The organism is Arthrobacter sp. PL16 (assembly GCF_035985055.1).
Classification (GTDB): Bacteria; Actinomycetota; Actinomycetes; order Actinomycetales; family Micrococcaceae; genus Arthrobacter_D; species Arthrobacter_D cheniae.
Genome location: NZ_JAXCIC010000004.1, coordinates 224,143 through 339,485 on the forward strand (window position 1 = coordinate 224,143; position 115,343 = coordinate 339,485).

General features: G+C 66.9%; 89 protein-coding genes, 1 tRNA gene and 3 pseudogenes (2 of these 93 only partly in view). 25 read left to right on the forward strand and 68 right to left on the reverse strand.

What is annotated here, in order from left to right; genetic code table 11:
* Positions 1–117, reverse strand: the 5' portion of a protein-coding gene (locus RCH21_RS10575) for a DUF3710 domain-containing protein (RefSeq protein ID WP_326964337.1). 798 nt of this gene lie to the left of the window's left edge; only the first 117 of its 915 coding nucleotides appear in the window; the start codon lies at positions 115–117; the stop codon falls past the left edge of the window.
* An 82-nt stretch (positions 118–199) separates the two neighbouring features.
* Positions 200–700 carry a dUTP diphosphatase gene (gene dut / locus RCH21_RS10580; RefSeq protein WP_326964338.1) on the reverse strand — a complete coding sequence of 167 codons (501 nt, stop codon included), beginning with the start codon at positions 698–700 and terminating at the stop codon, positions 200–202.
* A 260-nt stretch (positions 701–960) separates the two neighbouring features.
* Between dut and RCH21_RS10585 the strand changes: the two genes are divergently transcribed.
* Positions 961–1,437: a DUF3093 domain-containing protein gene (locus RCH21_RS10585; RefSeq protein ID WP_326964339.1), complete on the forward strand. Its 477-nt coding sequence runs from the start codon at positions 961–963 to the stop codon at positions 1,435–1,437.
* Between the two features lie 25 nt (positions 1,438–1,462).
* Here the strand turns inward: RCH21_RS10585 and RCH21_RS10590 are convergent, their stop codons facing one another.
* Positions 1,463–1,786 carry a DUF4193 domain-containing protein gene (locus tag RCH21_RS10590; protein ID WP_326964340.1) on the reverse strand — a complete coding sequence of 108 codons (324 nt, stop codon included), beginning with the start codon at positions 1,784–1,786 and terminating at the stop codon, positions 1,463–1,465.
* A 189-nt stretch (positions 1,787–1,975) separates the two neighbouring features.
* Here RCH21_RS10590 and sepH point away from each other — a divergent pair, with 189 nt between their 5' ends.
* Positions 1,976–3,298: a septation protein SepH gene (gene sepH, locus RCH21_RS10595; RefSeq protein ID WP_326964341.1), complete on the forward strand. Its 1,323-nt coding sequence runs from the start codon at positions 1,976–1,978 to the stop codon at positions 3,296–3,298.
* A 95-nt stretch (positions 3,299–3,393) separates the two neighbouring features.
* On the opposite strand, the gene RCH21_RS10600 is transcribed toward sepH, so the two are convergent.
* The 4 genes from RCH21_RS10600 to RCH21_RS10615 are packed head-to-tail and all read right to left on the reverse strand — an operon-like array spanning position 3,394 to position 8,937.
* Positions 3,394–4,206 (reverse strand): thymidine kinase, encoded by an 813-nt coding sequence (locus RCH21_RS10600; RefSeq protein WP_326964342.1) that lies wholly within the window; start codon positions 4,204–4,206, stop codon positions 3,394–3,396.
* Positions 4,199–5,401 carry an alkaline phosphatase family protein gene (locus tag RCH21_RS10605; protein WP_326964343.1) on the reverse strand — a complete coding sequence of 401 codons (1,203 nt, stop codon included), beginning with the start codon at positions 5,399–5,401 and terminating at the stop codon, positions 4,199–4,201. Before RCH21_RS10605 ends, RCH21_RS10600 begins: the two co-directional genes overlap by 8 nt.
* Positions 5,402–5,407: 6 nt before the next feature.
* Complete coding sequence (locus RCH21_RS10610) at positions 5,408–6,085, reverse strand: DUF5998 family protein (protein ID WP_120149170.1); 678 nt, start codon at positions 6,083–6,085, stop codon at positions 5,408–5,410.
* Between the two features lie 47 nt (positions 6,086–6,132).
* Complete coding sequence (locus RCH21_RS10615) at positions 6,133–8,937, reverse strand: bifunctional acetate--CoA ligase family protein/GNAT family N-acetyltransferase (RefSeq protein ID WP_326964344.1); 2,805 nt, start codon at positions 8,935–8,937, stop codon at positions 6,133–6,135.
* Between the two features lie 122 nt (positions 8,938–9,059).
* On the opposite strand from RCH21_RS10615, the gene RCH21_RS10620 reads away from it, so the two are divergent.
* Positions 9,060–11,693 carry a DNA gyrase/topoisomerase IV subunit A gene (locus RCH21_RS10620; RefSeq protein WP_326964345.1) on the forward strand — a complete coding sequence of 878 codons (2,634 nt, stop codon included), beginning with the start codon at positions 9,060–9,062 and terminating at the stop codon, positions 11,691–11,693.
* On the opposite strand, the gene RCH21_RS10625 is transcribed toward RCH21_RS10620, so the two are convergent.
* The 4 genes from RCH21_RS10625 to RCH21_RS10640 all read right to left on the reverse strand — a co-directional run bounded on the left by RCH21_RS10625 (position 11,690) and on the right by RCH21_RS10640 (position 19,442).
* Positions 11,690–12,751, reverse strand: coding sequence for a GNAT family N-acetyltransferase (locus tag RCH21_RS10625; protein WP_326964346.1), 1,062 nt, complete (start codon positions 12,749–12,751; stop codon positions 11,690–11,692). The genes RCH21_RS10620 and RCH21_RS10625 overlap by 4 nt on opposite strands.
* 104 nt (positions 12,752–12,855) lie before the next feature.
* Positions 12,856–16,581: a thiol reductant ABC exporter subunit CydD gene (gene cydD / locus RCH21_RS10630; RefSeq protein ID WP_326964347.1), complete on the reverse strand. Its 3,726-nt coding sequence runs from the start codon at positions 16,579–16,581 to the stop codon at positions 12,856–12,858.
* A gap of 20 nt (positions 16,582–16,601) precedes the next feature.
* Positions 16,602–17,624: a cytochrome d ubiquinol oxidase subunit II gene (gene cydB, locus RCH21_RS10635; RefSeq protein WP_326964348.1), complete on the reverse strand. Its 1,023-nt coding sequence runs from the start codon at positions 17,622–17,624 to the stop codon at positions 16,602–16,604.
* 210 nt (positions 17,625–17,834) lie between these two features.
* A complete protein-coding gene (locus tag RCH21_RS10640) occupies positions 17,835–19,442 on the reverse strand; it encodes a cytochrome ubiquinol oxidase subunit I (RefSeq protein WP_326964349.1) in 1,608 nt (535 codons plus the stop codon).
* Between the two features lie 222 nt (positions 19,443–19,664).
* Here RCH21_RS10640 and RCH21_RS10645 point away from each other — a divergent pair, with 222 nt between their 5' ends.
* Complete coding sequence (locus tag RCH21_RS10645) at positions 19,665–20,033, forward strand: BlaI/MecI/CopY family transcriptional regulator (protein WP_120149176.1); 369 nt, start codon at positions 19,665–19,667, stop codon at positions 20,031–20,033.
* Between the two features lie 7 nt (positions 20,034–20,040).
* A complete protein-coding gene (locus RCH21_RS10650; RefSeq protein ID WP_120149177.1) occupies positions 20,041–21,033 on the forward strand; it encodes a M56 family metallopeptidase in 993 nt (330 codons plus the stop codon).
* 34 nt (positions 21,034–21,067) lie between these two features.
* On the opposite strand, the gene RCH21_RS10655 is transcribed toward RCH21_RS10650, so the two are convergent.
* A complete protein-coding gene (locus RCH21_RS10655) occupies positions 21,068–23,176 on the reverse strand; it encodes a DNA gyrase/topoisomerase IV subunit B (RefSeq protein ID WP_120149178.1) in 2,109 nt (702 codons plus the stop codon).
* A 253-nt stretch (positions 23,177–23,429) separates the two neighbouring features.
* Here RCH21_RS10655 and RCH21_RS10660 point away from each other — a divergent pair, with 253 nt between their 5' ends.
* Complete coding sequence (locus RCH21_RS10660) at positions 23,430–23,651, forward strand: DUF7455 domain-containing protein (protein ID WP_120149179.1); 222 nt, start codon at positions 23,430–23,432, stop codon at positions 23,649–23,651.
* Between the two features lie 261 nt (positions 23,652–23,912).
* On the opposite strand, the gene RCH21_RS10665 is transcribed toward RCH21_RS10660, so the two are convergent.
* The 4 genes and pseudogenes from RCH21_RS10665 to RCH21_RS10680 form a co-directional block, all read right to left on the reverse strand.
* Positions 23,913–25,124 (reverse strand): RNA polymerase sigma factor, encoded by a 1,212-nt coding sequence (locus RCH21_RS10665; protein WP_326964350.1) that lies wholly within the window; start codon positions 25,122–25,124, stop codon positions 23,913–23,915.
* Positions 25,125–25,440: 316 nt separating this feature from the next.
* Positions 25,441–26,853, reverse strand: a complete 1,413-nt coding sequence (locus RCH21_RS10670; RefSeq protein ID WP_326964351.1) for a DUF4192 domain-containing protein — start codon at positions 26,851–26,853, stop codon at positions 25,441–25,443.
* A 131-nt stretch (positions 26,854–26,984) separates the two neighbouring features.
* Positions 26,985–28,325: an MFS transporter gene (locus RCH21_RS10675; RefSeq protein WP_120149182.1), complete on the reverse strand. Its 1,341-nt coding sequence runs from the start codon at positions 28,323–28,325 to the stop codon at positions 26,985–26,987.
* A 308-nt stretch (positions 28,326–28,633) separates the two neighbouring features.
* Positions 28,634–29,527 (reverse strand): annotated as a pseudogene (locus tag RCH21_RS10680) (proteasome assembly chaperone family protein); the annotation flags it as partial.
* A 288-nt stretch (positions 29,528–29,815) separates the two neighbouring features.
* Here RCH21_RS10680 and RCH21_RS10685 point away from each other — a divergent pair.
* The 4 genes from RCH21_RS10685 (at position 29,816) to RCH21_RS10700 (ending at position 35,675) form a co-directional block, all read left to right on the forward strand.
* Positions 29,816–31,363: a leucyl aminopeptidase gene (locus tag RCH21_RS10685; RefSeq protein ID WP_326964352.1), complete on the forward strand. Its 1,548-nt coding sequence runs from the start codon at positions 29,816–29,818 to the stop codon at positions 31,361–31,363.
* A gap of 311 nt (positions 31,364–31,674) precedes the next feature.
* Complete coding sequence (gene lpdA, locus RCH21_RS10690) at positions 31,675–33,057, forward strand: dihydrolipoyl dehydrogenase (protein ID WP_326964353.1); 1,383 nt, start codon at positions 31,675–31,677, stop codon at positions 33,055–33,057.
* 159 nt (positions 33,058–33,216) lie between these two features.
* Entirely contained in the window at positions 33,217–35,046 is a 1,830-nt protein-coding gene (gene sucB, locus RCH21_RS10695; RefSeq protein ID WP_326964354.1) for a 2-oxoglutarate dehydrogenase, E2 component, dihydrolipoamide succinyltransferase, read from the forward strand.
* A gap of 197 nt (positions 35,047–35,243) precedes the next feature.
* Positions 35,244–35,675, forward strand: coding sequence for an OsmC family protein (locus RCH21_RS10700; protein ID WP_326964355.1), 432 nt, complete (start codon positions 35,244–35,246; stop codon positions 35,673–35,675).
* Here RCH21_RS10700 and RCH21_RS10705 read toward each other — a convergent pair.
* Positions 35,659–35,904 (reverse strand): hypothetical protein, encoded by a 246-nt coding sequence (locus tag RCH21_RS10705; RefSeq protein ID WP_326964356.1) that lies wholly within the window; start codon positions 35,902–35,904, stop codon positions 35,659–35,661. The two genes, RCH21_RS10700 and RCH21_RS10705, sit on opposite strands and share 17 nt — an antisense overlap.
* 123 nt (positions 35,905–36,027) lie before the next feature.
* On the opposite strand from RCH21_RS10705, the gene RCH21_RS10710 reads away from it, so the two are divergent.
* Positions 36,028–36,924 (forward strand): TIGR01777 family oxidoreductase, encoded by an 897-nt coding sequence (locus tag RCH21_RS10710; RefSeq protein WP_326964357.1) that lies wholly within the window; start codon positions 36,028–36,030, stop codon positions 36,922–36,924.
* 60 nt (positions 36,925–36,984) lie between these two features.
* On the opposite strand, the gene RCH21_RS10715 is transcribed toward RCH21_RS10710, so the two are convergent.
* Positions 36,985–39,039, reverse strand: coding sequence for a serine/threonine protein kinase (locus RCH21_RS10715; RefSeq protein WP_326964358.1), 2,055 nt, complete (start codon positions 39,037–39,039; stop codon positions 36,985–36,987).
* A gap of 606 nt (positions 39,040–39,645) precedes the next feature.
* On the opposite strand from RCH21_RS10715, the gene lipB reads away from it, so the two are divergent.
* The 3 genes from lipB to RCH21_RS10730 all read left to right on the forward strand — a co-directional run bounded on the left by lipB (position 39,646) and on the right by RCH21_RS10730 (position 42,209).
* Positions 39,646–40,386 (forward strand): lipoyl(octanoyl) transferase LipB, encoded by a 741-nt coding sequence (lipB, locus tag RCH21_RS10720; protein ID WP_326964359.1) that lies wholly within the window; start codon positions 39,646–39,648, stop codon positions 40,384–40,386.
* On the forward strand, positions 40,383–41,384 hold the full coding sequence (gene lipA / locus RCH21_RS10725; RefSeq protein WP_326964360.1) for a lipoyl synthase: 1,002 nt from the start codon (positions 40,383–40,385) through the stop codon (positions 41,382–41,384). The genes lipB and lipA overlap by 4 nt, the downstream gene beginning before the upstream one ends.
* Positions 41,385–41,456: 72 nt before the next feature.
* On the forward strand, positions 41,457–42,209 hold the full coding sequence (locus RCH21_RS10730) for a DUF4191 domain-containing protein (RefSeq protein ID WP_326964361.1): 753 nt from the start codon (positions 41,457–41,459) through the stop codon (positions 42,207–42,209).
* A gap of 90 nt (positions 42,210–42,299) precedes the next feature.
* Here RCH21_RS10730 and RCH21_RS10735 read toward each other — a convergent pair whose 3' ends face one another.
* Positions 42,300–42,737, reverse strand: a complete 438-nt coding sequence (locus RCH21_RS10735) for an RDD family protein (protein ID WP_326964362.1) — start codon at positions 42,735–42,737, stop codon at positions 42,300–42,302.
* Between the two features lie 256 nt (positions 42,738–42,993).
* Here RCH21_RS10735 and glnA point away from each other — a divergent pair, with 256 nt between their 5' ends.
* The gene (gene glnA, locus RCH21_RS10740) at positions 42,994–44,418 is read left to right on the forward strand and encodes a type I glutamate--ammonia ligase (protein WP_120149193.1); all 1,425 of its coding nucleotides are present in this window, start codon (positions 42,994–42,996) and stop codon (positions 44,416–44,418) included.
* An 864-nt stretch (positions 44,419–45,282) separates the two neighbouring features.
* Here glnA and RCH21_RS10745 read toward each other — a convergent pair.
* The 5 genes and pseudogenes from RCH21_RS10745 to RCH21_RS10760 all read right to left on the reverse strand — a co-directional run bounded on the left by RCH21_RS10745 (position 45,283) and on the right by RCH21_RS10760 (position 54,053).
* The gene (locus tag RCH21_RS10745) at positions 45,283–47,304 is read right to left on the reverse strand and encodes a GDSL-type esterase/lipase family protein (RefSeq protein ID WP_326964363.1); all 2,022 of its coding nucleotides are present in this window, start codon (positions 47,302–47,304) and stop codon (positions 45,283–45,285) included.
* Between the two features lie 152 nt (positions 47,305–47,456).
* Positions 47,457–47,534 (reverse strand): annotated as a pseudogene (locus RCH21_RS17185) (excalibur calcium-binding domain-containing protein); the annotation flags it as partial.
* 697 nt (positions 47,535–48,231) lie between these two features.
* The gene (locus RCH21_RS10750) at positions 48,232–49,239 is read right to left on the reverse strand and encodes an acyltransferase family protein (protein WP_326964364.1); all 1,008 of its coding nucleotides are present in this window, start codon (positions 49,237–49,239) and stop codon (positions 48,232–48,234) included.
* Between the two features lie 423 nt (positions 49,240–49,662).
* Positions 49,663–52,674: a bifunctional [glutamine synthetase] adenylyltransferase/[glutamine synthetase]-adenylyl-L-tyrosine phosphorylase gene (locus RCH21_RS10755; RefSeq protein ID WP_326964365.1), complete on the reverse strand. Its 3,012-nt coding sequence runs from the start codon at positions 52,672–52,674 to the stop codon at positions 49,663–49,665.
* A gap of 38 nt (positions 52,675–52,712) precedes the next feature.
* Positions 52,713–54,053, reverse strand: coding sequence for a glutamine synthetase family protein (locus RCH21_RS10760; protein ID WP_326964366.1), 1,341 nt, complete (start codon positions 54,051–54,053; stop codon positions 52,713–52,715).
* Between the two features lie 309 nt (positions 54,054–54,362).
* On the opposite strand from RCH21_RS10760, the gene panB reads away from it, so the two are divergent.
* Positions 54,363–55,247 carry a 3-methyl-2-oxobutanoate hydroxymethyltransferase gene (gene panB, locus RCH21_RS10765; RefSeq protein ID WP_326964367.1) on the forward strand — a complete coding sequence of 295 codons (885 nt, stop codon included), beginning with the start codon at positions 54,363–54,365 and terminating at the stop codon, positions 55,245–55,247.
* Between the two features lie 24 nt (positions 55,248–55,271).
* On the opposite strand, the gene RCH21_RS10770 is transcribed toward panB, so the two are convergent.
* Positions 55,272–55,433, reverse strand: coding sequence for an SPOR domain-containing protein (locus RCH21_RS10770; RefSeq protein ID WP_120149198.1), 162 nt, complete (start codon positions 55,431–55,433; stop codon positions 55,272–55,274).
* Between the two features lie 127 nt (positions 55,434–55,560).
* On the opposite strand from RCH21_RS10770, the gene map reads away from it, so the two are divergent.
* Both map and ppgK read left to right on the forward strand, forming a co-directional pair.
* Entirely contained in the window at positions 55,561–56,439 is an 879-nt protein-coding gene (gene map, locus RCH21_RS10775; protein WP_120149199.1) for a type I methionyl aminopeptidase, read from the forward strand.
* A 94-nt stretch (positions 56,440–56,533) separates the two neighbouring features.
* Positions 56,534–57,349: a polyphosphate--glucose phosphotransferase gene (gene ppgK, locus RCH21_RS10780; RefSeq protein WP_326964368.1), complete on the forward strand. Its 816-nt coding sequence runs from the start codon at positions 56,534–56,536 to the stop codon at positions 57,347–57,349.
* 187 nt (positions 57,350–57,536) lie between these two features.
* Here the strand turns inward: ppgK and nrdR are convergent, their stop codons facing one another.
* From nrdR to RCH21_RS10795, 3 genes are all read right to left on the reverse strand, one after another.
* Entirely contained in the window at positions 57,537–58,034 is a 498-nt protein-coding gene (gene nrdR / locus RCH21_RS10785) for a transcriptional regulator NrdR (protein ID WP_120149201.1), read from the reverse strand.
* A gap of 100 nt (positions 58,035–58,134) precedes the next feature.
* Positions 58,135–59,520, reverse strand: coding sequence for a histidinol dehydrogenase (gene hisD, locus RCH21_RS10790; protein WP_326964369.1), 1,386 nt, complete (start codon positions 59,518–59,520; stop codon positions 58,135–58,137).
* A 49-nt stretch (positions 59,521–59,569) separates the two neighbouring features.
* The gene (locus RCH21_RS10795; protein ID WP_120149203.1) at positions 59,570–60,097 is read right to left on the reverse strand and encodes a hypothetical protein; all 528 of its coding nucleotides are present in this window, start codon (positions 60,095–60,097) and stop codon (positions 59,570–59,572) included.
* A gap of 135 nt (positions 60,098–60,232) precedes the next feature.
* Here RCH21_RS10795 and RCH21_RS10800 point away from each other — a divergent pair, with 135 nt between their 5' ends.
* Entirely contained in the window at positions 60,233–60,760 is a 528-nt protein-coding gene (locus tag RCH21_RS10800) for a flavin reductase family protein (RefSeq protein ID WP_235830696.1), read from the forward strand.
* Between the two features lie 58 nt (positions 60,761–60,818).
* Here the strand turns inward: RCH21_RS10800 and dnaE are convergent, their stop codons facing one another.
* From dnaE to dinB, 23 genes and pseudogenes are all read right to left on the reverse strand, one after another.
* Positions 60,819–64,358, reverse strand: a complete 3,540-nt coding sequence (dnaE, locus tag RCH21_RS10805) for a DNA polymerase III subunit alpha (RefSeq protein WP_326964370.1) — start codon at positions 64,356–64,358, stop codon at positions 60,819–60,821.
* 92 nt (positions 64,359–64,450) lie between these two features.
* Positions 64,451–65,386: an RluA family pseudouridine synthase gene (locus RCH21_RS10810; RefSeq protein WP_326964371.1), complete on the reverse strand. Its 936-nt coding sequence runs from the start codon at positions 65,384–65,386 to the stop codon at positions 64,451–64,453.
* Between the two features lie 193 nt (positions 65,387–65,579).
* A pseudogene (gene lspA / locus RCH21_RS10815) lies at positions 65,580–66,077 on the reverse strand (signal peptidase II); the annotation flags it as partial.
* A gap of 232 nt (positions 66,078–66,309) precedes the next feature.
* On the reverse strand, positions 66,310–66,957 hold the full coding sequence (locus RCH21_RS10820; RefSeq protein WP_120149206.1) for a DivIVA domain-containing protein: 648 nt from the start codon (positions 66,955–66,957) through the stop codon (positions 66,310–66,312).
* A 145-nt stretch (positions 66,958–67,102) separates the two neighbouring features.
* Positions 67,103–67,393: a YggT family protein gene (locus RCH21_RS10825; RefSeq protein WP_120149207.1), complete on the reverse strand. Its 291-nt coding sequence runs from the start codon at positions 67,391–67,393 to the stop codon at positions 67,103–67,105.
* Between the two features lie 60 nt (positions 67,394–67,453).
* Positions 67,454–67,975, reverse strand: a complete 522-nt coding sequence (locus tag RCH21_RS10830) for a cell division protein SepF (RefSeq protein ID WP_326964372.1) — start codon at positions 67,973–67,975, stop codon at positions 67,454–67,456.
* A 97-nt stretch (positions 67,976–68,072) separates the two neighbouring features.
* A complete protein-coding gene (locus RCH21_RS10835; protein ID WP_120149295.1) occupies positions 68,073–68,813 on the reverse strand; it encodes a YggS family pyridoxal phosphate-dependent enzyme in 741 nt (246 codons plus the stop codon).
* Positions 68,813–69,565 carry a polyphenol oxidase family protein gene (locus RCH21_RS10840; RefSeq protein ID WP_326964373.1) on the reverse strand — a complete coding sequence of 251 codons (753 nt, stop codon included), beginning with the start codon at positions 69,563–69,565 and terminating at the stop codon, positions 68,813–68,815. Before RCH21_RS10840 ends, RCH21_RS10835 begins: the two co-directional genes overlap by 1 nt.
* Positions 69,566–69,568: 3 nt before the next feature.
* On the reverse strand, positions 69,569–70,768 hold the full coding sequence (ftsZ, locus tag RCH21_RS10845; RefSeq protein WP_120149210.1) for a cell division protein FtsZ: 1,200 nt from the start codon (positions 70,766–70,768) through the stop codon (positions 69,569–69,571).
* 252 nt (positions 70,769–71,020) lie between these two features.
* The gene (locus RCH21_RS10850; RefSeq protein WP_326964374.1) at positions 71,021–71,833 is read right to left on the reverse strand and encodes a cell division protein FtsQ/DivIB; all 813 of its coding nucleotides are present in this window, start codon (positions 71,831–71,833) and stop codon (positions 71,021–71,023) included.
* Complete coding sequence (murC, locus tag RCH21_RS10855) at positions 71,830–73,434, reverse strand: UDP-N-acetylmuramate--L-alanine ligase (RefSeq protein WP_326964375.1); 1,605 nt, start codon at positions 73,432–73,434, stop codon at positions 71,830–71,832. Before murC ends, RCH21_RS10850 begins: the two co-directional genes overlap by 4 nt.
* A gap of 5 nt (positions 73,435–73,439) precedes the next feature.
* Positions 73,440–74,546, reverse strand: coding sequence for an undecaprenyldiphospho-muramoylpentapeptide beta-N-acetylglucosaminyltransferase (gene murG / locus RCH21_RS10860; protein WP_442784700.1), 1,107 nt, complete (start codon positions 74,544–74,546; stop codon positions 73,440–73,442).
* 11 nt (positions 74,547–74,557) lie between these two features.
* Complete coding sequence (ftsW, locus tag RCH21_RS10865; RefSeq protein ID WP_326964377.1) at positions 74,558–75,973, reverse strand: putative lipid II flippase FtsW; 1,416 nt, start codon at positions 75,971–75,973, stop codon at positions 74,558–74,560.
* Positions 75,974–77,551, reverse strand: a complete 1,578-nt coding sequence (gene murD, locus RCH21_RS10870; RefSeq protein WP_326964378.1) for a UDP-N-acetylmuramoyl-L-alanine--D-glutamate ligase — start codon at positions 77,549–77,551, stop codon at positions 75,974–75,976.
* Positions 77,548–78,648 (reverse strand): phospho-N-acetylmuramoyl-pentapeptide-transferase, encoded by a 1,101-nt coding sequence (gene mraY / locus RCH21_RS10875; RefSeq protein WP_120149215.1) that lies wholly within the window; start codon positions 78,646–78,648, stop codon positions 77,548–77,550. Before mraY ends, murD begins: the two co-directional genes overlap by 4 nt.
* Positions 78,645–80,189, reverse strand: coding sequence for a UDP-N-acetylmuramoyl-tripeptide--D-alanyl-D-alanine ligase (locus tag RCH21_RS10880; RefSeq protein WP_120149216.1), 1,545 nt, complete (start codon positions 80,187–80,189; stop codon positions 78,645–78,647). The genes mraY and RCH21_RS10880 overlap by 4 nt, the downstream gene beginning before the upstream one ends.
* A gap of 6 nt (positions 80,190–80,195) precedes the next feature.
* Complete coding sequence (locus RCH21_RS10885; RefSeq protein WP_326964379.1) at positions 80,196–81,809, reverse strand: UDP-N-acetylmuramoyl-L-alanyl-D-glutamate--2,6-diaminopimelate ligase; 1,614 nt, start codon at positions 81,807–81,809, stop codon at positions 80,196–80,198.
* A gap of 69 nt (positions 81,810–81,878) precedes the next feature.
* On the reverse strand, positions 81,879–83,684 hold the full coding sequence (locus RCH21_RS10890; RefSeq protein ID WP_235830698.1) for a peptidoglycan D,D-transpeptidase FtsI family protein: 1,806 nt from the start codon (positions 83,682–83,684) through the stop codon (positions 81,879–81,881).
* Positions 83,685–83,755: 71 nt separating this feature from the next.
* A complete protein-coding gene (locus RCH21_RS10895) occupies positions 83,756–84,442 on the reverse strand; it encodes a hypothetical protein (RefSeq protein WP_326964380.1) in 687 nt (228 codons plus the stop codon).
* Positions 84,439–85,440, reverse strand: a complete 1,002-nt coding sequence (gene rsmH, locus RCH21_RS10900; protein WP_326964381.1) for a 16S rRNA (cytosine(1402)-N(4))-methyltransferase RsmH — start codon at positions 85,438–85,440, stop codon at positions 84,439–84,441. The genes RCH21_RS10895 and rsmH overlap by 4 nt, the downstream gene beginning before the upstream one ends.
* A 226-nt stretch (positions 85,441–85,666) precedes the next feature.
* The gene (gene mraZ, locus RCH21_RS10905) at positions 85,667–86,098 is read right to left on the reverse strand and encodes a division/cell wall cluster transcriptional repressor MraZ (RefSeq protein ID WP_120149220.1); all 432 of its coding nucleotides are present in this window, start codon (positions 86,096–86,098) and stop codon (positions 85,667–85,669) included.
* Between the two features lie 345 nt (positions 86,099–86,443).
* A complete protein-coding gene (locus RCH21_RS10910; RefSeq protein ID WP_120149221.1) occupies positions 86,444–86,821 on the reverse strand; it encodes a DUF3040 domain-containing protein in 378 nt (125 codons plus the stop codon).
* Positions 86,822–87,153: 332 nt separating this feature from the next.
* A complete protein-coding gene (gene dinB / locus RCH21_RS10915; RefSeq protein ID WP_326964382.1) occupies positions 87,154–88,413 on the reverse strand; it encodes a DNA polymerase IV in 1,260 nt (419 codons plus the stop codon).
* Positions 88,414–88,542: 129 nt separating this feature from the next.
* On the opposite strand from dinB, the gene RCH21_RS10920 reads away from it, so the two are divergent.
* A complete protein-coding gene (locus RCH21_RS10920; protein ID WP_326964383.1) occupies positions 88,543–89,664 on the forward strand; it encodes a polyprenyl synthetase family protein in 1,122 nt (373 codons plus the stop codon).
* A 102-nt stretch (positions 89,665–89,766) separates the two neighbouring features.
* On the opposite strand, the gene RCH21_RS10925 is transcribed toward RCH21_RS10920, so the two are convergent.
* Positions 89,767–90,120, reverse strand: coding sequence for an Rv2175c family DNA-binding protein (locus RCH21_RS10925; RefSeq protein ID WP_120149223.1), 354 nt, complete (start codon positions 90,118–90,120; stop codon positions 89,767–89,769).
* A 326-nt stretch (positions 90,121–90,446) separates the two neighbouring features.
* Between RCH21_RS10925 and RCH21_RS10930 the strand changes: the two genes are divergently transcribed.
* Both RCH21_RS10930 and RCH21_RS10935 read left to right on the forward strand, forming a co-directional pair.
* Positions 90,447–92,021: a LysM peptidoglycan-binding domain-containing protein gene (locus RCH21_RS10930; protein WP_326964384.1), complete on the forward strand. Its 1,575-nt coding sequence runs from the start codon at positions 90,447–90,449 to the stop codon at positions 92,019–92,021.
* A 101-nt stretch (positions 92,022–92,122) separates the two neighbouring features.
* Entirely contained in the window at positions 92,123–94,471 is a 2,349-nt protein-coding gene (locus RCH21_RS10935) for a Stk1 family PASTA domain-containing Ser/Thr kinase (protein WP_326964385.1), read from the forward strand.
* A 9-nt stretch (positions 94,472–94,480) separates the two neighbouring features.
* On the opposite strand, the gene RCH21_RS10940 is transcribed toward RCH21_RS10935, so the two are convergent.
* The gene (locus tag RCH21_RS10940) at positions 94,481–95,863 is read right to left on the reverse strand and encodes a class II 3-deoxy-7-phosphoheptulonate synthase (protein ID WP_120149226.1); all 1,383 of its coding nucleotides are present in this window, start codon (positions 95,861–95,863) and stop codon (positions 94,481–94,483) included.
* A 95-nt stretch (positions 95,864–95,958) separates the two neighbouring features.
* Complete coding sequence (locus RCH21_RS10945; RefSeq protein WP_326964386.1) at positions 95,959–96,837, reverse strand: lysophospholipid acyltransferase family protein; 879 nt, start codon at positions 96,835–96,837, stop codon at positions 95,959–95,961.
* A 255-nt stretch (positions 96,838–97,092) separates the two neighbouring features.
* Here RCH21_RS10945 and RCH21_RS10950 point away from each other — a divergent pair, with 255 nt between their 5' ends.
* Complete coding sequence (locus RCH21_RS10950; RefSeq protein WP_326964387.1) at positions 97,093–97,653, forward strand: hypothetical protein; 561 nt, start codon at positions 97,093–97,095, stop codon at positions 97,651–97,653.
* A gap of 74 nt (positions 97,654–97,727) precedes the next feature.
* Here RCH21_RS10950 and RCH21_RS10955 read toward each other — a convergent pair whose 3' ends face one another.
* The gene (locus tag RCH21_RS10955) at positions 97,728–98,816 is read right to left on the reverse strand and encodes an ROK family glucokinase (RefSeq protein ID WP_326964388.1); all 1,089 of its coding nucleotides are present in this window, start codon (positions 98,814–98,816) and stop codon (positions 97,728–97,730) included.
* A gap of 135 nt (positions 98,817–98,951) precedes the next feature.
* Between RCH21_RS10955 and RCH21_RS10960 the strand changes: the two genes are divergently transcribed.
* Positions 98,952–100,760, forward strand: coding sequence for an AMP-dependent synthetase/ligase (locus tag RCH21_RS10960; RefSeq protein ID WP_326964389.1), 1,809 nt, complete (start codon positions 98,952–98,954; stop codon positions 100,758–100,760).
* 44 nt (positions 100,761–100,804) lie between these two features.
* Here the strand turns inward: RCH21_RS10960 and RCH21_RS10965 are convergent, their stop codons facing one another.
* From RCH21_RS10965 to RCH21_RS10975, 3 genes are all read right to left on the reverse strand, one after another.
* The gene (locus RCH21_RS10965) at positions 100,805–102,208 is read right to left on the reverse strand and encodes a mycothione reductase (RefSeq protein WP_326964390.1); all 1,404 of its coding nucleotides are present in this window, start codon (positions 102,206–102,208) and stop codon (positions 100,805–100,807) included.
* Positions 102,209–102,228: 20 nt separating this feature from the next.
* Positions 102,229–103,581 (reverse strand): MinD/ParA family ATP-binding protein, encoded by a 1,353-nt coding sequence (locus tag RCH21_RS10970; protein ID WP_326964391.1) that lies wholly within the window; start codon positions 103,579–103,581, stop codon positions 102,229–102,231.
* 147 nt (positions 103,582–103,728) lie between these two features.
* A complete protein-coding gene (locus RCH21_RS10975; protein WP_326964392.1) occupies positions 103,729–107,187 on the reverse strand; it encodes a pyruvate carboxylase in 3,459 nt (1,152 codons plus the stop codon).
* A gap of 225 nt (positions 107,188–107,412) precedes the next feature.
* On the opposite strand from RCH21_RS10975, the gene RCH21_RS10980 reads away from it, so the two are divergent.
* Complete coding sequence (locus RCH21_RS10980) at positions 107,413–108,237, forward strand: ParA family protein (RefSeq protein ID WP_326964393.1); 825 nt, start codon at positions 107,413–107,415, stop codon at positions 108,235–108,237.
* 106 nt (positions 108,238–108,343) lie between these two features.
* Here the strand turns inward: RCH21_RS10980 and RCH21_RS10985 are convergent, their stop codons facing one another.
* The 10 genes from RCH21_RS10985 to RCH21_RS11030 all read right to left on the reverse strand — a co-directional run.
* The gene (locus RCH21_RS10985; RefSeq protein WP_326964394.1) at positions 108,344–108,931 is read right to left on the reverse strand and encodes a MerR family transcriptional regulator; all 588 of its coding nucleotides are present in this window, start codon (positions 108,929–108,931) and stop codon (positions 108,344–108,346) included.
* A gap of 244 nt (positions 108,932–109,175) precedes the next feature.
* On the reverse strand, positions 109,176–109,679 hold the full coding sequence (locus RCH21_RS10990; protein WP_326964395.1) for a bifunctional nuclease family protein: 504 nt from the start codon (positions 109,677–109,679) through the stop codon (positions 109,176–109,178).
* A gap of 11 nt (positions 109,680–109,690) precedes the next feature.
* Positions 109,691–110,440, reverse strand: coding sequence for a transcriptional regulator FtsR (ftsR, locus tag RCH21_RS10995; protein ID WP_326964396.1), 750 nt, complete (start codon positions 110,438–110,440; stop codon positions 109,691–109,693).
* Between the two features lie 8 nt (positions 110,441–110,448).
* Positions 110,449–110,940 (reverse strand): FHA domain-containing protein, encoded by a 492-nt coding sequence (locus RCH21_RS11000; protein WP_120149238.1) that lies wholly within the window; start codon positions 110,938–110,940, stop codon positions 110,449–110,451.
* 77 nt (positions 110,941–111,017) lie between these two features.
* Entirely contained in the window at positions 111,018–111,404 is a 387-nt protein-coding gene (gene gcvH, locus RCH21_RS11005) for a glycine cleavage system protein GcvH (RefSeq protein ID WP_182976972.1), read from the reverse strand.
* A gap of 199 nt (positions 111,405–111,603) precedes the next feature.
* Positions 111,604–111,677 (reverse strand) — tRNA-Pro (locus tag RCH21_RS11010).
* A gap of 76 nt (positions 111,678–111,753) precedes the next feature.
* A complete protein-coding gene (der, locus tag RCH21_RS11015) occupies positions 111,754–113,310 on the reverse strand; it encodes a ribosome biogenesis GTPase Der (RefSeq protein WP_326964397.1) in 1,557 nt (518 codons plus the stop codon).
* 84 nt (positions 113,311–113,394) lie between these two features.
* Positions 113,395–114,048, reverse strand: a complete 654-nt coding sequence (cmk, locus tag RCH21_RS11020) for a (d)CMP kinase (protein WP_235830717.1) — start codon at positions 114,046–114,048, stop codon at positions 113,395–113,397.
* Between the two features lie 95 nt (positions 114,049–114,143).
* Positions 114,144–115,265 carry a prephenate dehydrogenase gene (locus RCH21_RS11025; RefSeq protein WP_326964398.1) on the reverse strand — a complete coding sequence of 374 codons (1,122 nt, stop codon included), beginning with the start codon at positions 115,263–115,265 and terminating at the stop codon, positions 114,144–114,146.
* A 9-nt stretch (positions 115,266–115,274) separates the two neighbouring features.
* On the reverse strand, positions 115,275–115,343 hold the final stretch of the coding sequence (locus RCH21_RS11030; RefSeq protein WP_326964399.1) for a pseudouridine synthase. The gene runs 1,395 nt beyond the window's last position; 69 of the gene's 1,464 nt are visible here — the last part of the coding sequence; its start codon lies beyond the right edge, outside the window; it ends in the stop codon at positions 115,275–115,277.

Here is a 115,343-nt window from a genome sequence, read left to right on the forward strand (position 1 = left end):
CGGCGCCTGCTCCGTCTCCGGTCCGGTTTCCGTCTCCAGCTCGGTTTCCGTCTCCTGCTTCACCGACGCGTCGCTGGCGTCGTCCTGCTTCTTCTTCCTGAGGCGCCCAAAAGCCATTCCGGGTCCCTTTCCTGATGACGTGGTCTCTTGCCTGAATTGTGGGGGTGCTGCGTCCGTGCCACGCGCGTGGCACGGTGGATCAGCCGCCTGCAGGAATGCCGACGACGGCGGGGGGGGAGTCCAGGCTCCCGAAGCCTCCGGTCGAGCCGAATCCGCCGGTGCCCCGCACGCTCACGGGCAGCTCATCCACGACGTCGAAGACGGCGTGCTCCACGCGCTGGATGACCAGCTGGGCGATCCGATCCCCCCGGACGAAGCTCACGGTCTCACTCCGGTCCGTGTTGAGGAGGCAGACCTTGATCTCACCCCGATACCCGGCGTCGATGGTTCCTGGTGCGTTGACGATCGTGACGCCGTGCCGTACGGCGAGGCCGGATCGGGGGTGGACCAGTCCCGCATATCCGGACGGCAGGGCGATCGCCACGCCCGTCGGGACGAGCACGCGCTCACCGGGCTCCAGCACCACGTCGACCGCTGTCCGCAGGTCGGCGCCCGCGTCACCGTCCGTCGCGTAGGAGGGAGGCTCGAGACCGTCGTCGAGCATCAAGATCTGGACCGGGAGGTCCGGTTGTGCACTCATCGACGTACCCCTTGATGTACCTATGACCGCATCTGCCGACGCAGGCTATCCGGTTACCAGCCCCCCACTTTAGCGCCTTTGCCGGGGCCCTACCTGACAGCTCACGGCGCAGCAGCGACGCCGCCACGCTCGCCATGCTGCGCCTCCGCCGCTCCTCTGCATCTCCCCCGCCGCACGTCCTCCCGGCGCCTCACCGGTCGAACCACCCGGGCTCCACCGTCGGAGATGAGGTCACCGGGAAAGGATGAAATGCTGGTGTCATGTCAAGCGCGTCAGGGGAAGCTCCCCAGAACACACCCGACCAGGCCGTCCTCTACGAGGAGCGCCTCTGGCCTTCGCCGTGGGTCTGGCTGATCGCAGCGGGATTCTCCTCGGCGACGATCGTGATGTTCGCCCCCATCTCGATGGGCGTCGGGTACGGCGTCGCCGCCGTCGTCGCGGTCATCGTCTTCACGCTACTGATCCTGTCGACACCCCGGATCACCGTCACGGCGACGACACTGACCGTGGGTCGTGCCACCATCGAACGCCAGTACCTCGGGGCGGTGGAATGGTTCGCCGGCGAGGACGCCACCTATCAGCGCGGTCCCGGCCTGAACGGGATCGCGTACCTGTGCATCCGCGGCTGGATCTCGCCGGTGGTCAAGATCGAAGTCACGGACCCCGAGGACAGGACGCCCTACTGGCTCGCATCTTCCCGCAACCCCGAGCGCCTCACCGCCGCCCTCGTCGGCTGACCAGCTGCGGTCCAAGCCCCTCGAATCAGCCCTCGCAGTCCATGCAGTACAGCCGACCGCCACGGTCGTGGGCTATCTGCGATCGATGACGCACGAGGAAACACGAGGCGCAGGTGAATTCGTCGGCCTGCGCCGCCAGGATCTGTACCGAGATCTCCTCGCTGGAGAGGTCCGCTCCGGGCAGATCGAACGAATCCGCCGCCTCGAGCTCTTCCTCATCGATCAGCGCGGCGCTCCGGGCACCCTGCTCAGCTGCCTGCCGGGCTGCCGGATAATCCGTCAGCCCCGGAATGCTGGTGTCGCCGCCGTCGTCGATCGTCGTTCGCGGTGCGTCGTAGTCTGTCGCCATACCTGTTCTTTCACGCTCCATGATGTCTGGACATGCTTCAGCATGTGCTCCACGGCTCCCACAACGCTGGAAACCCCTGTTTTGTGCCCTCAGCCGCAGTGGTGCCCGCCACGCCTGACCGCGTAGTAGGAAAGGCCGCCATTCAGTGGCAAAGTTTCCCCTAGATATTATTGTCGGCTGGAGGAATTGATGCAGGAGTTACGCCTGATGGGTGTCCATGAGGATGGCGAACATCTGCTGTTGAGCGGCGAGATGGGCTCGTCCTACAGACTGCCCATCGATGACGCGCTGCGCGCCGCGAGTTCCGGCGCATCCGGATCACCCGACACAGCGCCACAGCCACGCCCTGCAGAACCTCGCCAGAAAGCGGCGAAAGCACCGGTCCACCTCACGCCGCGTGACATCCAGGCCCGCATCCGCTCCGGCGCGACGGCGGAGCAGGTTGCCGCGGAATCGGACGCCGACCTCGTCCATGTCCAGCGCTACGAGGGTCCGGTACGAGCCGAGCGCGACTACGTGGCCTACCTCGCGCAGCGCGTCGAGGTGGCTACGCCGCTTCCCAGCCATGACGGGTACAGGTCGGCGTTCGGGGACAATCCGGCACTGCTCGGCGACATGGTCGCGTTCCGCGTCCAGAGTTACGGGATCGATCCCGGGTCCCTCGAGTGGGATTCATGGCGCCTGCAGGACGGCTCGTGGCACGTCGAGGCGTCCTTCGATCTGCCGGAGGATTTTGCCGTCGATCTCGGCGAGCAGCCGCCGGCACACTGGACCTACAATCCAACCCGCAAGACCGTGGTGAACGGTAACCGTTGGGCCCAGGTGCTCAGCGAACTCGAGCCGCTCGACGGTCCCCTGCCCGCACGGCGCCTCAGCGCCGTCGCGGACCGCGTCTTCGACTTCGAGGCGGAGAAGGAGGACGAGGCCCCCGACGCGACGGACGCGGACCAGGACGGTCTGCTGGACGTCCTGCGCTCACGCCGTGGGCAGCGGCTGGGAGCCGACGAGGACGGCGACGACGCCCTCGCGGAACTCCTGACCCGCGGCAGCATCCCTGCCGCACACCCCCGAGACGACGGGAAGGGCCCGGACGCCCCGGAGGAGCAGGACGCCGTGATCCCAGGGCTGTCGCTCGCGCCTCGTGCGGCGGATGACGAGGGCATCGGACAGGTCACGGATGAGCCGGGAACGGAATCCACGCACCACGACGACGGCACCCCGCGGTTGCATGACGGCGTCAGCACGGAGACGCGCGAGATCAGTATCTTCGCGCAGCCCTCACGGAGACTCCAGCCACCCTCCCCGGTGAAGCAGCCCTCCAAGGGTGATGCCGCACCCGGAACAGGAACGCGCGACGGCGTGGCCAGGGACGCCACGCGGGACGCACCGAAGGATCCCGCCAAGGGCGCCGGCAAGGACAGTTCCGACGCCACTGCCGAGCGCAAGGCCAAGCCGAAACGGTCGAGTGTACCCAGCTGGGACGATATCGTCTTCGGCCGCAAGGGCGACTAGCAGGAGGACATAGCGCCGTCCTGTAGGGAGCGGTCCTTCAGTACAGTGCCTTCCCGCGCACCCGTCAGCGGGCGCGGGCTCCGTGTTCGCACTCGTCAGCCGGCGAGGTCTGCGCCCTGCAAACGCGCGGAGCCGTCGTCGGATGGGGCGCTCTGTTCGAACGGCAGGGGCACCTGGTTCACGTAGAGCGAGGGCGAGGTCCGAGACGTCTGCTGCCGCATGTGGTGGCGTCGGCACAGGGTTTCATAGCCGACCACCGGCTCACGAAGCGAACGATCAGGACGATCCGGCGATGTGGCGACCGTCGTGTCGGCATGCGCGGTCGGGGCCTCCGGCTCATGCAAGTCGAGTGAGGCGTCAGTATCCTGGTCGACGGGCAGGTCGACATCGCCCACCACCATCTGGTCGCCCTCGACGACCATGACGCCATCGAGCGTGCGCGCGTTGTGCGTAGCACGCTTCCCGCACCAGCACAGGGCCTCGACCTGCAGGACCTGCACGCGGTCCGCGAGCTCGATCAGGCGCTGGGAGCCGGGGAAGAGTCGCGTGCGGAAATCGGAGGTGATGCCGAAGCTGAAGACGTCGATCTCCATCTCATCCACGACGCGCGCCAGCTGGTCGATCTGGTCTGTCGAGTAGAACTGCGCCTCGTCACAGATGACGTAGTCGATCCGGGCGCCCATGGTCTGGCGAAGCGTCATCTCCGCCCAGAAGTCGGTGTCCGGAAGAACTTCGATGGCCGGGACCTGCAGTCCGAGACGGCTCGAGATCATCGACTCCCCGGCGCGGTCGTGGGAACTGAAGAGCAGCCCACGCCGGCCCCTGGCCTTGTGGTTGTGATCCATCTGCAGGGCGAGTGTCGACTTGCCGCAGTCCATGGTGCCCGAGAAGAACAGCAGCTCAGCCACGGCGTGCCCCGGTGCCACTGGTGCGGTGAGGACCGCCCGCCGGCTTCGTCACGGTCAGGAGCGGGATATCCCGTTCGGCGCGGGTGAGGGATCCGTGCTGGCCCACCATGTCGAACGCGGCAGCCTGCACGCGTCGCCCATCGGTGAGGGCGATCCCCTCCCGAGCCAGCACGAGCAGGTCACCGATACGGGGCAGGACGACGTCGCTCACCTCGCCGAAGTAGCCTTGGGCCACGGCTTCGTCGCGCGTGAGGATCCAGGCGCGCGTGCCGTAGGCCTCGTCCCACCGGGCAGCGAGCGCATCGCGGTCGGCCTGTCCGAGGCCCGCGTCGAGGTAGAGGTGCAGCATGCGGGCCTCGCCGCCCGTGTGGGCCACGCCCTCCACGAGTTCGGAGCGCTCCGAGTAGTCGATGCGCTGTGAAGCAGGCACATCTACCATCCCGTGGTCCGCGGTCAGGAGCAGCAGTGTGTCGGAGGGAACCCGACGGGCCAGCAGCTTCAACGCCGAGTCCAGGTCCTCGAGGGCCCTCACCCACTCCCGGGAGTCGACGCCGTGGCGGTGGCCCGCCTTGTCGAGGTCGTTGACGTAGAAGTACATCAGCATGTTCCCGGCCTTCGCCAGCTGCTCCGCGGCCGCGTCGACGCGGGCATGGATGGTGTTCGCCCCCACGAAGAGTCCACCGCGGAGCGCAGCGCGCGTCATCGGCGAGTCGGCGAAACGGGGCTGGCTCACCGTGACGACAGGCAGGTGCCCGGCCACCCGCTCGAAGACGGTCGGGTGGGGCTGCCAGACGAGGGGGTCGACGCCGGCATCCCATCGGCCGAGCATGTTCACCACGCGGTCCTGAGCCGGATCGAGGACGTCGTAGCCGACCATGCCGTGCTGCCCGGGTGGGAGTCCGGTGCCCAGGCTGGCGAGCGACGCAGCCGTCGTCGAGGGGAATGCCGACGAGAGGACGCGGGCGGAATCGAGGCTCTCACGAAGGAATGGCGCGTGGGCGGCGTACTTCTTCAGCAGCGTCATGCCGAGCCCGTCCACCATGACGACGGCGACGCGTCGGGAGGCGGGCAGGGACAGAACGTTGGTGAAACCGTCGACGCCGAGGGCGGCAGCTGAACTGGTCAACACCTCGGCCACGGTCGATATGCCGTAGGCGGGCGGAGCCGGGAGGGGCTCCCTGTGCTGTAGGGGCATCGACCGCTACCGCTGGTGGTGCGCCCGGTTGAACCGTCCACCGAAGCCGGGCTGGCGACGAGGAGTCGCGTCGGCTGCCGCAGCGTAGCCGCCGGCCACAGGGCTGGCCGTATTGACCTTCCGCAGGGCACGGGCGAAGGCCTTGGCGTTCTGCACCGCCTGGGCACCGTCTGCCTCGGCGCTGACGCGCAGGACGATGTCCTCCTGCGCGACGGTCCCCGTGAAGCCGTGATCGGCATCGCACTGGGGATCCCCGCAGCTGGCCGGGCCGATGTCGAGCCGTTGCCCTCCCGACCAGGCGATCGCGAGCGTCATCTCGCGCACCTGATCACTGGGCTTGTAGTCCTGGGGCTGCGCGTAGAGGTAGCTGAGGACCACCGAGCGGATCTGGCTGACCGGAACCGATTCGGTCGAGATCTGCGCCGTGACCTGCTCACCGGCGTCGTCGAGCTGCTGGTCGTCGACGTGCGTGATGACGAGCATGTCCTCCGTCAGCACGAGCACCGTGATGTGCCGATGCACCTCGGTACGCTCGAAGTGCGTCTCGAGGTGCGCGACATGCGACAGCGGCTCGCGGCCGTCGAGGGCGTCGTGGACGACATCCGCCACGAGGCGCGGGTAGAAGCCCGCCCGCTCGAGCGATGCATCGAGGTCACGCCACTGGGCGGAAAGCGATGGGGTCATGCCCCCAGTTTCCCCCACCGGGCCGCGTTGTGCCTAACCAGCGGGCGTCAGTCGCGCATGGCGCGACGCGCACTGTCGGTGCGCCGTTGGGGATTACCGACGTCGATCGCTGCACTGAGGATCGTCAGACCGGAGGTCGCGACCAGCACGGGGTTGAATTCGAGCAGGGCGATATCGGGGTGGTTGTCCTTCATGAGGGCGACGCGGGCCACGAGGTCCTCGATGGCCGGCACGTCGGCGGGCGGCAGGCCCTGGTACCCGAACAGCTTGCGGGACGCCCGTGGCGCCCTGACTAGGTCCGTGATGTCGCCGGTGCTCAGCGGAGGGACCGCGTGCGCCCAGTCGTCGAGCAGGTTGACGGCGTCACCCGCCAGGCCGAAGGAGACGACGGGCCCCATGAGCGGGTCTTCGATGGCTCGGATGCTGCAGGCCTGCCCGGAGGGAGCCATGGACTGCACCTCCATGCCGAAACTGCCGAAGGACGCCAGCATCTTTTCCATGTGGGTGATGTTGCGCCGGAGCGACTCTGCGTTGTCGATACTCAGCCGAACACCGCCGAGGTCCAGGCGATGCCGCAGGTGCTCATCCATCGTCTTCAGTGCGACCGGCCACCCCAGCCGGGTCGCCTGCTCGATCGCCTCCTCCACGGAGGAGAACCGGGCCGATGGCAGAAGTCGGATCCCGTACGCGGCCATGAGGTCGGAGCACTCGCTGGGGGTGAGGCGGGTGAGTTCGACGTCAGCGACCCGGGCCCGGCTCTCCGACAGGACGCGCGACGCCGCATCCACGTCGACCCCCTCCGGGTCGAGGAAATCGCCGTGGTCGCGAGCACGCCACTGGGCATAGCGCACGACGGCGCCCAGCGCGGCAAGTGCCGACCCCGGGCTGGGGAAACAGGGCAGTCCCCGCTGGAGGGGCAGGGCGGGCCCGGCGTCCTCGACCCCCTCGGCCGTCGCTGTCGCTGTCGGCCCGAGCACTGCAGCATCCGAGGTTCCCGCGTCGGTCGCCCTCAGCGGACCCGGCTCCGCACCGCCGGACGTTGCGGCCGCGACGAGCCCGTCGAGCTGCAGGCGGACGTCGAGGATTCCGGTGAAGGAAGCGATCACGGGCTTGCCGGCGGCCTCGGCGCACTGCTGCAGGCGAGCGGCGACGGCATCGGCCGTCAGACCACGCGCGGGAAGAGTCGTGACGACCGCCGCGTGGACGGCATCATCGGCGAGGGCACGATCCACGGCTGCGGCGAGTGTGCGCAGCGCCTCGGACTGCCCGGTGTCGAGCTCCAGATCGGTCTCCAGGCGTGCGACGACCATGCCCTGCGAGACGACGCCGTCGGCCACCACCTTGCCGAGGGCGGACGAGTTGCTGAAGAGGGCGATGCCGGCACCCCCGGGCAGGGGCTGGCTTGCGACGATCTGCGCGATATCCATGAGCTGCTCGGTGGTCTCGACACGCATGACACCCGATTGCCGGAGCATCGAGTCCAGTGCACCAGGTGGAGCCTGCGTGGTCCGCACTGCGTGCCCGGGGGGCAGCTGGAGTCCGGTGACGTCGGACTTGGCCACGATGACGGGTTTCGTCCTGGCGAGCCGGCGTGCGATCCGCGAGAACTTCCTCGGGTTGCCGATCGACTCGAAGTACAGGCCCACGGCGCGCGTGGTGGGATCGTCCTCCCAGAACTGCATGGCGTCGTTGCCGGACACGTCGGCGCGGTTGCCCGCCGAGATCACGGACGACACCCCGAGCCCGCGGCGGTGCGCACTTGCGTAGAGCAGCACGCCCAGCCCCGCTGACTGGCTGAACAGCGAAAGAGCGCCGCGCGCCGGCAGGTCGGGTGCCATCGACGCGTTGAGGCGGACCGTCGGATCCGTGTTCACGAGGCCGAGTGACGCCGGCCCCACCACGCGCATGCCGTGCGCGCGGGCCTTGTGCACCAGGGCGCGCTGCCGGACGATGCCGTCGCCGTCGTCGTCGGCATAGCCCGCCGTCACCACCAGGAGACCCTTGACGCCCGCGCGGGCGCATTCGTCGACGACGGCCTCCACCTGATCGTGCGGCACCGCGATGACGGCGAGGTCCACGGCCTCCGGCACCTCGGCCAGGGACGCGTGGGAGATCATTCCGTGGAGCTCGAACGCCTCCGGATTCACGGCGTAGACCCGACCCGTGTAGCCGCCGTCGATCAGGTGCTCGAGGAGCGTGTAGCCCACGGTGCCCCATTCACGGCTCGCGCCGATCACCGCGACCGACGACGGCGTCAGGAGTTCTGCCATGCTCCTCGCCTCGGCGCGGTGCTCGCGTGCCTCCATGACCGCCTGCGACCTGCGTGTGGGGTCGATGTCGAAGCTCAGCATCACGACGCCGTCGTCGAAGTGCCGCTCCACCTCGTAGCCGGCCTCGGCGAACACGGTGATCATCTTGCGGTTCTCGGGAAGGACCTCGGCGGAGAAACGCCGGATGCCGTTCTCGCGTGCGGCGACGGCCAGGTGTTCGAGCAGGATGGACCCCACGCCGCGGCCCTGGTGATGGTCCGAGACGTTGAAAGCTACCTCTGCCTCGAGTGGATCGTCGAGGCGGTCGTAGCGGCCGATGCCGATGATGTCGGTACCCCGCGTGATCACGAATGCCACGCGGTCGTGGTGGTCCACCTCGGTGAAGCGCGCGAGCTCCTTCGCGCTGAGCTTGGCCTTGTAGGTGAAGAACCGGAGGTAGATGGAATTCTGCGACTGATGCATGTGGAAGGCCTGCACCGCGTCCGAGTCCGACGGGGAAATCGGCCGCAGGTGCGCCGTCCCGCCGTCGCGCAGGACGACATCAGCTTCCCAATATTCCGGGTATTGTCCGTCCGCCACCATAGACTCAGGGTAGTCGGCATCCCCCGGTTGCAGGCCCCGCCGCTGCCGGGGCCGTCCCTGGACAGCGGATACAGGCCGACGACACCGTCTCACCCACCCGACCTGTTGAGGAATCGCCGCACATGGCCAGGCGCCAGACCCCCGCTCTGCCGGAGGATTTCACCGAGAAAATCATCGACGTCGACGTCGAAGCCGAGATGGAGGAGTCCTTCCTCGAGTACGCGTACTCGGTCATCTACTCGCGTGCCCTTCCGGACGCGCGGGACGGCCTCAAGCCTGTGCAGCGGCGCATCCTGTACATGATGTCGGACATGGGCCTGCGCCCGGACCGCGGTCATGTGAAATCCGCGCGCGTGGTCGGCGAGGTCATGGGTAAGCTGCATCCGCACGGCGACAGCGCCATCTATGACGCCATGGTGCGCATGGCACAGGACTTCTCGCTGCGGCTCCCCCTCATCGACGGGCACGGAAACTTCGGCTCGCTCGACGACGGACCGGCGGCCGCGCGGTACACCGAGGCCCGCCTCGCCGCTGCGGCCCTGACCATGACGAACCACCTCGACGAGGACGTCGTCGACTTCATCCCCAACTACGACAACTCCCTCGACCAGCCCGAAGTGCTGCCGGCCGCCTTCCCCAACCTCCTCGTCAACGGCGCCAGCGGGATCGCCGTCGGGATGGCGACGAACATGCCGCCGCACAACCTCGGCGAGGTCGTCACGGCGGCCCGCCACCTCATCGCGAATCCGGATGCACCGCTCGAGGACCTCATGCGCTTCGTCCCCGGACCCGATCTGCCGAGCGGCGGCAAGATCGTGGGCCTGGACGGCGTGCGTGACGCCTATGCAACGGGCCGGGGCTCGTTCAAGACCCGCGCCACCGTCAAGGTCGAGCAGCTGTCCGCGCGGCGTACCGGCCTCGTGGTGACCGAACTGCCCTACACGGTGGGGCCGGAGAAGGTCATCGAGCGGATCAAGGACGCGGTCAACGCGAAGAAGCTGCAGGGTATCTCGGACATCGTCGACCTCACCGACCGCAAGCACGGCCTGCGCCTGGTGATCGAGCTCAAGAACGGGTTCAACCCCAACGCGGTCCTCGCGCAGCTCTACCGCTTCACGCCGATGGAGGATTCGTTCGGCATCAACAACGTGGCCCTCGTCGACGGGCAACCGCGGACGCTCGGGCTCCTGGAGCTGCTGAAGGTCTACGTCGCACACCGGATCCTCGTGGTCCGCCGCAGGACCTCCTACCGGCTGCAGCGCAAGCGTGACCGCCTGCACCTCGTCGAGGGCCTGCTCATCGCGATCCTCGATATCGACGAGGTCATCCAGGTCATCCGCTCCTCGGACGAGTCCTCCGCGGCCCGCGAACGCCTCATGTCCATCTACGACCTGACCGAGATCCAGGCCAATTACATCCTGGAGCTGAGGCTCCGCCAGCTGACGAAGTACTCGCGCATCGAACTCGAGAAGGAACAGGAGCAACTGCGCCTCGAGATCGCCGAGCTCGAGGGCATCCTCGGCTCGGAGGAGCGCCTCCGGACGCTCGTGTCCGACGAGCTCGCCGCCCTCTCGGAGCAGTTCGCAACACCGCGCCGTACGGTCCTCCTGGAGTCCGAAGCAGCCGCTCCGCTTAAGGGCTCGACCCTCCCTGCCCCGGCAGGGAAGGGTGCCAAGGCGATCATGCCCCTGGAGATCTCCGACGATCCTTGCTGGGTCCTGCTGTCGGCCTCCGGTCAGCTGGCGCGCACCTCGGATCGCCAGCCCCTGGCCGACGGTCAGCGGATCAAGCACGATGCCTTCCGCTCCGTCCTGGCCTCCACGGCTCGCGGGGAAGTCGGAGCGATCACCTCGGCGGGCCGGATGATCCGGCTGCAGGTGATGGACATGCCGGCACTGCCGCCCACCGCCGGAGTGCCGAACCTCGCGGGCGGCGTTCCATCGTCCGAGTTCATCACGCTCGAGCGCGGCGAGCGCCTCGTCGGACTGGCGCCGTTGGGCGCCGCGGTGGCTCTCGGGACCGCCCAGGGCGTAGTCAAGCGTGTGCAACCCGACTACCCGCTGAATCGGGACGACTGGGAGGTGGTCTCCCTGAAGCCCAAGGACACGGTGGTCGGGGTCGCGACCGCCGCGGACCAGGACGATCTCGTCTTCATCACGCGCACGGCGCAGCTGCTGCGCTTCCCGGCGTCGGCCGTGCGACCGCAGGGCAGGACCGCCGGCGGCATGGCGGGCATCAAGCTCGCGGCCGGTGACACGGTGCTGCACTTCGGCGCGATCGCGTCCGGTGACGATCAGGGCGTGGTGGTGACGGTCACTGCTGCCGGCAGCACCCTGCCGGGCACATCTGCCGGGTCGGCCAAGGTCACCGAGTTGTCCGAGTACCCCGTCAAGGGCCGGGCGACGGCGGGAGTTCGAGCCCACCGCTTCCTCCGCGGCGAGGAGGCCCTCTCGCTGGCCTGGGCGGGCCATGGTCCGGCGCGCGCCGCTTCCGCCAACGGGGTGGCGCGGGCACTGCCCACCGAACACGGGCGCCGCGACGGCTCGGGCGTCCCGCTGACGCAGCAGATCGATGCCGTAGGACCGGCGCTGCTCGGACTCCTGGACGCCTCTGGCCCGGGTGTCCGTCCCGCCGGCGGCTCGATCGATCCCTCGGCGGACGGGCCTGCCGGCGGCGTCAGGATCGTCGACGGATCAGCGTCGGCCGACCGTACGGCGGACGACGGTCCTGAAGACGCGCAGGGAACACTGCTCTAGGCAGACCTGTCCGCCGTGACACTCAGCGGCAGGTCGAACACGATCGATCGCTGCGTCGGCCCGTACCCCATGCGCTCGTACAGTCCCAGGGCGCCCGATGGGTTCTCGGTGTCGACGCCGAGCCCGGCGTTGTCCATGCCAGCTGCTCGGTAACGCCTCATCGCCTCGGCCAGGAGCGCCGGCGCCAGTCCGCGGCCACGCCAGGTCTTCCTGACACCCAGCAGGTCGGTGTAGCCCTCGGAGTGGCCGAGCAGTTCCTTCGAATCGGGGTCGTAGCTGGCCAGGTGGTACGCCACCACCTCGCCGGTCGCGGGGTCGAGCAGGGCGAGGCTCCAGTCGTCGCGGAACTCGGGGTGGGTGACCGTGAACTGCCAGGATTCCTGGTCGCGGGGTTCACTCCCCCAATGGTCCTGGAACGCATCGTTGTGGGCGAGCCGTACGAGCTCGACGAGGTTGCGATCCGCGCCATCGGCGAAACTCAGCAGGTGCAGTTCGGCGGGGAACGGCAGGTCCGGGATCGGCTGGGAGAGAGGTCGCGTCATCTCGGTGAAGTACCTGACGATCGTGCTGCCACTCGCCGTGAGCAGGGCCAGATGCGAGGGGTTGCGCTCCTCGACGTAGTTCCTGAAGACGCCGTCGGTCCGGCCGGTCTCCTGCAGTCGCTCGATCGCGCGCCACGCCTGCCAGCTGAAGACCGCTCGTCCGATCCCCCGTCGGCGCCACCCCGGGTCCACCCCGCCGGCGCCGTGCACGACCGAGGAGCCCGCATTCATCGAGAGTCGTCCGAAGGCGCGCGGGAGGCCGTCGTCGTCGAAGCCCGCGATGGTGTCGCGCCGCGGATCGTTCTTCGACGCCCTCAGGGCCTGCTCGAGGTCGGCGCGCTGCTCCACCCAGTCCGGCTCGTCCGCCGCGGCGATGCACTGGATCAGCGAGAGCCAGCGCTCGATATCGGCGTAGGAGAGCGGTCGCCACTGCAACAGATCCGGCAACGGCGGAGCATGGTGCCCGGGCTCGCCGGTGGAGCCTGCATCCTTGAGGGGCATCTCGGGCGTGCTCATGGTGCCAGCGTATTCCCTGGGCGGCTGCCTCCGCCGGATGTTTCGGCTCCGGCAGGGCGCGATGCAGCCGCCGACACCCACAGCGAGCGGTAGGTCGGACGCGGTTACCAGGACTCCGATCCTGCGTGAGGCAGGGGGTGAGCCGATCCCAGCACGACGACGTCGTCACACAGCGCTGCCTCGTCGGGGTTGTGGGTCACCAGGAGGACCGCCGTCTCGGGAAGCCCGTGCCGCAGATCCTCGAGCAACGATCGGGCGCCGGCGGCGTCGAGGTGAGCGGTGGGCTCGTCGAGGAGGACGACGCCGGATCGGGTCAGCAGTGCGCGAGCCACGGCAAGTCGTTGGCGCTGACCGCCGGACAGGCGGGATCCACCCGATCCGGCCTGGGCATCGAGGCCGTTCTCCAGACCGGCCACCATGTCGGCCAGTCCCACAGCACGGATGACAGCGTGGAGCTCTTCCTCGGTCGCGGGATCCCCGGGGGCTCGCGCGAGCTGGAGGTTGGACCTCAGGGTGGAGGTGAACAGGTGGCTCTCCTGGGGGCACCAGGCGATGCGAGGCACACCACCGACGACGCTGGTCGACCCGTTGACCACGAGACGGCCCTCATCGAGGGGCAGGAATCCCAACAGTGCTCCCAGGATGGTCGATTTGCCGCTGCCGGACGGGCCGGTGAGACCTGTCCACCGTCCGGGAGCCAACTGCAGGTTCACCCCGGTGACCACAGGATGACCCGGCTGGTAGCCGATCCCGGCGTTGTCGAGGGCGAGCGTCCTCACCGGAACGACCTCCGGCCCGTGGATGCTCGCTGCCTGCTCCTGCCGATCCGGGGAAGGACCCAGCATCGGCAGGATGCGGCGTGTAACCGCAGAGAGGGGACCCCAGTGCTGGACGGCCGCTGTCCCTGCGACGAAGGGTTCGATCAGGGCGAGCTGCATGAGCACCAACACGGCCGTGGTGTCAGCCGCTACCCCATTCGCGGTGACAAGGATGCCGAGGGCCGCGGCGCAGCAGGCGGCAACGATCACCGCCGTCGATGCGCCGGCTCCCGCCGCCGACCGGCGTGCTGCCGCCGCGACCCGGCCGTCGAGCGTCCGTGTCCCCGCGAGCGCGGCGCGGTGGACACCGTTCACCCTGAGGTCCGGCGCTGCCCGCAGCAGGCGTGTGATGCGTTCAAGAGCCTCGGCGCGTATCTCCACGGCTGCGGCACCGGCGGCCTGCTCGCGCAGGACTGCGACGAGCGGCGCGACGACGACGGCGGCACCGACGGCGAGCGCCTGCGAGCCGAGCGATGCAGGGTGCAGGATGGCGGTCGTGACGAGCGCCGCGATACCGGTGAGGGCGGAGGTGACGAACGGTAACAGCGCACGCGCGGAGAGGTTCCTCAGTTCGTCGACGTCACCGATCAGGCGTTCGATTCCTCCCGAGCCGCGTGCGATGGTTCGCCAGGACCGTCCGGCGCGGAGCAGCCCGGTCCACAGGCGCAGTCGCGTGTCATCCGCTCGATGGAAGACCGCCCGGTGGAGCCAGAGCCGTTCCTCGTAGCGCAGGAGGGACCGGCCGATGCCGAAGAAACGCACACCGACGATGGCCGTCAGGAGATAGAGGATCGGGGGCTGCTCCGCGGCGCGGACGATCAGCCAGCCGCTGAGGGCCGTCAGTGCGACAGCGAAGACGGCGGCGCCCAGTCCCAGCGCCGCCGCCGCGAGGAAGCGCCGGTCCCACGGTCGGACGAGTGCAAGCACGTCATGGGCCGACTGGCGCAACGATGCTCCCGTCGTCACCAGCGTCGGTGTCGTCCTCGTAAGTGTCGTTGTCGTTGCCGTAGCCGTAGCCGTGGTCGTCGTAGCCGTTGCCGTAGCCGTTGCCGTAGCCGTCATTGCCGTAGTCGTCGTTGCCGTAGTCCTCGGCGCCGACGACGGCAGGGTCCGCAGCGTGCGAGGGAGCGCTCCACCGGAACGGGTATCGACCGAGTTGACGGGGTCAACGGTCACGGCCGCGATGTCCCTGGCGTGGAAGGACGACGACGAGGACCCTGCCGACAACGAGGGAGCGGGCCTCGGACCGAGCCATAGCTCGGACGCCGCGATGCCCGCCGTCTCGTCGTCGTGCGCAATCAGGAGGATCGTCAGCCCGGGCCGGCGTGCCTGGAGGGCCGCCCGGATGGCTGCCGACGACTCTTCGTCGACATGCGCGGTGGGCTCGTCGAGGAGCAGGAGGCGGACCAACGGATCCTGTGCGCGCATGAGCGCCCGGGCGACGGCGACACGCCTCAGCTCGCCGGGACTCAGCTCCCCCGTTGCCCTGTCCACGAGTCCGCCCGCCCCCACGGATGCGAGCGTCTCCGTAATCGACGGATCGTCCTCGGAGACCCCGCCGTACAGGGCGAGTTCCGCGCGGACCGAACTCATGAGCACTTCGGGGTGTTGCGGGACCCATGCGACTCCACCGTCCTCGAGGCCCGTCATGCTGCCCTCGAGCTGGAGACCCGGTGGGACTGCCCCGCCCCCGGCCAGTGCTCGCATGAGCGTCGATTTTCCCGATCCGCTCGCACCTCGGAGAGCCGTGATGGAGCCGGGCCGAAGTGTGAACGACACGCGGTCGACGACTGGCTCCAGGACGCCGTCGTACCGGGCAGTCAGTCCTTCCACGCTCACGCCGGCCCATGCCACGGCGGTTTCCCGGCAGGCCGTAGACAGGACAGCTCCCTCGGCCCCTCGCGCAGCGTCAGCGCCTGCCCGTCCCGGGGCTGCTTCCCCGGCCGGTCGCGGGGCGTCGATCACGGCGCGTACCCGCGACCCGGCCTCCTCGCCGTCCTCGCTCGCATGGTGGGCTGCACCGACGTCGCGGATCGGGCCGTAGCATTCCGGCGCGAGGATGAGTGCGATCAGGGCCGTTTCCAGACTCAGGTCGCCGTGGATCAGGCGGATGCCGGCGAACACCGCAACGACGGCGACGGAGATGGTGCTGATCAGTTCCAGGGCGAGGGAGGACAGGAAGACCGTGCGGAGCGTCGTCATCGTACGCGAGGTGTAGGCGCCGGCGATGTCGTTGAGAGCCCGCGTCTGCTCAGCGGCCCGCCCGAGGCCCACCAGGACGGGCAGACCCCGTGCGAGTTCGAGCAGGTGGTCGGAAAGACGCCCGAGCGCCGCGGCTGCCTGCTGCGTGCGGTCCTGGGTGTGCAGGCCGATCAGCGCCATGAAGACCGGGACGAGAGGCACTGTGAGGACGATGATGAGCGCGCTGACCCAGTCGGCGGCGAGGATCCGCGCACCGATGAGAAGTGGCACCACGGCGCAGGTGATGAGCGCGGGCAGGTACTGCGTGTAGTACTTGTCGAGCCCGTCGAGGCCACGGGTCAGCAGCACTGCCAGGGAACCCTGTCCGCTGCCGGGCGCTGCCGTGGGCGCAGTGCCGCCGTCGTCAAGCACGCGAAGGAGGGCGGACTCGCGCATCCGCTCCCTGACACCCATCGCCAGGCGCGCCGCCGTCGCATCCTGCCCCCAGGCGGCGAGTGTGCGCAATCCTGCGCCGGCGATGCCCTGGAGCAGGACCGAACGGACGTCCAACGAACCGGCGGCGAGGGACGCAATCCCGAGGGCGAGGGCCTGCGCCATGAGAACCAGGCCCAGGGCGCGAGCGGCGGCTAGGGCCCCGAGGAGATACACGGCCGTACCGGACCCCGCCGCTCCCGCCGGCCCACCCGCCCGGAGGGAGGAGATCGGCGAGACACGGCGCGTCTGCTGCCCGCTTCCCGTGCCGCTGTCGGCGGCGGCAGGTGGGGTGGTCGGTGAAGCAGTCGGCGGTGAGGTGGGCGTGCTCTCGTGCATGGGTGTCCTGGTGGCTCCGCTCACAGGGCTGTGACGGCGTGCGCGGCGGGGATGCTCGCCTCGGACACACGCCGACGGAAGACCCAGTATGTCCAGGCCTGATAAGCGAGGACAAGCGGGAGTCCGAAGCACGCAACCAGACTCATCAGTCCGAGGGTGTAGGGCGAGGAGGACGCATTCTGCACCGTCAGGTCGAAGGCCGGGTCGAGGGTGGAGGGCAGGACCACGGGGAAGGCGGCCCCGAAGATCGACCCGATGAGGGCCAGCATGCCGACCCCCAGGCCGGCGAAGGCTCGCCCGTCGCGGCCGACGGTCGCGGCGCGGTAGGACGCAATGAATGCCACGACCGCAAGCACGACGACGAACCACGTGACGACCGTGCCGCTGCCCACCTGCACGAGCAGCGCCCAACCCAGGAACGGGATCATGGCGACCGGCAGGAGTCGGCGGAAGAGCCGGTCCGCCTGGCTGCGGATACTCCCCTCCGTCTTCAGCGCCACGAAGGCTGCGGCGTGGACGAGGCAGAAGAGCACGACGGCGACGGCACCGAGCAACGCGGGCATCGTGGCCCAGGCGAAGGCACCGCCCACGCGATTGCCGTTGACGTCGAGCGGCAGCCCCGTGGTCGTGAGGGCGAGCGCGGCACCGATGCCTGCCGCTGCAATGAAGGATCCGACGGCGATGGACCAGTCCCAGCGGTCCCGCCACGCGTCGCTGTCCCGCTTTCCGCGCCACTCGAAGGCGACAGCACGAAAGATGAGGCCGAGGAGCACGAGCAGGAACGGCAGGTAGAGCGCCGACAGCAGCGACGCGTACCAGTGGGGAAACGCGGCGAAGGTGGCGCCTACGGCGGTTACGAGCCAGACCTCGTTGCCGTCCCAGACAGGGCCGACCGTATTCAGCAGGACGCGCCGCTGGGTGTCGTTGCGTGCCATGAGTTTCATGAGCATGCCCACCCCGAGATCGAACCCCTCGAGAAAGAGGTAGCCGGCCCACAGCACGGCGATCAGGACGAACCAGAGGGTAGGCAAGGCCTCGGTCATCGAAGCACCTTTCGGGGAGTCGCAAACATCAGGTATGCGCGGATGGGGTCCGGGCGGGCACCGCTGCGGACAGCGACGGTAGTCCGCGCCCGGGCAGCGCGGGTGGTTTCCGGTGACGTAGCGCCAATCTTCCGCACCCGCGCAGCACCGGTTGTGTGCGCCGACGCGACGCCCGTCCGCGACCGCGCAGCGCGAGTGGTTTGCGCGCTGTCAGTAGGCGAAAGCGAGGACATCGCCGTCGTCCTTTCCTCCGTGGCGCGCTCCGGACCCGCCGCTCCCGCCGTCGCCCCCGTGACCGGAGTCCGAACCTGCCTGCGCCAACTCCGGCATGGCTGAGGCGGTGCCACCCCGGACGTAGGAGAAGAGGAGCTTCACCTCGACCACAAGGAGGACGGCGTACACCGAGGTCAGTGCCACGAGGGACGCGACCAACTCGCCGAGGGAGACCCCGGGTGACACGGCGGCGGCGGTGAACATGAAGACGCTGTCGATACCGGAGGGGTCGGGATTCGGCGCGACGACGAACGGCTGCCGGCCCATCTCCGTGAAGATCCAGCCTGCCGAGTTGGCGCCGAAGGGGGCGAGGATCCCGAAGACAGCGAGCCGCATGAGCCAGCGGGATTCGGGAACCGTCCCCTTCCTGAGGACCCAGAGGGCGAGCGCGGCGGCACCCGCGGCGATCGCCCCGAAGCCGATCATGATGCGGAACCCCCAGTAGGTGACCTCCATGACGGGTAGGTAATCGATCTCCGTGCCCGCCCGCTCGCCGTACATGGGATCGTCGGGCAAGGTTGTGCCGTACTTCTCCTGATATTCGGGAAGCAGGGTGTTCACGCCCTTGACCTCGGTGGTGAAGTCGCCGTTGGCCAGGAAGGACAGCACGCCGGGTACCTCGATGACGGCCGTGATGTCGTCACAGCTCTGCGCGCCGAGGTTGCCGACGGAGAGGATGGAGAAACCCGTGCCGTCATGGCAGGCAGCCTCCGCTGCAGCCATCTTCATGGGCTGCTGGTCGAACATGAGCTTGCCCTGCAGGTCACCGGTGATGCCTGTCCCCGCGAAGGCGATCATGGCAACAACGGCCCCGGCGCGGGCGGACATCAGCCACACCCTGTGGTCGACGGCGTCACGGGCACCCCCGGCATCGCCCACGATCACAGCGCCATCGGCACCCACCGTGTCGAGGCCGTCGTGGCGTCGCTTGTGCAGGTGATACCAGCTGATACCGAGGAGGAAGGCACCTGCGACCGCCAGCGCGCCGAAGACGGTGTGCGGGAAGGCGACCAGCGCCGTGTTGTTCGTGAAGACCGCCCAGGCGTCGACCATCACGGGCCGGCCGTCGACCATCTCGACCCCCACGGGGTGCTGCATCCACGAGTTCGCCACCAGGATGAAGTAGGCAGAGAACACTGAGGCGAGCACTGCGGCCCAGAGACAGAGCAGGTGGACCAGACGTGGCAGCCGGCCCCAACCGAAAATCCAGAGGCCGAGGAAGGTGGATTCCACGAAGAAGGCAAGGAGTGCCTCCATGGCGAGCGGGGCACCGAAGACGTCACCGACGAAGCGGCTGTACTCGCTCCAGGCCATCCCGAACTGGAATTCCTGCACCAGGCCCGTCGCCACACCCATGATGAAGTTGATGAGGAAGAGCTTGCCCCAGAACTTCGTCATGCGCAGGTAGTGCTCCTTCCCGGAGCGGTGCCACATGGTCTGCATCACGGCTACCAGCAAACCAAGCCCGATCGTCAGGGGGACCATGAGGAAGTGATAGACGGTGGTGATTCCGAATTGCCACCTGGCAATTTCCAAGGCTTCCATGTGGCCCTCTCAGCAGCGCCTGGCGTCAGTGTCGACGGAACTTCTACAGTCTGTAGAACAAGTTGTTCTACCTATCGTAGAACATGCACGGCATCATTTCTACGTAGAGTAGAAATGTGGTGCAAGAAGTTGTACGTTAGATGCACCACGCTTCATCGCTCGCTTCGGGGAGCGGATCCGGGTCCAGGTCGGATCGGGATCGCAATTGATCGAAGGAAGAACATGGCAACGCTCGGAGATCTCGAACGCACAGTGATGGAACTGCTGTGGGCAACGCCGGAAGCGATGACCGCCAATGAGCTGCGGGATGCCATTGCCGAGGCGCCCCTGGGAGAAGTGGGACGCGAGCTCGCCGTGACGACGGTCCTCACCGTCCTCTCGCGGCTCGAGAAGAAGGGACTGGTCAAGCGGGAGCGCGACAACCGGCCCCACCGCTACAAATCCGTGACGAGCCGCGAGGACCACACGGCTGAACTCATGCACGAGGTACTCGTGACCGCACCGGATCGCGAAGCAGTTCTGGCGCGCTTCATCGGCAGCGTCTCCGAAACCGAGGCACAAACCCTGCGCAAGCTGCTCGGCGGCAGCTGACCCGCCCGTGTTCTGGGCCTCCTACCTGCTCGCGGCCCTCGCGATCCTCCTTGCGTGGCCTGCCCCCATTGCCCTTTCCCGCGCCTCCTGGCCTGCCCGTGCACCCTTCACGGCCATGGTGCTATGGCAGTCGATCGCTCTTGCCGGCGGACTGTCGATGATCGGGGCCATGCTCGTGTGGGGCCTCGAACCGCTGGGGGACAATCTCATTTCGGCGTCGTCCGGGTTCTTCGACATCGTGCTCAATGACAGGTCCGCGCAGACCCTCGGCGTGATCCACGTTTTCGCCATCAGCGCCGCAACACTCCTGTTCGGCCACCTCGTCTTCACCCTGGCCCTGACGTTCGTCCGGATCCGTCGGCAGCGTCGTCGCCATCGCGACATGCTCAATCTGCTGAGCTCCCCTGCGGCCGATCAGCCAGCGACCCTCGTCATCAATCACCCGGCTCCCGTGGCCTACTGCCTCCCCGGCGGCGCACGCTCGGTCACCGTCATGTCCGACGGCCTGATGGATCTGCTGAGCCGCGCGGAACTCGACGCCGTCCTCACCCACGAGAACGCGCACCTCCACCAGCGCCACCACCTGCTGCTGTGGGCATTTGCTGCCTGGCGTTCGGCCTTACCGTGGCTTCCGACGTCGCAACTGGCGCAGCGCGCCGTGAGCGAACTGATCGAAATGCTCGCCGACGATGAGGCGCTGCGCCACGTGGATGAACAAACGCTCATGCGCGCCATCGTGATCGTCGGTGCAGGCACACTTCCTCGCGCAGCGGACCCCCTTGATGATCCCCTCGCGGACGAGACCAGGTTCGGGACCACCCCGGGGGCGGACGTAACGGGTGGTACCGCGGACGCGCACTCCACCGCGCCTCGCCTGCGCCGGTTACTCACTCCGCTGCCACCCCTCGGCAGGGTCCAGCAAGCGCTCGCGCTGTCGACAGCAGGCTTGTTGCTCGTGGTGCCGCCGGCCCTGCTGGTCGCTCCGGAACTGCTCGGCTGACGCTTCCGGCTACTGGCAGTCCATCGGCGCCCCGTCAGGCGTCGATGCGATCGCGATCCAGGGATGCTGCCCCAGCGACGATGAAGTCCTTCCGCGGCGCGACGTCGCTGCCCATCAGGAGATCGAACACCCGCTCGGCCGACTCCGCTTCCTGGATTCGCACCCGCCTCAAGGTCCTGTGCCTGGGGTCCATCGTGGTCTCCGCAAGCTGGTCGGCGTCCATTTCCCCCAGCCCCTTGTAGCGCTGGATAGGTGACTTGTAGCGCTTGCCCTGCTTCTCCATGGCCGCGAGGAGACGTGTCAGTTCCGCCTCCGAGTAGGTGTAGATCATCTCGTTCGCTTTGGATCCGCCGTTGATCACCTCGACGCGGTGAAGGGGCGGCACGGCGGCATACACGCGTCCGGCCTCGACCAGCGGCCGCATGTAGCGGAAGAACAGGGTGAGCAGCAGGGTCCGGATATGGGCACCGTCCACATCGGCGTCGGTCATCAGGATGACCTTGCCGTAGCGCCGGGCATCGAGCTGGAAACTCCTGCCGGAACCGGCCCCGATGACCTGGATGAGTGCGGCACACTCGGCATTCGAGAGCATGTCGCCGACGGAGGCCTTCTGCACGTTGAGGATCTTGCCTCGGATGGGCAGGAGCGCCTGATAGTCGGATGACCGGGCATTCTTCGCGGTACCGAGGGCGCTGTCACCCTCGACGATGAACAGCTCGGAACGTTCCTGGTCGTCGATCCGGCAGTCAGCGAGCTTGGCCGGCATGGTCGACGTCTCGAGGGCGTTCTTGCGGCGTTGGGTTTCCTTGTGCACCCTCGCGGAGATACGTGACTTCATCTCCGCGACGACCTTCTCCAGCAGGAGAGTCGACTGGACCTTGTCATTCCGGGCAGAGGAGGAGAGGCGCGCCTGCAATTCCTTCTCGACGACTTTCGTCACGATGGCCTTGACGGCCGAGGTGCCGAGGATCTCCTTCGTCTGACCCTCGAACTGAGGCTCCGCGAGCCGCACGGTGAGAACTGCGGTCAGTCCTGCGAAGACGTCGTCCTTCTCGATCTTGTCGCTGCCGGCCTTCAACTTGCGGGCGTTGTCCCCGATCACCTTGCGGAAGGTCTTCAGCAGGGCCTGCTCGAAGCCGCTCTGATGCGTGCCGCCCTTCGGCGTCGCGATGATGTTCACGTAGCTCCGGACAGTCGTCTCGTAACCGATACCCCAGCGCAGGGCGATGTCGACGTCGCAGTCGCGCTCGACTTCTGCCATCTGGCTGTGGCCGCGGTCATCGAGGACGGGGACGGACTCCTTGAAACGGCCGGAACCCTGAATGCGCCACACGTCGGTGACGGCCGCGTCGAGGGCGAGGAACTCGGCGTACTCCGAAATTCCACCGTCGTGCTGGAAGACTTCCTCGACCGGTCCGGATTCGCCGGGCGTGCCCGGCATCTTCCGCTCGTCCCGCAGCACGATGCGGAGTCCCGGCACCAGGAACGACGTCTGGCGTGCCCGCGTCTGAAGCTCCTCGTAGGAGAATGCCGCGTCTGCGGTGAAGATCTGGCGGTCGGCCCAGTACCTGATGCGCGTGCCGGTGACCCCGCGCTTCGCCGTGCCGACCACCTCGAGGCGCGATCCGTCGAGGAAGGGTTCGAAGGCGGACGTCGGCGACGGCGTCTTCGCGTCCTTGAACACGCCCGGTTCACCCCGTCGGAACGACATTGCATAGGTCTTGCTACCGCGGTCCACGAACGCATCGAGTCGGGAGGACAGGGCGTTGACGACGCTCGCGCCGACGCCATGGAGGCCGCCCGACGCCGTGTACGAACCGCCGCCGAACTTGCCGCCCGCGTGGAGTTTGGTGAAAACGACCTCGACACCGGTCAAACCGGTCTTCGGTTCGATGTCAACCGGGATCCCTCGGCCGTCGTCATGGATCTCGACGGACCCGTCGGCGTGCAGGATCACCGTGATGCTCTGCCCGTATCCTGCCAACGCTTCATCGACAGAGTTGTCGATGATCTCCCACAGGCAGTGCATCAGGCCGCGCGAGTCCGTCGATCCGATGTACATGCCGGGACGCTTGCGAACCGCCTCGAGGCCCTCGAGGACCGAGAGGTGCCGGGCTGTGTAGTCCGAAGTGGGGGGTGTCACAGTGCAGTGGTCTCCTTGGCAGGACGGCACGATCCAGGACAGGCGTCAGGAGGGTGATTGCGGAAAAGGTTTCGATTCAGTTTATTACGCGGGACCGACACGCTGCGGCAGGCGCGTCCTGTCGCGGAATCCCGCCCCTGCGGAAGTGAGACCCATACCCCTGGTACGCCCGGAGCGAAAGGAGGCCCAGCCAGCGAAGCAGTGGCAACGAATAGTGGTTATATGAGTACACGATCCACATGAGGAGGCAATCATGACCACTGCAGTAGCAACTCGCGAACTCACTGCCCTGGACCGCTGCGACCGATGCGGTGCCCAGGCTTACGTGCGGGCAGTCCTTCAATCCTCCGGTGGAGAGCTTCTGTTCTGCGGCCACCACGCGCGCGCCGTCGAAGCGAACCTGAAGCCGCTCACATCCGAGTGGCAGGACGAGACCGAGCGGCTCCGCGAAAAGCCGGCCGTACCGGCTGACTGACCTGCGGACCACCGCACACCGACTTCAGAGCAATCGCCCCCGTGTACAAGGCGCTGAAGATGAGAAGACGGGCCCCCTCCACCGGAGGGGGCCCGTCTTTTTGTCGCGCTCGACCGGCCTGTTCACCATCGACGGCGTTCATGCACAGTGCTCCCGCCTGCTCATGAAGCCGGACCTCACGCGCAGGAGGTTCTCCGGACAAGACGCAGGGCCCCTCCCGGAGGAAGGGCCCTGCGTCTTGTCCGAGCGGCATTCACTGAATCAGTCGAGGTAGTCGCGCAACACCTGGGACCGGGACGGGTGCCGCAGCTTCGACATCGTCTTCGATTCGATCTGGCGGATCCGCTCACGGGTGACCCCGTAGACCTTACCGATCTCGTCCAACGTCTTGGGCTGTCCGTCGGTCAGGCCGAAGCGCATCGCGACGACGCCTGCTTCGCGTTCCGACAGCGTGTCGAGCACCGAGTGGAGCTGCTCCTGAAGGAGAGTGAAACTGACGGCGTCGGCCGGAACGACTGCCTCGGAGTCCTCGATCAGGTCGCCGAACTCCGAGTCGCCGTCCTCGCCGAGGGGGGTATGCAGTGAGATGGGCTCGCGGCCGTACTTCTGAACCTCGACGACCTTCTCCGGCGTCATATCCAGCTCGAGCGCAAGCTCCTCCGGTGTCGGTTCCCGTCCGAGGTCCTGCAGCATCTGGCGCTGGACGCGTGCGAGCTTATTGATGACCTCGACCATGTGCACCGGGATGCGGATGGTCCGGGCCTGGTCCGCCATGGCACGCGTAATGGCCTGGCGGATCCACCAGGTCGCGTAGGTCGAGAACTTGAAGCCCTTGGTGTAGTCGAATTTCTCGACTGCGCGGATGAGACCCAGGTTCCCTTCCTGAATGAGGTCGAGGAAGAGCATGCCGCGGCCGGTGTAGCGCTTGGCAAGGGATACGACGAGGCGGAGGTTCGCCTCGAGCAGGTGGTTCTTCGCCCTCTTGCCGTCATGGATGACAAATTCGAGCTCGCGCTTCAGCTTCGGATCCATGTCCGGATCAGCCGCGATCTTCTCCTCGGCGAAGAGGCCTGCTTCGATACGGAGTGCCAGATCGACTTCCTGCTCGGCATTGAGCAGTGCGACCTTTCCGATCTGCTTGAGGTAGTCCTTGACAGGGTCGGCCGTGGCACCGGCCGAGACGACCTGCTGGGCGGGGGCGTCGTCGTCGTCGGCGTCGGAGTAGACGAAACCGGTGGTGGTGCCGCCCTCAGCGACATCGGGCTTTGCGTCCTCGGCGTCTACGGCGACATCGACGGTCGGATCCGCTGCATCGAGCGTGTCCACCGAATCCTGGGCATCCGAGGTGGAAGCCTTTGCGGCCGCAGCGGAGGAAGCAGCCTTCGTCGCGGGCTTCTTCGCCGCTACCCGTCGCTTGGTAGTGGTGGTACCAGCGTCTGTCGACGCCGGTGCTGCTGTCTTCTTGACCGACACAGAGAACCTTTCGTACGGCGGTGTGTGGTGCCATCAGACGGACAACACCACTATGACCCTGTCAAGTCCGCGCTGTTACCAGGCGAACCCGGCGGGGCCTGCTCCCATTGGAACGGTCCTGCCGACCGTGCTATTCCCCTCGGCATGCGCCTCAAGGCGACGACCTACACGGGATGCTCGGTGCTGTTCTGGTGCACGGACCCAACCGGGTCTCAACCTTTATTGTCTCACGCTTCGCTGTCACGTCGGAAATTCCCAGCTTGCTGAACGCGACGGGGTGACGCGTGGTTTCCGGCCCCCGGCGCAGCTCTCCCCGTCAGGCCGCTCTGCGGGAAGTGCGCCCTGCTTCGGCCGTCCAGGCAGTCGAACGGATCCGGGCCCAGGCAGGCAGTCCGCCACGACGCAGGAGCTCCTGGAGGAGCCGCGCGAGCCGATAGCCGGGTACCGCCTGCTCCGCTGCATCCAGGAATACCGCTGCGCGCGAGCCCCGGCCGCGCGCATATTCGAACCAGGCGCACATCGTCAGCACTGCCGCGCGCGACTCCCCCTCGGCCACAGAGGCGAGGCCCCCGAGAACAAGGGTCATCGAATCGACGCGACGCCAGTCGATTTTTCCTGTGAATCGACCGGCCAGAACGTCGGCATACAACTGGGCCGCGTCCTCGCCGGCATCTTCTCGCCGGGACGGGTCACGATTATCGCCCGAAGCAATCCTGCAGATGGCAACGGGCAGCGCGGCCTCTGCGGCTCCAACGGCGGTGCGGAGTTCGCCCGGCATGACTACCTCGGGTACCCACGGCGTGACGGACGCACCGATGGTGAGGCCGGTTTCCCGGCCACCAGCGCGTTCCTGAAACCCGTCAGGCTCTTCCGACTGCTCGAGCAGGCAGCACGCTGTTGCGCCCTCGAGGGCGGTAACCGACCCCGCGCACGCGCTTGCAAGAAGGAAATCACGAATGGTCCGCGACTCGACACTGGCCAACAGGAATCCGGCGAGGTCGGGCTCGACGTTCACGCGGAACCCGCCCGCATCCTGCAGGACGGCGTCCCAGACGGCAGAGGTGGCGTGGAACTGCGCCTCATCCGTCCAATGGCCCGCACAGCAAGCGGCGTAGTGCGCCTGCGCATCCTCGACAGCAGGGATGGTTGTAGCCGACGTCCCCGACCTGGCGACGACGGCAGGGGCCTCGCGGAAGACGGCTTCGGGGGCCGATGGATGGAAAGCACTTCCGCCGAAGATGAGTTCCGCGTTCAGGGCGCTGTCCACGACGGCGTCGAGGGGCTGCCCGGGCCAGGGGCAGCAATCCGCGTCCATGCAGAAGTAGTCGCGCCACCCTCCTGCGGAAACGAACCAGCCGCCTCCCACAGGCAATCCTGCAGCTCCCAGCACGGCTTCGAGCTTCAGCACCATCGGCGCACGCGGTGCGGGAGCACCTCGTGCCCATTCCTGCCGGGCGTACACGACCACGAGCGAACCGTCGGCGCCGGCGTCACCCTGGAGGAAGGACAACACCCCCTGAGCGAAGACCAGTAGGTCGGAGCCGTCCGGCGGCAGGTCCACCCGCAGCGTGGCACCCAGTTTCCGGCCCGATGTCGTCAGGACGACCAGGCTCTCCTCGGGCATGAAACCGAGGGCGTGGGGTATGTAGGACAGCATGTCGGCCGGTGATGTGACGGCAAAGGGTGGGGACGTCGGGCTGCCGGGTGCGGGGCTTATGGAGGAGGTCATGCGGAACAGCCTGCTGCCCCTGCTCCGGTCAGGCTCCTGACAGGAGCACTATGTGGACAAGCCGCGTTGTCTTATCGATAGGAGAGCGCTGCCGCGCGGACTCCGCAGGGTCGCTCGGCGGCGCACGATGACTAGCTGTCGCGCCTCCGGGCCGCCTTCTCCTCCCGGCGTCTACGGCGTTCCCGAGCGAGGGCTTCCCGCAACGGAGGAACGACGACGCCCTGTTCCGCCATCCGCCGTCGAACCCGCCGCCGGGCGCTCACGATCGCGATGGCGCCGGTCGCGAGCACCACGAGCTGCACGGCCATTGCGAGGCGGAAGGATGCCAGCGCGTACAGGTCACCTTGAGAGAAACCACTTCCGAGCAGCAGATCGAGGACGACCCCGATGACGAACATCGTCATCAGGGATGCCATGAAACCACCGATGTTCACGATCCCTGTGGCCGTTCCCATACGGGCTGCCGGATTGAACGTGCGGGCGAAGTCGAAGGCGATCATGGAACCCGGCCCGCCGACGGCCAGCGCCACCACGAGCAGCGTGAGCAGCGGCAGTGGCGCGGGACCCGGGTACAGCAGCACCGCGAGCCACGCACCCGACATCAGGGCGGCGATAGCGAGCACCATCGTGGACCGCCGCAGCGGATGCCGACCGACGTAACGGCCGAGGAGAGGCCCGCAGGCGATGCCCACCGCCACGAAGAGGGTCATGAGGGCGGACGCGGGGCCCTCCCCCACCTTCTCCGCTCGCACCAGGTAGGGGTAGCCCCACATCAGGACGAAGACCGTCCCGGGGAACTGGATGGTGAAGTGGGACCACAGCCCGAGGCGTGTTCCGGGTTGCTTCCACGCCTCCGCGAGAGACGCACCGGTCTCCCTGAGCGTCTGGGTGGTGCGCTCCGAGCCGGCCACGGGAGAATCGCGGATCACGCTGACGGAGAGCACGACGGCGATCACCGAGAGCGCCGCCGCGGACAGGAACGCGGGTTGCCATCCGAAGGTCGAGAGCAACGCCACGAAGGGGATGACCGAGACCACCTGCCCGAGCTGCCCGATGATTCCGGTCCATTGCGTCAGGACGGGTATGCGCCGGGGTTCGAACCAGGCAGGAAGCAGTCGCAGGACGCTGATGAACGTCGTCGCGTCCCCCGCACCCACGAACAGGCGGCCGATGATGCCGGCGCCCACGGAGTCCGCGAACGCGAGTTGTGCCTGACCGACCGCCATCAGGATGCCGCCGGTCACGATGAGCGCACGGGGGCCCCAGCGGTCCACGAGGACACCCACAGGCACCTGGAGGCCCGCATACACGAGCAGCTGGACGACGGTGAACACCGACAACTGGGAGGCTGATGCGCTGAAGCGGTCCGTGGCTTCCAGTCCGGCTACGCCGAACGTGGTGCGCTGGGTGACTGCGACGAGGTAGGCCGCCACACCCGCCGCCCAGACCAGGGTCGCCCTCGAAGGATTCACTCCCCTAGTATCCCGCCGCTGCCGCCGGGCCCTACCCGCCCTTCGGAGTGTTGCTGCACATGAAGATGCCCTCCCGCCGGAGGGGCAGGAGGGCATTTTCATGTGCTATCGGACTTTCAGGTCGTAGGGCGGGGATCAGCGTCGGGAGTTCCGTCGTCGGCCGCCGTGGGATCCGCAGACGCCCCGGAATCCGCGGAACCGGACGACTGCTCGCTCCGCCCGCCGTCGCCGCTCCCGTAGTCGATGGGCGTCGTACCCAGGAACTCGGTGTCCCAGAGGAGGGTCGACTCCTCCTCCGCCTGCGGACTGGCGAGATAGGCCTCGACGGCTGCACCGAGTTCATCGGCGCTGGCAAGCTCGCTGTTCTCCTTGACCAGCAGCGACCGGCGCTCGGCGCCGTCGGCGTGCTCGTCGTACCGCTGCTCGAGCGAGCTGACCACCGATTGCACCTCCGCAGAGTTACCGACCTGGCGAGCGATCTGACGTTCGACGTCGCGCCCGGTCTCGCGCAGCCTGTCCGTCGGCAGCACCAGGCGGGCTGTCGCCCCGAGGTACTCGAGGCCCGCCACGGCTGCGGGCGGATACTCTGCATCGGCGAGGTAATGGGGTACGTGGATGACGTGCCCGACGACGTCGTTTCCGGCCTCGATGAGGCGCATCTCCAGCACGTGGCCGATCGACGCCTGCACCTCGACGGTCGGTCGCCAGGCGCTCATTCCGTCGATGAGGTCGGAGCGATTGCCGTGCATCGTCACGCCGATCGGACGGGTATGAGGAACCGGCATGGGGATGGCGTGCACCCATGAGATGAGGGACACCTCCAGCTCCTTGACGAGTCCGACGACGGCGCTCGCGAATCGCTCCCACTGGAGGTCCGGCTCGACGCCGGTCAGGAGCAGGAAGGGCTCCCCGAGCCCGTCGTGAAGCCGGTGGAGTTCGAGGCGGTGGGGCTGGTAATCCGTGAGATGGTCCTCGACGAAAGTGATCCGGGGGCGCCGGCCCCGGTAGTCCATGAGCTGGTCGGCGTCGAACTCGGCAACCAGCTCATGCTCGAGCACCTCGAGGAGCTCTTCGCTGACCTGCGACACCACGTGGCCGGCGTCCATGAAGCCGGTCAGGCTCATCAGGAGGGGCAGCCCCTTGGTCGTGGCGTCGTCGAAGATGTCGGTATTGATGTTGTACAGGGTTCGTGGATCCAGCATGGCTCTTTCCTCCGGTTAGGTCCTGTCTTCATCAACGCCGGCTGCATCGGCTTCATTCCGGATCACCTCGGAACCCGGTCGTGGGCGGAGAACAATGGTAGGAACCGCGCCGCACACCGTGCCGGACCGACGATGCGATCCTTGCCGGAGGGGAGATGCGCAAACCACGGGCGGTCACCTCAGGCGCAGCGACTACGATCGTCAGGACGGTTCTCGGACCACCAGATGCCGGAACCACGATCGATGCAGCATCTGGACAACCCATCCGGACACGAGGAGACAGATTCCGTGATCAAGACGACCGAACTACACCTGACAGCTTCCGCGAAGGACATCAGGAAGATCCCGAGCGATGCGCTCGTGATCGCGGTTGCCAAGGGGACGGACGGACCGGTCCTGCTCGGCAATCCCCTGCCCGCGAAGGCAGCCCGCGCCCTCGGCGATTCCCTTCAGGTACTCGGCATCACAGGAGCTGCGGATGAGGTCCGCCGGCTTCCCGGCCTGCCCGAGACCGGAGCGGACTCCCTCGTCCTCTCCGGCGTCGGCCCGATGACGGCAGAGGCGGTGCTCGCCCCCGAGACCCTGCGCCGCGCCGCCGGGGCCGCTGTCCGCCAGCTGACCGGTCTCGACACCGTCGTCATCGCGTTTCCCGCGGAATCGGTTTCTGCGGCGACCGCCGTCGCAGAAGGTGCAGCGTTCGGTGCGTACAGCTATGAGGGCCACAAGTCGAACATGAAGCCCGACGGCACCGTCGCCCCGGCCACCGACCGGACCGCCGTCCGCAACGTCGTCGTCCACACCCCCGCAGCCGACGACGTCGATCTCGTCCCTTCCTTCCGGCGCGCCGCCATCCTCGGCAAGAACGTCAACACCACGCGCTCGCTCGTCAACCAGCCACCCAGCCACCTCTACCCCGAGACGTTCGCCCAGGCGGCGAAGGAGCTCACGCGCGGGCTTCCCGTGAAGGTCACCATCATGGACGAGAAGCGCCTCGAGCGTGACGGCTACGGCGGTATCCTCGGGGTCGGCAAGGGGTCATCGCGCCCGCCACGCATGGTCAAGGTGGAGTACGCCCCCGCGAAGTCCGCCGTGCACCTCGCCCTCGTAGGCAAGGGCATCACGTTCGACTCGGGTGGACTCTCGCTCAAGCCCGCCGCCGGCATGCAGACCATGAAACTCGACATGGCAGGCGCCGCCGTCGTACTCACCACCCTCCTCGCGGTCGCCGAACTGGGCCTTCCAGCCAAGGTCACGGCGTGGCTCTGCCTCGCCGAGAACATGCCCTCGGGCACCGCCCAGCGGCCCGAGGACGTCCTCTCGATCTACGGCGGGCGCACGGTGGAAGTCCTCAACACCGATGCCGAGGGCCGCCTCGTCATGGCCGACGGCCTGGCAGCGGCGAGCGAGGAATCCCCCGACGCCATCATCGATATCGCCACCCTCACCGGTGCACAGATGATCGCACTCGGCACAAGGGTCTCGGGCGTCATGGGCGACGACGGCGTGCGCGATGCCGTCAAGGCCGCGGCCGACCGCGCCGGGGAGCAGTTCTGGCCCATGCCCCTTCCCGAGGAGCTGCGTCCGAGCCTCGAGTCCCAGGTCGCGGACATCGCCAACATCGGTGAGCGCAACGGCGGCATGATGACTGCTGCAGTCTTCCTGCGCGAGTTCGTGGGGCAGGTCGATGGCGAGAAGATCCCCTGGGCGCACCTCGACATCGCCGGACCCGCCTTCAACGAGGGTGCCGCGTACGGTTACACCCCCAAGGCCGGAACCGGGGTCGGCGTCCGCACACTTCTCGCGTACGTCGAGGACGTGCTCGCTCGCTCGGTCTGACGACATCGGGACGCCGCGCCGCTCGTCGGGTGCGGCGTCCCTTCCGCCCCTGGGGTGAGTACCGCCGACCCTGGTGACACCGATGGACGTGACACTGCCCACATCCCCGCGCATATCGTGCGCATCAGGGGGCTCTGGCAGCCGCGACGTGCGCTTCAGGTGGATGCCGGCCACAACTGGGGATAGGGTGAAAAACGAGAGTACGCGAAGCATCTGCGCTCGCACCGCGACCGCACCAGCAATCGATGTATCGACCGATTTATCAACCGACGCGCCGGGCGCGTCAACAGATCACGCGAGGGAGCGTCCAAGTGGCCGCATCGGCAACTGCGCAAGAATTCGACATCCTGGTACTCGGTGGAGGTAGCGGCGGATACGCTGCAGCACTTCGCGCGGTGCAGCTGGGATTCACCGTGGGGCTCATCGAGAAGGGCAAGCTCGGCGGGACGTGCCTCCACAACGGTTGCATCCCCACGAAGGCCCTCCTGCACTCGGCCGAGATCGCCGACGGCGCCCGCGATGCCGGCAAGTACGGCGTGAAGGCCACCTTCGAGTCGATCGACATGAACGCTGTGAACGCGTACAAGGACGGCATCATCGCCGGCAAGTACCGCGGGCTCCAGGGGCTCATCAAGTCCAAGGGCATCACGGTCATCGAGGGATCGGGCAGGCTCGCGTCGCAGAATACGGTCGATGTCGACGGCACCGTCTACACGGGCAAGCACATCGTTCTCGCTACCGGCTCCTACTCCCGCAGCCTCCCCGGCCTGGAGATCGGAGGCAAGGTCATCACGTCCGATCAGGCGCTGAAGATGGACTTCGTCCCCAAGACGGCGATCATCCTCGGCGGCGGAGTGATCGGCTGCGAATTCGCATCGGTCTGGAAGTCCTTCGGCGTGGACGTCACCATCATCGAAGCGCTCCCCTCGCTCGTGCCGAACGAGGATGCGTCGATTGTCAAGAACTTCGAGCGCGCCTTCAAGAAGCGCGGCATCAAGTTCAATACCGGTACCCGCTTCCAGTCCGTCGAGCAGAACGACGGCGGCGTCGTCGTCTCGCTCGAGGACGGCAAGACCTTCGAGGCAGATCTCATGCTCGTCGCCGTCGGCCGCGGTCCTGTGACGCAGAACCTCGGCTACGAGGAGGCGGGACTGACCATGGACCGCGGGTTCGTCATCACGAACGAGCGACTCCACACGGGCGTCGGCACCATCTACGCGATCGGCGACATCGTCCCCGGCCTCCAGCTGGCTCATCGTGGCTTCCAGCAGGGCATCTTCGTGGCGGAGGAGATCGCGGGACTGAAGCCCGTCGTCGTCGCCGACCTCAACATCCCGAAGGTCACCTACAGCGATCCCGAGATCGCCTCGGTGGGCTACACCGAGAAGGCAGCGCGCGAGAAGTTCGGCGACGACCGCGTCGAGACCCACGAGTACAACCTGGCCGGCAACGGCAAGAGCTCCATCATCGGCACCGGCGGCATCGTGAAGCTCGTCCGCGAGAAGGACGGCCCCATCGTGGGCGTCCACATGCTCGGCTCCCGCATGGGCGAGCAGATCGGCGAGGCACAGCTCATCGTCAACTGGGAGGCATACCCGGAGGATGTCGCTCCGCTCATCCATGCACACCCCACGCAGAACGAGGCGCTCGGCGAAGCGCATCTCGCTCTCGCCGGCAAGCCGCTGCACGGCTGAGGTACGTGGTAGGGCCCGCCACACGGCGCCGCCAGCTTAGTCCACGCCCCGAGGGCGTGGACTAAGCTCGGGAGCAGGAATTTCAAGCACATCCAGCTGGACGGCCCCGCTCGTCGACCAGCTGCCAGGAACGATCTACAAAGGAGAAACGGGCGCATTATGTCTGAATCCGTGAACTTGCCCGCTCTCGGTGAAAGCGTCACCGAAGGCACTGTCACCCGCTGGCTGAAGCAGGTCGGTGACCGCGTCGAGGTCGACGAGCCCCTTCTCGAGGTCTCCACCGACAAGGTCGACACCGAGATCCCCTCGCCGATCGCCGGCGTCATCGAGGAAATCCTGGTGGCCGAAGACGAGACCGCCGAGGTCGGCGCTCCCCTCGTGCGCATCGGCGACGGCTCCGGAAGCGGCGACTCCGGCAGTGCCGCCCCTGCCGCAGCGGAAGAAGCCGCTGCTCCGGCGGCCGAAGCCGCCCCGGCCGAACCCTCCACGGAGAAGGAGACCCCCGCCGAGAAGGCACCGGAGGCGGGCTCCGGTTCCTCCGATGGGGCTGACGAAGCAGGTGAGGGTACAGAGGTGACCCTTCCTGCACTTGGTGAGAGCGTCACCGAGGGTACCGTCACCCGTTGGCTGAAGGCGATCGGAGACGATGTCGAGGTCGATGAGCCGCTGCTTGAAGTCTCGACCGACAAGGTCGACACCGAGATCCCCTCGCCAGTCGCGGGCACGCTGCAGGAGATCCGCGTCAACGAGGACGAAACCGCTGAGGTCGGTGCTGTACTCGCCGTCATCGGCTCCGGTGCAGGCGCGCCGAAGAAGGTCGAAGCTGCCTCCGGTGAGCCGCTCGTGGCAGCACCGGCCGAGGAGCGCAACGACGCCCCGACCGAGAAGTCCGGCTCGGACCATGAGGCGGAGCGCGCCTCCAGCACATCCGAGTCCGACGACGACGCAAGTGGTGCGCCCGCCCAGCAGCCGGCTGCGGCCAAGCCGGTCGAGGAACCCGCCCCCAGTGCCTCCACCGAAACGGAGGCCTCCACCTACGTGACGCCACTGGTTCGCCGCTTGGCCAACCAGAACAACGTGGATTTGTCGACGGTCAAGGGCACCGGCGTCGGTGGCCGCATCCGGAAGCAGGACGTCCTCGAGGCTGTCGAGGCGCAGAAGGTGTCGCAGGCGCAGCCCGTCGCACAGTCCGCTCCGGCGGCCTCCGCTCCGGCCGCACCCGCCACCCCCTCGAAACCGGCAGCACCCGCCGTAGAGCCGTCGAAGCTGCGCGGCACCGTCGAGAAGGCACCGCGCATCCGCCAGACCATCGCGAAGCGCATGCGTGAGTCCCTCGAGGTCTCCGCTCAGCTCACCCAGGTGATCGAGGTCGACATGACCCGCATCGCCAAGCTGCGCACCGCGTCGAAGGAATCGTTCCAGGCCCAGAACGGCGCGAAGCTGACCTTCCTCCCCTTCATCTCGAAGGCCGTCACCGAGGCGCTCAAGCAGCACCCGAAGCTGAACGCGTCCTTCGACGAGGAAAAGAAGGAAGTCACCTACCACGACGCCGAGCACCTTGCGATCGCGGTCGATACGGAGAAGGGTCTACTTGTCCCGGTCATCAAGGACGCCGGTAACCTCAACCTCGGTGGACTCGCCAAGAAGATCGCAGACGTCGGCTCGCGGACCCGCAACGGGCAGATCGGTCCCGACGAGCTGTCGGGCGGCACCTTCACGATCACGAACATCGGATCGGCCGGCGCACTCTTCGACACACCGATCATCAACCAGCCGCAGGTGGGCATTCTCGGGACCGGCATCATCGTCAAGCGTCCCGTGGTCATCACCGGTGTGGACGGCGATGACACGATCGCCATCCGCTCCATGATGTATCTCAGCCTGACCTACGACCACCGCCTCGTGGATGGGGCCGATGCAGGCCGTTTCCTCCAGACGCTGAAAGCCCGGCTCGAGGGTGGCGCCTTCGAAGCCGACCTCGGCCTCTAGCACACCGCCGCATCGACCCAGGAGCCGCCTCCCCGCCGGGAGGCGGCTCCTGTCGTTTTCGGGTGGACCCGTTCCCGTCGCTCCGAAGGCTCTGGGGGCCGTGGCCGGTATTGGATGGCACGACGCTGCGCCGCTCCCTAGGATGGGAGGGAAGTAACGGGTGCGATTTCCGCGTCCGTCCGACAGCAAGGAGAATCATGGCTACTGTTCGCACAGCCCACACCGTCTGGAGCGGGGACCTCCCCTCAGGCTCAGGCCAGGTCACGCTTGATTCCTCCGGTCTCGGTACCTATGACGTCACCTGGAGAGCCCGCGCGGAGCAATCCGAGGGCAAGACCAGCCCGGAGGAGCTCATCGCGGCCGCGCACTCGGCGTGCTTCTCGATGGCGTTCAGCCACGCCCTCGGCGAAGAGGGGAAGACGCCCGATCGCGTCGAAACCAAGGCCGAGGTCGACTTCCAGCCCGGCACCGGTATCACCGCGATCCGGCTGACCCTCGACGCGACCGTTCCGGACCTGTCGGAGGATGACTTCCAGCGCGTCGCCCAGGCAGCCAAGGAAGGCTGCCCGGTCTCCCAGGCCCTCGCCAGCGTCAAGGACATCTCGCTGAAGGCTACGCTGCGAAGCTGATCCCCGGGCTGTACTGCCCCGTCGGCAATCCTGACACGATGCACGAGAAGGCTCCCGGACTGTGTCCGGGAGCCTTCTCGTTCGTCTCCCGGCCTCCGCCCGGTCCTTCCGTCGTGTTCAGCCCGAAGGTCCTTCGGGCTGGGATGGAAGCGCGATAGGTCTCGTGGGATGGCTGGATACATCCGGTGAAGACCCTGTCGGCGATCTGCAGGCAGGCGAGGCGATTCACGGGAGCCCCCTGCGCACTGCGTTGTGGACTGCGCCCGTTCGTCCGTCAGACGCTTCTCCCCGTGGCAGCCGGGGACGACCTGTTCCGGTACCTTTCGTTCCTGACAAGTGGTTCGATGGAGCTATGCGCATCCTCCTCGCCGGCGCGTCCGGGACAATCGGTACCGCCCTCATCCGCCAGCTAGAGAAGAACCACGAAGTGACGCGCCTCGTGCGTCGGGCACCGAAGGGACCCCGGGAGATCCGATGGAATCCCGCGTCCGGCGACCTCGATGTCGCCGCCGTCGAGCAGGCGGATGCCGTCATCAACCTTTCCGGCGCCGGCATCGCCGGTGGCCTCTGGACGAGGAGCTACAAGGAGACGCTGTACTCCTCGCGCATCATGCCCACCAGGACGCTGGTCCAGGCCATGAGGAAGGCGAAGAATCCGCCCGAGGTCTTCATCAGCCAGTCCGCGTCGGGCTACTACGGGGACCGTGGCGACGAGGTGCTCACCGAGTCCTCCGCGTCGGGCCAGACCCTGCTCGCAGACATCTGCCGTCGGTGGGAGTCGGAGGCCCTCGGCGCCCCCGATCCGGTCCGCGTCGTGATCACGAGGACCGGCATCGTGATGACGAAGGAAGGCGGCGCATTGCCGAACCTGCTCATCCCCATCAGGTTCTTCGCCGGCACGTCGCTCGGCTCCGGACGTCAGTGGTGGCCATGGATCAGTCTCAATGACGAAGTGCGGGCGCTGGAGTTCCTCCTCACCGCGCCCCTGTCCGGACCGGTCAACCTGAATGCGCCGGCTCCTGCGACCCTCGACACCGTTACCCTGCAGCTCGGGAAGGCCTTCAATCGACCGGTGTGGTTCCGCGTGCCCGCGTTCATCCTGAAGGCGGGCCTCGGGCAATTGGGCTACGAGCTGCTGCTCGTCAGTCAGAGGATGGAGCCCCGTGCCCTGGCTGGAGCCGGCTTCGCCTTCGATGAACCGACCCCCGAGGCGCTCGCCGCCTGGGTGCGCCGGACCGTCAGCTCCTGAATCGACGCGGCTTCCCGGGTCTTCTCGTCAACCGCATCGAGCGACACCGTAGCGGTGGGTTCAGGCGGGCAGCGACACCACGGAGTGGATGCGCCAGCCGTCGCCGGAGTTCCACAGGATGAACATCAGGTCCTGCTGTCCCGCCGCCATCAGCGGCGGCACGGGGACGCCCTCGGATAGCGGCACCGCGCCCGTTTCGGTGTAGGAGGACAGGGCGGCCGTCGCACGTACGACCGACACCTCCGTAGTATTCGGCGCGTCGTCGACGGCGGGTAGATCCGCGAGCGAAGGCAGAGCTGCGCGCTCGGCCTCGGTCATCACCGTCGGTTCGCGGATGGCGATCGTCAGGTCCCGCAGCCTCCGACCGGATGAGGAAAGGGCCTGCACGGCGGCGCGGTCGGCGCTCATGGCGGGTGAACCCTCGACATCGACCGTCATGAGGAGGGTGGGATCGGCCGTCGCGAAGGCCCTGGCGCGGGCGGCGGCGAGGCTAGCCAGGGCGGTCGCGGGATCACCGGTCAGCAAGGCATCGTCGCGTGGAACCGACGGCTCGTCCGAGCTTCCTGACCCGTACCCGCCAGGGTCGGCCGACGATGTGTCCGAAGCGGCGCTCGGCTCCCGTAGGCCGCCGAGGGTCAGGGCCAGCCCCGTCACCAGCAGGACGACGGCGAGCAGTCCTGCCAGGACAGCGAGGCGTCCGCGAGCGGTCTCGTCGCGGGTATCGCCGCGTCGTCGCTCCGAGGTATGAGAGTCACCCGCCGCACCGTTGCCGCGAGGGAACCCACGAGGAAGGCCACCAGCCCGGTCGGGGCGTCCCCGGGATGGCGGAACTGCCCGCCGCCGCTCCTCACGCGGCGTACGGATCATCCGCTGCCACCTGGAGCGGGGTTCGGTCGGGAGCGGACCCGCACGCCGCGTGAGGAGTTCAGGCAGCACGCTCGAGTGCACCGCCGGCACGAGGTTCACCGGTCCGGCTGCGGAACTCGCGAGCAGGGTCCGCGCGAACTGCTCCGCGGTCGGACGACGATCGCGATCAGGACTGAGCCCGTCCTCGATGAGATGCATGAGCGGAGCGGGGACGTCGGGCACGATCAGCAGGAGCGGTGGTCGCTGGTCCGTGGGCCCGGGCACCCTTCCCGTGAGCGCGAACCAGGACACTGCTGCAAGGGCGAACACGTCCGTTCCGGCATCGAAGGCCCTGCTGCGCCCGGGGTCGATGAAGCCGGGCGTTCCGGCGGCAGCGCCGTCGTCAGCCCCAAGAAGCCGGCTCGTGCCGAGATCACTGAGCAACGGCTTTCCCTCGTGGGTGAAGAGGATATTCCCTGGAGTGACATCGCCGTGCAGCGCGCCCGCGCCATGGAGGTAGTGGAGCGCGTGAGCTATCGGCACCAGCGCTGTCACCACCTCCGGGATGGGCAATGGCCCGCGGCTGGTGACGAGGCCGAGAAGGGACCCGCCCGACGCAAGATCCGCCAGCATCCCCGGACCCTGGCTCGTCGGAATGATGCGATGGACCCGCAGGAGGTGCTCGTGGGTGAAGCGCTGCAGGAGCCTCAGTTCACGCGTCGGCTCGTCGAGTCCGGCACCGCCGCCCGCCACGTCGCTGCGGACGGGGGCAGGCGGCCCGTGTCCGTTGACCGGGGATGCCGCGGGCGCTGACGCGGGGCGCGACCAACTGGACGACGAGGCAGGTCGTTCACCGGCCGCGGTACCTGCGCGAGGATCAGCGGCGCGTCGGCCTCGGCGCCCGGGAGATAGCACCGAGGGAACCGCAGCGTTGAGCGCTCCGGAGTCTGCCACCGGTCCCAGTGGGCTTCGGCCCGACGCGTCCGGGACTGATAGAGCCGCTGATCCCGACGTCGGCCCCGTCACGTTCGACGTCCCTGACACCTTCAGCGCGAATCTCTGCCCGACGTCATCCGTCACGTGCCATACAACGGAGGACCCGCCACGGCCGAGAAGTCTCCCGACGATCAGGCCTGCGACCACGGGGCGCTCAGGCTCGCCATCGTGGTTCCGGTTCATCACTCCATCTGACGGTCCGCTCGGCGGAGCGCCGGCTGCGGCCGCTTCGATGGAAGTACTGGAGTGATCCTTCCGCGTGACGTCGCTCATGTGTCAGTTCTAGATCACCCAGCCACCCTCACAGCAGTTGTCCACAGGTTGGTCCGACTCTTGGCGTATCTCCGATTGCTTTAATAGAACAAACGTTCTAATTTTAACGTCCAGGATTGATTCGAGACAGGTTCATCCATGATGAAGTCACGCCCCAGCCCCACCGACGCGGTCGGCTCCTGGCAGCCCTGCGATGAATCCGTCTCGGTGACGTTCAAGGAGGTCGATGGCGAGGTGCGGCCTCAGCGTCTCTCATGGCGGGGGGCGGAGTGGTGCGTCGTCGGGTGCAGCCGGCACTGGTTCACCTGGCATGCCCTGCCCGTCCTTTCCGTCGATACCAGGAGCAATCCGACAGTCCGCGGATTCCGGACGGACTTCTGGCGGTTCCAGGCGACGGCCGACGCCGCGTCACCCGTCCTGCGCTTCGAGGTGAGACGCGCGGACCGCGAGTGGCGGCTGGTGAGGCTGGGGGCGCCTTCGCCGTGCCACGGTGGAACGTGCGGCGAATGTAGGACCTCGGATGAGCTCCCAACCGATCCCCGGACGCCGCGTCGCCGGTGGGAGGCGCCGGAGCAATGTGTCCGCTGACGCGACTACGCTTGCACCATGACTCTTGTACTGTCGCGTGTCGGACTCGCTCCCGACTACATCGAGTACACGCAGGGCTGGGAGATGCAGAAGGCGCTGCATGACCAGGTGGTAGCCGGCTCGGCCCCCAGCACCGTGCTCCTGCTCGAACACACGGCTGTCTATACTGCCGGCAAGCGGACGGAGGACCACGAGCGGCCCTTCGACGGGACTCCCGTCATTCCGGTCGACCGGGGTGGCAAGCTCACCTGGCACGGACCAGGGCAACTCGTGGGGTACCCGATCCTCGCTCTCCGGAATCCGGCACGGGTGGCCGAATATGTCGACGTCCTCGAAGAGGTCATCATCGCCGCCCTCGCTCACGTCGATATCGACGGCATCAGGATCGCGGGCCGCTCGGGCGTCTGGCTCGCAGCATCGGGGAGCGCACCGGCGCGGAAGATCGCGGCAATCGGGATCCGGGTCAAGGAGCGTGTCACGATGCACGGGTTCGCCGTGAACTGCAGCAACGATCTGGCACCCTTCCAACAGATCGTCCCCTGCGGCATCAGCGATGCCGGAGTCACGTCGATCTCCGAAGAGTGCGGCCGGATCGTCGATCCTGCGGAGATCGTTTCGCTTATCGAGGCTGAACTGCGCAAGAATGAGGCGGTGCTGGTAGGCGATCATGCCACCGAGCCGCCCCGACCACATACTGCTGACGCCGCCGACTCCCCCGGCCCCGCCCGCGACCCCCAGTCAGAAGGAGCTTTACTGTGAGCCTTGCACCCGAGGGTCGCCGCATGCTGCGCATCGAGGCGCGCAACGCCGAGACGCCGGTCGAGCGCAAGCCCGACTGGATCAAGGCCAAAGTCAACATCGGCCCGGAGTTCGTCGCCATGAAGAATCTGGTGAAGAAGGAAGGCCTGCATACCGTCTGCGAAGAAGCGGGCTGCCCTAACATCTTCGAGTGCTGGGAGGACCGCGAGGCGACGTTCCTCATCGGAGGTTCGGAGTGCACGCGCCGGTGCGATTTCTGCCAGATCGACACGGGCAAGCCGCAGCCCCTGGACCGCAGTGAGCCCTTCAAGGTGGCCCAGTCGGTCAAGTCGATGAATCTGCGCTACGCGACGGTCACCGGCGTCGCGCGCGATGACCTCGCCGACGAGGGCGTCTGGCTGTATGCCGAGACCATCCGGCAGATCCACAGCATGAACCCAGGCACAGGTGTCGAGATCCTCATTCCGGACTTCTCGGGCCGCTCCGAGTACATCGCTGCGATCTGCGATGCTGCTCCCGAGGTCTTCGCGCACAACGTCGAGACCGTCCCCCGCATCTTCAAGCGCATCCGCCCCGCTTTCCGCTACGAGCGCTCCCTGGATGTCATCACCCAGGGTCGTGATCTGGGCATGGTCACCAAGTCCAACCTGATCCTCGGCATGGGCGAGACACGTGAGGAGATTTCGGAGGCGCTTCGCGATCTGCACCAGGCCGGCTGCGACCTCATCACGATCACCCAGTACCTCCGCCCGAGCGAGCGCCACCTACCAGTGGACCGATGGGTGAAGCCCGGCGAATTCGTCGAACTGAGCGAGGAAGCAGAAGAGATCGGTTTCCTCGGTGTCATGAGTGGCCCACTGGTGCGATCGTCCTACCGTGCGGGCCGCCTCTGGGCGCGTGCCATGCGGAAGAAGGGGCTCGAACTGCCCCCTGAACTCGCCCACCTGGACGAATCCGGGTCGGCGATGCAGGAAGCCTCCTCCCTCCTCGCAAGCTGACGGACGACCGGCCCCGACCGCTCCGTACGCGACCGCCGTAGTGCTCAGGCCATCCCGTAGAATCGAAGGACTATGTCACACGCGATCGATTCCTCAGGTTCACCTACGCCCAAACGCCGTTTCTTCTCGCGGAAGCCGAAGCCAGGAAAGGGCCCGAAGAAGCCCGGACGGATGAAGCAGATCGCCGAAGTCTTCACGATGACGCGGCGCAATGACCCTAGCGCTGTCTGGTTCATGCTGCTGGCCTTCGTCGGCATCATTGCCGTCGGTCTCCTGATCGGGCTCCTGATCAACAACGTCATCACCCTGATGATCATCGCCGTCCCACTTGCGTTCCTCGCCGCGATCTTCATCCTGTCGCGAAGGGCCGAACGGGCAGCGTTCTCCCAGATCGAAGGACGGCCAGGAGCGGCCGGTGCCGCGCTCAGCGTCCTCCGCCGTGGATGGATCCTGCAGGAGCAGCCCGTCGCGGTGAACCCCCGCACGCAGGACGCCGTCTTCCGCGTCATCGGCCGACCGGGCGTCATCCTCGTATCCGAGGGACCGTCCACCCGGGTCAAGCAGTTGGTGGACGGCGAGAAGCGGAAGATGGCCCGGATCATCCCCAATGTTCCTGTCCATGTGATCGAGACCGGCCGGGACGATCGCCAGGTTCCCCTGTCCAAGGTGCCGAAGACCGTACAGAAGCTGAAGAAGACCCTGACCAAGCAGGAGGTCTACGCCGTCGACAAGCGGCTGACCGCGCTGGGCACCAAGCTGCCGATCCCCAAGGGCGTCGACCCCTTCAAGGCGCGCCCCGACCGCAAGGCGATGCGCGGACGCTGAGGTAGCGGCTGTTTCGACGAATACAGTCTCATAGACGAGAAGAGCTCCTCCCGATCCAGGGAGGAGCTCTTCTCGTCGACGGCCTGTTGCTCAGATTCGAAACAGACCGGTGGCGCGGGCCCGGTCGTGGAGACCGCGCTGATCGGTGTCGATGACGAACGCCGGGATTACGAGGCACAGGAGGACGCTGCGGATCAGGGCGGTCAGGTATCCGGCGGGCTTCCCGTCGAGGGTCTGCACCTGCATCCGGAAGATCCTGTGCCCGATGCTGTACCCGAAGAATCCGACGAACAGGATCTGTTCGATGAGGAAGATATACAGCGTCGCGAAGCTGTCGTACTCGAAGAAAGCGGCAGAGAGCACTGAGCAGATCAGCCAATCGATGAGGAGAGCTCCAACCCGTGGACCGAAGCGGGCAATGGATCCGGGCCCGGATTCGGGCCGCCCCAGGCGTTGGCCCGGCCATTGCTGGTTGCCGGAGGGCGACGCACCACCCATCCACGAACCGAGATCATTTCTGTTCACCACGTCCACAGCCTACCGTTCGCGGGCGACAGGCATTATGCCCCCCATGTCTACGAACAGGCTAGGGTGAAAGGCGCAGTTCACATCATGTAACGTCCCGGAAACAACCGCGACACCAGCGAGAAACTGCCCGCTCCTAGAGTTGTAACGAGTCGGCGGCAGCGTTTCATCCTGCCAGAGCTCGTGACTTCCCGTGCGGTGCAGGGACACGCGCTGGCGCCGCGTTCTATCCCCAGCCATGCGTTAGGAGCATGAATCGATGTTTAAGAATGCGGACGAGGTCCTCAAGTTCATCGCCGATGAAGACATCAGGTTTGTCGATGTCCGGTTCACCGATCTGCCGGGGGTGCAGCAGCACTTCAATGTTCCTGCCAAGTCGGTCGACGCGGACTTCTTCATTCACGGCCAGCTTTTCGACGGATCGTCCATCCGCGGGTTCCAGGGCATCGCCGAATCGGACATGCAGCTCATTCCGGACGTGACGACGGCTTTCGTCGATCCGTTCCGCACGGAGAAGACCCTTGCGCTCAACTTCTCGATCGTGAATCCACGCACCGGTGACCCGTACCACCGCGACCCCCGCAGTGTCGCCGAGCGCGCCGAGGCGTACCTGTCCTCCACGGGCATTGCGGACACGGCATTCTTCGCACCCGAGGCCGAGTTCTTCATCTTCGACAACGTTCAGTACGAGTCGTCTCCGCAGGGCAGCTTCTACAAGGTCGATTCCATCGAGGCGCCCTGGAACTCGGGTCGCGAAGAAGTGGGCGGCAACCTCGGCAACAAGACTCCGTTCAAGGGCGGATACTTCCCCGTGTCCCCCGTCGACAAGCAGGCAGACCTGCGCGACGCCATCTGCGTCGAGTTGGACAAAGCCGGCCTCGAGGTGGAGCGCTCGCACCATGAGGTGGGCGGCGCCGGCCAGGCCGAGATCAACTACAAGTTCACGACCATGACGCACGCTGCCGATGACCTGCAGAAGTTCAAGTACATCGTCAAGAACGTGTCCAACGCCTGGGGCAAGTCGGCTACGTTCATGCCGAAGCCCATCTTCGGCGACAACGGCTCGGGAATGCACTGCCACCAGTCGCTGTGGGCCGATGGACAGCCCCTCTTCTACGACGAGCGCGGCTACGCCGGGCTGTCCGACATGGCCCGCTGGTACATCGGCGGGCTGCTGAAGCACGCCTCGGCCGTCCTCGCTTTCACCAACCCGACGGTCAACTCCTACCGCCGCCTGGTCAAGGGCTTCGAGGCACCGGTCAACATGGTCTACTCGCAGGGCAACCGCTCCGCCGGTATCCGTATCCCCATCACGGGCTCGAACCCGAAGGCCAAGCGCATCGAGTTCCGCGCGCCGGACCCCTCGTCGAACCCCTACCTGGCCTTCGCCGCACAGCTGATGGCCGGCCTCGACGGTATCAAGAACCGGATCGAGCCCGCGGAGCCCATCGACAAGGACCTCTATGAGTTGCCTCCCGAGGAATCCAAGGACATTCAGAAGGCCCCCGGTTCCCTCGAGGAAGCATTGCTGGCCCTCGAAGCGGACAACGAGTTCCTGCAGGCCGGCGACGTCTTCACGCAGGACCTGATCGACACCTGGATCGACTACAAGCGCGAGATGGAGATCAAGCCCCTCTCGCTCCGCCCGAACCCCTACGAGTTCGAGCTGTACTACGGCGTCTAGCTATATGACGCAGCATAAGCGGGGTTAGTCCGCAGTAAGTCCGCAAGACCTACGGGGCCGGGAGGGAGACACCTCCCGGCCCCGCCTTGCGGCTGGTGAGAAACGTTCACTTGGACGGTCAGACTCAATTTGGACGCGGACGGCGTTTTTGGTTGGCCTGCAAGGGGACGCTTCTGCGGCCTACTACCCTCTACGGTGGAAGCCAACCTGTCGGTTGTCGGTGACGACCCGAAGGTTCGGCGAAGTAGCGCGCGCCAGCCTCAGCCGAGGGAAGTCGCGAGCAACATAAAGCAGCCTTCACGAGCGGACTTCAGCTATTCACGCGATGTGATCCAGCCGATCAATGGTGCGAAGAACGCATAGGCCCAGCCTAGTGCTCGAATGCAGTAGGTCTGGCTGTGCTACCTAGGGGTTGAACGGGCCGGATGTATGAGGCCATCTGGGTAGGCCGCCTGGCTGGTCTCATGGCGTGGTTACAGGTGAAGGACCATCCGGCAGCGCGTGTTCGATGAAGATACTCGATCATCCAGTTGGACCGCGGCCAAGTCTTCTTCGCTCTGATATCTCCTCGATGATCGAGCACCGGTTCGCAGCCGCCGAATCAGATAAGGGCGGCATCAGCGTGATGCACCTGGGCTGCCGGATCGGAACAGGAACCTAGGCGGCTCCAGTTCCAATCAAAGGTGCTCCTCGCGTCCAAAACCTACTACGCGTCATCGCACCTCGACCAACCTCCTAGGCGGTGTACTCGCTCACCGGGTCGAGGGCCTGAATGAATGCACCTGTAATGCGCGCCGGCCTCCCAAGAATCCCTGACGGCGCCACGACATGGCTAGAGCGACCGTCTATGTATAGGCAGCCTGATCACCTGCCCAATGTCGCCCGTAGCTTCGCAGTGTACAGGGGGGCGACGGCGTCGTGCCCGGCTTGCGACAGGTGGACGTTATCCAAGTACTGGGCGTTGGCTGTGCTGGCGAGGCCGGCAACAGAGATGAACGTGACGCCCTGCTTCGCCGCATTGGCTGCCAGAACACCGTCTATGTGACGGCGCTGGAAGTGTGAGGCATCGTTGCGCGACATGACGCCATTGATGACGATCTTGCTTTGCGGATACATGAGCTTCAGCTTGGCCCACAGGGCTGAGCTGTCCGCTATGACCTGTGCGTCGGACCTGCCGGCCGATGCATCGTTTCCGCCCATGGAGACCAAGACCAGGCCCGGAGTTCCGCCCGGGAAACGCACGAGTCCCTGCTGGACTGCCGTCCAGCCTGTCCCACCGGCCGAGGATGTCGGGGTCGAGTAGCCGATGCCTCCGAAGGAGAGGTGTGCTGCCTGGTCGGTGAAACCCATCGCACGGGCGCCCTGCTCGCTCCAGGAGTCACCGTCGAGTTGTGAATCACCGTAGAGCACCACCGATGTGGCAGTGGCTTTGACATCAGTGAAGGGGTAGACGGGCGGCGCGCCTCGAATCTCGGGCTTTGGAAAGCCGGCGGCGGCCCACTGGTTGTAGTTCACTGCGCGATTCAGGAAGGGACCCGAGTAGTAGATGGTCGGGTTCCCGTAGAGCTGGTAGAACACGTCACCGTTGACCCTGGCTTGCGATCGGGGCGTCGGTTGGCCTTCACCTCGCCATTCGTTGTAGCTCAGGCCGGACCCTTGTCCGGCTGACAAGCTGGTCATGCGTCCGATGTCGCTTGACCAGCTCAGCTTGACGAAGCCCTGGTCGTAGATCGGCTGGAAGGGCTGGAAGCCGGAGCGCTGCCACTCGGCGTAGTTCAGGGCGTGCTTCGTTGCATCAGGGGCTTGCACGAAGATCTCGGACGAAGTTTCCCACCTGTAGAAGGAGCTGCCGGGGATCCATCCGATGTTCCGCTTGCCCGGAGATCCTGCTGCCCGGAACTGGTTGTAGTTCAGCATGTCCCACTGCCAGGCATTTTCGCCCCCCGGCCAAAATGTCACTGCATACACCGAAGAGGACCAGGCATAGCCGACATAGTCAGTAGGAGTGCGCGCAGGGCGCTGGAATCCGTAGACGTCGCGCCACTTCGCGAAATTGAGCGGCACCGGACCCGAGCTGCCGTCCTTGTAAGTCACGAATTCGTAAATTGTTCCGTCATAACTGTTCTTGAACAGCGGCCACAGAGTTTCCTGCGGCGCTTCAGAAGCAGTGACGGCCAACGGGGGGACTGCCATCACGTAGCTTTCGCATGCACCGGAGAGGAAGTAGCGAAGTTGCGCCTGCTCCCTCGAGTCGACGGTGAGACCCCATCGGTACTTCACGCGAACCCACTCCGACACATACTGGCAGCGCGTATCGGCCAGTGATGGCAACCACTCATACGGGTCTGAAGCCCCCCTCGATGCATTCAAGCTGCCCATCATGCCGGTCAAGGATGCATCAAGGTCGAGATCGTTGGCGAACCGCTGCCGTGTACTCGAGTCCCAGGAAGACGCTCCTGAGAACCAGGCTTCCTGCAGCGGCACGAAGTGAACGACGTCGATTTCGACGGGCGTGATCGATGTTCGGCCGTCCCACGGCGAATACCACTCGCCTGAAGCAATGGTGCATGCGTCTGCCATGACGACCGGTGTCACGGATTCGTCGATGAGTACTTCCTGCCGGGTATCGAGGCAGTCGCGGTCGTCGTCCAACCAGTGCTCGAAGTAATCCTGGCTATAGGCCGGTCCTCCTTCGGCCCTCAGAACGAGTTCCGAGAGGAGCGCAAGGCCGTTGAGGGCTTGGCCTTCTACGGCGTCGGCGTGCGAGGGTGCCACTACTCCGGTAAAAGCTGATCCGGTGATCGCAAGGCACGCGAACGCAAACATAGTCCGCCCTAAGCGATTGTTCAAAGGTGTCCCCCAAAAGAAGCCGTAGCCACAGCTCAAAGATGATGGCCTGAGCATACCGCCGCCGACAACCCTCGACCGTCACCTGCCTCATTAAGCGGAAGTTCCGCGAGTACGCCTGGCGTTAGGCATAACAGGGTTCCCTTGCGCCATGAATATCCACGAAACGGTCATAGTGCTCCATCCACTGCTCAATCGGATTGTGACCATTCACAGGCGATTCCGTCGCCTTCGCGGTCGACCCTGTAGCGATAACCTGGGCTGCCCGCGGTCCGTGAGCTTGCAGTTCGCCAACGGTTCTGGTCGACTGACGGAAGCGCGCGAGGTCAGCACGGCGGACACTGCGGCTCTAGATGGGCTCTTGTCATGTGAAGGCCAGAAGGAACTGTGTCACCAGCAACACCCAGGGTTCCGATGTGGTTCAGAACGAGAGGTATGAAAACTACTTTCTGGCCCTCGTTCGGAATGCCAATGAGGGCGTCCAACTCCATGCCGAGATAGACGGCACTCTGAGCCGTGAGGACAGTCTGAAGCTTGGAACGGACATTGCTCGGATAGCCGAGCAGATCAACGACCTCAATTAGACATCGCGTTCAGCGGACTGTGACCGGTAACCGAGCCGGACGGCCGTCGTTGGTCGTTCGTCGTTCGTCGGATAGAACGTAGCGCTGTTCAGTCCGCAGAAAGTCCGCAAGCGGGCTATTCCAACCAACGTCATACAACGGCTACTTCTGCGTACTGGCGCGGAATCCAATGATCCTCGACCTCTCACAAACACCACGCGCGAGGTTGAGCTGTACTACGGCTTCTAGCTGCCGCACGGGCCGGAAGCCGTTTGTTCTACAGACTCTCCACAGGAAGTGCTGTGGCTGAACCGAAGGCCCCTCCCGTCATTGCGACGAGGGGGGCCTCTTGGTTGTGTCGGCACCACTCCTGCCCGCGGAGGGCGGCAAGGAGCTCTCGCGATCACGCGGCGCGCGGCGTTCCCAGAAAGATCTGGGAGAGCGGCGTCCGGTTGAGGATCATGGCTACCGACCATGGCAGGACCACCGCTGCGATCAGCACCCAAAAGGGCCGCTCCGTGTCGGGGATCCCGAGCAACCAGAGAACGTACGTATGGGTCAGCACGACCATCAGGCAACCCGCGGCGAGTCTCGTGGAGACCGTGTGAACCAATCCGGGCAGCCGGGCGAACACACCCTCGAGGATCAAGAGGAGGCCGAAGCTGATCAGAACCGCAGCGACGATACTGAGGACCGGCGTGCCGAGCTCGCCGTATTTCATGTCCAGTGGTGCTGACACTCCGGCGAGGACAGGGGCGGCACCCGCAACGAGGCACCCTGCACCGAACCGGACCGGCTTCTTCACCCGGCTACGGAAGTGCCGCAGCCCCTGGCCCGCGAGCATGAAGATGAGCGCGGAGCCCGCGACTCCGATCGACAGCGGCAGCGGTGCGAGGACGTCCCCGAAGAAATGGGTGATGACGGTGATCGCTACGATGATCGCGACTCGAAGGACAAGGGAAAAACGCTCGAGTGCCCGGAACATGATCGCCGAGAAGAAGAGCGCAGGCATGAACCAGTAGGCGCCGAACGGCCCCACGTTGAGGGAGCCACCGATGAGGGGCAGGGTCACGGCTTCGGGCTCGAACGTGCCACGGTGATTGAGGATGGGGACGTGGACGAGGAGGGTCGCGACCAACCATGCGAAGTAGGGCGTCATGATGGTCCGGAACCGCTTCTTCGCTTCGCCCGCAACGGCCCCTCGGGCATCCGGTTTCCGGACCTTCCAGAGGTACCCGGACAGCAGGAAGAATGCAGGGACGTGCCACGTGTAGAGGCCGGCGTCGATGAACGGGCCCGCCCAGACGTGCCCGGTAACGATCCCGACGACCGCGACGACGCGGAGTGCGTCGATGGCTCCGGAGCGGGTCGCGGTGTCGGCGTCCGGTGTCGGTGCGTGCAATGACGCCAATCATCCCTCCGAGGCCGAATTGGTCAGTATCAAGGGTAGTCGAGGGCTCCTCGACGACTCGAATCACAATTTTGGACTGCCCCATGAGCGCATACCTGCTAGCTGACGAACTCGTCGAGGGCTCCCTGGCCTGGTCCGCGGGCGCCGGACGAGGCCGCCATCGTCCTCTCCTCCACACGACGCCGAGGCGGAGCCAGTGTGTAGCTAGACCGCCAGCGACACGTTCTTGCCGAGGGCAACCCTTCAGCAAGGTTCTTCCTGTCTCGCCAGTTCACGGACGCGCCTTACCGCCGCTGTGCAAGCACCTTCATGCGATCACTCACCCCCGTGCTAGCCGAACGGTTCGCGGCCAGTAACGGATAGGGAGAATCCGCCGCACCAGACGCGGAGGCTGAATCCCAGGAGCCGTTCATCGGTGCGGCCTCAGTAGCCGTAGAAGTGCCGCTCGAAGATGGCCCGGCTCCTGCGTGTCATGCGGAGGTAGTCCTCCTCGAGGTCGGCGCCGCTGCCCGGTCCGTAACCGCACCACCGTGCCACCGCCTCGAGATCACGGCGGGGTGAAGGCAGGAGGTCGGAGTTGCGACCACTCCAGATCACGTTCGCCGCTCGGATACGCGTGGCGAGGCTCCAACCAGCCCGCAGCGTGGCGACGTCCTCGACAGGAAGCAGCCCCTCGTCCGCGATGACGTCCAGCCCCGAGAGCGTGGACTGCACCCGCAGGGCCGGAATCGCATGGGCGTGCTGTAACTGGAGAAGCTGTACGAGCCATTCGACATCACTCAGTGCCCCCCGTCCGAGCTTGAGGTGCCGTGACGGGTCAGCGCCGCGGGGAAGCCGCTCCGACTCCACCCGGGCCTTGACCCGCCGGATCTCCCGGACGTCGGAGTCGCCGAGCTCCTGCGGGTAACGGACGGGATCGATCAGTGCGAGGAACTCGGCGGCGAGCCCGTCGTCACCGGCAAGCGGCCTCGCCCGAAGGAGCGCCTGCGCTTCCCAGACGAGTGACCAGCGGCGGTAGTACTCCCGGTAGGAGTCGATGGAACGAACCATAGCGCCCTGCTTGCCCTCGGGCCGCAACGCCGCATCGATTTCCAGGACCCGTTCTGCACGGACCGGAGGCTTGCACGGCTGGGTCAGGAGGGCGGCAAGGCGGGCCACGATCGCCTCGGCCTGCTTCTGCGCAGCAGCCTCGTCCGCACCCTCGAACGGGCGGTGCACGTAGATCACGTCAGCGTCGGAGCCGTACGTGATCTCACGTCCGCCCTGCCGGCCCATGGCCATGACGACGATGTCGGTCAACCGCTCCTCCCCCCGCCCGAGGATCTCCTTCTCCGCGACGTGGAGTGCTCCGAGAATCGCGGCGCGGTCGGCATCCGCAAGGGCCTCTCCCACCTCCGCCTGCGTCAGAAGGTTCGAGCTGTCGGCGATGGCGATCCGCAGCAACTCGCGGCGTCGGATCAGGCGGATCAGGCGGATGGCCTCGCCCGGCTCCGGATGCCGGGACATCTTGGACTGGATCTCCTGCCATTGCGCCTCGAAGGTATCGGGCACAAGCGCGGCATCGGATCCGAGCCACTGCGTCGATTCCGGGGAGACCTCCAGCAGATCGGTGATGAACCGGCTACTCGAGAGCACGGCGCAGAGGCGTTCCGCCGCCGCGTTCGAGTCGCGGAGCATCCCGAGATACCAGTGACTCTCTCCGAGTGATTCGCTCAGTCGGCGGAAGCCGAGGAGGCCGGCATCGGGATCCACGCCGTCGGCGAACCATGCAAGCAGGATGGGCAGTAGCTGCTTCTGCAGCATCGCGCGTCGGCGCAGTCCGCCGGTCAGGGCCTCGATGTGGCGCATGGCCCCGCGTGGATCCTGATAGCCGAGGGCCGCCAAGCGGGCTTGCGCCGCTTCGGCCGTCAGCTGGACGTCCTCAGGTTGGAGTGTTGCCGCGTTGTTGAGCAGCGGTCGATAGAAGATCGCCTCGTGAAGCCGCTTCACGAGGCGTCGCGTGCGCTGCCACTTCTCGTTGAGGCTCTGCGCACTGGGCCTGATCGTGACCATGCGCCCCTCGGATGAACGTGCGAGGGACCGCAGGGACGTCTCGTCCTCGGGCATGAGATGCGTGCGACGCATCTGGGTCAGCTGGATCCTGTGCTCCAGGACGCGCAGGTAGCGGTAGGAGTCGTCGAGGTCCAGTGCGTCCGACCGGCCGATGTAGCCCGCCGAACTGAGGGCGGCTATCGCGGACACGGTGTCCCTGACGCGCAGCGACTCGTCCAGCCGCCCGTGCACCAGCTGCAGCAACTGGACCGTGAATTCGACGTCGCGCAGGCCCCCGGGTCCGAGCTTGAGCTGGCGCGCCTCCTCCTCGCGCGGGATGTTGTCCGTGACGCGGCGGCGCATGGCGCGGACGGCTTCGACGAAGCCCTCACGCTGCGACGACGCCCACACGAAGGGGGCGATGGCCTCCTCGTACCGGCGGCCGAGCCCCGGGTCACCCGCGACGGCGCGCGCTTTGAGGAGAGCCTGGAACTCCCACGTCTTCGCCCACCGCTGATAGTAGGACACGTGGGATTCCAGGGTCCGCACGAGTTGCCCGTCCTTGCCCTCGGGCCGGAGGTTCGCATCCACTTCCCAGAGCGCCGGTTCCGGGCCGGGTGAGTAGACACCGCGGGACATTCCGGAGGCCAGGCCGGTGCCGATCCTGGTGAGCGTCGTGTCATCGAGGTCGTCGGCCTCCACGACGTAGACGACGTCGACGTCGGAGATGTAGTTCAATTCGCGGGCCCCGCACTTACCCATCGCGATCACTGCCAGCCGGACCCGGGCGACGACGTCGGGCCCGTAGACCTCGCCGAGCTCCGCACGTGCGACGGCGAGCGATGCCTCCAGCGCAGCCGCGGCGAGATCGGCAAGCTCACGCGCGACGACGGGTAGGTAGTCGACCGGCGCGCAGTGGGAGAGGTCCCGGACCGCGAGATCGGTCAGGTGCCGTCGGTAGGTCACCCGCAGTGCGCGGTAGGCGTCCACTCCTACGGCACCGGCCACCGGGTTGTCGTCCGCCGGGTCGGCGTCGACCGATTTGAGCAGGAGGGACCTGAGGTCCCCGGATTCGACGACTCGCGGCATGGCAGGCCCCGGCGAGACGACGTCGAGGTGCTCCGGGTGGCGCATGAGGAACTCTCCGAGAGCTTCGGAGGCACCGAGCAGCCGGAACAAAGGTGCGCGCCTGCCTTCGTCCGAGAAGGCGGCATCGGCTGCCCTGCGATGGACGGCCAGCAGGCGCACGAAGGACTGCAGCGCGAGGTCCGGGTTTGCGGCGACCGCGAGCCCGGCGAACAGGGCATCGTCGTTCAGTCCCTGCAGCTCCGGTGCGTCCAGGAAGCGCCGACTCTTCTCAAGGTCCGTGAAGCCGTAACTGATCAGCTTTCGGTTAAGGCTCATGGGCCAACATTAGCCAAGCAGCGAGCGGCGGACAGGGCTCACAGGATGTTGAGGTTCCGGCGCAGTTCGTATGGCGTCACCTGGATGCGGTAGTCGTGCCACTCGGCGCGCTTGTTCCGCAGGAAATTCTCGAAGACCTGCTCACCGAGGATGTCCGCCACGAGCTCGGAGTCCTCCATGACGCGGATTGCATCGTGGAGGCTTGCCGGCAGCGGATCGTGTCCCATTGCGCGGCGTTCGGCAGCGGTGAGGCTCCAGACATCGTCCTCGGCGGCCGGCGGGAGTTCGTAGCCCTCCTCGATGCCCTTGAGGCCGGCGCCGAGCAGGACGGAATAGGCGAGGTAGGGGTTGCTCGCGGAGTCGATGCCCCGGTACTCGATGCGTGCGGATTGGCCCTTGTTCGGCTTGTACAGCGGCACGCGGACCAGCGCGGAGCGGTTGTTGTGACCCCAGGACAGGTAGCTGGGTGCCTCTCCCCCACCCCAGAGCCGCTTGAAGGAGTTCACGAACTGGTTGGTCACGGCCGTGAACTCGGGAGCGTGCCGGAGGATGCCCGCGATGAAGTGCCGCGCGGTCTGCGACAGCTGGAACTCGGCGCCGGCTTCGTAGAAGGCATTGGTGTCGCCCTCGAACAGGGAGAAGTGCGTGTGCATGCCCGAGCCCGGGTGCTCGGAGAACGGCTTCGGCATGAAGGTCGCGTAGCTGCCGGACGTCAGCGCGACTTCCTTGATGATGGTGCGGAACGTCATGATGTTGTCCGCGGTCTGCAGCGCGTCGGCGTAGCGCAGGTCGATCTCGTTCTGGCCGGGACCGGCCTCGTGGTGGCTGAACTCCACGGAGATACCCACGGATTCGAGCATCGCGACGGCGGTCCTGCGGAAGTCCTGCGCCACACCGCCCGGTACATGGTCGAAGTAGCCGGCGTGGTCGACGGGGACGGGCTGCCCGTCCAGTCCGACGTCGGCCGACTTCAGCAGGTAGAACTCGATCTCGGGATGCGTGTAGCAGGTGAAGCCCATGTCCGCGGCCTTCGCCAGGGTCTTCTTGAGGACACCGCGGGGGTCGGCGGTGGACGGCTGGCCGTCCGGGGTCAGGATGTCGCAGAACATGCGCGACGTCTGCTCCTTGTCACCGCGCCATGGCAGGATCTGGAAGGTGGTCGGATCGGGTTGCGCGAGCATGTCCGATTCGTAGACACGGGCGAGGCCCTCGATCGATGAGCCGTCGAAGCCGAGCCCCTCCTCGAAGGCGCCCTCCACTTCCGCCGGAGCGAGGGCGACGGACTTCAGCGAGCCGACGACGTCGGTGAACCACAGGCGCACGTACCGCACGTCGCGCTCCTCGATGGTTCGCAGTACGAACTCCTGCTGCCGGTCCATGACCACCCTCATTCCTTGATTCGTCGCCCGGGCCGCCCCATCGGGGCAGCGGACTGTCCATGCCCGACGTCGTGCGCGTCCAGCCCAGCACTCCCGCGGCACACTCGTGCCCTGCGGGCATTCAAACGCCTGCCGTCAACACTCTACTGACCCGCACGCGCAGTTCGGGTGCGGCAGGTCCGCTCATCGTGGCGCGCCCTTGCCGGTATGCCGCTTCGGCCCTGTGTACGCGACCTGGCGCCGAGCATGATCCGGTCGACGAATGACGACGGCAGGCGGCCGCACTGCGGGGTCCGATAGTCTCGTGGCATGACGTCCGCTGAATTGCCCGCCCCCTACGGGGACGGTGTGGCCCCGAACTCCGCCGGACCGTCGGGCACATCATCGGGACCGAGGATCCCTGGCAGGATCCGGATCCACCACCTGCAGCAGGCCAAGGACACGGGCACGCACTTCGCGATGCTCACTGCCTACGACCAGTACGCCGCGGCGGTGTTCGACGAGGCCGGCATCGAGGTCCTCCTCGTCGGCGATTCGGCAGCCAATAACGTCCTCGGACACGCCACGACATTGCCCATCACCCTTGACGAGATGATCCTGTTCAGCCGTTCGGTGAGTCGAGCCTCGCACCGGGCCCTCGTCGTGGCCGACCTGCCGTTCGGCAGCTATGAGGTGTCACCCCAGCAGGCAGTGGAGTCCTCGGTCCGGCTGCTCAAGGAAGGACTTGTGCACGCTGTGAAGATGGAGGGCGGCGCCGACTACGCCGCCACGGTGCGCGCCGTGGTTCGCGCCGGCATCCCGGTCATGGCGCATGTCGGTTTCACCCCCCAGAGCGAGCACGCTCTCGGCGGCTACCGTGTCCAGGGCCGGGGTGAGGCGTCCCAGCGGATCGTGGACGACGCCGTCGCCCTCGCCGAGGCAGGGGCGTTCTGTGTGCTGATGGAGATGGTTCCCGCCGAGACGGCAGGTGCCGTGGAGGCCGCGGTGCGCGTGCCGACGATCGGCATCGGAGCCGGTCCCGGCACGACCGGCCAGGTACTCGTCTGGCAGGACATGGCCGGGCTGCGTGGCGGCCGGCAGGCGAGGTTCGTCAAGCAGTACGCGGACCTCCGGACGACACTCTCGGACGCGGCCAGGGCCTACGCGGACGATGTCCGGGGAGGAACCTTCCCGGGACCGGAGCACACCTTCTGACAGTCGGCCCCTGCAGCGTGGGCCCTAGTCGTCGTCCCTGTCCCAGTCGTCATTGCGCTGCTGGACTTTCTCGAGCGCCTTCTCCGCCTCGGCGCGGGTCGCGTAGGGCCCGAGAAGCTGCGACCAGTCCGACAGCCGGTCCTCCTCGATCTCGTGGGTGCGAACGTTGAACCAGTACTCCGTCATGTCGACCTTCTTCTGTCCGGGGCTTGTGGATCCGGCCCCGTGGATGCGGGACCCGCGCCGTGTCATCCGGGCGTCGGAGCGCCAGCTCTGACAGCTGTCGTACCGACCCCGCTATAGGATCAAGGGTATGCCCCAGCCATCCGCCACCGCCCCTCTCGGGACCCTGACACCCGGCACCATCTCGCCGCAGCGTCCCGTCCCACCGGGCATCGCCCGTCCCGAGTACGTGGGGCGCACGGCGCCTGCACCGTTCACCGGATCCGAGGTCAAGACACCGGAGACCATCGAGAAGATCCGCGTCGCGGGCAGGATCGCCGCACAGGCCATCGTCGAGGTCGGACACCACGCGAAGCCCGGCGTCACCACGGACCACCTCGACCGGATAGGCCACGAGTACATCCTCGACCACGGCGCCTACCCCTCGACGCTCGGCTACCGTGGCTTCCCCAAGTCGCTCTGCTCATCGCTCAACGAGGTCATCTGCCACGGCATCCCGGATTCGACGGTGCTCAAGGACGGCGACATCCTCAACATCGACATCACGGCCTACAAGGACGGGGTGCATGGGGACACGAACTACACGTTCTGTATCGGGGATGTCGACGAAGAGTCACGCCTTCTGGTCGAGCGTACGCAGGAGTCCCTCAATCGGGCCATCAAAGCCGTGGCCCCCGGTCGCGAGATCAACGTCATCGGGCGATCCATCGAGTCCTACGCGAAGCGCTTCGGTTATGGTGTTGTCCGTGACTTCACCGGGCACGGCGTCGGAGAAGCGTTCCACACGGGCCTGATCATCCCCCACTACGACGCCGCCCCCGCCTACAACCGTGTCATCGAGCCGGGAATGGTCTTCACCATCGAACCGATGCTCACCCTGGGGAGCATCGACTGGACCATGTGGGCGGATGACTGGACCGTCGTCACGAAGGACCGCAAGAGGACAGCGCAGTTCGAGCACACGCTCGTTGTCACCGACCGCGGCGCGGAGATCCTGACCCTGCCCTAGCGCAGCCTCCCCGCACTTCCTGCCCGCACACTGCACCACGCCATTCCGGCTCGCGCCGACCCACCTCAACGCCGACCCACCTCAACGGAGAATCATGGCCAAGGACATCGAGAAGAAGAAGTCGAAGAAACTCCCCGCAACAGTCATCGGCGTCGATATCGGCGGCACGGGCATCAAGGGCGGCATCGTCGACCTCGAGAAGGGCGTGATCGTCGGCGAGCGGTACCGCATACCCACGCCGAAACCCTCGACTCCTGAGGCTGTGGCGGAGGTCGTAGCTCAGATCGTCGCTGAACTGTCGGCTCGACCCGAGGGTCCCGGAGCCGACGTCCCGGTGGGAGTCACGTTCCCAGCAATCATCCAGCACGGTGTCGCCCGCTCCGCGGCCAACGTGGACAAGAGCTGGGTCAACACGGATGTCGACGCCCTGTTCACGAAGGTCCTCGGTCGCGATGTCCATGTGATCAACGACGCCGACGCGGCCGGGCTCGCCGAAGTCCGCTATGGAGCCGGCAAGGGAAAGATGGGCACGGTCCTGGTGATCACCCTCGGAACCGGTATCGGCTCAGCCTTCATCTTCGACGGAAGGCTCGTTCCGAACGTGGAACTCGGGCACCTCGAGCTGGACGGCCACGACGCCGAGACCAGGGCTTCCGCCGTCGCTCGTGAACGGGACGGCATCGACTGGGACGAGTACGCCGTGCGCCTCCAGCGCTACTTCGCCCACGTGGAGTTCCTCTTCTCCCCCGAGCTGTTCATCGTCGGCGGCGGCATCTCGAAGCGCAGCAGCGAGTACCTGCCCTCCCTTCAGCTGCGTACGCCCATCATCCCGGCGCAGTTGAAGAACCATGCGGGAATCGTCGGCGGCGCCCTGCAGGCAGCACTCCTTCAGTCCAAGGGCCTGAGCTAGTCCGAGGGCCTGAGCTAGTCCGAGGGCCCGGATTTCCGGACAAGCCCCGTATAGCGGTGAAGCCCGGTACGGATCCGATCCGTACCGGGCTTCACCTCTATCCCGGTCCTGCCTCCCACGAGGCGGACGTGGAACCGGTGGTGGCGTCGGCTTCCCCTCCGCAGCCACCACCGGGGTCTTATGGGCGCTACCGCGCCGTCAACGGCCTCTGCGCCCCGGCGGGCACGCGCTCGTTGTCACTCGTCTGCCGGCGAAGGGTGCTGATGGCCTCTTCGAAGTCCTCGAGGGATTCGAAGCCCTGGTACACGCTGGCGAAACGCAGGTAGGCGATCTGGTCGAGCTTGCGCAGTGGCTCCAGGATCGCGAGCCCGACTTCATGCGCATCGATCTCGGCGACACCGCTTGCACGGACCGTCTCCTCGACCTCCTGCGCCAGCAACGCAAGGTCGTCCTCCGTGACGGGCCTGCCTTGGCACGCCTTGCGGACGCCGTTGATGATCTTCGACCGGCTGAAGGGCTCCCCGGCACCCGAACGCTTGACTACGCTGAGGCTCGTCGTCTCGACGGTACTGAAACGCCGCCCGCACTGGGGACACAGACGACGACGGCGGATTGCTGATCCGTCATCTGCGAGCCGGCTGTCGACGACACGCGAGTCGGGATTGCGGCAGTACGGACAGTACACAGCTTCCCCTTCAGTTCCTCGGCGGTCATTATGCCCAGTTTAGGACTACATGTGGTGAAACAACAACACTGTAATTACCAGATGTAGTGGCCGGAACCCTTCAGGAGGCAGATTCCGACATCTTCTCGAAGCGTGCCAGAACTGCTTCACCGTGCGCAGGGAGATTCTCAGCAGCCGCAAGGGCCACGATCGACGACGACACTTCGCGCAGAGCGTCCCGATCGTAGTTCACGAGCTGCACCGCCTTCAGGAAGGTCGTGACGTTCAGGCCGCTCGCAAAGGCAGCGGTGCCGCCCGTCGGCAGGACGTGATTGGATCCGGCACAGTAATCTCCGAGGCTGACCGGGCTGCTGGCGCCGATGAAGATGGCCCCCGCGTTCCGGATACGCGCCGCTACTCCTGCCGCGTCCGCCGTCTGGATCTCGAGGTGCTCCGCCGCGTAGGCGTTGCACACGGCGATGCCCTGCTCGATGTCGTCGACCAGGATCACTCCCGATTGCGAGCCGGACAGGGCCGTCCGCACGCGCTCGGCGTGGCGCGTCCGTGCGGCCCGCACCTGGAGTGCTTCGACGACGGCTCCGGCAAGGCCCCCGGAATCCGTCACGAGCACCGATGCCGCCTGTGGATCGTGCTCCGCCTGGCTGACCAGGTCCGCGGCCACCAGGTCCGCGTCGGCAGTCGCATCGGCAAGGACGGCTATCTCGGTGGTCCCTGCTTCGGAATCGATGCCGACCTCACCGCGCACCAGTCGCTTGGCTGTGGCTACGAAGACGTTGCCGGGTCCGGTGATGACATCGACGGGGTGGATCGCAGCACCGACCAGCGCCGGGTCCTGCACCCCGGCACCGGCGACTCCGTAGGCGAGGGCAGCCACGGCCTGCGCTCCGCCCATGGCGTACACCTCGGAGATGCCGAGCATCGAGGCGGCCGCGAGGATGACGGGATGGGGCCAACCGCCGAACTCCTTCTGCGGAGGGGAGGCGAGTGCGATGGATCCGACCCCGGCCGCCTGGGCGGGAACGACGTTCATGACAACGGATGAGGGGTAGACCGCCAGGCCCCCGGGCACGTACAGGCCCACGCGGTCGACGGCGATCCACTTGTGGGTGAGGGTGGCTCCGGGAGCGATGTCGACCTCCACGTCCCGGGGCACCTGGGCCTGGGCGAAGATGCGTGCGCGGCGGATGGCCTCGTCGAGGGCCGACCTCACCTCGTCGTCGAGCCCCTCCACCGCGGCTGCGATCACCTCGGCCGGCACGCGGGGGTGCTCCTGCTCGACGCCGTCGAAGCGGAGGGCGAAATCCCGGAGTGCAGCGAAGCCACGGCTCCGGACGTCATCGATGATCTCCTGCACTGCACTCTCCGAGGACCGGGCACTCGCGGCTGCCCTCGGCATGGCGCGCTTCAACTCACCCGGCGGCAGTGCCCGGCCCCGAAGATCGATCGTCCTGAAGGCAATGGATGAGGTGCTGGGCGCTTGGGTCACCTCCGAAGTCTATCGGGAGCCGCGGCCGGTCCTCGCGGACCGGAAGCGGTCAGGACCTCCGGCGTGCAAGGCCGATGAGGGCCGTGACGAAGATGATCACGGCGGCGACGGCGGGCCAGATCGCGAGAGCACCGTACGACTGGAGCAGGAAGTCGGACCCGGGAAGCTCGTCGCGCCCGTGCGGGCCGAACAGATAGGCGAGGCCCTCGCCCACGCCCAGTGCTAGCAAGGAGCCGAGCACCGAGCCCCCGATTGCGGCGAGGATACGGGCTACCACCCCGGGGCCCCTGAGCCTGACCGCGACGACGGTACCCACTGCGACGCCCGCGACCAGTTCGAGGCCGGCCAGGGTGAGGTCACGAAGCACCCACTGGTCTGCACTGACCGGATCGCCGAAAACGCGCCCGGTCGGAGCGAGCAGCCACCACGCCACCCCGATGACGGCCCCCAGCAGGATGGTCGAACCGAGCCACCAGAAGACTCCGGCCGGTGGCACGGATCGGCGGTTCTCGGCGACAGCGTAGACAGCAGGTGGATAGTTGCTCGAACCGGCATCCGGTTCCTGGCTGGCACGCATGACTTCTACATTAACAAACCACCCCGTGTCCGGGGACCGCGCCTAGTGTTGTTGTGGCAACGCGAAGGGTCATCCTCATCGGACGGGCCCTCCACACAGCGCTGTCCACCGCCGTCGATCCCCCGGAGGAACCACGTGAACAATTCGAGCACCGCGCCGGAGCTGCAGCCCCTTTCCGAGTCGCACGGCGAGTCCTTCCGCGAGATCTTCCGCCGCCATGCCGCCGGCGTCGCCATCATCACGGCCACGTACAACGACATCCCCTTCGGGTTCACGGCCACCTCGGTGGCCTCGCTGTCCGCCGAGCCACCGCGGTTCTCGTTCAACATGGCGCGGACGTCATCCTCGTGGCCGGCGGTGGCCAACACGAATTTCGTGGGGGTGCACATGCTCAGCACCGAGAACGAGGGTCTCGCCAATCGCTTCGCGCGTACCAAGGACCGTTTCACCGGTGACCACTGGGAGTCCGGCCCCGAGGGCGTGCCCATCCTGAAGGACGTTGCCGGCTGGCTCGTGGGACGCATCAGCATGCGCCTGTCCTTCGAGAACAACGCCGTGGTCGTCGCCGAGGTGGTCGCGGGGAATATCGGGCCTGACGGCGCCCCCCTGCTCTACCACGGCGGCAGCTACGGAACGCCGACGACGACCGACTACGTGATCTGACCTCGCCTGGCCGCCCTCGGGCCGTGCCGCGCCGCCCTCGAGCCGCCCGTCGCCGCCCTCAGGCGTCGAGGCACGCAGGCCCGAGCAGGACCTTCAGGTCGCCGAACAGTCCCGGCGTCGGACTGACCCGCAGGTCGACACCCAGCTTCAGGACCTCTACCTTCCTGGACCCGTTGAGCCGGATCAGCACCTCGCTGGTTCCGGGATGGGTCCGCAGGACGTCGCCGAGGGCCGTGACGGCGGTCTCCGTCGCCTTGTGCTGCAGCATCGAGATCACCACGGGCCCTGAGTGCCCCTCGCTGAGGTCCGGCACGGAGAGTTCCTGCGCGTTGAGCATCACGGCGCCGTCGTCCCTGCGCTGCAGGCGACCGCGCACGACGACGATCAGGTCCTCCGCGAGGACACCCGAGATGGGTCCGTACACCTGACCGAAGAACATGACCTCCATGGAGCCCGCGAGATCCTCGACCTCGGCCCGTGCGTAGGCGTTGCCGCTGTTCTTCGCGATCCTGCGCTGCAGCGAGGTGATCATGCCCGCGATGGTCACGATGGCGCCGTCGGCCGGACCTTCGTCACTGATGATCGAGGGGATCGACGAGTCGGCGTGCTGACCGAGGATGCCCTCCAGGCCCTGCAGCGGATGATCCGACACGTAGAGCCCGAGCATGTCGCGCTCGAAGGACAGCTTGTCCTTCTTGTCCCATTCCGGCAGGTCCGGCACCTCGACCGACAGTCCGCCCACGCCGCCAGGGCCGTCGTCGAATGCGCTGAAGAGGTCGAACTGGTTCGCCGCCTCGTTGCGCTTGAGGACGATCACGGAGTCGACGGCTTCCTCGTGAATCATCGCGAGGGCCCTGCGCGGATGCCGCAGCGAATCGAACGCTCCGGCCTTGATGAGCGACTCGATGGTGCGCTTGTTGCAGACGACGGCGGGAACCTTCTGCAGGAAGTCGCTGAACGAGGTGAACGCGCCCTTCTCCTCGCGCGCGGCCACCATGGCGCCGACGACGTTCGCGCCGACGTTCCGGATGGCGCCCATGCCGAAGCGGACGTCCTTCCCCACGGGGGTGAAGTTGACGCTCGATTCGTTGACATCCGGAGGCAGTACGGTGATCCCCATGCGGCGGCACTCGTTGAGGTAGATCGCCAGCTTGTCCTTGTCATCGCCGACGCTCGTGAGAAGCGCGGCCATGTACTCGGCGGGGTAATGTGCCTTCAGGTAGGCGGTCCAGTAGGACACCAGTCCGTACGCAGCCGTGTGGGCCTTGTTGAACGCGTAGTCCGAGAAGGACTCGAGCACGGTCCACAGCTTGTCCATCGCGGCCTGAGAGTAGCCGTTGGCCTTCATTCCCGCGAAGAAGTCGGCCTGCTGCTTGTCCAGCTCCGACTTCTTCTTCTTGCCCATCGCGCGGCGGAGCATGTCCGCCTGGCCGAGCGTGAAGTTCGCGAGCTTCTGCGCCGCGGACATCACCTGCTCCTGGTAGACGATCAGGCCATAGGTCCCACCGAGGATCTCCTCGAGCGGCCCCTCGAGCTCAGGGTGGATCGGCTCGATGTCCTGCAGCCCGTTCTTGCGCAGGGCGTAGTTCGTGTGCGAGTTCACGCCCATGGGACCGGGCCTGTAGAGGGCAAGAACGGCCGAGATGTCCTCGAAGTTGTCGGGGCGCATGAGCTTCAGCAGGGACCGCATGGGCCCGCCGTCGAGCTGGAAGACCCCCAGGGTGTCGCCGCGCGCCAGGAGCTCGTAGGACTCCTTGTCGTCGAGCTCAAGATTCTCGAGGACCAGGTCGGTGTCCTTGTTCGCCTTGATGTTCTCGACGGCGTCCGTGATGATTGTCAGGTTCCTCAGGCCGAGGAAGTCCATCTTGATCAGTCCGAGGCCCTCGCACGTCGGGTAGTCGAACTGCGTGATGATCTGGCCGTCCTGCTCGCGGCGCATGATCGGGATGATGTCGATCAGCGGGTCCGAGGACATGATGACGCCGGCTGCGTGCACGCCCCACTGGCGCTTCAGCCCCTCGAGGCCGAGAGCCGTCTCGAAGACCTTTTCGGAGTCGGCGTCCGTCCTCAGCAGCTCACGCAGTTCCTCCGCTTCGGAGTAGCGCTTGGCACCCTTGTTGTGGACGTCCGCCAGGGCAAGGCCCTTACCCATGACGTCGGGTGGCATGGCCTTCGTGAGGCGCTCACCCGTGGAGAACGGGTAGCCCATGACGCGGGAGGAGTCCTTGAGCGCCTGCTTGGCCTTGATGGTGCCGTAGGTCACGATCATCGCCACGCGCTCGTCGCCGTACTTCTCCGTCACGTACCGGATGACCTCTGAGCGGCGCCGATCATCGAAGTCGACGTCGAAGTCGGGCATCGAGACACGTTCAGGATTCAGGAAGCGCTCGAAGATGAGTCCGTGCTTCAGGGGATCGAGATCGGTAATGCGCATGGCGTACGCCACCATGGAGCCCGCACCGGAGCCACGTCCGGGGCCCACCCGGATGCCGTTGTTCTTCGCCCAGTTGATGAAGTCGGCGACCACGAGGAAGTAGCCCGGGAAGCCCATCTGGGTGATGACGCCGACCTCGAACTCGGCCTGCTTCCGCACATCGTCGGGCACGCCGGCCGGGTAACGGAACTGCAGTCCCGTTTCGACCTCCTTCACGAACCAGGACTGCTCGTTCTCCCCCTCGGGGACGGGGAACCGCGGCATGTAGTTCGCCTTGGTGTTGAACTCGACGTCGCAGCGCTCTGCGATGAGCAGCGTGTTGTCGCAGGCCTCGGGGTAGTCGCGGAAGATCGCACGCATTTCTGCCGGCGACTTGAGGTAGAACTCGTCGGCGTCGAACTTGAAGCGTTTCGGGTCCGCGAGCGTCGACCCGGACTGGACACAGAGCAGGGCGGCGTGGGCCTTGGAGTCCTCGGCGTGGGTGTAGTGCAGGTCGTTCGTGGCGACGAGGGGGAGGTTGAGTTCGCGGGCGAGCTTGATCAGGTCCGCCTTGACGTTCCGCTCGATATCGAGCCCGTGGTCCATCAGTTCGCAGAAGTAGTTGTCGGCCCCGAAGATGTCCCGGAAGTCCGACGCCGCCTGCACCGCTTCCCTGTACAGTCCCAGGCGCAGCTTCGTCTGCACTTCACCCGACGGGCAACCGGTGGTCGCGATCAGGCCTTTCCCGTAGGTCTGCAGCAGGTCGCGGTCCATACGGGGCTTGTAGAGGTAGCCCTCGAGGGAAGCCAGGGACGACATCCGGAACAGGTTGTGCATGCCACCGGTGGTCTCGGACCACAGAGTCATATGGGTGTAGGCACCCGCGCCCGAGACGTCGTCGCGCCCGCCGCCGCCCCACTTCACACGGGTGCGGTCGTTCCGCGCGGTTCCCGGCGTGAGGTAGGCCTCGACACCGATGATGGGCTTGATGCCCGCGCTGGTCGCCTTGCTCCAGAAGTCGAAAGCGCCGAACACGAACCCGTGGTCCGTGGTCGCGAGGGCCTTCATCCCCAGTTCCTCGGTGTGGCTGAAAAGGTCCGTCAGCCGGGCGGCGCCGTCGAGCATCGAGTACTCGGTGTGGTTGTGGAGATGGACGAACGAGTCTGTTGATGCAGGAGTAGCCACCCCCTGAGTCTAGTGCGCCGACTCCCCACCGGGGATCGTCGAGGCCGTCCTACGAGGTCCTCGCGGCGTGTCGCACTGGTCCGTCCCTCGGGTCACACCAGGCCGTTGGACAGCGCCGTCAGCGCATACGCCAGGTCCACGGGGTACGGGCTGGTGACGAGCACCGGCTCCCCCGTGCGGGGGTGTGCGAAGCCCAAGCGGTGCGCATGGAGCCACTGCCGCGTGAGACCCAGCTCGGCGGCGAGACGCGGGTCGGCACCGTAGGTCAGATCACCCGCGCAGGGGTGGCGGAGCGCGGAGAAGTGGACGCGGATCTGGTGCGTCCGCCCTGTCTCGAGGTGGACTTCGACGAGGCTCGCGCGCCCGAAGGCCTCGAGCACCTCGTAGTGGGTGACCGAGTCCCGGCCGTCCTCCATCACGGCGAAGCGCCACTCATGGTGCGGGTGCCGCCCGATCGGCGCATCGATGGTGCCCTTCAGCGGGTCTGGCAGGCCCTGGACGACTGCGTGGTAGACCTTTTCGACCTCGCGTTCCTTGAAGGCGCGCTTCAGGGCCGTATAGGCGGGCTCGGTCTTGGCGACCACCATCGCGCCCGACGTTCCGACGTCGAGCCGATGGACGATACCGACGCGCTCAGGTGCACCCGAAGTCGAGATGCGGTAGCCGGCTGCTGCGAGGGCTCCGACGACGGTGGGCCCGACCCAGCCCGGAGAGGGATGGGCGGCGACACCGACGGGCTTGTCGACGACGACGAAATCATCGTCATCGAGCAGTATCCCCATGCCGTCGACGGCCTCGGGGATGATCCGGTTCCGGTCCTCGGGATCGGGCATGTCGATACCGATCCGCTCTCCCTCATGAACCCGGTCCGACTTGGCCAGGCGCGTGCCGTCACGGATGACCCGACCGTCCGCGCACCACTGTGCGACGGCGGAACGGGAGACCTCCAGCAGGCGGGCCACGGCGGCGTCCGCCCTGGTGCCGGTTTCGGATTCGGGGACGATGACGTCGCGGTGCTCAGCGGCCACGGTCGTCGTCCCCGTCCTCGGTCGTCGATTTCGTCGCGCCGTCCGAATTCGTCGCGCCGTCCGCGGCCGCGTCCGGTGCTTCACCGGATGTCGTGTCCGTCGGTCGGTGAGCGACGTCTGTGCCCTCCGCGTCTGCAGCGCCTGCCGAGCCTTCCGAGCCTGCCGAGCCTGCCGAGCCTTCCGCCGTCGACCCTGCTGGAGCCTCGTCAGCGCTGCGGCGTCCATCCATCCCGATGCCTCGCAGGGTCAGGATGCAGATCAGTACGACGCCGCTGACAACGGCCGAATCGGCGATGTTGAAGATTGCGAAGTTGGGCAGGGCGATGAAGTCCACGACATGGCCCTGTCCGAAGGAGGGTTCCCTGAACAGCCGATCGGTGAGGTTGCCGAGCGCACCGCCGAGGACCAGCCCCAGTGCCACCGACCACCCCCACGATGCGACCTTCCGGACCTGCAGCACGATGGCCGTCGCGACGACCACCATGATGATCGTGAAGACCCAGGTGTAGTCCGTGCCGATCGAGAACGCGGCCCCCGGATTGCGGATGAACCGCCAGTCGAGGAGCGGCGGGAACACCGGGGTGACCTGGCCCTCGCTCATCGTCGAGACGACCCACCATTTCGTGAGCTGATCGAGGACATAGGCCACGAGGGTGCACAGGAGCATGACGACGCCGTAATGCCTGGGGATGCGCTGCCCGTCACGGGATTCAGCGCTTCCTGGGGGTCCCTCCGCCGCCGATGGCGATGCCTCGGGTGTCGGGTCTGTCGGCTGGTGCTCGTCCACTGTCCATCCAGGGTGTAGGTGCTGATGCGGCCACGGGCGACCGTGGCCTGAACGGCGAAGGGCCGGCTTCCGGGGTTGTGCCCCCGGCAACCGGCCCTTCCACTGCTGGCCCGACAAGGATCGGGCCGGATGCCTGCTAGGCGGCCGGCGCGTCGGAGGCGAGCGATCCACGCGAGTCGAGGTCGCGGAGCTGGCCCTCGATGTACGCCTTGAGGCGCGCACGGTAGTCACGCTCGAAGCCTCGGAGCTGCTCCACCTTGCGCTCCAGGACGGACTTCTGCTGCTCGAGGTCCCCGAGGGTCTTGCGACTCTTCTCCTCGGCGTCATTGACGAGGCCGCTTGCTTCGATCTGCGCTTCGGCGATGATCTTGTCACGCTGCTCGACGCCGGCGTTGACGTATTCGTCGTGCAGGCGCTGTGCCATTGCGAGGACACCTGCAGCGGACTCGGCGGTCCCACCGGTTGCTGCCGGGGCGGCGGGTGCCGGTGCGGGCGTCGGCTCTTCGACCTCGGCCACCGCTACGGCGGGAGCGGACTCGTCCTCGGAGCCGACCTCCTCGGTATGCGACCTCGCCGCGACAGGGGCGGGAACTGCGGTGGCCTGGGAGGTGTCCGACGAGCTGCCCGTTACCTTGCGGCGCAGGTCCTCGTTCTCCTGGTTCAGGCGGCGGAGTTCGACGACGATCTCGTCGAGGAAATCATCCACCTCGTCCTGGTCGTAGCCCTCGCGGAACTTCGTCGGCTGGAACCTCTTGTTGACAACGTCTTCTGGCGTTAGAGCCATGTGGTCACCTCATACTGATAGGAGCCCACCCGCCGGACGGCGGGTGAGGCTGCGGTACCGAATTATGGACACGAGCCGCTGGACTCACATCGAACTGTGGATCAGCGTATATGGTCGGGAACTCATCACGAAACGGGCCTGTACGCTACCTCGCGAGGCTGCTCGAGACCGACATCAGGATCAGCACGACGATGAAGAGAACCAGGAATGCGAGGTCGAGTTGCACCCCGCCCAGTCGAAGCGGAGGGATGAGGCGGCGCAGTGCCTTGATGGGCGGGTCCGTGATGGAGTACACCCCTGAGGCAAGCACGAGTGCCAGCTTCTGCGGGCGCCAGTCACGGGCAAAGCCCTGCACGGCGTCGAAGATGATGCGAAGGATCAGCGCGAGCTGGAACAGCATCAGTACCAAGTAGATCAGGGCGAATACCAAACTCACAGAGCTGTTCCAGTCCTTCGGGCCTTAGGTGGTCTAACGCGACCGTCGAGGCCGCCGGGCTCAGCTCTGGTTGAAGAAGCTGGTCTGAGCTTCGCTTGCCTTGAGGTCCTCGCCGAGGACTTCAATATACGACGGCGACAGAAGGAACACCTTATTGGTGACCCGCTCGATGCTGCCGTGCAGCCCGAAGACGAGTCCTGCGGAGAAGTCGACCAGGCGCTTGGCGTCCGACTCGCCCATGTCTGTGACGTTCATGATCACGGGAATGCCGTCGCGGAAGCTCTCACCGATGAGCTTGGCGTCATTGTAGGAGCGCGGGTGGATCGTGGTGATCTGGCGGAGCGCGGCGGAGTCCTCGCGGGACGACGGTGCGCGCTTGATCGGGGTCACGGGGGCTCGGTATTCCTCGGCGGGAGCTACCCGGCTGACGGCAGGAGCCGGCTCCAGGCGTCGTTCGTCACGGTCGTAGTCCACTGTGTAGTCCTCGTTCCTGCTCTGCGCGCTTTTCGATTCGGGCTCGTAGTGCTCGTCACCATCGGCGAGCCCAAGGTAGATCATTGTCTTGCGCAGTGCGCCAGCCATGGTAGCTCCTGTCATAAGAGAGTGGATGAGGGGTCGGCGCCTGGGCTTTCAGGATCCGACTCGGAGGCCTTGGTGTGCCGCCGTTCTAGCTGGAACGCTACCCCACGGCCGGACGCGGACCGAGGACATCAGAACCAATCCTCAGGTGTGTCGCTCCTGCGGCGATCGCCTCCTCGAGGTCCCCGCTCATACCGGCCGAAACGGCGGTCGCGGACGGCTCGACGGCCCGCACCGACGCGGATATCTCCAGCAGACGTTCGAAGGCTTCAGCAGGAGACGCACCGAGCGGGGCCACGGCCATGACCCCGGCCAGACGAAGGCCCTCGGTCGCGAGGACCGCCTCAGCAAGCGACTCGGCATCCACGGGTTGCGCCCCTCCCCTGCTACCCGGGGCGGTTTCGAGGGTGAACTGGAGATAGCAGTCCAGTTCACCGCGTAGCTCCATACCCGCCTCCGCCCGGCGTCCGTTCTCCGCTCCGACCGCCTTTCCCAGGGCGGCGACGAGGGATGAGCGATCGACGGAGTGAACGCTGTGTGCGTAGCGGACCACCGACTTGGCCTTGTTGGTCTGCAACTGACCGATGAAGTGCCACGACAGCGGAAGCGCCTCGAGCTCCCCTGCCTTGAGGGCCGCTTCCTGGTCGCGGTTCTCTCCGACGTCGGTGACGCCGAGGCCGGCGAGGATGCGCACATCGGACGCCGGGAAGTACTTGGTGACGACGATCAGGTGCGGCTCGGGGCGATCTGCTGCGGTTGCTGCAGCGGAGATGCGCGACCTCACGGCGCGGAGGCGTGCCTCGAGGTCCTGTTCGCGGGCGCTTCCAGCCCCATCCGGCATCAGGTGCGCCATACGAGTCCGGCGATGCGTCCGGCTCCTGGTTCACGCCGATGGGAGAACAGTGCGGGGTTCTCCAGGGTGCAGAGCGAGCCGGCACCGTGTACCTCACCGACCATCACCCCGGAGAGGGCGAGCTGCCGGCGGACTGCGGCGGGAAGATCGAGCGCCGTCGTTCCCGAAGGAGTGCGGGACGCCGCGGCGGGGATGTCCCGCGCAATTCCGAGCATCATCGCCTCGGGCACCTCGTAGCAGGATCCGCAGACCGAGGGACCGATCCACGCCGCGAGGTCCGTTGCACCCTGGCTCTGCAGGACACGCACCGCATTCGCGACGACACCGTTGGAGACACCGGCGCGACCGGCGTGGACGACCGCCGTCGCTCCTGTTCCGCCCTCGGCGATTCCGGCATCCGCCAGGACGATCGGCACGCAGTCGGCGACGAGGACGGCGAGTGGGTCGGCTCCCCTTGGTGAGACCATGCCGTCGGCATCCGGCGCGGCCGTGACGCCTCCCGATCCGACCACGGCTATCCGGTCCGAGTGGGTCTGGCTCATGAAGCGGAGTGATGACGCCGTGATGCCCATTGCCCTTTCGAGGCGACGGCGGTTGTCCCGCACGGCCTCCGGCTCGTCCCCGACGTGTAGGGCGAGGTTCCCCGCCGATGCTGCCGTGAAGGCTACCCGCAGCCCCGGGCGGACCTCCTCGTTCGCGTAGAACGGGGAAGAACTCCCGGGACCGACGGCTGCGTCCACCGACTACTTGAGGAAGTCGGGGACGTCGAGGTCGTCCGACCGGCCGGCGGACAGGTCGGGCTCCACGATCGCGGGCAGGTCGACGTCGAAGCCCGAGTCGGCCGGGACGGCCTGCACGTTCTGCGCGCGCTGCTGCGACCATGCGCCGAGTCCGGCGGTAGCGGCACCGGCCATGCGCTGCTGCTCGCCTCCGACACTCGGGGCGACTACCGGCCGCGAAGCAGGCGCCGACGTGGGCGCGGGCTGCGACGTGGCATCCACCTGGTCGAAACCGGCCGCGATGACCGTCACGCGTGCCTCGTCACCGAGGGCGTCGTCGATGACGGCACCGAAGATGATGTTCGCTTCCGGGTGAGCGACCTCCTGCACGAGGCGGGCGGCCTCGTTGATTTCGAAGAGTCCGAGGTCGGAGCCGCCCTGGATCGACAGCAGGACGCCGTGGGCGCCATCGATGGAGGCTTCGAGCAACGGCGAGGCGATGGCCAGCTCCGCGGCCTTGACGGCGCGGTCCTCACCGCGAGCGGAGCCGATACCCATGAGCGCCGAACCGGCACCCTGCATGACCGACTTCACATCTGCGAAGTCGAGGTTGATCAGGCCCGGCGTCGTGATTAGGTCGGTGATGCCCTGGACACCCGAGAGCAGCACCTGGTCGGCGGAGCGGAAGGCATCGAGCATCGAGACGTTCCGGTCACTGATGGACAGCAACCGGTCGTTCGGGATGACGATGAGGGTGTCGACCTCCTCGCGGAGGGTGTCGATGCCGCTCTCGGCCTGGTTGGAGCGCCGGCGGCCCTCGAAGGTGAAGGGGCGTGTGACCACGCCGATGGTGAGGGCGCCGAGCGATCGAGCGATGCGGGCCACGACGGGAGCACCACCGGTACCGGTGCCTCCACCCTCTCCTGCTGTGACGAAGACCATGTCGGCGCCGCGGATGACTTCCTCGATCTCCTCGGAGTGATCCTCCGCGGCCCGCCGACCCACTTCCGGATCCGCTCCCGCGCCGAGGCCGCGCGTCAGTTCGCGGCCGACGTCGAGCTTGACGTCCGCGTCACTCATCAGCAGCGCCTGTGCGTCCGTGTTGATGGCGATGAATTCCACGCCACGGAGCCCGACCTCGATCATGCGGTTGACGGCGTTGACGCCGCCGCCGCCGATGCCGACGACCTTGATGACGGCCAAGTAATTCTGAGGTGCTGCCACGTCCTGTGTCCCTTGTTCGAATCTGTGTGCTGTACGGGGTCTGCCGATGGTCCGGCATTCGATCTTCACTCGAGAAAACGTTAACGTTCAGGTTGAGAGTTAACGTTATGTCAAGTAACTTCTATGTTCGACGCTAGGTGTATGTCTTCCGCGTTGCAATGACCGAGCGCCGTGTGTCGGGCGTGTCGACGTGTCCCACTGTCCGGGCAACTGCGTGAACGGCGCCCGGGCAGTTGGACGAACGACGCCCGATCACCTCGTGACCGGCCGGTCGGGGGTGCTGACATCGAACTCCCTGACCGGCGGATCGGACTCCGGTATCGCCAGCATCGCCTCGAGGACCTTCGCCTTCTCCGCGCTGCGCTCCGAGCTACCCCAGAATATTCTCTGGTCCCCTGTGAGGGACAGTCGGATCGAGTCGACACTTGCCGCCGACGCGTTGTTGAGCCTCGAGAGGATCGAGACCGGCAGTTCGGCAAGGACCGCGGTGATCGAGGAGAAGACCTCGGAGTTCACGGCATTCGTGCCGCCGTCGATCAGGGGTAGCTTGACCTGGTCCCGCTCGGCCACGCTCGTCAGCTGCCGTCCCTCGGAGTCGATGAGCACGAAGTCCCCACCCTCCTGCAGGACGGCGACCGGCACGCGTTCATGCACCGTGACGACCAGCGTCGACGGAGGCTCGGCGGCGATCTCCACGTCCTCGATGGGCGCCTGGTCAACGAGCAGTGCGCGGACCTCGCCCGTCGAGATGCGCGTGAGCGGCGTCCCGGTCAGCGGGGCGAGGGCGGACTCGATCTCGGCTGTGGCCACCAGCGCATTGCCCTCGACGACGACGGCACGAAGCGCGAGCGCGGGCGAGAAGATGACGTACGCCACGACCCCTCCCAGGACGAGCACGACGGCCGTGATCGCCAGGAGGAGGTTGCGGAGCCGGTGGGAGCGCCGGGGCGCGGGGAAGTCAAGCACCTTTCCCGGCGGCAGGGCTCCATCCGAACGCTCGAGCAGGGAGACCTTCCCGGGCGCTGATCCCCCGGACCGGATGACGGGCGGCTTCCGCGGCGTCATCCGCTCACTCCTGCCAACGATGTGCCCGCTGCGCGGTCCCGGAGCAGTCCGACGAGCCGGACGCCGTACTGCGTGACGTCCCCGGCTCCGATGGTCAGGACGAGGTCGCCGCGCCCGGCGTGACCGACGACGGCGCGAAGGGCTTCGGAGGGGTCCTCGATGAAGGTCGCTTCCGCAGCGGGCATGAGGTCGGTGATGGTCCAGCCACCCACGTCGTCGACCGGGTCCTCGCGTGCTGCGAAGACCGGCAGGACCGTCGCCGTGTCCGCCAGGGACAGCGCATCGGCGAAACCGTTTGCGAACTCGCGCGTCCGGGAGAAGAGGTGCGGCTGGAAGAGCACATGCACGCGGTGCTCGCCCGCGACCGTGCGCGCCGCGGTCAGCGCGGCCCGGACCTCCGTCGGATGATGTGCGTAGTCGTCGAACACGCGCACGCCGTCGCCTTCACCGCGTGCCTCGAAGCGGCGCGCGGCACCTGAGAAGAGGGACAGTCCCGTCGCCGCCATGGCCGGGTCGACGCCGAGTTCGAGTGCAACGGCGAAGGCGGCTACCGCGTTCAGGATGTTGTGCCGTCCGGGCACACTCAGCTGCAGCTCCTGCTGGGCGTCGAGTCCGTCGACGCTGAACGAGAGCACGCTGTTCGTGGTGCTTCCGAGGGCCCTTGTCCCGCTGATCCTGATGTCTGCGGTTTCTGCGTACCCATAGGTCCGGACGCGGCGCGTCGACGGGATTGCCGAGGCCAGCTCTGCCGACCCCGGGTCATCCGCGCAGGCCACGAGGAGCCCGTCATCGGGCAGTCCCTCCGCGAACTGCCGGAACGCTGCGTGGACGGCGTCGGCGGTGCCGTAATGGTCGAGGTGGTCGGCCTCGGCATTGGTGACGACGGCGATGCTCGGCGAGTAGTTGAGGAAGGAACCGTCCGACTCGTCGGCCTCGGCGACGAAGACGTCCCCGCCGGTCCACTCCGCATTCACCCCCAGGGCCGCCACCTCTCCCCCGATGGCGAACGACGGATTGCGACCTGCCTGCTGAAGGAGGACCGTGATCATCGCCGTCGTCGTCGTCTTGCCGTGCGTCCCGGCAACCGCTATGGCCCGCTGTCCGGACATCGCGGCCGCGAGTGCCTCGGACCGGTGGAGGACGGGCAGCCCCCGACGGCGAGCCTCGGCGAGCTCGGGGTTCGTCTCGCGGATCGCCGATGACACGACCACTGTCCCGGTGTCAGGGACTGCTGCGGATTCATGGCCCACGTGGACGACGGCGCCCAGAGCAGCCAGGGCGCGAAGTCCCTTCGATTCGGCTGCATCCGATCCGGACACGCGCATCCCCTGGCCGAGCAGCACCCGCGCGACGGCGGACATTCCCGCACCTCCCAACCCGATGAAGTGCACGGGCTCCTGCAGACCGCTGCGCCCGCCGGGCGCTGGAAGGGAGGGGCCGGGGTCGGCCGTTGCTGGAACAGCCGTTCCAGCGGTGGCCGGGGTTGTGCTGTCCGGGGTCATGCCGTCCGTCGTGATGCTGGGTCCTTCCGATGCGCCCTGTGCGGGCTGCGTGCGGCCGTCGTCGGTGGGCGACGCCGTCGTTCCTCTGTCAGCGGGCATGGCGGTCACTGTCCGCCTGCCGCTGCGGCGAGGACGAGGTCGGCCATCCGCCGGTCCGCGTCGCGCACGCCCTGGGCGTAGGACGCAGTGGACATCGCGGACAGTCGTCGGGGATCGGTGAGGAGCGGCAGCACGGTCGTGCCGATCCATTCCGGGGTGAAGGCGGCATCGTCGACCAGGACGGCTCCTCCGGCGTCGACGAGCGCCGCGGCGTTGAACCGCTGCTCGCCATTGCCGTGGGGCAGCGGAACCAGCACGGCGGGGAGTCCCACGGCGCTGACCTCGCTGACAGTGGCGGCACCGGCGCGTGCGACGAGCAGATCGGCCGCCGCGTACACCTGTTCCATGCGATCGACGAACTCGACCTGGTGGTACCCGTGGGCGGCCAGGGGATCCCGGTCGGTCCCGAGTACCTGCTTGCCCCGTCCGGTGATGTGGAGGATCTGGACCCCGGCGGCGGTGAGGAGCGGGACTGCAGCGGCGATCGCGCGGTTGAGGCTCGCGGCTCCCGATGACCCGCCCGTCACGATGAGGGTCGGGCGGTCGGCGTCCAGTCCGAGGGCAGCGCGGGCGCTGCTCCGTTCCGCTGCACGGTCGAGGTCGGCGATGGTCCTGCGCATGGGCATGCCCACGAGGACCGCGCCGGGGAGGCCTGTGCCATCGAAGGCGACCGCGACGCGCGCCGCGATCCGCGCGCCTACACGGTTGGCCATCCCGGGTCGCGCGTTCGCCTCATGGATGACGACGGGCACGCGTCGGGTCCAGGCTGCGAGGTAAACAGGAGTGGACACGTAGCCACCCACGCCGACGACGACGTCAGCCCCGGCCTCGGCCACGATGGCGCGGGCCTGGCGAACGGCTCGCACGAGACGGACCGGCAGTTTGACGAGGTCGATGGAGGGCCTGCGCGGCATGGGTACGCGGTCGATGGTGCGGAGTTCGAACCCGGCCGCGGGGACGAGGCGCGTCTCCATGCCTGCCTCGGTACCGACGGCGGTGATGCGCGTGCCCGGTCGCTGATCGACGATCGACCCGGCGATCGCCAGCAGGGGGCTGATGTGTCCGGCCGTCCCGCCGCCCGCGAGGACGACGGAGAGCGCGCGGTCGGGCATGGAGGGGTGTGTCATGAAAGTGAGTGGCCTCTTCCGGAGGTGGGCACGGCGGGCTTCCGGTCGGCGGCCGCAGGAGTCGGAGGGTGAGGGGTCTTCCGCGCGAACGAGAGCAGCACGCCGACGGCGGCGAGCGTGAACGTGAGCGCGGACCCACCGTAGGAGATGAAGGGCAGCGGCACGCCGATCACGGGCAGCAGCCCGGTCACCATGCCGATGTTGACGAAGGCCTGCCCGATGAGCCAGACGAGGATAGATCCCATCAGGATCCGCACGAACGGATCGGTGTAGCGCAGCGCCACCCGGATGGTCGCTACAGCGAGGATCCCGAACAGCAGGATGACGACGAGGGTTCCGAGGAGCCCGAACTCCTCACCGATGATGGCGAAGATGAAGTCGTTGTGCGCTTCGGGGATCCAGTTCCACTTCTGCCGGCTCTGGCCGATGCCGACGCCGAACCAGCCGCCCGAGGCCATGGCGAACAGCCCGTTGTCGGCCTGCAGGCAGAGGTCCGCGCCGTCGTCGCAGTTCAGCCTCAGCCAAGCGCTGATGCGGCCACCGCGGTTCGAGCTCGTCGCCACCATCAGGAGGGAGCCCGCCAGGGCTGCGGCTCCCGCCAGCGTGAAGAGCTTGAGGGGTGCCCCGGCGAAGAACAGCGCGGCTCCGGCGATCATCATCAGCACGAGGCCGGTGCCGAGGTCGCCACCGATGAGTACGAGGCCGATCGGCAGGCCGCCGAACGGCAACGCCGGGATCATCGCGTGCTTCCAGTCCCTGATCAGCGCTTTCTTGCGCTCGAGCACGGCCGCGAACCAGAGGGCCAGTGCGAGCTTGGTGGGTTCGGAGGGCTGGAAGGTCTGGCTGCCGATCTGGATCCAGTTCTTGTTGCCGTTGATCTCGACGCCGATGACGAGCACGAGGATCAGCAGCACGATGGCGATGGCCAGGCTCGGCCAGGCGAGGGCCTTGTAGGCGCGGGGGCCCAGGCGCGAGAGAACCAGCATCAGCATGAGCCCGGCGCTGGCCCAGACGGCCTGCTTGAGGAAGAGGTCGAAGGTGTCCTTCCCCTCGGAGATCGCCTCGACCGACGACGCGGAAAGAACCATGAGGAGGCCGATGGCGGTCAATGCCAGGGCGGAGCCGAGGATCAGGTAGTAGCTGGAACGGGAGGGCGCACGGTCAGCACCCTCGAGGAGTTGCCAACCCCGCCGGGCCCGTGCCCTGATGCCCCGGTCCTGGACGTCGGCTGCCTGCACCGCCGGGGCTGCTGTCGTGGCTCGGGTCCGTGGCTGAGACGTCGTGCTCGCGGCCGCTCCGGATCCGCCGGGCGTCCTCGTACCGGCGCCGGTGACCGGCCTGCCCGTCTCCTTGGTCCGGGCTGGCCGGACGGAGGGCTTACGTCCTCCTGGGCGGGTCGGCGTGGTCGCCATCTAGAACTCCTTCGCGATTGTCCCCTGGCCACCACGCGCACGGACGGCCGCCATGAAGGCGGCCCCCCGGTGCGCGTAGGAGGAGAACTGGTCCATCGATGCGGCGGCCGGTGCCATGAGCACGGTGTCACCATCCCGGGCGACACGGGCTGCTTCGGCGACCACCCACTGCATCAGGGCGTCGCCGGACACGGGGTCGGGTGACCCGCTGCCGTCGTGCCCGAATCCAGTGTGAAGCCTTGGATAGGAGGACACCGGAACATCGGGAGCGTGTCGGGCGAGGGCGCCCTGGAGCGGCGTCGGATCCTGCCCGATCAGGACGACGGCGCGGAGTCGCTTCGCATTGTCCTTCACGAGGTCGTCGTAGGAGACGCCCTTCGACAGGCCGCCGGCCACCCACACGACGGATGGGAAGGAGGAGAGGGAGGCGGACGCGGCGTGCGGATTCGTGGCCTTGGAGTCGTTGATCCAGAGCACTCCGTCCTCGTTCGCCACCACCTGTATGCGGTGATCACCGGGCTGGAAGGCGCGGATGCCGTCCCGCACGGCGGCCACCGGGAGTCCCGCAGCACGGACCAGGGCTGCCGCCGCCAGGGCATTCGCGACCAGGTGCCGGGGAACCACGTCACCGAGCTCGCTGATGGACGCCAACTCGGCGGCCGAGTCCTTGCGCTGCTGGATGAAGGCTCGGTCGACGAGCAGGTCCTCCACGACTCCCAGCATGCTGATGGACGGCATCCCCGTGGTGAAACCGACGGCCCTGCAGCCCTCGATGACGTCGGCCTCCTCGACCATGGTCTCGGTGTCGCGCTGCTCGACGTTGTAGATGCAGGCGATGCGGGTCCGCTCGTAGATCGATGCCTTGGCTGCGACATAGGCCTCGTAGCTGCCGTGCCAGTCCACGTGGTCTTCGGCGACGTTGAGGCAGACGCTCGCCAGCGGCGAGATGGAGTGCGCCCAGTGCAGCTGGAAACTGGAAAGCTCCACGGCGAGGAAATCGTAGCCCTGGGGGTCCCGGATGACGTCGAGGATCGGTGTGCCGACGTTGCCCGCTGCGACGGCGCGCTTGCCGCCCGCGATGAGCATGGCTTCGGTGAGGCCGACGGTGGTGGTCTTGCCGTTCGTCCCGGTGATCGTCAGCCATTCCGCCGTCGGGCGTCCTTCGCGCACCCGAACGCGCCAGGCCAGCTCGACATCACCCCAGATCGGTACGCCCGCGGCCGCAGCCTGTGCGAGGAGCGGTTGGCTCGGGCGCCAGCCGGGCGACGTGACGACGAGGTCGGCCTGCTCACCGTCGACGAGCGGGAGGCTTTCGGCATGGTCCGCCCCGAGCAGGACCTGCCGGGCGCCGACGATCCGGAGCGTGTCGGCCTTGGCCTCGTTCTCCTCGGTCGCGCCGGCGTCGACGACGACGACGATGGCTCCGAGTTCGATCAGGGTGTCGGCTGCAGAAAAGCCGGACGCACCGATACCAGCGACGACGACCCGCAGGCCCGCCCAGTCCGAGTCCCAGCTGGTCAGGTTCTTCAACCGTGGGGTCTCCCAACGGGGCAGCCCGGTTTCCTCGGCCCCGCTCATCCGACGACCCATTCCGCATAGAAGATACCGAGCGCCACGGCGACGAACAGTCCGGCGAGGATCCAGAAGCGGACCACCACGGTGACCTCCGCCCAGCCCTGGAGCTCGAAGTGGTGCTGGAGGGGCGCCATCTTGAACACCCGCTTCCCGCCCGACATCTTGAAGTAGCCGACCTGGATGATGACGGACAGCGTGATCATCACGAACAGTCCTGCCAGAATCACCAGGAGCAGTTCGGTGCGCGAGAGGATCGCGAAGCCGGCGATGGCTCCGCCGATGGCCAGTGAACCGGTGTCACCCATGAAGATCTTCGCGGGCGAGGTGTTCCACCAGAGGAAGCCGACGAGCGCACCGCACATCGAGCCGGCGATCAGCGCCAGGTCGAGCGGATCACGTACCTCGTAGCAGACGCTGCCTGCACCGGGCGAACCACAGCTCTGGTTGCTCTGCCAGATGCCGATCAGCATGTAGGCACCGAAGACGAGAATGGAGGCGCCGGCAGCCAGGCCGTCCAGGCCGTCGGCGAGGTTCACGCCGTTGCTGGCACCCGTGATGATGAGGTTGGACCAGATGACGAAGAGGATGGCCCCGACGACCGTGCCGGCGAACGCGAGGTCGATGGGGAGGTCACGGATGAACGAGATCGCCGTCGACGCCGGGGTACGGCCCTGCTCGTTGGGGAACATGAGTGCCAGGACACCGAAGATGATGCCCACCGCGGTCTGCCCGATGATCTTGGCCGGCGCGCTCAGGCCGAGGCTGCGCTGCTTCGAGATCTTGATGTAGTCGTCGGCGAAGCCCACCAGTCCCATTCCTGCGGCGAGGAACAGCAGCAGCAGGCCGGAGGCACTGGGCCCGCCGACCGGGGAATCGGCCGCCATCATGATCAGGTGGGTCAGGAAGTAGGCCAGCAGGACGGACCCGACGATCACGGCACCGCCCATGGTGGGCGTGCCGCGCTTGGTGTGGTGCGACGTCGGACCGTCGTCGCGAATGAACTGACCGTAGCCCTTGTTGACGAGGAGCCGGATGAACAGCGGCGTGCCCACGAGGGCGAAGAACAGGGCGGAGGCCGAGCTGATGAGAAGTGCTATCACGGCTGGTGGGCCTTTCCGGATCCGTCAGGTCCACTGTCCGCTTCGGAGTCTGCGGCCAGGCGGTCAGCCGTGTCCGCCTGACCGGCGGAGACCGAGGCGTTCGGCACGGCGTGCGCGACCCGATCGCCGAGGAAACGCAGTCCGGCCCCGTTGGAGGATTTGAAGAGAACGATATCGCGTGGTTCGAGCTCCGCGGCGAGGATGCGTTCCGCTGCCTCGGGGTCGTCGACGTGGACCGCCTCGCTCCCCCAGGAGCCCTCGAGGACTGCCCCGTTGAACAGCGCCCGTGTGTTCGGACCGACGCAGATGAGCTTGGAGATGTTGAGGCGGACGACGACGCGTCCGAGGAGGTCGTGCTCCTCGATGGAGCGGTCACCCAGTTCGAGCATCTCACCGAGCACCGCCCAGGTACGGCGGCGCCCACTACCCAACTCGGCGAGGGTGCGGAGGGCTGCGCGCATCGACTCAGGGTTCGCGTTGTAGGCATCATTGATGACCGTCACGCCGTCGACCCGCTCGGTGCGCTCCATGCGCCAGCGGCTCGCCGCGGCCTGGGTGCGAAGACTTGCCACGATGTCGTCCGGCGCACAGCCGATCGTGTACGCGACCGTCGCCGCGGCCAGCAGATTGGTGGTGTGGTGCAGTCCGAGGAGCGGGGACACGACCTCGTGCTCGCTGCCGTCGGGAAAGAGGAGCGTGAAGGAGGGATTACCCTCCGCCGTCGTCGTGCTGTTGCGCGCCCGCACCACCGGATCGCCGCCGTCGGCTGCGAAGTCGGCCGAGGATGTGAAGAAGGTCCGCCGTGCCCGGGTGCGGGACTGCATGGCCAGGACGCGCTCGTCGTCGGCATTGATGACCGCGGTGCCGGTGGCCGGAAGCGCCTCGAAAAGCTCGCCCTTCGCCTGGGCGATGTTCTCGACGCCGCCGAACTCGCCGGCGTGCGCGGAACCAACGCCGAGGACGACGCCGATGTCGGGCTGCACGAGGGACGCGAGGTACGCGATGTGGCCGGGTTTCGTGGCGCCCATCTCGATCACGAGGTACCGCGTGTCCCAGTCCGCCTCGAAGACGGTCAGCGGCACGCCGACCTCACCGTTGTAGGAGCCGCGGGGGGCGACCGTCGGTCCGTGGGTTGCGAGTATTCCCGCAAGCAGGTCCTTGGTGGTCGTCTTGCCTGCGGAGCCGGTGATCCCGACGACGGTGAGGTCGCCGGCGGCACGCAGGCGCCGTACGATCTCCGCAGCCAGGACACCCATTGCGAGCACGGCATCCGCCACGACGACGGAGGGGAAGGACACGCCGTCGGGTGCAGTGACATCGCGTTCGGCGAGAGCGAGCACCGCTCCGCGCTCGAACGCGGAGCCGATGAACAGGTGCCCGTCCGACTCCTCGCCGGGCTTGGCCACGAAGAGGGACCCGGGCGTACTCTCGCGCGAATCGGTGGCCGCGGAGGTGACGGTGATGGTGGGGCCGGCGGGATCCGTGCCGACCAGGACTCCGCCCGTGAGTGCCGCGATCTCGGCTGCGCTGAATTCAATCATGACGGTTCAGGACTCTATCCCGGCCGCGGAAAGCACAGAGAATCCGTGCCTTGTCAACGCGGACCGCAGTTCGACGCGATCATCCAGGGACAGGTTGATACCCTTCACTTCCTGCCACACCTCGTGGCCGCGACCGGCGATGATGATGGTGTCCGAGGCGCCGGCCAGAGCTACGGCGCGATCGATCGCCTCTGCCCGGGGGAAGACCTCCAGCACCTCGCACCCGAGCCCTTCGTTCCTGACGGCGTCGTCGGCGCCCGCGCGGACGGCGCGGCGGATGACGGCTTCGTCCTCGTCGTGCGGGTCGTCGTCGGTGACGATCAGGATGTCCGACAGGCGGGCACCGACCGCTCCCATGATCGGGCGCTTCGATTCGTCGCGCTGGCCGGTTGCACCGAACACCGAGATCACCCGGCTGCCAGGGCGGCGCACCGACGCAAGGGTGCGCTGGAGCGCGTCCGGGTTGTGGGCGAAGTCCACGATGGCCGCCGGCTCCTCGCTGATGAGTTGCATGCGACCGGGGACCTCGGTCGTGAAGGGATCGTGGGCGTCGAGCGCGCGCTGCACGTCCTCTGCCGGCACCCCGGAGGCCAGGACCATGATCGTCGCCAGGGCTGCGTTGGAGATGTTGAAGGTACCCGGGAGGCCGCAGCGCACGCGAAGCCGCTGCCCCGTCCTTCCCTGCAGCACGAAGGAATGACCCAGCCCGCTGCGGTCCACCGAGGTGACGGTCCAGTCCGCCGGCGGCGCTGCGTCCTGCCCTGCGTCCTGTCCTGGTTCGGTGCGCACCGTCAGGACGGGAACGTCCGCGGTCGCGGCCAGCCTGCTTCCCCAGGGGTCGTCCACGAGCACGACGGCGCTTCGGCTCCGCTCGGACGTGAACAGCGACGCCTTGACCGCGAAGTAGTCCTCCATGGTGCCGTGCAGGTCGAGGTGGTCCTGCGTGAGGTTCGTGAAACCGGCGACGTCGAAACGTACCCCGTCGACGCGTCCGAATTCGAGGGCGTGGGACGAGACCTCCATCGATGCGGCGTCGAGACCGCGCTCACGCATCAGGGCGAGGAGCGAATGCACCTGCGGTGACTCGGGCGTCGTGAGCGCGCTCGGGATGGCGTCCTCCCCCGCGCGGATCTCGATGGTGCCGATGAGGCCGGTGGAACGGCCGAGAGCCTCCAGGAGGGCGTTCAGGAAGTAGGTCGACGTCGTCTTCCCGTTCGTCCCCGTGATGCCGAAGAGGGTCGGCCCCGCCTCGCCGTCGTCCTGCCGGTTGCCGTAGATCACGCGGGCCAACGGTCCTACCGCGCGCCTCGGATCGGGCACGACGACGACCGGCGGGACCACGGAGTCACCGGGGTGGACGCGCTCCCGAAGGATGGCCGCTCCGGCCTCGTCCGTGAGGATGGCGACTGCGCCGGAGCGGGCTGCCTGCGGTGCGAATTCGGCTCCGTGGCGCGCCGCCCCGGGCAGGGCGGCGTAGACGTCGCCCGGGAGGACGGATCGTGAGTCCAGCGTGATGCCGGTGACGGTGACCGTGACCGTGGGATGGTTCCCGTGCGGCGCTGGACCGGCCAGCGGGCCGATGTCGGCGAGGGCGGCGAACAGGTCGATCGGGTGGGGCATGCGAGGACGCATCAGGGAAGCGCTGCTCCCCCGCGGGTTATTCGGTTGCACGGTGCTCTGGCCTCCGGGTCAGTATTCGACCGGGTAGATGTCCGGCTTCTTCGTCGAGGCAGGGACGTTGTTGGAGTTGAGGACCTGCTTCATGACCTTCTGGAAGGACTCACCGGGAATGAGGTAGTACAGGTCCCCCTGGGGCCGCTGAAGCGTGATGACGACGACGTACTTGGGATCCTCGATGGGGGCGATCCCGGCATAGGACAGAGTGTAGCCGTCGTATCCGCCACTGGCGCTGGGCGCTTCCGCCGTACCGGTCTTCGATCCCACGCGGTACTGCTCGAGCTCGCCGGACTTGCCCGACCCCTTCTCCGTCACCGTCTCGAGCATCTTCCGCATCTCCGCCGCGGTCTCCTCGGAGACTACTTTCGTGCCCTCCGCCTCCGGCACCTTGTGCTCCGTTCCATCTGGATCGATGTAGGCCTCCACCAGACGGGGCGTGAGGCGCACGCCGTCGTTCGCGATGGTCTGATACACCATTGCGGTATGGAGGGCGGTCTGTGTCAGGCCCTGCCCGAAGAGCACCGTGTACTGCTGGCGGTCGTCCCATTTGTCCGGCGTCGTCAGGAGCCCCTGGTTCTCCTCGTTCAGCCCGGTACCCAGGGGCTCGCCGATCCCGAACTTCTTGAGCCAGTCGTAGCGCTCCTGCTTCGTCAGCTTCTCGCCGATCTGTACGGTCCCTGTGTTCATCGATTTCGCGAGGACCCCGGCGGCCGTCCGCTTTTCCTTACCGTGCTCCCAGGCATCCTTGAACGTCTGGTCTCCGACCGTGTAGCGGTTGTCGAGCGTGAATTTCGACGTGGGCTCGATCAGTCCCTCCTCGAGTGCCCCTGCGAGCGTGATCACCTTCGTCGTCGAGCCGGGTTCGAAGGACGCGCTGACCGAGTTGGGGGTGCGCTTGTCGGCCGGGGTGGCGCCGGGATCATTCGGATCCGGCGTCGTCGATTCGGCCATCGCGCGGATGGCACCCGTCTCGGCCTCGACGACGACGATGTTGCCCCACTCCGCGTTGTAGTCCTTCACCTGCGAGGCGATGGTCTGCTGGGCGAACCACTGCAGGTCCTGGTCGATGGTGAGCCGGACGCTCTGGCCGTTCACCGCGGGAATGTCCTCGTTGGTGGCGTAGGGGATGCGGATTCCGTCTCCGCCGATCTCGAAGGTCCGGCTGCCCGCTTCCCCCTGCAATGCGTCGTTCAGTGAGTACTCCAAACCCTCCTGGGGCTTCCCGTCCTTCGAGACGTGGCCGATGATCGATCCCGCAACGGGCCCGGCCGGGTAGGTACGCACGCTCGTCTCGTCGGCGTACACGCCCGGAATACCGACGGCCAGGGCACGATTCTTGATCTCGGGGGTCACGGAGGTGGCAACGTAGTTGAACGATTTTTCCCCCAGGACCGCGGCCCTCAGCGTCTCGACGTCGATGTCCAGGACCGTGGAGAGCTCGGTGAGGCCCTGGTCGATCGGGATGCCGGTCTCCCGCCTGACGCCGCCCTCCTCCTCGGGATCATCCACCGTGCGGTCGAACTCCTCGACGGCGCTCAGTCTCTGGTCCACCACCACGTCATAGCGCTCGACGCTCCGCGCGAAATATTTGCCGTTCATATCGACGATCGAGCCCCTGACGGGCGCCACCGTGGTGTTGGTCAATCGCTTGGACAGGCCCACCTGCGCCATGCCGTTGAGGTCCAGTGCCTGCAACTGGAAGAGCCGCACTCCGAGGACCATGAGGAGGACGAGGACGAAGGCGAGCCCTACGCGGAGCCGTGTCGACCCGAGAACCAGGCGGAGGCTGTCAGGGCTGCCGGTGCGTGCAGGGGTCACGGAGGGATCCTTGTCGATCAGTACATGCGGTACGGGAGGAGCGGGTGGGGGCAACGCGGGCGTGACGCCTGCTAGCGGTCGGACCCAGCCTGCTCGGGGCCGGGGATGGTGCCCGACGCCATGCTGCCCGTGTCACTGCTCGACCCTGCATAGTCCGGCGAACCGGCATCCGTGGAAGCTGCGTCCTCGACGACCTCCACCGGCGGGGCCTCGACAGCTACCGGTGCCGGTTGCTCCGTGACGAGGTTCGGTGCGGCGATCAGGACCTCGGGCTTGGGACCCTCCTTCGCAGGTTCGGGCGTGCCGGTTACCTTCTTCGAATCTAGCTCAATGGTTCCGAAGGTCGGGGAGGACACCATGCCGAGTTTCGTCGCGGCCATGGCGAGGTTCTGCGGTGCTTCCCTGCCCTCGATCTCGAGGACGAGGGCTTCGTTCTGCTGGCTGAGTGCCACCTGCTGGTTACGGAGCTGGACCAGTTCGTACTGCGTCCCCGACACGGAGATGTTGAGCATGAGAACTGCAGCCAGAGCAGCGCCGAGCACGAGGAGACTGAGGACGGCGAAGGGGAGCCGTCGCCGTGCGGGCCGCGCGGGCACGACGGACAACGGCGTCCGAGGCTTCTGCGCAACTCCCGCGAGCGTACCCGCCGGCGTGTTGTGGGAGGGAGCGCTCAGCCGCCTGGGAGCGACGGCGAGGGCGCCGTTCCCGGAGAACGCCTGTGCGCTATGCCGCTTCTCAACAGTCAGTGTCTGGCTCATGTTGTCTTCCTGTCGATGGGTCCTGCTTTGATTCGTTCTACGGCGCGCAGTCTGGCCGAGGCCGCCCTGGGGTTCTCTTCGACCTCCGCCGGCGTGGGCGCTTCCGTGCCGCGCGTGAGGGAGCGGAGGTAGGCCTTGTGCTCTTCGAGTTCCACCGGGAACCCGACGGGTGCCGAGGACTTCGTGCCGGCCGTGAAGGCACTCTTCACGATGCGATCCTCGAGGGAGTGGTAGGACATTGCGACCACGCGACCGCCGATCCTGATCGAATCGACGGCGGCCGGGATCGCACGCTCGAGAACGGACAGCTCCTCGTTGACCTCGATCCGCAGGGCCTGGAATGTCCTCTTGGCGGGGTGTCCTCCGGTCCGCGCCGCGGCGGCCGGCACCACGCCGCGGATGACCTCGACGAGCTCGGATGTGGTTCGGAGAGATCGTTCGGTCCTGGCCCGGACGATTGCCGTCGCGATCCGGCCGGCGAACTTCTCCTCGCCCCACGTCCGGATGATGCGGAGGAGGTCCGCCTCGGCGTACGTGTTGACGACCTCGGCGGCCGTGATGCCCTGAGTGGTGTCCATGCGCATGTCGAGGGGTGCGTCGTAGGAGTATGCGAAGCCTCGGTCGCGCTCGTCGAGTTGCAGGGAGGACACACCCAGGTCGAAGAGGATGCCGTCCACGCCGTCGATCCCCAGATCCTCCAGGACCTCAGGTAGCTCGTCGTACACGGCATGGACCAGATCCGTGCGCCCGGCGAAGGGAGCGAGGCGCTCCCCTGCCAGCGCCAACGCCTCGGTGTCGCGATCTATACCGACGAGATGGGTATCGGGAAAACGCTCCAGCATGCTCTCGGAGTGACCGCCCATGCCCAGCGTCGCATCGACGACGACGGCACGGCGCCCCGCCGCTTCGGCGGCTTGGACGGATGGTACGAGGAGGGAGACGCAGCGATCCCGGAGGACGGGGACGTGTCGCTCACCCGTCGGCCGGTCATCGCGCATCCGTCCCCTCCCTCCTGCAGTCCGTTGTTCATCGTCTCTGTAACTTCGCAGGCTGGCGGAGGAGGTGCGCTCTCTGGGATCAGACCCCCATCCGGCCGGACGGTCCTCGCCTGGCTTCGGGGAAGTGAAGCCAGGTGCGGACCGTATCCGGCGGCTGGAGATCTCATCCAAGAGATGTCTTCCGTCCGCTGCTGGTAGTGCTGGTACTGCTTGGATCGAGTCCGGATCAGATGATGCCCGGGAAGCCATCCTCGTCCGTCTCGGAGAAAGCTGTCTCCTTCTCTGTCAGGTAGGAGTCCCATGCGTCAGCCGCCCAGATCTCCGCACGACTACCCGCTCCGATGACCGCGAGATCACGGTCCAACCCTGCGTATGTCCTCAGCGCCGGTGGGATGGTGATCCTGCCCTGCTTGTCCGGGACCTCGTCGGAGGCTCCGGACAGGAAGATACGGTTGTAGTCCCTCGCCTGGCGTGACGAGATCGGTGCGGCCCGCATCTGCTCGTGAACCCTTTCGAACTCACTCGCGCTGAAGACGTAGATGCAACGTTCCTGGCCCCTTGTGAGGACCAGCCCCTCGCTCAGTTCCTCCCGGAACTTCGCTGGAAGGATGAGCCTGCCCTTCTCGTCGAGGCGGGGAGTATGAGTTCCGAGGAACATCCCTGACCGCCTGTTCTGAGTCCGCCAAGCCCAGCTTGTTGCTGCCTTGCTCCTATGTTCCCCACTTTACTCCACAACTCTCCCCGGTCAACGCAACCGGGGCGCGGCGCGCCCTCCTAACCGCTCCCCTGATCGGGATCGATAACCGCTGAAAGCGCCAAGACAAGCGGATCCGGACGTGCGGGGAGCTAAGTGGAGGGGAGTTGCGGGGAGGGAGGACGAACGGCGGGGAGAACGAGTAGAAGGAGGAGTTCGCGTCCGCTCATTCCACTGAAGATCACGGTTAAACAGGAAAGACCCGCCGTAGCGGGTCTTTCCTGTTTATGTGGGCGGTGGTTACGGGAATCAGCTCTGGTCGCGCTTCCGCTCGTCCCACTTGTCCTCGAGGCTGGTCATGAAACCACCCTTACCGCCGGTCGGTGTCTTCGACGGCCTACCGGCCGTCTCACCCCCATCGACCTGCTTCGACTTGGTGGTGGCGAAGTACACTCCTCCACCCATGATCAGGAAGCCTGCCACTCCGATGAAGATGTTCTGATAGACGATGCCTGCAAGCAGGACGAGGATGCCGGCGATCGTGATGAGCGAACCGATGACAAGACGCCTGGTCGACATCGACTTCCGCGTGTCAGAAGCCATCGAATGCGCAAACTTGGGATCGTCGGCGTGCAACTGCTGTTCAAGCTGATCAAGCAACCTCTGCTCGTGTTCCGAGAGTGCCATGACCGCCTCCTTGATGTGGGTACCAACGTTCCTCAACCAACCAACCAACGTCCCGGACGCTGACCAGGTTCCCGGCGGAGGGGCCTGGAACTGCGGGCTCCGGACGACGGAAATGTGTACTTGACGACAGCTGGGCTGCCTCGTTAAAGACTAGTTTGCTACGGGGTGGGCGCAAAGTCACAATGCGGATTCCACGGGGGCTTCCGTTGGAGGCCCTGCGACCCTTATACCGCTCAAGGGCGCGGATCCCGGGCGCCCCGCGGTGGTCCTCCGGAGCCCGTTCCGGGCACTCCGGATGGCCCGGGTCGAGCGCCTCCTTCGTAGCTGTCCGGCTACACGCCACCAGGGGACGAGGATGATCCTCCGGAGTGTCCGCTGCGCGGGTCGTCGTTCCGCTTCGGGGTGAGGAGGCCCGCAGGCATGACGCCTGCACCACCGAACTTCCTGTTCACATCATCGAGGACGCGCTCGGCAAGCCTCCAGTTGTCGTCCCGACGATCGATCGTCAGTTGGGTGGATCCGTCCCCGCCGCTCTCGAGGGCTTCCGCACGCAGGCCGATCAGTCGAACTGCCATAGGTCTATCGCCCAGGGCAGCAAGCAGGGCAGTCGCAGCCGCGTACAGTGCGTTGGCGCTGTCTACCGGCTCATCGAGCTTCTTCGACCGCGTCAGGGTCGAGAAGTCCGCGTACCGGAGTTTCAGCGCGACTCCCCCGGCGCGGTTACCGGAGGCGCGGAGCCTTGTCGCCGTTCGATGCGCGAGTCTCAACAGCTCCCGCCGCAGGACGTCGGAATCCTCGACGTCCCTCGAGAACGTCTCCTCCGCGCCGATGCTCTTCTCCGCCCGCGAGACCACGACACGTCGCGGATCCCTGCCCCACGCCAGCTGGTGGACGTGCTCCCCGGAGCTGCCGAGCAACTGCCTCAGCGCGGACACCGGTGTGTGCGCGACGTCCTCCACGGTGCGGATGCCTATTCGGGCGAGGACCTCCTGGGTTTTCGCTCCCACGCCCCACAGGGCGGACACGGGAAGGGTATGCAGGTAGGCGACGGTCTGATCACCAGGGATGAGCAGGAGCCCGTCCGGTTTGGCCCTTGTCGAGGCGATCTTGGCGACGAACTTCGTCGTCGCAGCGCCGACGCTCGCGGTGATGCCGAGAGTGGACAGGATCTCCGCCCGCACCTGCTCGCCGATCTCGCGCGGGCCGCCCAGCCGACGCATGGAACCGGCAACGTCGAGGAAGGCCTCGTCGACGCTCAGTTGCTCCACATGTGGAGTGACGGAGCGGAAGATGCGCATCACCTGGCTGGATACCTCCGAGTACCTCTGGTGATGTGGCGGCAGGATCACGGCTGTAGGGCATTGGCGCATCGCAACCGACATGGGCATGGCCGAGCGGACGCCGAAAGCCCGGGCCTCGTAGGAGGCCGACAGGACGACTGATCGCCCGGAGGGCGAGCCGACGACGACGGGTACCCCGTGCAGGTGCGGATGGTCGAGCAGCTCGACGGCGACGAAGAAAGCATCCATGTCGATATGGAGGATGTGACACTCCGCGTACTCGGTCGGCTTCTGCCCCTCGTCCTTCACCACGCACACATCGTACGCAGTACTACTGACAAGCCACCGTCCCGTACGGCGAACGCCCTCAAGGCCTTCGGGAGCGACGGGACCGACAGATAGAGTGGAAGCTCCAGACCAGCCGACCTGCCCGGGAGATCCATGCTGTCCGCACCTGCCACCCCCTACCAGGGCAGCCCCGCTCACGATGTCACCGCTGAGCAGGATCTTTTCCGCGGTTCCCTGACGCGCACCATCGACGGCTTCCTGGCCGAGCAGCGGGACGTGTTGGCCGCCATCTCCGAGGAATCGTTGCCCCTCATCTCGAGCATCGCAACGCTGACCGGAGGCGGCAAGAGGATGCGTGCGCTCCTGTGCTACTGGGGGTGGCGGGCCGCGGGAGGATCAGCAGGGGCGTCCGCACCCGTCACGGCCGGGACGGCACTCGAGTTCTTCCAGGCCGCCGCCCTGATCCACGACGACATCATCGACCGCTCGGACACCAGGCGCGGGCGTCCGAGCGTGCACCGGCAGTTCACGGCCAGTCATACGGATGCGGGTTGGCATCTGGATCCCGAGCGTTTCGGTGTGTCGGCCGCAATCCTTGCGGGAGACCTCTGCCTTGCCTTCAGCGAGGAGCTCTTCACGTCGTCGTGCTCCTCCGAAGCGGGCGGTGCTGCCCGGATCATCTTCAACCGGATGCGCACCGAGGTGATGGCGGGACAGTACCTCGATCTCCTCGAGGAGGCGGTCGGGCCGGACCAGACGCCGGAGGTAGCCGAGGAAAGGGCGCTGAACATTCTGCGGTTCAAGTCCGCCAAGTACTCGATGGAACGTCCACTGATGCTCGGGGGCGCGCTCGCCGGCGCCGACGAGGCACTGCTGTCGGCCTATTCCGCGTTCGCGCTCCCCCTGGGCGAGGCATTTCAGCTTCGCGATGACGTACTCGGCGTCTTCGGGGACCCGGACGTGACGGGGAAGCCTGCAGGCGACGATCTCCGGGAGGGCAAGCGCACCTTCCTCATCGCACGGGCCCTTGGATCCAGCGGGACCGATGCCCGGGCAAGGATCAACGGGATGCTGGGAGATACCTCCCTCGACGCGGCTTCCGTCCACACCCTGCGCGGACTCATCATCGCGAGCGGAGCGCTGGCCCATACCGAGCAACTCATCGCTTCGAAGTCGGAGCAGGCCTTCAGAGCGCTCGAAGAGCTCGACATCGACGCGGTCTCGATGGAGGCCCTCCGCCTCCTCGCCGAAGCGGCGGTGACCAGGAGCGCCTGATCGATCCCGGCCGTCGGCGAGCCTCGGTCGGCGATCACGTCGGCGACTCGCGGTCGGCGATCAGGACGAACACCCGCCAGGGGCAGGGCAACCCGGGAACTGCTACCAGGCGGCTGCCTGGGCACGACGCCGGATCTCGGTCTTCCGGCCCTCGCGCAGGGCGTCGATCGGACGACCCGGCAGCGACTCATCCTCTGTGTAGAGCCACCGGATGATGTCCTCGTCCCCGTAGCCCGAATCGGCCAGGACGACGATGGTGCCCTTCAGGCTGTCGAGGACGGCACCTTCCACCAGGAACTCGGCGGGGACGCTGCGGATGTTCCGATCACCGATCCGCACGCTGACGAGAGACTTCTCGCTGATGAGCGAGTGCACTCTCGTGATCGGGAGGTCGAGTGCCCTGGCCACATCGGGAAGGTTCAGCCAGGACGGGACGAGGAGTTCTAGTTCATTCACCGTTCAAGGGTGCCACGCCCACACTCCCCACCTCTACTCGGGTCGACGCCATCACCGACCCATACTCGCCGGACGTACATCCTTTACCGCTCGCCGTCCTGGCGACACGCAGGCCGACAGAGGACGACACGCCGCAGCGGAGCCTTCCGCGCTTTCGGGACCACTTGTGCTAAAGCCTTTATCGTGTAAGTTCACAGGAGTCACACAAGCAACACTAACAACACGTGACACAACAGCATCAGCACGTGCATGTGCCCGGACAGGAAGTTCTCCACCGGGCTCATGCGTCCGCGCGGACTCAGCCGCCAACAGACGAGGAACGAAACATGACTGCCCAGCGATCGAACGCACCGCTGCACGGCGCCCGCAAGAAGGCCGTCGGCGCGAGCCCGCGCCGCTTGAACATCGCCGTCACCACTGCCGCGCTGCCCGCGGTGATCCTCTCTTCCGTGGCCCTCGCCCAACCGGCAGCGGCAGCGCCCGCTCAGGTCGCTTCGACCGCCCACCACCTCGGCGGAACGGCAATCACTCTTCCCTCGAGGGCAATCGTGCCGGCCGCTCTGGTCGCCGTACAGGTACCCGCGCAGAAGATCGCGGTTGTGACGCAGACGATTCCGAGCGAGTACACCATCAAGCCCGGGGACACCATCGGTGCGATCGCCAAGAGGTACGGGCTGGCCACGAACGCCGTCCTCACCCTCAACAGCATGGACGCACGGACGATCATCTACCCGGGCCGGAAGATCAAGCTGACCGGCACCGCGCCCGGTGGGAAGCCATCGCCCGCACCCGCGGCTCCAGCCGGCGAGAAGCCCGGATCCACCTACGTCGTGAAGCCTGGTGACACCCTCGGTGCCATCGCTACCCGTAACGGCGTGAGCCTCCAGAGCCTCCTCTCAGGCAACAACCTGTCGATGAACTCGATCATCTACCCGGGCCAGAAGCTCGCCCTCGGAGGCAAGGCTCCCGCGGCTGCTCCCGCCCCGGCTCCGGGCAAGCCCGCACCCGCACCGGTCGACGGCGGCTCCTACACCGTGAAGGGCGGAGACACCCTCGGTGCCATCGCCTCCCGGAACGGAGTGGGCCTCGACTCGCTGCTGAAGGCGAACGGCCTCTCCATGACGTCGATCATCTACCCGGGCCAGAAGCTGAAGCTGACAGGGTCGGTCACTACCCAGTCCACCCCGCCGAAGGCGAACCAGCCCGCCCCGGCGCCGGCCCCCCAGTCCGGCTCCTACACCGTGAAGGGCGGAGACACCCTCGGTGCCATCGCCTCCCGGAACGGGGTGGCGCTGCCGGCACTGCTGAGCGCGAACAAGATGACGACGTCCACTGTCATCTACCCCGGGCAGAAGCTCACGATCCCCGGCAAGAGCGGCACCCCGGCACCTGCTCCGGCCCCCACTGCCACCGACCTCGTCCCGTCGACGTTCCTCGGCTACACATATCCGGACAGGGTGGTGGCGGACGCCAACGCCAACAAGGCGCTGCTGAACTCCCTGCCCGCGCCGTCGCAGGCTGAGATGAAGCAGATCGTTGCCGACACGGCGCGCTCCATGGGCGTCGATCCCAGCCTCGCACTCGCCTTCGCCTACCAGGAGTCCGGCTTCAACCAGCGGTCGGTGTCTCCTGCGAACGCCATCGGCACCATGCAGGTCATCCCCTCGTCCGGCCAGTGGGCAAGCGACCTCGTAGGTCGCAAGCTCAACCTCATGGATCCTCACGACAACGCTACGGCCGGTGTCGCGATCATCCGCTCGCTCGTTCGCACGAGCCCGTCGCTGGATATTGCAATCGCCTCCTATTACCAGGGGCAGTACTCGGTGCAGTCCCGGGGCATGTACGAGGACACCAAGCAGTACGTCGCCGCGATCAAGTCCCACCAGAAGAACTTCCGGTAGGTCCGGACCGGAGTTCGCGCAGAACTCCCGGAGCAAGGCCGAGGAGGGGGCGGGATCGCGTGGTGGTCCCGCCCCCTCCTGCTGCGCCCGTTTAGTATCGGATGGTGCACCAACAACGGAAGGACCCCCTCGAGGGCGCGACTGTCGACGGACGCTACGTCGTCCAGTCGCGGTTGGCCCGCGGGGGCATGTCCACGGTGTACCTCGCCACCGACCGTCGGCTGGATCGTCGGGTTGCGCTCAAGGTCCTCTACCCGCACCTCGCCGACCAACCCGGCTTCATCGACCGCTTCGAGCAGGAAGCGAAGTCGGCGGCCCGCCTGTCCCACCCCCACGTCGTGGGTGTCCTCGATCAGGGGGTCGACGAGATCAACGGGCAGGCCGTGGCCTACCTCGTCATGGAATTCGTGCAGGGCCGTACCCTTCGGGACCTGCTTCGCGAACACGGCCGGCTCACTCCGCGCCATGCCCTGGTGCTCCTCGACGCCGTCGTCGAAGGGCTCGCGGCCGCACATGACGCCGGCCTCGTCCACCGTGACGTGAAGCCCGAGAATGTGCTCCTGTCGGATACCGGGCAGGTGAAGATCGCCGATTTCGGCCTTGCGCGGGCAGTCTCGGCAACCACCGGTACGGCCACCCTCGTCGGCACGGTCGCCTACCTCTCCCCCGAGCTCGTCCTCGGCAAACCCGCCGAGGCACAGAGCGATATCTACTCGACGGGCGTCATGCTCTTCGAACTCCTGACCGGCAAGCAGCCCTTCACCGGCGAGACGCCCATCCAAGTCGCTATCCAGCACGCCCAGTCCGATGTACCCGCACCCTCCGTCCTCCTGCCGGGATTACCCGAGGACATCGATGAACTCGTCCAGTGGTGCACGTCCCGGGATCCTGAGGATCGGCCCGTCAACGGAGCGGCGCTGCTCGGCGAACTCCGGCACATCAGTGCCGTCCTGACCGATGAGGAACTGGATTTCGCTCCCGCGGATGCGCCCGGACCCCGCCCGGTCCAGAACACCCTCACCTCCGCCGTCGTCCCGCGCATCTCCGTCGATGAACCCGACCACGACGGCTACCGCACGGAGGCACTGCCGCGCACAGGGTTCGCCGACGACGCACGCGTGGAAGCCCCGGCGCCGGGCGGAGCCACGGAGGCCTTCCCACGGACGATGCAGGACGACAACTCCACCAGCGTGATCGGAAGGGACCACAACGCGACGCGCGTGATCGGAACCATGCCCGCGGCTCCGCCGTCCTTCGGCCGGCCGCACGGTACGCCTGCGGCAGCAGCCTCCAGCCAGGCTGTCTCCCCGCCGACCGACACCATGAGAATCGGACACCCCGGGAGCCACGAAAGCGCCTCCTGGACCGACGGCGACGTCGGCTGGTACGACGGGCACACCGAACAGGACGCACCCGAGGCCGGGCGTGACAACACCGGACGCGATGGCGGCGAGCGGCCGGCCGGCGCGCGCACCGCGGGGAGCACGGCACGCCCCCTGTCCAAACGGCAGCAGTCCCGTCAGGCGCAGCGCCCGCAGAAGTCCCTCCACGGCCGAGCGGCACGCCGCTGGGTGCGCGTACTCGTCGCCCTGCTGATCATGCTGGCAGCGCTCGTCGCCATTGCGAGCTGGTTCTTCGGTGCGGGACCTGCGGGAGTCGTGTCCCTTCCCGATGTCGCCGACGTGCCGCTCGAGCAAGCGCGCGCAGCGCTTGACGAGCAGGGCCTCGCGTCCCTCACCACGGAGGAGGTCTTCAACGAGCAGGTCCTTGCGGGACTCGTGATTGCGACCGATCCGGTCGCGTCGTCCGAGGTCCGTCGGTTCGAGCCGGTCGAACTCATCGTGTCCAAGGGACCCGAACTCTTCGACGTCCCTGACCTCCTCGGCAGGACGGCGGTCGAGGCCGCCGTCGAACTCGGTTCGGCCGGGCTCGCTCTCGGAGGCGTGGAGGAGGAGTACAACGAGGAGGTGACTGCAGGAGACGTCTTCCGCCAGACACCCGAGAAGGGCGCCGAACGGCGCCGCGATTCCACGGTGGACGTCGTCGTGTCACTCGGGCCGGCACCGATCGCCGTTCCCGACGTCGCCGGACTCACCGAGCAGGAAGCGGTGTCCGCTCTCGAGCAGGCGGGCCTGGAGGCCGTGGTCGCCGAGGTCAAGGAGTACAGCAGGACCGTTCCGGCGGGCTCTGTCATCAGCCAGGCTCCGACGGCCGTCGAGGTGCAGCGGGGTACACCGGTCACGCTGACACTGTCCCGGGGACCGCGCTCGGTGAAGGTGCCCAACGTCTTCTCACTGCCCGAGGACCGGGCCGTCGCTGCCCTGGAAGCGGCCGGTTTCATGGTGCAGGTCGACTACACCTTCGGCAGCGCTGTCCTCGGCCTCGTGGCCGGACAGAGCCCGACTGGCGATCAGCCCGAAGGGACGACGGTACGCATCACCGTCACGTAGATGATCCGGTCAGCTCTTGGAGAGAGCGCCCGCGACGAGGAACGCCATCTCGAGTGACTGCATGTGGTTCAGGCGTGGGTCGCACACCGACTCATAGCGCTCCAGGAACGCGTCCTGGTCGATGGGGTCGGCTCCGCCGAGGCACTCGGCGACGTCGTCGCCGGTCATCTCCACGTGCATGCCGCCCGGGAAGGTACCCAGCGCATTGTGGACCTCGAAGAACCCGCGTACCTCGTCGATGACGTCGTCGAAGTTACGGGTCTTGTACCCGTTGGGAGACGTCACCGTATTCCCGTGCATGGGATCGGTGACCCACAGGACCTGAGCGCCGGAGGCCGTCACGCGCTCGACGAGCTTCGGCAGTTTCTCGCGGATGTTCGTGGCCCCCATGCGGGTGATGAAGGTCAGGCGTCCCGGTTCGCGGTTCGGATCGAGCTTGTCGATCAGCGCGAGGGCGTCGTCGGCCGATGTGGACGGACCGAGCTTTACGCCGATCGGGTTCCTGACACGCGACAGGAAGTCCACGTGCGCCCCGTCGATCTCGCGCGTCCGCTCCCCGATCCAGAGGAAGTGGGCGGACGTGTCATAGGGCAGCGAGGTACGTGAATCGATCCGGGTCAGCGCACGCTCGTAGTCCAGCAGCAGAGCCTCATGGCTCGCGAAGAACTCAACGCGCTTCAGGGCCTCGAAGTCGGCGCCGCATGCGTCCATGAAACGCACGGCGCGGTCGATCTCCCGGGCCAAGGACTCGTAGCGCGAGTGCGCCGGGTTGGCCATGAAACCCTTGTTCCAGTGGTGGACCAGTCGGAGGTCCGCGAACCCACCCTGGGTGAAGGCGCGGATGAGATTCAGGGTCGAAGCCGAGGTGTGGTAGGCCTTCACCATGCGTGAAGCATCGTGCCCGCGGCTCTCCGGGGTGAAGTCGTACCCGTTGACCATGTCACCGCGGTACGCCGGGAGCGTCACGCCGTCGCGCGTCTCGTCGTTGGAGGACCTCGGCTTGGCGAACTGGCCCGCCATACGGCCCATCTTGATGACGGGCAGTGATGCGCCATAGGTCAGGACGACGGCCATCTGCAGGATCGTGCGGACCCTGGCGCTGATCCTGTCGGCGGTGGCGCCGTCGAAGGTCTCCGCGCAGTCACCGCCCTGCAGGAGGAAGGCCTTGCCCTGAGCCGCGGCCGCGAGGCGCTCGCGGAGCACATCCACCTCGCCGGCGAAAACGAGTGGCGGAAGACTCGAGAGTTCCTTGACCGACGCCGAATACACACCCGGATCCTGCCATGTGGGCTGCTGCACCGCGGTCATCGAGCGCCAGGCATCGAGGCCGGCGGTGGTCGATGAGGCGGATTCCGTCGAACGCGGAAGGACAGGAGTCAGGAAATCAGTCACACCCGAATTCTACGTGCTGGGGGGACATGCCCCGATTCGCCCCGTCATCGCCGCGTAGCGATGTGTCACAGAGGCCGGCGCCTCCACCTGTCCGCCTAGCCCGCCTGGGGTCCGGCGTTCTTGCCCTTGTCCACCGCGGCGTCATCCGTCACCGGGGGCTGCTCGTCGGAGGAGTTCGCCCTGCCAATCTCGGTGACGGCTCCGGGCGCCGGAGCGTTGCTGTCCGTCGAGATGCGCACCGCGGCACGGCGCGTGTCGGCTCCCGGCTTCGGGGTCTTCCGCCCTGCTAGCTTCTCGGCAGCGAGGCGCTCCTTGACCGTGCTGGCGTACGCGTCCACGTATTCCTGCCCCGACAGGCGCATCAGTTCGTACATGATCTCGTCCGTGACGGACCGCTGGACGAATCGGTCGTCCTCCAGTCCCTCGTAACGGCTGAAGTCGAGCGGCTCACCGATGATGATGCCCACCCGCCTGATGTTGGGGATGCGCCGGCCGATGGGCTGGACCTTGTCGGTTCCGATCATCGCCACGGGAATCACCGGGACGCCGGTGGCAAGCACGAGCTTGGCAACACCTGTCTTTCCCCGGTACAGGCGCCCGTCCGGGCTGCGGGTACCTTCGGGATAGATTCCCAGGACGCCGCCCTCATTGAGGATGTCCATGCCGGCCGTCAACGAGGACGACGACGCCGCCCCGCCCGAACGGTCCATGGGCAGTTGGTTCGAGAGGCGGAAGAACATCGCGGTAAGCCTGCCCTTGAAGCCCTTCCCTGTGAAGTACTCGGACTTCGCGAGGAAGACGACGGGCCGAGGCACGACGATCGGCAGGAAGATCGAGTCGGAGAAGGACAGGTGGTTACTGACGATTACCGCAGGACCGGAGGAGGGGATGTTGTCGAGTCCCTTGACCCAGGGCCGGAAGAGGAGGTTCAGGATCGGACCGACGATGATCCGTTTCATGACCCAATAGAACACGCTGCCAGCCTCCCTGCATGGACGGTGCGGCACGTTGCATGCCACCCGCTTTTTCCTGTGGAAGCCTACTCTAAGGGTTTGGTGCCGACGGACGCTCGGCGTTCGATGGTAAGGGAACCGGCGAGCGGGTAGAACAGACCGGTTGACGTAGCGCCGGTCGGTGTCCACGATTGAACCAGCACGCCCTCCGATCACCAGGATGCCGGCCCGATGTCCTCGAGCCCAGGCGCAGCACGCGACAGCAGGTAGCAAAGTATGGGCCCCCGAGGTCAGGAACCGAACGAATCGACCGATGACGCCGTATGGCAGGACCTTGTGGCCCGGCTGGAGGGTACCGGCGTCGATCCTGGGTCCCCCGACGCCCCCCGACGGGAGCACGACTTTCCCCCCGCCGGTGCCGCAGGAACTCACCCGGACGGTCGCGGCGCACACAGGACGGACGCCCACGGAACCCGCAGCAGCACGGACGGCGACGGCCTGACCGATCGGGAGCGGGCAGAGGCCATCTTCCGCAACCAACCCTTCAGCTCGGCCGGTCCGCGGGATTACGACGCACCAGTGGAGCCCGAGGAGGAGGACAGCGGCTTCACGCCTGACGAGCCGCCTCCGCTCGGCTCGGGCGATCCCCTGACGGTCCTTGCCTGGATCGGGGCGGCCGGCGGACCGATCCTGCTCCTCCTGTTCGCCATGTTCTGGCGCGACGCTCCCCTGGCAGCCACGCTCGGAGTAGTCGCCCTGTTCCTGGCGGGCGTCGGCTTCCTCGTGACGAAACTGCCGAAGCACCGGGATATCGGGGACGACGGCGCCGAAGTGTGACGCCTCCCTGTCCCGGACGGCTCACGGGGCGGGCGATCCTGACGCAGCGGCAGGACGGACGACCGTCTGGGGCCTCAGGTTCCGCTGCGGGAGAGTAGTCGCGACAGGTCGGCAGCGCCGATGAGCCCGGCCTCGGGGCCGAGAGCGGCGCGCTCGATCCGCGCAGCCGGCCTGAAGCCCCGACCCGTCAGGTTCCTGCCGAAAGCCCTTCGAGCCGGATCCAGCAGGAGTTCGCCGGCGGCACTGAGCCCACCGCCGATGATGAAGGTCCCCGGGTCGAGTGCCGCGGCCAGATTGGCCAGTCCGAGCCCGAGCCACTGACCGACGTCGTCGACTAGCTCGCGCGACGCCGCATCCCCCTCCATGGCCAGCCTTGTGACGAGCGCGCCCGTGATAGCGGTGCCGTCCTTGGGAGCGGCGTCGATGATGGCCTTGGCGACGGGCGAATTCGCTGCGGCGAGCTCGCGCGCCTCACGCCCGAGAGCGTTACCCGACGCGTACTGTTCCCAGCAGCCGCGGTTGCCGCACTCGCACCGGTGACCCTGCGGCACGATGATCTGGTGCCCGAACTCGCCTGCGACGCCGTGCCGCCCGCGCTCCACGCGGCCCCCCATGATCATGGCGCCGCCGATGCCCGTACCGAGGGTGACGCAGACCAGGCGTGACTCCCCGCGCCCCGCGCCGAAACGCCACTCGGCCCAGGCTGCGGCGTCGGCGTCATTGACCACCGTCACGCGTCGGCGCAGCAGTTTTTCGAGATTCCGCCTCAGCGGCTCGTTACGCCAGGCGAGGTGGGGCGAGAAGAGAACCGTACTGTTCGACAGGTCCATCCATCCGGCAGCACCGATACCGACCGAGCGGATGCGATACTCGGCCGAGAGCTCCCGGACGAGCTCGGTGATGACCGCTTCGACGGCCCTGGGATCCTGTCCCGGCGTCGCCCTCCGAGCTTCGGCGAGGATCCTTCCGTGCACATCGACCACGCCTGCAGCCACTTTGGTGCCGCCGATGTCGACGCCGACCGAGAGTCCTCGCCGGGCGGGATTGGGAAAGGAGGTCCGGGCCGCCCGCTGTGACAACGGCCCGTTGGCGCGCCACGCGATACCTGCCTCGCTGCGTAACCGGCGGGGCCTCGTTCCACCCGGTTCGGTGGTGGTCGCCATGCGGTCCTTCCTCGTCCTCGCGGACCGCGCTCGGCGCCGCGTTACCGATCTGTACATTACTGGACGGAGATTCGGGCAGCTGAACCTATAGGCTGAAGCGACCTCACGGTCGAGGTCGATCCCAAAGGAGCTATCGTGCGCGACATCAGCGTTCCCGTCCTCGTGGACGTTCCCCGCCAGACCAACATCACGGATCTGGTGATCCGGCAGGCGGCCAAGCCATCCAATCCCGCGCTGTTCGCCGTCAAGCGAGAGTCCGGTGAGTGGGAGGACATCCCGGCCACCGAGTTCCGCCGCCAGGTCGAGGACATCGCGAAGGGCCTGATCAGTTCGGGAGTCCAGCCCAGCGACCGTGTGGCCATCATGGCGCGCACGCGGTACGAGTGGTCCCTGGCCGATTTCGCCATCTGGTTTGCCGGCGCCGTGTCCGTCCCCATCTACGAAACGTCCTCGCCCGCGCAGGTCGCCTGGATCCTCAGTGACTCCGGAGCCGTCGGTGCTTTCGTCGAGTCCGCCCGCCACGAGAATGTTGTCCGCGAAGCCGTAGCACTCGAGGGCATCGAGTCCCTGCAGCACGTCTGGCAGTTCGACGGCAACGGCCTCGACACCCTGCGCACCGCCGGTGCGGGTACCGAGGACCGGACGGTTGCCGACCGCCGCGCCTACGCCGGGCTCGACGACGTCGCGACGATCATCTACACCTCAGGCACCACGGGCAAGCCCAAGGGCTGCGAGCTGACGCACGGGAACTTCGTCGAACTGTCCGAGAACGGGGCAGCCGCGCTGCCGGAGGTAGCCCGCGAGGGAGGCCAGACCATCATGTTCCTTCCCCTGGCCCACGTCTTCGCGCGGTTCATCTCCGTGCTCTGCGTCGCGGCCGGCGCCACCGTGGCCCACACCCCCGACGTCAAGAACCTCCTGCCGGATCTGCAGAGCTACAAGCCCACCTTCATCCTCGCCGTGCCCCGCGTGTTCGAGAAGGTGTACAACAACTCCATGCTCAAGGCCGAGGACGGCGGCAAGGGCAAGATCTTCCACGCCGGCGCCGACGTCGCCATCGCCTGGTCCAAGGCCGAGCAGGCCGGCAAGATTCCACTGGGCCTGAAGGTCAAGCACGCCATCTTCGACAGGCTGCTCTACGGCAAGATCCGCACAGCCATGGGTGGACGCGTCCAGCACGCGGTCTCGGGAGGCGCGCCGCTCGGGGACCGGCTCGGCCACTTCTTCCACGGCATCGGCCTGATGGTCCTGGAGGGCTACGGCCTGACCGAGACGACTGCGCCCATCACCGTGAACACCCCGAAGAAGATCAAGATCGGCACGGTAGGCGCTCCACTCCCGGGTAACGCGGTCAAGATCGCCGACGACGGCGAGATCCTCGCGAAGGGCGTCTGCGTGATGAAGGGCTACTTCAACCGTCCCGAGCTCACCGAGGAGGCCTTCGTGGACGGCTGGTTCCGGACAGGCGATATCGGTGAGCTCGACGAGGACGGCTTCCTGCGCATCACGGGACGCAAGAAGGAGATCATCGTGACGGCCAGCGGGAAGAACGTCATCCCCGCGCTGCTCGAGGACGCCATCCGCGCCAACGCCCTGGTGTCCCAGTGCGTCGTCGTCGGTGACCAGCGTCCCTTCATCTCGGCGCTCGTCACCCTTGACGAGGAAGCGCTCCCGGGCTGGCTCGAGCGGCACCAGCTTCCCGCCGGCACCACCATGTCGGAGGCCGCGGAGCATCCGTTGGTCCTCGCGGAGATCCAGGAGCTCGTGGATACTGCCAACACCACCGTGTCCCGGGCCGAAGCCATCAAGGTCTTCCGGATCGTCCCGATCGACTTCACCGAGACGTCGGGTCACCTGACCCCGTCCCTCAAGATCAAGCGCGCGCAGGTCCTCAAGGACTACTCGGACGTCGTCGAATCCATCTACTCCGCCACCAAGGTCTAGCAAACGCAGCCTTCCTCCCCGCAACGTCGGCGAGGAGGGCTGCGTCATTCCGTCTTCAGGCTGAGCAGCGCATTCTCGATGACCTCGGTGAGCGCCGGGTGGATCCAGTACTGCCCGCGAGCCATGGTCTTGGCGTCGAGTCCGAACGACATGGCCTGAATGACCGGCTGGATGATCATCGACGCCTCGTGGCCCAGGACGTGAGCGCCGAGGATGCGTCCGGTGGACTGGTCCGCGATGATCTTCGCGAAGCCCGTGGTGTCCTCCATGGCCCAGCCGTACGCCGTCGAGCCGTAGTGCTGAACGGCCGTGACGATCGTGGTACCCGTGGCATCCGCATGCGTCAGTGCCTCCTCCTCCGTCATACCGACGGAGGCGACCTGCGGATGGGAGAACACCGCTGCGGGCACGAAACGGTGGTCGCTCGCCCGCAGGGATCCGGGATGCAGCAGATTGTGAGCGACGATCTTCGCCTCATGATTCGCCACGTGCTTCAGCTGGTAGTCGCTGCTCACATCACCGAGCGACCACAGGCCATCGACGGGCTCGCCGTTCCGCAGGACGCGCTGATAGTCGTCGACGACGAGGCGACCGTCGTCGTGCAGGTCGAGGCCCACCTCTGCGGCGCCGAGGGTATCGGTATTGGGCGTGCGGCCGACGGCGACGAGCACGACGTCGGCCTCGAGCTCCACGACGCCATCCGGTCCGTTGAGGCGCGCGGTGACGCTGCCGTCGGCCGTGGCTGCCAGGCTCGTCACATCGGTGAGGAGGCGAAGATCCCACTGCTGCTGGGCCTGCTGCGTGAAGGCCTCCGATACGGTGTCGTCGAGGTGACGCAGCATACCGCCGGAACGCACGGCTACGGTCACCTCGGTACCGAAGGAGGAGAAGACGTGCGCGAACTCCGCGGCGACATAACCGCCGCCGATGATGAGCAGCCGCTTGGGCAGCTCGTCGAGGCGCATGACGGTATCCGAGGTATGCACCTGGGGCAGGGAAATTCCGGGGATATCCGGCAGGATGGCACGGGATCCCGTCGCGATCACCAGTTGATCCGCTGTCACGGTCTCGCCCGAGGCTGTCTCGAAGGATCTCTCCCCGGTCAGCCGGACGTACTCCTCGATGAGCGTCACGTTCTGCAGCTCGTCGGCCCGATAGGTCCTGCCACCTCCCGCGATGGCGTCGATCCGGGTGAAGATGCGGTCCCTGATGTCGGTCCAGCGCACCCCCTCGAAGGACAGGTCGACGCCGAGGCGCGCTGAGGCGGTAGGGGCGGACGCGAGTTCCGCCGGATAGACATACATCTTCGTGGGGATGCAGCCGACGTTCAGGCACGTGCCTCCGAAAGTCCCACCCTCGACGAGGACGACTGTCCGGTCATCCCACTCCGGCGAGATGAGCGTGTTTCCGGAGCCGGAACCGATGATTGCGAGGTCGTAGTGGGTCACCTCCGAAGTCTAGCCGCGGGTCAGGCACCCAACTGGTCGACGACGAGCGCCGCCAATTCGGTCACTGCCCGCCGTGTCGCCGGATTGAGCCTGCTCAGGTCCACGCACGAACCTTCCGCCAGGTGCCGGTCGTAGGGGATGCGGACAACCGTCTTCACCCGCGATCGGAAGTGCTGCTCGATCTGCGAGATGTTCACCTGAGTGCCGTTGCCCGAGGACAGGTTGATCACCACGATGGCCTTGGCCACGAGGTCCTGCCGACCGTGGGCCTCGAGCCAGCTGAGTGTTTCGGAGGCCAGTCTCGCTTCGTCGATGCTTCCACCCGACACCAACACCACCGAGTCCGCCTTCTCGAGCGTTCCCTTCATGACGGAATGGACCATGCCTGTCCCGCAGTCGGTCAGCACTATCGAGTAGTAGCGACTGAGCAGGTCCGTCACCGCGCGGTAGTCGGAATCGTCGAAGGCCTGGGCCACTGCCGGATCCGTGTCGGAGGCGAGCACATGAAGCCGGGAGCCGTCGCGCGTGACGTACCCGGCGAGCTGGGCGAACGAGTCGATCGTGTAGCGGTTCCGCACCAACTGCCGCGCGGTGTGGTCCGCGCGACCCGGGGACCTGTCCGACAGCGTGCCCCGGTCCGGGTTGGCGTCCATGGCGATGATGCGGTCCTCGCGGACGTCGGCGAGGACCATACCGAGGAGAGTGGTGACGGTCGTCTTGCCGACACCACCCTTGCGGGAGAGCACCGGGACGTACCGCGTCCGTCCGCCGAGCCGGGCGGAGATGCGGTGCTCAAGGGCCCGCTGGACGCGGACGGCGTCCGAGTCACCGACGTTCACGCGTCCGAAGGTGGCCGTGTACAACCAGCGCCGCCAGCCCGAAACGGGCGGCCGGTCTACGCCGACCAGCAGTCGGCCGGCGGTGAGTGCCGACGCCGGCTCGGGTCCGAGTTCCCTGTCGCGTCGACTCGTGCGCTCGGCGGCGGCTCCAGCTGTCGAACCGGCAGTGCCCGGTAGGCCTCCGCCGTTCGAATCTGCTTCGGTGGGCGACGTCCTCCCGCTCCCTGAACCCGACGGCGTCCAACCGGTAGCTTCAGCCGCTTCGGTGAGGCCCGCAGTAGCCGGGCTCGCGCTGGGACGAAGTGCGGCGCCTTCCTTGGCAGCACTGGCCGAGGTGGCAGCGCCACCGCTCCGGTCGCTGTCGCCGTCGGCGTCGGCGTCAGCGTCGGCGTCTTTGATACGGCCCTGCCCGGGGAGAAGCGGGACACCGGGCACGATCGGGACGCCTTGCGTTCGATCCGGGATCGTCGCGTCAGCACCCGGCGCGGTGCCGCCGGTTCCGGCTGTCGAGGGGTCGGTCGTGTCGCTTGCCATGGTTCCTCACAGATCGTCGGGTTGGCGACTCCGCCGTCGTGCGCGAATCCGCCGTACTGATCTTTCCAGCGCTTCACTGTAGCCTGCCCGCAGTTACACAGGATCACGTGCTGAGGGAGCGCGGGCAGGCCGTGGCGCAAGGAGCTATCAGGACGGTGCGATGACGAGGAGGAGGTCTCCGCCCTGGGCTGGTGCGGTGCCGGTGAAGGCGAGGCGTTGGATGGTTCCGTTGATGGGTGTGGTGATGTTGGCTTCCATTTTCATGGCTTCGATGGTGGCGATGGTGTCTCCGGCGGTGACGGTGTCTCCCTCTGTGCGGTTGATGGTGACGGATCCGGCGAAGGGCGCGGCGATGTGGCCGGGGGTTCCGGGGTCTGCTTTCTCGGCGGCCTTGACGTCGCTGTCGACGCTGCGGTCGCGCACGCTCACGGGTCTCATCTGCCCGTTGAGGGTGCACATCACGGTCCGCATACCCTTCTCGTCGGGTTCGCCGACGGCTTCGAGGGTGGCGATGAGCCGGACGCCTTTTTCGAGTTCCATGACGTGCTCGGTGCCCGGCTGCAGTCCGTAGAGGTAGTCCGCGGTCCCCAGCACGGAGACGTCGCCGTAGGTGTCGCGGATACCCTGGAAATCCTTGGTGGGTCCGGCGAACAGCAGGGTATTCAGTGCCGTCCTGCGCTCCTTCGGGGTTCCTGCGAGCTTCTTCTCGTCATCGGCGGACAGTTCGGCGTTGCGGGGTTTGAGTTCCCTGCCCTGGAGGGCCTTGGTGCGGAAGGGCTCGGGCCAGCCACCGGGCGGGTTGCCGAGGTCTCCGTTGAGGAACCCGATGACCGAGTCGGGGATGTCGTAGTCCTGCGGGTTGTCCTCGAACTCTTTCGGGTTGGCATTGGCGCCCACAAGGGCCAGGGCAAGATCCCCGACGACCTTCGAGGACGGTGTGACTTTCACCAGCCGACCCAGGATCCTGTCGGCCGCGGTGTACATGTCCTCGATGGCCTCGAACCGCTCCCCCAACCCCAGGGCGATGGCCTGCTGCTTGAGGTTGGAGAGCTGGCCTCCCGGGATCTCGTGCCGGTAGACCCGGCCCGTGGGTCCGGGGAGCCCGGACTCGAACGGGGCGTACATGCGCCGCACAGCCTCCCAGTAGGGTTCCAGCGCGCACACGCTGCCGAGGTCCAGGCCTGTGTCCCGGGGTGTGTGGGCCAGGGCGGCGACCAAAGCCGACGCCGAGGGCTGGCTGGTCGTTCCGGCCAGGGCTGCGCTGGCGACGTCGACAGCGTCGACGCCGGCGTCGGCGGCCGCCAGCAGGGTGGCGAGCTGCCCGCCGGCGGTGTCATGGGTGTGCAGGTGCACCGGCAGATCGAAGCGTTCCCGCAAGGCGGTCACGAGCTTCGCCGCCGCGGCGGGGCGCAGGAGCCCCGCCATGTCCTTGATGGCCAGGATGTGCGCGCCGGCATCCACGATCCGCTGGGCAAGATCCAGGTAGTAGTCCAGGGTGTAGAGCTTCTCGGCAGGATCCAGCATGTCCGAGGTGTAACACAGCGCTACCTCTGCGACCGCGGTCCCTGTGGCCCGGACCGCGCGGATCGCCGGTTCCATCTGCGACACGTCGTTCAGGGCGTCGAAGATCCGGAACATGTCGATGCCCGACGCTGCGGCCTCCTTGACGAACGCCGTCGTGACGGCCTCGGGGTAGGGGGTGTAGCCGACGGTGTTCCGGCCGCGCAGCAGCATCTGCAGGCAGATGTTCGGCACCTCCCGCCGCAGCACGTCCAGGCGCTCCCACGGGTCCTCACCCAGGAACCGCAGCGCGACGTCGTACGTCGCACCACCCCAGGCCTCCACCGACAGCAGGCCGGGAGTCAGGGCAGAGACACTCGCACCGGCCGCGGCAAGATCGCGGGTCCGCACCCGTGTCGCCAGCAGAGACTGGTGCGCGTCCCGGAATGTCGTATCCGTCACCGCGACCGCGGTCTGTTCCCGCAAGGCCCGCGCGAAACCCTCCGGACCCAACTCCAGCAACCGCTGCCGGCTACCTGCCTGAAGCGGCGGGGCCTCCCGCCCAGCATCGCGCCGAGCATCCCGCCCGGCATCCCGGTCCGCCTGGTCTTCGGGCAGGGCCGGGAGTTTCTCCCGTGGGTCCAGGTGCGCCGGCCGGGCACCATTGGGTTGGTTCACCGTGACGTCGGCGAGCCAAGTGAGCAGCTTCGTCCCGCGATCGGCGGGAACCCGGGCGGTGAGCAGTTCGGGGCGTTCGTCGATGAAGGAGGTGGCCACGTTCCCGGCGATGAAGTCCGGATCATCCAGGACCGCCTGCAAAAAGGAGATGTTCGTCGAGACCCCACGGACCCGGAACTCGGCCAACGCGCGCCGGGCACGCGTCACCGCAGTCGGGTAGTCGCGGCCCCGGCAGGTGAGCTTGACCAGCATCGAATCGAAGTGCGGACTGATCTCCGCCCCCGCGTACACGGTCCCGCCATCCAGGCGCACCCCCGCTCCACCCGCGGACCGGTAGGCGGAAATCCGTCCGACGTCGGGACGGAATCCGTTCGCCGGGTCCTCCGTGGTGATCCGGGACTGCAGGGCAGCACCCCGCAGGTACACCGTGTCCTGGCTCAGTCCCAGATCGGCCAGCGTCTCCCCGGCGGCGATCCGCAGCTGCGACTGGACGAGGTCGACGTCCGTGACTTCCTCGGTGACGGTGTGCTCGACCTGGATGCGCGGGTTCATCTCGATGAACACGTGCTGACCGGCCCGCTCACCCACCGTGTCCACCAGGAACTCCACTGTCCCGGCATTCACATAGCCCAGGGCCGTCGCGAACTTCACCGCGTCCCGATGCAGGGCCTGCCGAATCCCTTCATCCAGGTTCGGCGCGGGAGCGATCTCGATGACTTTCTGGTGGCGGCGCTGCAGCGAACAATCCCGCTCGAACAGATGCATCACATTGCCTTCGGCGTCCGCGAGGATCTGCACCTCGATATGCCTAGGCCGCAACACCGCCTGCTCCAGGAACATCGTCGGATCCCCGAACGCGGACTCCGCCTCCCGCATCGCCGCCTCCAGCGCCTCCGGGAGCGCCTCGCGGGTTTCGACCCGGCGCATCCCACGGCCACCACCACCGGCAACAGCCTTCGCGAACACCGGGAAACCGATCTCGTCCGCCGCAGCGATCAGTTCCTCGACGTCGGCGCTGGGCCGCGACGAGCCCAACACCGGGATACCCGCGGCCCTTGCAGCGTCGAGGGCCAACACCTTGTTACCCGCCAGCTCCAGCACGTCCGCCGGCGGGCCCACGAATGTGATGCCCGCCTCGGCCGCAGCCCTCGCCAGCCCGGGGTTCTCCGACAGGAACCCATACCCCGGATAAATGGCGTCACACCCCGACTCCACCGCGACCCGGATGATCTCCTCGATATCCAGATACGCCCGGACCGGGTGTCCCTCCTCACCGATCAGGTACGCCTCGTCGGCTTTTTGCCGGTGGATCGAGTTCCGGTCCTCATGAGGGAACACCGCAACAGTCTTCGCTCCCACCTCATGACAAGCCCGAAAAGCCCGAATCGCGATCTCGCCGCGGTTAGCTACCAGAATCTTCGAGAACATCGCACTCCTGCATCCTTGCCGGTTGGGTCCTTCACGCTGGCATGATCCTACCCGGCGGCCGGCCGGAGTCCTCTGCGCAGGTCGCTGTGCTTCTCCGCCCTCCATCACGACGAGCACGGCAGCGCCGTCCCGGGAGTCCGGGCGCTTCTCCCCTATGATTGGTCGGGGATCAATCGGACATCCGCCTGCTCCGGCGGCGGTCACAGACAGGTATGGGTTCAACACGTGCAGGTAGTGAGCATCAGCAGTCTCAAAGGCGGCGTGGGCAAGACGTCGGTCACTCTGGGGCTGGCTTCGGCCGCGCTGGCAGCGGGCATCCCCACCCTCGTCGTCGACCTCGATCCTCACGCTGATGTGACCACCGGGCTCGGCGTCAGACCGTCGGACCAGATCGACGTCGGGCGCCTCCTCAAGGACGCGCGGCGCGGCGATCTGGGAGCCAACACCGTCCCTGCCGGCTGGGTGGCGACCGCCGCGAAGCTGTCGGGTCCTTCGACATCGACGCTCGATGTGGCCATGGGGTCGGCGTACTCCGGCATCTACGACCGGCCGGATCTCGGTCGACGTGATCAACGACGACTGACCACGCTCCTGTCGCGGGTCAAGGGCTACAGCCTCGTCCTCATCGATTGCCCGCCCTCACTGAACGGACTCACCCGCATCGCGTGGACCGCGAGCAACAAGGTGGTCCTCGTGGCCGAGCCCGCCCTCTTCTCGGTAGCAGGCACGGAACGAACGATGCGTGCCCTCGAACTCTTCCGCCGTGAGTTCGCCCCTGACCTGCACACTGCGGGCATCGTCGCGAACCGCGTTCGCGCGACCTCCCACGAGCACGCATTCCGGCTCGGAGAGATGAAGCAGATGTTCGGAGACCTCCTCCTCAGTCCAACCATTCCGGAGCAGGCGAACTGGCAGCAGATCCAGGGCGCAGCCCACTCGGTGCATCACTGGCCGGGAGAATCCGCCCGGCAGGCAGCGGGCTACTTCGATGAGCTGCTGAGAGGTGTCATGGATTCCGGAAGGATGCGGAGCCGCGGCGCTCGACGCTGACCCACATACGACCATGCCGCCCTCATCAAGTGCTTCGATGAGGTAACGGCACACGTTGTCGAGATCGCTCCTGCCCGGTGAGGAATCGCCCGGGCCGCTGGTAGCGTTAGCTGATCTTGCGGGTGGCCCGGCGCTTGCTGAGCTCGTCGCCCGGGAAATCCTGTTCCAGTGCATGTTCGCTCGGGAGGGCCGCGAGGCTGCCTTCCACTTCACGCCAGACACGCCCCACTGCGATGCCGAACACTCCCTGGCCGCCCTGCACGAGGTCTATGACCTCGTCGGCGGAGGTGCACTCGTACACACTGGCGCCGTCGCTCATGAGAGTGATCTGCGCAAGGTCCTCGACGCCGCGCTCACGCAGGTGCTCAACAGCAGTGCGGATCTGCTGGAGGGAGACGCCGGTGTCGAGCAGTCGCTTGACGACCTTGAGGACGAGGATGTCGCGAAATCCGTAGAGCCGCTGCGTACCGGACCCGGAGGCACTGCGCACAGCCGGCTCCACGAGCCCTGTGCGGGCCCAGTAGTCGAGCTGACGGTAGGTGATGCCCGCGGCCTTGCAGGCTGTGGGGCCGCGGTAGCCGGCATCCTCATCGAGGACGGGGAGATCTTCCGTGAACAGTAAGCCCTGGGCGCTCGCCGGCACACCAGCGCCTGCCGGGCTGCTTGCCTTGCCGGCGTCACCCTTCGGACTCACGTGTTGCCTCCTCGTAGCGTCCCCGGGAAAGATGCTCTGGGAGGAACCTCAGGACATGCACTCACGTGCGCCTCGAGTCCCCCACACATGATGGGAACTGTATGGTTCGACGTTAGATCGCGGAAGGGCCGAGGTCAAAGAGGCTGCATCCCAAGAATCGGCGTGTCGGCGAAGGCTCGCCGCCAACACGAAGCCGGCGCCCGGGAACTCCGGAAGAAGAACCCATGGGTGTCCGCAACTCCGCCTAGCGCTCGAAGTCCTCGGGCTCGACATCGGCGAGGAACTCCCTGAACTGGAGGACCTCCTTCTCGGCCGTCTCCTCCGTGTCGCCGTCTTCTGCGTCATCGGCATCAGCGTCGGCAATCTCGACGCCGGCCACTGCCATCACGTCGTCGGCGCAGTAGATGGGACACGGGACACGCAGCGCAATGGCCAGAGCGTCCGAGGCGCGGGAACTGACGGTCACACCATCACTGAACACGAGTTGCGCATGGTACACGGTGTCCTCGACCGAGGTGATCCGTACCTCACTGATGACCTTGCCCACAGCAGCGACGACGTCGACCAGCAGGTCATGCGTCATGGGTCGTGGCGGTACTATTCCCTGCTGCACGAAGGCGATGGCACTGGCCTCCGGGGCGCCGATCCAGATCGGTAGGTGCCGCTCTCCCGACGATTCGCGTAGGAGGACCAACGGCTGGTTCGAGGGCAGTTCGATCCGTACGCCCACCACTTCTACTTCGATCACGGGGACGCCGCCTAACTGTCCATGCGGGCTATATGGCTATGTACGAGGGCGCTGTGCAGGCCCAGGCAGAGTTCACTGATCTCACGCGCAGTCTCAGCGGCCCGAGCCTTGGACGCGACGTCCTTCCGGGAAGCCAGGGGTGCCACGACGCGCTCGACAAGACCCAGTTCGCGGTCGGCGGCTGCGCGGAACGGCCTCAGGTGACGGGGTTCGATACCGTGGCTCTCGAGCTGGACACAGGCTCTGGTGATCTTGAGGGCGTGCTCGTCGAACCGGTTGTCGACGGCAGCGATGAGTCCGAAGCTCACTAGGTCGTCGACGAAGCGGCGCGGTGCTCCGGCCTCGGCGGCCAGCGTCTCGGCGGTGAGTCGACGGGCATGCGCGCTCAGTTCCCTCGACAGCTGGTCGGAGACGACCCGCGGCGAGAGCGTCATGCCGCCGGGGAGCGAGTCCGGTCGCTCACCGCGATCGATGGCGTCGACGTAATCCTTGATGACCTTGAGGGGAAGATACTGGTCGCGCTGGAGAGCGAGCACGAAGCGCAGGCGCTCGACGTCGTGCGCTGTGTACTTCCGGTATCCGGCGCGCGTCCTTTGCGGGGAGATGAGGCCCTTTTCCTCCAGGAAGCGGATCTTCGACGCTGTGACCTGAGGGAACTCCCCGGACAATTCGCGCAGCAACTCACCGATGGTCAGGACACCGGCACCGGAATGACCGGAGAGGAGACCGGCCGGCCGGGGAGCGGGTTGGGAGACAGGCATGAAGCGGACTAGGCCTGCGCTGTCGTGCGCTGCGCGGTCTGGCCAGGGACGGTCCGTGCCGCATAGAACGTCAGGCGGAACTTGCCGATCTGCACTTCGTTGCCGTTGCGCAGTGCCACGCTGTCCACACGATCGTTGTTGACGTACGTGCCGTTGAGGCTTCGGGTATCGACGACCACGAAACCACTGTCGCTGCGGCGGAACTCGGCGTGCTGGCGGGATACCGTCACATCATCGAGGAAGATGTCCGCGTTGGGGTGGCGCCCTGCCTTCGTGATGTCTTCATCCAGCAGGAACCGCGCCCCGGCGTTCGGGCCGGAGTGGGCGATCAGGAGAGCGGAGCCGTCGGGAAGGGCCGCTACAGAAGCCTGCTCCTCGCGCGTCAGATTTCGTTCCAGCTCAGTCGTGGCGACGTATGGCGGCAGACCGATCGTCGTTGTCTCAGGAGACGTCATGTGCGGCTCTTCTCCATTCACGGCTGGGTTCACGTTGGGTACCATCGAACTTTCCTCCCCTACTGCGTGGAACGGCTGGTCGCGCTGAGCCGCTCCGCCCCTGCTGCCTTCGCCGGGTGGTTCTAGCCTACCTGCTGGGAGTAATCGGCTGAACTCAGCAGGCCCTGTACTACGGAAGGGTCCGAGACCTTGATCTCCAGCAACCAGCCCTCGCCGTAGGGGTCGGTGTTGATCAGGGAGGGATCGTCGTCGAGCGACTCGTTGCGCGCGACGACCTGACCCGTGACGGGGGCGTAGATGTCGCTGACGCTCTTGGTCGACTCGACCTCACCGATGACGTCGGAACCGGTGACCGCGGTGCCGGCCTCGGGCATCTGCACGTAGACGACGTCGCCGAGGGCGTCCTGGGCGAAGTCGGTGATGCCGACCCGCACCGTACCGTTGACGGCGAGCTCACTGACCCACTCGTGCTCCGCGGTGTAGTACAGGCCATCGGGAATGTTGCTCATGGTCGCCTTTCGAACGCGCGGGGTGCATCGGCGGCTGGAACGGCCGCCCGGGACGGGTACTGGTCGAGTATAGGCATATCCCGGCCACGGGTGACGAGCCTTCCACCCATCGTTCCGCTGCATCCGCGAAAGCTCGGCAGACCATGCAAAAAGCCCGTCTCCTCCGGCTCGAAAGCCGGCGGAAACGGGCCCTGCAGTGTCGGGATGACAGGATTTGAACCTGCGACCCCTTGACCCCCAGTCAAGTGCGCTACCAAGCTGCGCCACATCCCGATCGGCCTGTCCAGCAGGCCAAACCACTCGGATAACGATACATCATGACCGGGGTGGATCAGCACATCGGACGGCGTCAGCGCTTGCGGCTGCGCTTCTCGCGGACCCGCATGCTGACCTCGATGGGAGTGCCCTCGAAGCCGAAGGTCTCGCGCAGCCGACGCGTGATGAAGCGGCGGTAACCCGGGTCGAGGAACCCCGTGGTGAACAGGACGAACTTGGGCGGGCGGCTCGAGGCCTGCGTCCCGAAGAGGATGCGAGGCTGCTTGCCACCGCGCACGGGGTGAGGGTGTGCTGCGACGAGCTCACCCAGGAACGCGTTGAGGCGCCCCGTGGGGATACGGCGATCCCAGGATTCGAGCGCGATGTCCAGCGCGGGTACCAGGCGGTCCTTGTGCCAGCCGGTCAGGGCCGAGATGTTGACGCGGGGAGCCCAGTCGACGTGTGCGAGGTCCTGTTCGATCTCACGCTCGAGGTAGCGGCGGCGCTCGTCGTCGAGCAGGTCCCACTTGTTGAAGGCCAGCACGATCGAACGGCCCGATTCGATGGCCATGTTGAGGATGCGCACGTCCTGCTCGCTCATCACCTCGTCGACGGCAAGGAGCACGACGGCCACCTCCGCCTTCTCGAGCGCCGACTGCGTGCGCAGTGATGCGTAGAAGTCCGCGCCCTGCTGCATATGCACGCGGCGGCGGATGCCGGCGGTATCGACGAACCGCCACGTACGCCCACCGAGCTCGATCATCTCGTCGACAGGATCGCGCGTGGTACCGGCCAGCGGGTCGACGACGACGCGATCGGTGCCGGCCAGCTTGTTCAGCAGGGATGACTTGCCCACGTTGGGGCGACCGATGAGGGCCACCCGGCGTGGTCCGCCGGAACGCTCGATGCCGCCGTGCTCAGAGAACATGGGAAGGATCTCGATGACCTTGTCCAGCATGTCGCCGGTACCGCGCCCGTGCAGTGCCGAGACCGGCCAGGGCTGACCGAACCCGAGGCCCCACAGGACGGAGGCGTCGGCCTCGTTCTGGATGTCGTCGACCTTGTTGGCGACCAGGATGACGGGCTTCTTCTTGCGGCGCAGCATGCGCACCACGGCCTCGTCGGTGGCCGTGGCTCCGACGGTCGCATCGACGACGAGCAACACGGCGTCCGCCATGTCGACGGCGATCTCGGCCTGGTCGGCGACGCGGGCGTTGATGCCCTTCGCGTCCTGCTCCCAGCCGCCGGTGTCCACGAGGGTGAAGTTGCGGCCGGTCCACTGGGCGGGATAGGACACGCGGTCGCGCGTGACACCGGGTGTGTCCTCGACGACTGCCTCCCGGCGCCCGAGAATACGGTTGACCAGGGTCGACTTGCCGACGTTGGGACGCCCGACGATGGCGAGGACAGGGTTCAGCCGGCCCTCCGCCTCGTCGTCGTAATCCTCGTCCTGACGGGCAAGGAGCGCGGCGTCCTCGTCGTCGAGCTCGTAGTCCTCGAGGCCGGCCCGCAGCGACGCGGCGCGCTGCTCCGCCTCGGCGTCGTCGAGGGTGTCGAGCAGTTCGCTGACCTGGTCCTCGCCGCTCGGCTCGAAGTACTCGTCGGGCCCGGTGCCCTGGTCCGTCGCGTTCGGCGAAAGGTTCTCGCTCATCGTTAGTTCCTTCGGTTGGTGTTCACCGTCTCCCGACGGTAATCCTGGTGGGCGCGAGCCCGGAGAGTTTGGTGCGGGCGCCGGTTAGTGCGCCACGGTCCGCACGACGTCGAGGACGGCCGAAACGGTTTGTTCGAAATCGAGGTCGGAGGAGTCGAGCGTGACCACGCCATCGGCTGCCTGACGGAAATTCACCACGGTCGAATCCTTGGCGTCACGATCGATGACCTGCTGCTTCAACTGGACCTCCGATTGCGTCCCCCCGAGCTGATCTCCCCGGCGACGCAGCCTGGCCTCCTCGCTGGCCGTGAGGAGGATGCGCACCTCGGCGTCCGGGGCGACGACGGTGGTGATGTCGCGTCCCTCTGCCACGATGCGGTGCCCCGCTCCGGCGATCAGTGCTCGCTGGCGACGGATCAATTCTGCCCGCGCGCCCATGGTCGTCGCGACTGCGCTGACGGCCGAGGAAACCTCCGGCTCGCGGATGGCAGCCGTGACGTCATCGCCCGAGATGGTCACGGACTCCCGGTCCGGGCTGGTGCTGATGAACAGCTCGATGTCGCGTGCCGCGGCCTCTACCGCGGAGCCTTCCTGCAGGTCGATGCCGGAGGCGATGCAGTGCAGGGTGACGGCCCGATACATTGCACCGGTGTCCAGGTACGCGGCGCGGAGTCGGCGGGCGACTTCGCGGCTGACGCTCGACTTCCCCGACCCGGACGGCCCGTCGATGGCCACCACGAGGGACTTGCCGAGGCGGAACCCGGCGTACGGACTCGCCGCCCCTGCTGTCCGGGTGGCGTCGGTCGTCGGTGTGCTGTCTGCTGATATCCGGGTCACTGCACTACCTTCCAGCCCCGCTGCGTGAGGGACTCCGTCAATTCCTGTCGCCTGCCCGGCAGGACCGATAGCTCCGCAAGGCCGACCTGACGTCCGGGCGAGTGTTCCAGCCGGAAATCCTCGACGTTGATGTCGGTATGCCCGATCTCCGTGAGGAGTTTCGCTATCTGTCCTGGTACGTCGTCGACGAGGACGGTGAGCCGCGCGAAGGAGTCCGGCGGTGTCCCGTGCTTGCCCGGCACGCGTGCCTGGCCCGCATTCCCCTCCGTCATCAGCTGCGCCATGTCGAGTCGCGCTCCGCCTGCCAGCGGATCCTCCAGCGTGGTGATCAGGCGGTTGAGGTCCTCGCGCACCCCGTACAGGATGTCGACGAGGCGGCCCGCGTTCGCCGAGAGGATCTGCACCCACAGGCGCGGATCACTTGCCGCGATGCGGGTGACATCCCGCAGTCCGTTGCCTGCGAGGGCGAGCGCCTGCACGGGCGAGTCCTGCAGGCGGCTCGCCACCAGTGAGGAGACGACCTGCGGGAGGTGCGAGATCAGGGCGACGGCGCCGTCGTGCTCCTCGGCGGTCATCCGCGCAGGCACCGCACCGAGGTCGACGGCGAGCGATTCGGCGCGAAGGACGGCGTCCGGCGCGCTTCCTGCATGGGCGCACAGCACCCAGGGAGCTCCGATGAACAGTTCGGCACGTGCCGCGACGGGACCGGATTTTTCGCGGCCGGCCATCGGATGCGTGCCGACGTAGCGGGACAGGTGCCCGGCCACGCCGGGCATTCCGGCGAGTTCGCGGAGGATCGCTTCCTTCACACTGCAGATGTCGACGACGACGGCGTCCGGGTGTGCCAGCAGTGCCTCGGCGATGACCCGGGCGGTGACGTCGGGCGGAGTGGCCACGACGACCAGCTCCGGCGACATGCCCTCCCCCGCGATCTCGACGTCCGAGTACAGTCGACCCGCGCCGATGTCACGGGCCACCGCCTCCGTGGACGGCGAGCTGTCGGACAGGACGACATCGAGCCCGCGGGCCCGAAGGCCCAGCCCGATGCTCGCGCCCAGCAGGCCCGCCCCCACGATCAGGACGGGACCGGCGAGATGCGTTCCCTGTTCCGCGCGCATGACCATCTGCTAGAGGCCCACCGATGCCAGCAGGTGCCCGACCTCCTGGCGTCCGAGCACGCGGATGCTGCCCTGGCG

Bases quoted from the DNA above. Each gene is read 5' to 3' on its own strand.
- dut (WP_326964338.1), bottom strand. From the start codon at position 700: ATGAGTGCACAACCGGACCTCCCGGTCCAGATCTTGATGCTCGACGAC.
- RCH21_RS10835 (WP_120149295.1), bottom strand. From the start codon at position 68,813: ATGCCGGATGGGGCTGGAAGCGCCCGCGAACAGGACCTCGAGGCACGC.
- ftsW (WP_326964377.1), bottom strand. From the start codon at position 75,973: ATGGCGACCACGCCGACCCGCCCAGGAGGACGTAAGCCCTCCGTCCGG.
- RCH21_RS10660 (WP_120149179.1), top strand. From the start codon at position 23,430: ATGACCACTGCAGTAGCAACTCGCGAACTCACTGCCCTGGACCGCTGC.
- RCH21_RS10620 (WP_326964345.1), top strand. From the start codon at position 9,060: ATGGCCAGGCGCCAGACCCCCGCTCTGCCGGAGGATTTCACCGAGAAA.
- murG (WP_442784700.1), bottom strand. From the start codon at position 74,546: ATGCCCGACCGCGCGCTCTCCGTCGTCCTCGCGGGCGGCGGGACGGCC.
- RCH21_RS10880 (WP_120149216.1), bottom strand. From the start codon at position 80,189: ATGATTGAATTCAGCGCAGCCGAGATCGCGGCACTCACGGGCGGAGTC.
- RCH21_RS10605 (WP_326964343.1), bottom strand. From the start codon at position 5,401: ATGCCCCTACAGCACAGGGAGCCCCTCCCGGCTCCGCCCGCCTACGGC.
- gcvH (WP_182976972.1), bottom strand. From the start codon at position 111,404: ATGAGCAACATTCCCGATGGCCTGTACTACACCGCGGAGCACGAGTGG.
- murD (WP_326964378.1), bottom strand. From the start codon at position 77,551: ATGAGCGGGGCCGAGGAAACCGGGCTGCCCCGTTGGGAGACCCCACGG.
- cydB (WP_326964348.1), bottom strand. From the start codon at position 17,624: ATGACCGAGGCCTTGCCTACCCTCTGGTTCGTCCTGATCGCCGTGCTG.
- RCH21_RS10715 (WP_326964358.1), bottom strand. From the start codon at position 39,039: ATGAGCGACGTCACGCGGAAGGATCACTCCAGTACTTCCATCGAAGCG.
- RCH21_RS10585 (WP_326964339.1), top strand. From the start codon at position 961: ATGTCAAGCGCGTCAGGGGAAGCTCCCCAGAACACACCCGACCAGGCC.
- RCH21_RS10975 (WP_326964392.1), bottom strand. From the start codon at position 107,187: ATGTTCTCGAAGATTCTGGTAGCTAACCGCGGCGAGATCGCGATTCGG.
- RCH21_RS10970 (WP_326964391.1), bottom strand. From the start codon at position 103,581: ATGGCAAGCGACACGACCGACCCCTCGACAGCCGGAACCGGCGGCACC.
- RCH21_RS10760 (WP_326964366.1), bottom strand. From the start codon at position 54,053: ATGGACCGGCAGCAGGAGTTCGTACTGCGAACCATCGAGGAGCGCGAC.
- RCH21_RS10645 (WP_120149176.1), top strand. From the start codon at position 19,665: ATGGCAACGCTCGGAGATCTCGAACGCACAGTGATGGAACTGCTGTGG.
- RCH21_RS10830 (WP_326964372.1), bottom strand. From the start codon at position 67,975: ATGGCTGGCGCACTGCGCAAGACAATGATCTACCTTGGGCTCGCCGAT.
- RCH21_RS11000 (WP_120149238.1), bottom strand. From the start codon at position 110,940: ATGGTACCCAACGTGAACCCAGCCGTGAATGGAGAAGAGCCGCACATG.
- RCH21_RS10920 (WP_326964383.1), top strand. From the start codon at position 88,543: ATGCTGTCCGCACCTGCCACCCCCTACCAGGGCAGCCCCGCTCACGAT.
- murC (WP_326964375.1), bottom strand. From the start codon at position 73,434: ATGCCCGCTGACAGAGGAACGACGGCGTCGCCCACCGACGACGGCCGC.
- ppgK (WP_326964368.1), top strand. From the start codon at position 56,534: ATGGCCAAGGACATCGAGAAGAAGAAGTCGAAGAAACTCCCCGCAACA.
- RCH21_RS10625 (WP_326964346.1), bottom strand. From the start codon at position 12,751: ATGAGCACGCCCGAGATGCCCCTCAAGGATGCAGGCTCCACCGGCGAG.
- RCH21_RS10895 (WP_326964380.1), bottom strand. From the start codon at position 84,442: ATGAGCCAGACACTGACTGTTGAGAAGCGGCATAGCGCACAGGCGTTC.
- RCH21_RS10670 (WP_326964351.1), bottom strand. From the start codon at position 26,853: ATGACCTCCTCCATAAGCCCCGCACCCGGCAGCCCGACGTCCCCACCC.
- RCH21_RS10795 (WP_120149203.1), bottom strand. From the start codon at position 60,097: ATGCGTGCCAGCCAGGAACCGGATGCCGGTTCGAGCAACTATCCACCT.
- RCH21_RS10850 (WP_326964374.1), bottom strand. From the start codon at position 71,833: ATGACGCCGCGGAAGCCGCCCGTCATCCGGTCCGGGGGATCAGCGCCC.
- mraZ (WP_120149220.1), bottom strand. From the start codon at position 86,098: ATGTTCCTCGGAACTCATACTCCCCGCCTCGACGAGAAGGGCAGGCTC.
- RCH21_RS10710 (WP_326964357.1), top strand. From the start codon at position 36,028: ATGCGCATCCTCCTCGCCGGCGCGTCCGGGACAATCGGTACCGCCCTC.
- RCH21_RS11025 (WP_326964398.1), bottom strand. From the start codon at position 115,265: ATGCGCGCGGAACAGGGAACGCATCTCGCCGGTCCCGTCCTGATCGTG.
- cydD (WP_326964347.1), bottom strand. From the start codon at position 16,581: ATGCACGAGAGCACGCCCACCTCACCGCCGACTGCTTCACCGACCACC.
- RCH21_RS10730 (WP_326964361.1), top strand. From the start codon at position 41,457: ATGTCACACGCGATCGATTCCTCAGGTTCACCTACGCCCAAACGCCGT.
- RCH21_RS10590 (WP_326964340.1), bottom strand. From the start codon at position 1,786: ATGGCGACAGACTACGACGCACCGCGAACGACGATCGACGACGGCGGC.
- RCH21_RS10950 (WP_326964387.1), top strand. From the start codon at position 97,093: ATGGGCCCCCGAGGTCAGGAACCGAACGAATCGACCGATGACGCCGTA.
- glnA (WP_120149193.1), top strand. From the start codon at position 42,994: ATGTTTAAGAATGCGGACGAGGTCCTCAAGTTCATCGCCGATGAAGAC.
- RCH21_RS10700 (WP_326964355.1), top strand. From the start codon at position 35,244: ATGGCTACTGTTCGCACAGCCCACACCGTCTGGAGCGGGGACCTCCCC.
- RCH21_RS10770 (WP_120149198.1), bottom strand. From the start codon at position 55,433: ATGACGGAGTACTGGTTCAACGTTCGCACCCACGAGATCGAGGAGGAC.
- RCH21_RS10910 (WP_120149221.1), bottom strand. From the start codon at position 86,821: ATGGCACTCTCGGAACACGAGCAGAGGTTGCTTGATCAGCTTGAACAG.
- der (WP_326964397.1), bottom strand. From the start codon at position 113,310: ATGAGCGAGAACCTTTCGCCGAACGCGACGGACCAGGGCACCGGGCCC.
- RCH21_RS10885 (WP_326964379.1), bottom strand. From the start codon at position 81,809: ATGCCCCACCCGATCGACCTGTTCGCCGCCCTCGCCGACATCGGCCCG.
- RCH21_RS10610 (WP_120149170.1), bottom strand. From the start codon at position 6,085: ATGACCCCATCGCTTTCCGCCCAGTGGCGTGACCTCGATGCATCGCTC.
- RCH21_RS10820 (WP_120149206.1), bottom strand. From the start codon at position 66,957: ATGGCTCTAACGCCAGAAGACGTTGTCAACAAGAGGTTCCAGCCGACG.
- sepH (WP_326964341.1), top strand. From the start codon at position 1,976: ATGCAGGAGTTACGCCTGATGGGTGTCCATGAGGATGGCGAACATCTG.
- RCH21_RS10930 (WP_326964384.1), top strand. From the start codon at position 90,447: ATGACTGCCCAGCGATCGAACGCACCGCTGCACGGCGCCCGCAAGAAG.
- sucB (WP_326964354.1), top strand. From the start codon at position 33,217: ATGTCTGAATCCGTGAACTTGCCCGCTCTCGGTGAAAGCGTCACCGAA.
- panB (WP_326964367.1), top strand. From the start codon at position 54,363: ATGACGTCCGCTGAATTGCCCGCCCCCTACGGGGACGGTGTGGCCCCG.
- map (WP_120149199.1), top strand. From the start codon at position 55,561: ATGCCCCAGCCATCCGCCACCGCCCCTCTCGGGACCCTGACACCCGGC.
- RCH21_RS10615 (WP_326964344.1), bottom strand. From the start codon at position 8,937: ATGGTGGCGGACGGACAATACCCGGAATATTGGGAAGCTGATGTCGTC.
- lipB (WP_326964359.1), top strand. From the start codon at position 39,646: ATGACTCTTGTACTGTCGCGTGTCGGACTCGCTCCCGACTACATCGAG.
- ftsR (WP_326964396.1), bottom strand. From the start codon at position 110,440: ATGCCTGTCTCCCAACCCGCTCCCCGGCCGGCCGGTCTCCTCTCCGGT.
- RCH21_RS10640 (WP_326964349.1), bottom strand. From the start codon at position 19,442: ATGGAAGCCTTGGAAATTGCCAGGTGGCAATTCGGAATCACCACCGTC.
- rsmH (WP_326964381.1), bottom strand. From the start codon at position 85,440: ATGCGCGATGACCGGCCGACGGGTGAGCGACACGTCCCCGTCCTCCGG.
- RCH21_RS10755 (WP_326964365.1), bottom strand. From the start codon at position 52,674: ATGAGCCTTAACCGAAAGCTGATCAGTTACGGCTTCACGGACCTTGAG.
- RCH21_RS10935 (WP_326964385.1), top strand. From the start codon at position 92,123: ATGGTGCACCAACAACGGAAGGACCCCCTCGAGGGCGCGACTGTCGAC.
- RCH21_RS10955 (WP_326964388.1), bottom strand. From the start codon at position 98,816: ATGGCGACCACCACCGAACCGGGTGGAACGAGGCCCCGCCGGTTACGC.